Genomic DNA, 111,389 nt, shown 5'->3' with positions numbered 1-111,389 from the left:
GCTCTCATGTTCTCTTGGATGGTACTGAACACCGATGCTCACGCCAAGAACTATTCAGTCTTCATCCGCCCCGACGGCGCCGCACTGACGCCGCTCTACGACGTGAGCAGCTTCATCCCGTACGCCGGCCGGGTGGACGACGATCGCGGTAGGACCGGCGCCGCATTCCGGAATACGAACCTCTCGATGCGAATCGCAGCTGACTATCCCGCGGGCAAGCAATCATGGTTCGAGTGGGGTGCCGTCGCCCGAGAAGCCGGCCTCAGCCGCGCGCTCGTCACCGACTGGGCGAGTGCGGTCTCGGATTCACTGCCGCAACTGATCGCGGACGCCGCATCTTCGTTGCCGTCGCACCTCCAGACCGACATCATCGCGCGGCTCGTCGAACGCACACCGATTCGCGCAGCTCAAGTAGTCGCGGCGATCGCTCACTGAGTCATTGGGCCAAAATGGCGAGAAAAACTACTTCGCGGCGGGTGTCTGAGAAAGCTTGACGATCCACTTTGGCGTCGCTACGCCGGCCCGGCGGTCTGCGTTCACTCGTACGCGCGCGGCTACGGCCTGAGCTTTCGGGCTGGGCCGGCTATCGCTCTGACGTTGCTGAATTTCGTTGATGGTCATGGCGTGCCTCCTGATCCTGACCAGCATGTCAGAGACACCAGCATGTCAAAGACAGAGAGCGGGCGCAGTGTGCCACTGGGTAACAGGAAGCGGTGCAGAACGGCACTTCGATGTCCAAGCATCTATCCGAGAGTTACCTGAACACTTGAGCCATTTAGGTATCACGTGTAACCTATGGGTATCAGGTTCACAGCCTACTTGGAGGAATCAATGAATCTCGGGATGCCACTTGTCACTGTCTTCGGTCGTACTGAGGGCGCAGTCCTGACTGCCCTCGCGCGCGGGTCGGCGTCGGTAAACGGCCGCCAGATCGAACGTCTCCTCGGCGGAACGGTGAGCATCAGAGGCGTGCGGGGAGCCTTGGAACGTTTGACTCGGGTCGGGCTCGTGCTGGCAGCATCCCGACAGGCCGAGACGCTCTACCGTGTGAATCGGGAGCACCTGCTCTGGTCGACCGTGGAGACTGCGATCAACTCATTGACTGAGTTCCGCCAGCGCATCCGTGATCTTGCCAACGAGAGCGCCCCGAACGGAACCGCTGTCGTGCTGTATGGGTCGGTCGAACGAGGTGAAGCCACAGCCGACTCCGACGTCGACCTGCTGGTCGTGTATCCGGACGAAATACCCGCGAGTCTCCGCGAGGACTTCGTCGACGAGTTGGGGCGACGCGTGGAGCTCTGGACGGGTAACCCGGCACAGGTGATCCAGATCACCGTGGGTGGCCTCGTGGAATCCGCAGGACGCAGCCAGCACGAGCCCGACGCGCTTGTCGATCTGTGGCTTCACGACAGCGAGGTCCTGATCGGTGAACTCCCGACGGTAATGTCGACGGCACTCTCGTCGACAGTCCAGCACCAGTAATGACACGCCAGACGGCAAGCGCCTCCTCAGCTCCGCGCATTCATCGAACAACTTGTAGAGGCCATGGAGTACGAAGACTGGCCACGCTACTTCGCGGAGTGGATAGACCGACACCAGGTCTAGGCGCGATCCCATCCTGGCGCGGTGATGCAGGCTGCACTACTGCGCCATCTCGCACACCTGCTGGTACCACATCGATGAGAGCAAAACGGTACAGCTCGCCTCCCATACGTGGGAGGCGAGCTGTACCGTTTTGCTCCCTGTTAAGGAGAATTACGGCGACTTGATGGCGAAGACGGTGAGCGTCGGGATCTAATGATTCCAATCACTGACCACGATACGAAGATGGTAAGTGGAATGACCCAAACAAGCGGGCCTTCCGTTCCTCCAAGTAGGAGGAAGAACAACGTTATGACGCTGCCGGCCACTGCAATCAGAAGCTGTACCAGCAGAGATCGTTTGTCATGTTTCATAGTGCGGGCTCCGGTCCGTAGAGATAAGCAAGTTGAGCGTAACGCCCATGGCTAGCAGCGTTCGTTTGTCATGTTCCATAGTGCGGGCCCTGATCCGTAGGGATAGTTGAGTTGAGCGCACCGCCCTTGCCTAGCAGCATCGTTTACTGGCTTCTGCCACGTCCACAGTCGGATGTTCACCGCTAGAGCACAAATTGGCGCAGCAGGACCGGTGAAACCACAAACTGCGTTTATGAAATAGGCGGGACCGAAATTGGCTGCGAGATCTCTTGTCTCAGAATTACTGAGTTTGTAGGCTACGCCCCACCAGAGATAGCTCACTGTTGGGTCAGCTACGACCGGGTAAACCGTGCCGCGAACGTTGTGCTCCACGATCTGTATGAGCGAAGTGCCGCTGATCTCGTAACGTGTGGCCACTTTGGACCCGTTAGAGCCTTTGGCCCACGGCGCGGCGATACTGGCGAACGCAGCACCGGCAGCATCCGTTATGTTGACGGAGCCGTCAGGGACAGCCGTAAGGTTCGCAAACGCGGGTAGCGTGATCGGGTACTCGTACCTTGTTGGTGCGGCGGCATTGTCGATGACAGTGTTGATTTGCACGCTGCCATCTGTCTGAACAACCGGGACGGTGGTCGAACCATTGTTGTTGTCATACGACACGACACCTTCCTGCTCAACTTTCGCCGAGCTTGCGTCCGGCGTAAAAGGCAACCCAATAGAGACCGATCGCCCGTCAGCGTCGAGTGTGATCCCGGCGGCCGGGTCAACGGGGATGGTCACGTCCACCCTCCCTACGGTGGAATGAATCGCGTTCTCGCTCGCCACAGCCGTTGGCACTACTGCCGCGTTGGCGATTGTCTCTGGTGTCGCGGCAGATACCGAGTTCAGCGTTTCATCGGTCGTAGTAGCGAACGCCGGAACGGCTCCCCAACTACCAACACCGACTGAGATAGCCAAGCCCAGACCCAGACCGACACCGGCCCCAAATCGCTTCTTAGTGAACATCATGAAATCTTTTACCTTTCGTAAATGAAAGGGCCGTCGACCCCCGTTCGCATCCCGGGAGTCCCGGAGCGAACCTTGCCAGCGATTCCCGAGCTGAGGTTAGCAGGAAAACCAACCGCACGGTTTCTTAACCGTTCGCAGGGCACCGCAGTCAAGCGCTCCAAGCTGCACTAAACCCGCACATCCAACCCCGGAAGAGCACCCTACCTCCGGTCCGCTTGGCGATCGGGGCGGAGCTGAGACGACCCCAACTACAGCTCTCCAAAAAGGTGTTGCTACGCCCCCTTTCGACAGCAACGCGCGCGATACGCACTGCGCAACTGATGAGTTCTCGGCCCTGGCCCGTCACTGCCCATGCCCTCGCAATCCTCCAGATCGGAGCGTTTCAACCCATCGGTGCTGTCTGCCGTATGTTGCGCATCTTCTGCGTCACGCCCACTGCGCTGTGTCCGCCATTCCGCGGCCCACTTGTCACAAGGGTACTAGCGGTTGTACCCTTGTGACATGTTGAGTGTCAAAGAGTATGCTGCCCGCCAGGCCATCTCCGTCGGGCGCGTGCACCAGCTCATTCGCACGGGAAGAATCCACGCCGACAAGATCGGCTCGAGCTGGGTCATCGACGAAGCAGAACTCGGTCGCCAGGCTCCGCTGTCTCGCCCGCTGAGCATGACCAACTCATGGTCGCTCATCGCTCTGCTGTCGGGGATCGAGCCCGCGAAGATGGAAGCGAAGGCCCGCTGGCTTCTGGACCGTAAGTGCGCTTCCCTGGCAGAGCACCCTGAGCCGGCACCGCTCCTTGCCAGCTGGCTTCGAGCTCGCGCACCAGTCCTTGTGGTGCACGCCAACGCTGCCGATCTCGCAGATCTCCGCGGCGACGAACGTGTCGTTCTTTCAGGGATCAGCGACGACCGGGCGGGCCTCAGTAGCGAGCATGAGGTCGAAGCGTACGTTGACCCCGAAGTCGCCCAAGAGTTGATACGCGAATACTTGCTGGTGGAAGTAAAGAACGCGAAGAGTGCGAAGAACGCAAACGTCTGGCTCCACTTGGCGCACGTCGAAGCTGACGCCGATGGGCGAGCGCCACTGGGTCTGGTCCTCGCTGACCTCGCCGACCACGCGGGGCCGCGAGAAAGCCAGCGGGTCAAAGAACTCCTCAGCAGTGACCGATGACTGTCACACCCGCGAGCTTCATCCAGATGGCAGTGCTTGGCTTTCATTGGCTTAGCAGGCGCTCTTGGATTGATCCCATGCTGGGCCCGAGGTCTGACATCAGCTCAATCAGCGCTTTGACATTGACACATATAGTCCGTAATGGGACTATATCTGTATGCATCTCTCCACGTCTCAGGCCGCGACAGAGCTGGGAGTCACCCCCCGACAGGTGAGGCGTGCAGTCGTGACCGGACGCATTGTGGCCACCAAGTACGGCAGCTCACACGCATTCTCTCAGCGGCAGATTCAGGCTCTCGAACGCACAGCGCACCGGGGCCGTAACTGGACAGACACTGTGCAGATGGCGGCTCTGGATCTGCTCGCTACTAAAAAAACCTCTGACCTAACCAACGCAGCGCTGAGCAGCACCGAGCGAAGCCGACTGAAGCAGCGCATCCGAAGCATGGACGTCGGCGCGCTGGCCGGCCAGATCCTACGCGGCCGCGTGTCTCTGCGACGAGCGGCAAGCGACGAGGCCAAGAGTCGTTTCGTAGCCGCGCTGGCCAGTGAGCTTGGTCTCTCCGCTGGTGGCGGACTGGGTGTGCTGGTCGCACAGGACGCCAGCCGCGCGGCCAGAAGGGCACGTCTGGGCCTGGATGACTCCGGCGACATTGCTGTTGTTGAAGGCGACGAGGTGCACCAGAGAGTTCTCGAAGCGTTGGCTCTGTACATGTACGGCGATGCGCGCGAATGCTCAGCCGCGACCCACTGGATCGCATCTGCGCAGAAACACATATGAACGACCGCCCGCTGATCTCGCTGACAATGGTGGTCCCCGCGAATTATGAACTCCTCAGCAGTCACCGATGACTGTCGCCCCCGGGAGCGTCATTCAGAAGGGGTTCTCGGTACCTGGCGTCGACACGGCGACACAACGCTCAGTGGACGTCTTTGACCAAGCCGCAGGTTGCGCAGGCGCCGGGGAGCGATTCCCAATACTTGTGGGGGAAGGCGCCCGGTCCGCTATAACTATTCATCGCCTCCTTCAGATGGAGGCGTCCCTGACCGCACCGACCACAGCAGTCATGATCACTGATTTGCCAGTCTGCCCTCTTGATGCACGGGGAGTGACTGCATACGTTGTAGCCACCTGCGTGATTGGTCCAAATGCGATAGCCAGTCATTTTCACGTTCCTCTCGCCAGCGCTCGAGCCGCCTAGCACCTAGTCTCTTGCGTCTCGTCGTGGATCCATAGCCCCAACGCCGATATACGGAGGCGCGCGTCTGACTACGACGGTGAGCACCCTCTTATTTAGCCGGTTGCGAGCTCACTGTCTTGGTGAGAGAAGAACCTACTTGGCAGCAGGCGTCTGAGAAAGCGTGACGATCCACTGTGGCGTCTTCACGCCGGCCCGGCGGTCTGCGTTCACTCGTACGCGCGCGGCTACGGCCTGAGCTTTCGGGCTGGGTCGGCTGTCGCTCGGACGTTGCTGAATCTCGCATGGCTGAATTTCTTTGATCGTCATGGCGTGCCTCCTAATCCTGTGCTCATTATGCGCGAGGGTGCCTGAAAATGCCACGTAAAAGACGGCGTATGAGTTCACCAGGCTGCGATATTGCGGTGTAACATAAATGGTACGCTAGCCCAATCGACAGCAGGAGAAGATCATGACCGGGGCATTTTGGGATGACGTCGCCAACGACGTACACGATCCCGAGTTCGCGCGCGCCTACGCCAGCGAAGCGATTCGCATCCGCACGATCGACGCGATCGTCAACGCACTGAATGATGCAGCGGAAGCCGAAGGGCTCACCAAGGCCGAGATCTCGCGTGCGGCAGGAATGCAAGCAGCTGCCGTGCGCCGGCTACTCACAGCCAGCACGGTCAACCCGACGGTGTCGACTCTTGTCGAGGTTGCGGCCACCCTCGGATTCCGGGTGACGCTTGAAAAGATGACGAAGTCCGAACGCCTCGAGATCACAGAACCGATGCGAGCCGCCGCCTGACCCCTGGTCAGATTGCCGATCGCGGCTTGTTGCGACTGCGGTACTCGACGCCCACCGCTCGGACCTTCGCGTACTCGCTCTCGGAAAGTGTGGTCCGAAAGGCCTTCCGCCGGCCGTCGATGATCACCAGATAGGGCTTATTTACTGGAGCACCGTCGCTCGGCCGAGGGCTCTAACTGCTCGAGCCCAGGTGCCCCACGGGTGCGACCTATCTACACCCTCGACGACGCCACGGCCCAAGGCTGCCGTCGAGTGCGGAATAGCACGAGTCGATCTCGAGACAAAAAGCACGAGTGTCCGTGTCCTTATGGTGGCTTTTCCGTAGAAATTTAGTCGACTTTGCGTGTTCGCGCGCGTAATCTTGACTTAGACGCCCGATGGAGATGAGGCTCACAATGAGGAAAACAGCAAACAAGACGCCTGGCAAAGTAGTCGAGAAGGCACCAGCCAAGCGCACCGTCCGATACTCCACTCGCGATGGCGCGATGAAGGCCGCAGCGAAAGATGTTAATAATAAGACGGGAAACGCCGCCTACAAGCGCACGATTCGACTCGACATTCGAGAGATCACCAGACGCTTGAACGCCGCTCTGGGCGGGACGCTCGTTGCTGCGCTAGCTGGCTCCAAGGACACCAAGGCCTCACACAAATGGGCTAAAGAGGGTGGCCCTCAGCCGCGCCCAGAGACAATGAAGCGACTTGCTTTCGCCTACGAGCAATGGCAGAGAGTTGCTGAGGTCGAGGGTGAGCACGTCGCACGCGTGTGGTTCATTGGCGCGAACCCCTGGCTGGACTACGACACCCCAGCCAATGCAATCAGGGAGGACCGTCTCAAAGAGGTCAACCGCGCTGCGCAGGCTCTTATCGACGATGCGTTCAGCGGTTGAGGAAGTCAGAGTCAACCAGTGCAGACTCCGCGAACATCGAGTTGACCCGCGAAGCGTCAACTCGACGGCTGTGCACAAAAACCGGACTCGCGCTCACGTCGGGCCCTGTCGGTGCTTTTCGGATCGCTCGGGAATCTTTCGGCCCGCTGAATCCCGTCTTTCGCGAGCAGGGCGACGATCCCGGCGGCTGGAGTCGATATGACACAGTCGGCCGGACTATCTACGCCAGTGATGACAGGCTGACTGCCTACATGGAACTGTTGGCGCCTTTCCGAACCGAGGTTGCCGGACAACGACGCGCCCTTCAGCCGATGGCTGATTTCCTGGGTGTGCCGCTTGATGATCTCTGGCACGACATCGTCTCAGAGTGGGACGAGCACGGAACCATGAAAGCCAGCTGGCTCCCACGAGCGTTTCGCGAAGGCCGCGGGCTCTACACGCTCAATTTCCCGGTCGGTTGGTGGATTGACATCACGGCGACCGAGACGATCGCTGCTGTTCACGATCTCTTCGACGGACAATACCCAACAGTGAACAGCACAAGCGACGAGCAGCTGACTCTCTCGCATCTCACCGGCGAAGATCGCGTGCTGACTACGGCCATCGCCGGCATGTTGCGCGAAAACGTCGAGCTGGATGACGGCACCCTGCCCCTGGGCGTGCAGTTCATCTCCAAGCACGGCAAGCCTGCCGCCGGCAGCGGTTTGTGCTGGGCGTATTGGATGCGCGAGGTGGACAGCGGCCTTGCTGAGCCGACCACGATCACGGCCAGTGAACCGATCACGGACGCGGATCCTGAGTTCAAAGCGGCTTTAGCGCACTGCAAGATCAAGTCCAGGTAGTCCAACTCCTGCACGGTAGCATCACAGCGCAAACTTCGTGGTCCTGGTCGTCTTTTACACGCTGTGGATGGTCGTACGCCGAGACAAAAATTAGCCTCAGTCAGCGCTATAGCGCTGACTGGTTACCGCGGGCCGCCGAGCACTTAGCCTCGATCCAGATATGGGCCCGCGGCCAAGACCGCCTCGGCTTCCACTCGCAGCTGGAAGTGCTTAACGACTTCCTGCATCTCGTCGCGCGACTTCGGTGTCCACTCACCTTCGGCGGTCGGCAACCCCAACAGAGCAGCGAAGTGCATGACATTGAGACGACGTACCTTATGAATGATCCGCAACGGAGCAAGCAGCATCTCTGACGTGAGGTTTGCGCCCTGAACGATCACGGCATGCCCGGCAGGCGCCGAGGCGGTCTCAGGATTGTGAAGCACCGCGACGAACGGGGCCGTGAAGCCCTTGGACGCCTCGTTGATTGTGCGCCGCCGATGCGTCTCCGGCAGGTGAAGTTGCTTGCCGGGCACGAGTTCGTGCGCATGCAGCCGCCCATCGACGGGCACGTCCAGGTCGTCCGAGAGCCAGTGAGGCTCGACGGCATAGAAGCTGAAGCGATAGCTGACCGGCGCTGCTGCAAGATCCGCGAGGATCTGGTCCGCCTCCACGAGCATCGGGTTACGATCGGACGACTCTCGACGAGTGCTGGCAGAGCGTTGTGCTACGAGCTCACGCTGTCGGCGTTTGTCCTTGGGCATTGGCACCTTCCCTGATGTGCAGCCCGGTGCTGCACGACTTAGGATACCGGCGCGCAGAGCCGCGACCAGGCGATTTCTGCGCAGCCTCATCTCACTTCAAGGGGGCGGTTTATTGCCCCCGATAATCGCACTTATCCGCACTATCGGCGCAAAGCCCCTGACACGTTCCTACCTGCTGACGACCTTGCGGTCGAGCAGAGCGCTCATCCGGTCGGCGGCGTCATCGTCATGCAGCCATCCGGCCACTTCGAACTCTCCGACTCGGAGCGTTGGAGCCCATCCGTGGGCGGTAGGAAGAAGGTCCGCAAGGGCGTCTCGGAACGCCCGCTGAATGTGCCGGCCACCCGCTTCAGGGAAGAGCGGCGGGCACGGCTTTGCGAAGTTTCCGCCCTTGGGCTTCATCCCCGATAAGGATCGTTCGATCCACGTTTCGCGGTCGAACGCGACACTTATGTGTGCCGGGTAGAGAGTGAACGCTTTGGCGCGGTGCGGCGAGAAATGTTGATCCTCATCGACTTCGACGATCCGTGGCGCTCCGTCAGGCCCGGTCAGAATCGCGTCCACGCGCCGGCTTTCGACTGGACGCATCACATCCGGTAGAACAAGCCCGGTCAAGTCTTTATAGATGGCCTGGATACTCGGCCACAGGGGGGCCCGCTTCCAGGCGTCCCGGGCGCAGTAGCCACGGTGGGACAGTCTCCCGCGATAGAGTCGCTCGCGACACTTGGTCGATCAGGTCGACAACTCGGTTCTGCACGTCCAGTTTTGCCACTCGTGTACCCCTTTGTCCTATACGTCCCGGGTCCACTGTAGAGGCGCAGCCGACAAGCTCGCGCTTGCCTTGCTGACTAGCCGGTGACCGTCTCCTCGATGCGCGCCGCCACTCCCGCCCGGAGCCGACTGCTCCGCCCCATAGAACGGTCGGTATGAGCCGAATAGCCGATGACCTCCGCCATGCCCTCGACATCGCCGACGCCCGGCTTAAGGGTGGCGATGACGCCGCGTTCCTCATGCCCGCCGCGTCGATGGACACCGCGTTGCCGCAACGGCTGGACCTTCCCAAAGTTGCAGGACACTTCGTACCGCGACGCCTTACTGTGAGTTCGTTTGAGGGGACGGCCGATCGACGCTGCGTTCGGCGGGCGACCAATGTTTCAGCTTTGCGCGGTAGCTGTCCAAGGTGAGGAAGCGCGCGCCATCAGGAATTCATCGCGACCTAAGCAATGCCCCGCGCCTGGATGCCCACGCTCCTGACCAGCACCTCACCCAAACCGGAGCGGTTGATAAAGTTATCAGCGTGCGCGACGGCTGATAACTTTATCAACCCGCAGTCGGTGCTCTCGATAGCCCGTGCAGTCCCAGATCTGTCACCATCCCAGACGGTTTGGGAGGACCGCACTGAGCAGCTAAGTCAAGGGCAGTGAGCCCCGACCACTGCTTCGCCATCACGAGCTTGAGATGATCGGCAAAATCGCGCGCGGTTCTTGTGTTGTGTGCCGCGCATTTGCGGTCTACCAGTTGATCGACGATCGATTGGAGGGCAGAGGTTTCTGCATCGCGGCCGGGCTTCGCTACGCCATCCTCATCGACGATGACGTAGCCGAGTTCGAACAGCTGATCACAGCCGAGCGCGCACGCGAGCATGGCGATCGACGCAAAGTCTTTGCGGTGTTCCTCATCTGACAGAGCGCGGGGCTTGATGTGTGCGGCGACAAGGAGAGAGGCAGGCAACTCGCGCCCGCAGATATCGCAATTCGCCGAATCGCGGCCGTCAAGAAGATACGACCGAAGCCGCACTTGCTCACGTCGGCGAATACCCATGGTCGTCGCATCAGTTCCCCCGAGTTCCCACACTTCATCTACTGACGCTGGTTCTGAAGGATTTATCCAGCCGGGGTTTCTCTCGAATGCCACGATCCTGTGATTGTCGACGATGCGTGTCCGAGTTGACGGCGGGTTCGTCAAGTCCGCGAGCCTGTTCATATCGCTCCCAGGAAGGACAAAGACTGGGGTCCACTCGCTGGACTCCGCGATGAGCGCACGCAGCTGGCGGCCAAATATCCCGTACGCGCGGAGGGGGAGTTGCCGACCTTCGGACGCTTGCGCGCGAATCCAATGCGCGTACTGCTCGTAGACGAAGCTGAAGAGCACGATGGGCGAGGTGAAATGCCGAGCGTGAATCAGCCAGAACTCTCGAACGCTCTCCTCAACATTTACCTTGTGGTCCCCCGATCTACGGCCTGTCTCCTCCGGAACCACGAGACCCCCGTTCCGGGCCCTCACCACCAATCGTCTGCTTCGACGATCTCGATCACGTCGCGGACGTCGCCGCCGTGGCGGAGCCATTGCACGGGGGTCTGGGGTCCCTTGGCGATGAGGCTCGACTGAGGGGTGGCGAAAAATCCGGCCGCACTCTGCCACGTCCATCTCGGGGTGATGACCTGGATGATCTGGGTGAGCCCGGGCAGGAGCTTCTCGGGGGACCCGATGCTGAACTGCCATACCGGGAAACGGAGCCGGCCTGATATTTCGATCGCGTACAGGCGCCCCTCTGCGACGGCAGCGCGAACGGTTTCCTCGTTCCAGTCGAGGAAACCTGTGACGACCTCCATCGAGCTGGTCTCGAAAAGGCCCAACAGCCACCCCTCAGTTGCGCCAACCTGCAAGCTTCCTCGGTCCACGGCTGCCGACGTCTCGGACCACTCCGTGGCGGTGAATGCGCCCGATTCGATCAGGAACCGTACTTCGTTTTCGGTCAGCCTCTCCAGCGAGATCGGCTTCATCGCGAGCAAGAAGTCCGTTAGTGCTTCCAGGAAGTATTCCGGGTCATTCGCCAATCGAGCCACGGCTTCTGCGAGGCGCCGGACGGCGTCCTCCGAGACATGTACCGTCCCCGGTTCCGAGCCAGTTCCGTCAGGGGAATCGGCGGGTGCGGGGGAGTGCGATTCCGTCATGATTCGAATGCTCGCATCAGTCGCGGAGCAAAGCAAGGCTGGGTGGTTATGGGAAGGGTGCTCCTTCGAAGAGCACCCGACAAGCGATATATGGCCTGATCAAAGATGTATTCGAGTTCGCATTCGCCGCCAGCACCCACCTTCGCCTGGTCGACGCAGGCGGGGCTAGGAGCACAAGGCAAGCACTCGTTTACGAGGGGAACTTGAGGACGGGCAACGTCTTAAGTTGGCCAACGTGCCCCCGATGAAATTGCTCAGAAATAAGGCAACATTTCGTGCTTCTTGCGCGCAGTGCAATCACGTAATCGCAAGTTCGTGGATGTCAGCTGCCCAGAGTCGGCCCGTCGTCGCTCTGATCGAACTCTTCCTCGATCTCGACGAGCTCCGAGCGGAGGCGCTGCATCTCCTTCCGCTCCGCGGGGCGGTGCGGGCTGACCTTCGGGGAGGCTATAGGGAGCGCCTCGAAGGCGGTAGTGGCGTCGCGGATCGTCTCCGACTCTGGTGTACCCATCGAAACCTCCTCGGGCTCGTGGGTGTTCATGGCGGCTTCCCGGGTCTCCTGGGCGTGCTTCCTGAGATCGGCGAGCGACACCCCGAACAGTGGCTTCCCCTGCGTCTGGCGCGCGGGCGCTACCGCAGGAGCGGGCTGCTGCGGCTCCGGGGTCGTTACAGGCTGGGGCTGCGCCGTGCCGTCGGGGGAGGAGATCGCGGTGGTCTGTGCCTGCTGCACCTTGCGTATCGCCTCCTTCTCTCGGGTCGTATTCGCCAGGCGCGCCAGCTCGGTGAAGTCACCGAGGCGCTCGGCCTCGACCGCTGCGTCGAAGTCCTCGATAATCGCGGGGAGGAAGTCGGCCGCCGCCTGGTCTTCGGCTTGCGCTGCGCGCTCCGCGCGGGCGAGCCGCTCGACGACGACCTGAGCATCGGCGAGCTCCTGAGCAGTCGGCACAGGCGTCGCTTTCGGGGCGCCGACGCGCTGCTTCTCGGGGCGCCGTTCTCGCTCTTGGCCAGAGGCATTGTCTTCGAGCTGCTGGATGGTGCTGTCGAAGGCGAAGTGATCGCCGAGAGTGGTGCCGCGGACGGGCGTTTTCATGTCGTCCAGCCGGTAGGACAACGCGTGCTTCTCGCCGGGCTTCCCCGCGCGACTAACACGGTGGTTCACGGTCACGTCGTGCTCGGACATGACCTCGACGAAACCGTCAAGGTCCACGGAGCGAGGGTCCTCCATCGAGTCTTCGAAGGCGGCGCGGATGATGTCGTGGTTCGAGATCTCACCTTTGGCTGCCATGCGTCGGTCCCGCGTACTGCGCTTCTCGGCGTTCTGCTCCGTCACCGTGGGGAGTTTCTGTTCAACGCCGTACTCGGCGCCGTGCTGCTTGATAAAGTCATCAGCGCGCTCGCGCAGCCGGCCGATGTCCGTGAGAGCGCCGGACATCTTGCGCCCGGCTTCCCAGACCTGGCCGTCAACCTCCATCCGCTCGACGACGACGGCGTTCTGAACGACGTGCACATGGGCGGCTCGGCCTGCGCCATCCGCTTGACAGACGAGCTTCATTTGGACGCCAGGGTAGAGGTCCGTCATCATCGTCGCGACGAAATCGAACGCCCGGCGCACCTGCTCGGGATCGTCGGGGTTCACCTCGTCGAGGCCGAAGCTGACGATCACGTGCACCGCCTGAATCTCGTCGATGTAGCCGTCACCCTCGCGGCGAACGTGCGTTGCCGCGGTGCTGCCTGCTGCGACATCCCAGTACTTTCGTCCGTTCGGGCGCGCGCGCCGGACATGGGTCGCAACCTCGCCTGGTTCGGGCAGCTCGTACTTCGCTGGGACCTTCCGCTTCGCGCCCTGCTTGCCGTGTACACGGCGCACCGCAGCGAACTCCCGCTCGGCCGTGGGGACGCGGCACCGGATTCCTTCGGAGTACAGAACACGGGGCTCAGTGCCCCCGGCTTTCTCCTTCTCGGTGTATCGCAGCAGACGCGCTGCGACCGCCGTCTTGCCGATCACTACGACTGGAATGGCAGCACCGCCATTAGCTTCGCGTCGCGCTCGGCATCCGCCGCCATCTGCATGCGGATATCGACCAGAGCACGCTCGACGCCGCGAATCGCATCAGTGTCGACCTTGCCCGTAGCGTTCGCGACCTTCGTTATTTGGTTCCAGTTGTGGCCGATGAAGTGGAGCTCGCGGGTGCGCTCGTTGTAGCTCGTCGTGACTTCTCGGACAGCGTCGCGGACTTCCGTGAGCAGAACCTCGTCAACGACAGCCGCGGGGCGTTGAGCCTTCGCGGACTGATGCGACTCGTCGCGCTGTAGCGCTGCGACGAGCCTGATCACCTCGCGGACTGCGTCGGGTCCCGACGCTGCGCCGAGCTCGGTCTGAACGAACGCGAGGTCAACTGCATCGTCGGCCGTCATCCTCACGGTGACGACGACGTCCTTCACCGGGCGGGCCGAGCTGCGCTCGTCAGCCCTCTCGCTCGCAGCTGCGCCGCAGCTCACGGCAAAGGACTCGACGGCCACCTGAGAGGTGTCCGCCTCGGCCATCGTCGGGCGCTCCCAGCTCTTCGCTTCGCTCATAGCCCGCGCCCTCCGTGTGTTCTGTTCACTAGCCTGCTGAGCATCCGGTTCTTCGCTTTTTCGAATCTTGGACCCGTGCTCAACAGCCTAGTGACCAGACCACTGGCAAGCAATCCGACCGAAATCATTGTCGCTGCGCTCCATGATTCGGTCGGACCGGGCAGTCCCTCTCGCTCCGCTCGATGGACTGCCCTTTGCATGCGGGGGCGCTGCCCACTCGACCCCGGTCAAGGCGGGCGCTGCCCCCTCGACACTTCCACCCGTGCGGGAGGGCGATGCCCTCCCGAGATGCTGACCGGCACGATGAAGCCCCGTGCACCTGAACGGTGCACGGGGCTTCGTCGTGCCGTGCTCAGTCGCTAAAGGCAGAGCTTGGCTCGGAGCGTCTGGAGCCGCTTGCTCTCGCTCATGTCGTCCGCGACGGCCTCGACGCTGTACTTCGCGTAGAGGTCGTCGACCAATTCCATGCGCTGCCGATCTCGGTTCGCGAGCACTTTCGTGCGGAGCAGGCCCATGCGCTTTTCGGCTTCGGCGAAGAGCTGCTCATCGGTCTTCGGCGCCTTGCGCCTCGGCTCGACCCTCGTTGCCCAGGGGCCGGTCTGCGGCGCGTTGGCGGTGCTGTGGAAATCACTCATGAGAGATCCCTTCCTTCGGCGTTGCAGTGGTCGGCCCCTGCCAGAGGGGCCCGGTCTTTGGGGGCCATGACGCGTCGGGGCCCTTCGCCTGTCGGTTCAGCCACGTGCAGCTGCGCGGCGACGCATCTCTTCGAGACGTACCTCCCGTTGTGCGGCGGTCGCGAACTCGGTCATGAAACGCTTTTCCAGGCTGTCAAACGCTGCAGCGTGCCTGAGGTAGAGGTAGGGGTGCTCTTCGCGCACTGTGTGTGCACTTCGCTCGCCCGAAAATACCTGGAGCTTGAGCCGCTCCAGCAATGGCGGCAAGAAGCCTCCACGTGCGCTCAGCGCGTCGATCTCGGCGCGCCACTCGTAGCCCGCAGAAGCGAATACTTCTGCATCCGGGTAGCGGTACTTACCCTTCGCTTGCTCGGTGGGCGATTCGTGCGTGAGGTAGCGCACAGCGCGCGCGAAGGAGTGCGTGTCGCCACGCTTCCCGACGACCGAACGCACGAGGACAAGAGGCACGCGGAGCATGTTGGCCACGGTTTGGAGCGTTCGCCCATCGTTCAATTCCAATACGACGTGCGAATGCGTGCGCACACCTGGGTCCTTGTCATGCACGATTGCGGCAAAGCGCACCACGTTCGGGCGGTCGAGCGCGTCGGCTATCAAATCTCGAGTGAGGGTCTGCGAGGCCACTTGGAAGCGGCGAGGCCTACCGGATTCGAACTCTTCAAGGCCCGTGGTGCCTTGGGGTCGCGTCTCTTCGGGGGCACCCATCAGCGCACCTCCTCGGAGGTGCTGTGGTGCTCATTCGAGATGAGCCAGCGATCTACGGCCTCGGGGCGGTAGCGAACGCTCTTTCCCGTGCGGATGAATGCCGGGCCGGTGCCCGTGATGCGCTTCTCGCTGAGCGTGCGCTGAGTCATACCCAGGCGCGCAGCGAGCGTAGCGGGGGTGATGAGGGAGTCCAGCAGGGAAGTGCTGACGGGGGAGTCAAGCAACGTGCTGAAGGGGACGTAAATCGTCATGCAGGACCCTAGATGGGATCCAGATGGCGCACGCTCTATCTCTGGGTGTTTCTAACCAGTGGCGAACCACTGGCGGGAGATCGTTCTCCCGCGGCGCAAATGGCCGACTTTTTGGTGCAGTCGGTAAGGATGGTGCTTCGCCGCTTCTTGCTTGCTATCCAAAAGTATACACATTTGTACACATTCCAAAGCCTAATACGCGCAATCTGCTGCAAAAAATCTGGCATCGCTATTCACTAAGCTCACATTTGTAGCGGCTTGCACACACCACGAGAGGGGTCACATGGGTAGCGTTCACGCATACGAAACGCAGGCGGGGAGGCTATTCGAGGTCCGTTACCGCAAGCCCGACGGCAAGACGGCTCGCAAGGCCGGATTTAAGCTCAAACGGGACGCTCAGGCGTACATCGGCGCCATCGAGGTATCGAAGCTCCAGGGAGCGTACATCGCACCGAGTGATGGACTCTCGATCGTGAGCATCCTTGGCGAGGACTGGCTTGCCGCGCATCAGACCGCGGTTAAAGCCTCGACATACCACTCAGACGAGTCGGCTTGGCGCATACATGTGAGGCCGAAGTGGGGAGCCCGCGCCGTCGGCTCGATCCGTCACACGGAGGTGCAGGCTTGGATCTCGAAGCTGGCCGCTCAGCGGAGCCCCACCACAGTAGCCCGTGTCCGCGGCGTGCTCGCTGTCATCCTCGATGGCGCGGTGAAGGACAACCGGATAACGACCAACCCGGCACGCGAGCTCAAGCTGCCCCGTAAAACAACCGGCCGGCGCGCATACCTTTCGCACCAACAGGTTGAAAGGCTGGCCCTGGAATCGAAGTACCCAGACTTTGTTCGATTCCTGGCGTATACCGGCCTCAGGTGGGGAGAGGCTACCGGGCTCAAAGTGGCGCACGTCGACCGAGCGAGGCGGCGCCTCCGAATCGAGGAGAATGCCGTTAGCGTGAACGGTCATGTAGTCGTCGGCACCCCGAAGACTCACGAGCGGCGTTCGGTCGTCTACCCGGCGTTCCTGGATGACGCGATTGCGACCGCGAGCTCCGGCAAGAGTGCCGACGCGCTGCTCTGGGGTGACGGCGTGACTCACCTGACCCAAGGTCACGCGCACAAGGGCTGGTTTATGGGTGCCGTGATGCGTGTGCGGGCCGCCGAGGAGAAAGCCGCCGCCGAGGCCAAGCGCCTCACGCGGGAGGAGCCTCCGATCATGCCGCGGGTGACGCCGCACGACTTGCGACACACGGCGGCATCACTCGCCATCAGTGCAGGCGCAAACGTTAAGGCGGTGCAGCGGATGCTCGGCCACGCTTCCGCCGCTATGACCCTCGATCGCTACGCCGACCTGTTCGAGGATGATCTGGACGGCGTCGCTGAGGCACTCGACGCCGCGCGCCGCGAACGGCTCCAGCGGTAACGCAGCGGTAACGGAAAGTCTGCAAGCACCTGTTTTCTACTGTGCGCAAACGGGCGTTATTTCCTCGTAAACCAGTCGATTCAGGGGCTTCGGACCATGAACACTGGGTCGCAATATGGGTTCAAATCCCACCGGTACCGCCATTTTTATCCCTGATCAGAGGGACTTTTACTCAATGTTGAGTATGTTTTTGCCCACAATTCACGCACACGATGGTGATTAACGGGCAATCTTTTGACCAAGAAGACTCGATTCCGGCTGGGCCGGGCCGTCGATCTGTGGATACTTCCTATCGATTCTCTTGGCGTGCGTTTGTCCCAAACCGGTGCGAAAACCCGTGCTGAGGCCGCAGATCAGCGTTGTCGAAGGACATGTTCGGGGGCTAGACATCGGCTGCGTCGACCGCAACGGGACACGCGACCGACTTCGTGCGATTGACGCTGTCGCCTGTGTCGTGGGCTGCTGATGCGAGTGTGCAAGATGGTGCTGGCCTCGTCTGTCCATCTCGTCAAAGGAACCCCTAGTGAGATGGCGCCCCAGGGTGTTGGGCAGCAGTCTGCGCCTCAAAAATCGCGAGAGTCTTTTCACTCGCATCACGAATTCGATGAAGGGTGCCGACGATGCTGATGCTCGCGAACACGACTACGAGGATGAGGATAACGAGCAGCCAGATAGGATCCATGGCTTCATCCTTTCAGAAGCGCCGCCTGCGCCGGGAAGTGGGAGGGTCAACGCAATCGGTAGCAGACCTAATGGGAGTGTTGCTTCGATCAATAGAATCTCCCGGGGGATAAACGGTGCACTGCAGAAGCATGACTGGAGTGCTTATCGGTGACGCACGCGTATCCACCAACGACCAAGACCTCACCGCCCAAAAGAACTCTTTCAGCGCCCTCGGCGTCTCACTCCAAAAGACGTTCACCGATCAAGGCCTCACCGGAACAAACCGGGCCAGGCCAGGTCTTCGCGAAGCGTCAGCCGCATCCCGAGCCGGCGACACCTCGTTGTGACCAAACTCGACCGACTGGCACGTTCACTTCGCGATGCGAAAGACATCGTTGACGACCTCACCCAACAAGAAGTAAAACTCAGTATCGGCGGCTCCGTTCACGACCGACCCGGTCGGCAGACCCCTCTTCAACGTGCTCGCCATGGTCGCTGAATTCGAAGCCGACCTCATCCGAGCTCGCACCCGCGAAGGTATGCAAGTCACCAAAGCAGCCGGCCGGCTCCGCGGCAAACAACCCAAACTGTCTCCGGCGCAGGAGAAGCACCTGGTCGAGGTCTACAAGCGAGGCGAACACGCCACCGCGCAGATCGCGGAACTCTTCAGCGTCGCCAGATCCACTGTCTACCGGGCGCTCAAGCGTCCTGGGGACACCGCCGCTTGAACGTGCGTCGTATGGAGAAGTACGGAAAAGCCAGTGTTTATACTCGACTGCACAACCGCGAAAACACCATGGCCGCTGTGCAGACGCCTCCGAAAATGACAGATCGCCCTCGGCGCTCTTCATCCCAGCGGGTGTCCCGGGCACCGTCCTGCGGAACACCGCGGGGTGTGATCAAGGCCCGCTTTATAGGGATAGCTCTTTCAGTCCTGAAGCTCTGTGCGTCGCGGAGTGTGATCTGGGATGACTTGCAGTCTCGGGCGGTGGTCGGCTCGCGCGTGTGGGTGTCCTCTGCGAGCTTGGTGGTCCAACCAATGGCTGAGCTCTCCGGGGGTGAGCGGATGGCTGAGTAGGTATCCCTGCATGGTGTCGCAGCCTAGGAGGGTGAGGGTACGACGGGACTCTTCGTCCTCTACTCCTTCGGCCACGACGGTCAGGTCCAGGATGTGGGCGAGGTCGATCACGGCACGGATGATGGCGGTGGCGCTGGTGGAGGTGTTCATCGCGGTGACGAAGGATTTGTCGATCTTGACTTCGTTGACGGGCAGGCGTTGAAGGTAGGTCAGCGGGCTGAAGCCGGTACCGAAGTCGTCCAGCGACAAGTTCACGCCGAGGTCGCGGAGTGCTTCGAGCACGGCCAAAGCGGCGGTGAAGTCGCCCATGACGCTGCTCTCGGTGATCTCCAAGGTCAGGAGTGTGGGGTCGACGCCGGTTTCAGTTAGGAGTTGGGCGACGGTGGCGTGCATGCTGCGGTCGCGCAGGTCGCGGGTGGAGAGGTTGACAGCTATCGCAACGCCCGGGTGTTGGGGCTGCCAGTCTCGGCATCTGTAGAGCGCTTGACGCAGGATGCTCTGGGTCAGGGACGTGATGAGCCCGGTCTGCTCGGCGATGGGGATGAATTCGTCCGGGGTTAGGAGCCCTCGAGTAGGGTGTTCCCAGCGGGCCAGGGCCTCGTACCCGATGATGAAGTCGTTGGCGAGCGACATCTTCGGCTGGTAGTGCACGATGATCTGCTCGGTGTCGATGGCGCGGCGAAGCTCCGCGGCCAGGGTCAGGCGGCGTCGGTTCCCGTGCTCGTCGGTGGGGTGGTAACGCACCACGCCGAGGGCTGAGCGCTTGGCCTCGTACATCGCGATGTCGGCGTGCTGCAGCACCGTGGACGGTTCTCGTCCGTCCTGGGGAAGGAGCGTGACCCCGATCGAGACGCCGACCTCCAAGCAGGTGCCCGAGACATCGAATGGACCGGAGAGGAGGGCTCGGGCATCGTTTGCGACATCGACCGCCTGCTGCGGGGTTTCGCACCTGGGCAAGAGCACCGCAAATTCGTCTCCACCCAAGCGGGCCACAACCGCGTCCGGGGGGAGATGGTCTCGCAGTCGTCCTGCGATCTGCTGGAGCAGGATGTCCCCGATGTGGTGGCCCAGTGAGTCGTTGATGTCTTTGAACCGGTCGAGGTCGAGGAGGAACGCGGCACCCTGGCAGCGCGCCGGGACGGTGTGCGGCGCGGTGGAGGTATAGGAATCGAGGGTGTGCTGGAGCCGCAGCAGGAACAAGCTTCGGTTGGCCAGCCCGGTCAGCCCGTCGTGGCCAGCGTCATAGCGGGCCTGTTCCAGCAATCGCGCGTTGCTCCAGGTCACTTCGGCGTGTGCGGCCAGTGTTTGCAGGAGCTGCAGGTCGCTGGGGGTGAACGTCCTTGTCCGCCCCATGCGGTTGCCCACCTGAAGTATCGTGGCCGATTCGGAGTCGAGAGCCAGCGGCACCAGGACGGCGTCACGCAACCCGACCTCAGTGAGCCAGGCTCGGAGCCTGGGCTCACGGGTGTTTCGGGGAATGACCACCGGCTCGCCGGACAGTGGTGTGCTGCCGGAGTCAGAAGTGGGTGACCCGTCCCGGTCGGGCGGCCGTCGCAGATGTAAGGCAGCGGTCTCGCCTTGAAGCAGGTCACGAGCTTGGTCAAGCAGCGTTTTGACCATGTCGTCACCAGCCTTCGCGGCTGCGAGGGCCTGAGTGAAGTTGAAGAGTTTGTCGAGGTCGGCGCGCTGACGTACCAGCCGGTCGTACGCCCGGTAGGCCACGACAAGCAGCACCAGCAGTATCGCCAGCAGCAGTATCGCTGCGTCGAAGGACGAGGCCAGTAAGGCGACCAGGGCCAGGGTGGTGTTAAAGACGCCGGTGATGATGACCGCCAGCAGGGTCCGCACCAGATCGCGGTGGGAGGGCCTTCCTTGGATCAACCCGATTGCCGCGGTGACGGCAACCGACCCCAGGACGCCGATCACGGCCATAGTGGCGTAGGCGACCCCCCAGTCCCGCAAACCTAGCCCATCACCGGCTTCCAGCCAGTGAAAGATGAGCGCTGCAGTGCCCACCTCGGCGGTGAACAAGCCGAGATTAAACACTGCCTTGGACGGGGCCATGCGCCGAGCAACGAACCCCACACCCGCAGCGAGCAGGCGGAGACCGAGCAGCCAATGAGGTGGCAGCAGGAACAGGCCTAAGACCATCGGCAGCTCGCTCAACGACACCGAGTGGGCATGGTGCCGGACCTCAACGTGTATCTGAGTACTCTCCGCTACCAAAAACAACAGGAACATCATCGCCGCGGGCCCAGCCAGCGACTGGGCCGACCCATTAAAAGCCGTAGACGCAAAGGCAACCTGTATGAAACCCGTCACGCCTAACCCGCCGCCGAGCAGACACAATCTCGTCCCCGGGCGTAGTCTCAAACCTTGGCCCGGGGAGCGGTCCTCAGCCCTCACCGTGGGATGCACTCGTTCCATTCCTCGAGTGTTGGTCGCAGGCACAGGGCCGTCGTCCTAGCTGAGCGAAGACCCGCTGAGCGAAGACCCGCTGGGCGAAGACTTGCTGAGCGAAGACCCGCTGAGCGAAGACCCGCTGGGCGAAGACTTGCTGAGTGAAGACCCGCTGAGCGAAGACCCGCTGGGCGAAGACTTGCTGAGCGAAGACCCGCTGGGCGAAGACTTGCTGAGTGAAGACCCGCTGAGCGAAGACCCGCTGGGCGAAGACTTGCTGAGCGAAGACCCGCTGAGCGAAGAAGCAGCCGAGGCCGATAGTGGGCCGACTAGCACGGCCGTGGCCACGAAAGCCGAGATCGTCAGTAGGCTGGCGAACTTGCTCTTGATCATCATATTTTGTTCCCTTTTCGTCTGGCGGATTCTCTGATTATCCATAAGCTGACTTTTATCAACGGATGAGGGCGACAGAAGCCCAAATTCGCACGGACGGTTGGGAACAGATTCGAGCGAGACCGTCCCCAACTGGTCCATCTGAATCCTATCGAGTATCCAGCGACCACCTTCGTCCCAGATCGAGGATCCAGCGACCACCTTCGTCCCAGATCGAGGATCCAGCGACCACCTTCGTCCCAGATCGAGGATCCAGCGACCACTTTCGCCCCAGATCGGGGAGTCGCTCGGGACACCTAAGCGGGCAGCTCATTTGCCGCACCGAGGAGCAGGTTGACGTGTTCGATGTGATGTCCAAGAGGCAGCGCCCGCACCAGGCGCTGCGGGGACCGCGCGCAATCCCATGACTGTCAGAGATGTCCTGTTACATCACATCGAGGCTAAACCTGACCGTACAGGGCGCGCCCACATTCTGCCCACACTTCAAAAGATTCGAGGTGATTCTGGAAGCGTCACGGTGACCGAAAATCGTTGATTTTGCGGGGAAGCGGGCCTTCCTTCAGGCCATGACTGGGCGGGACTTTGGGTTCAAATCCCACCGGTACCGCCAAAAAACCCCCTACTTCTCAGTGCTTAACTGGGAAGTAGGGGGTTTCTTTTTTCGAATCGTCGTTTCGCCGCAATGGCCGGTTCAGCACCGTCACCGCCTGATTCGCCGGAACCGGCATGCTGGCACCCCTCATCACCGAGCGACTCGGCCGACGATTCCCTGACCGCCTCCTGAAACGTGGCTTTGCGGTGCTCGTGTTCGCAGTCGCGATCCGTATCGCCGTGCGGGCTTTCCTCGGTTAGCGATCCCTCACCTCTGGTTACCTGCCAGCCGCCGCGTCGACCATGCCACAACGATAAAGACCAACAGCATGGCGGCCAGGGCGAGACCGGAATAACCGGCCACGGCGAGGATCGGTCCGGCCACAGCACCGCCGAGCGCTCCGGCCGCGTTCATCGACAGGTCTGAGAAGCCCTGCAGCGCGGAGCGATCGGTAACATCGACCGCTTCCGCGACCAAGGCCGACCCCGCCACAACGGATGCCGACCAGCCGATACCGAGAAGTATCAGGCTGACCGTCATCGGGGTTTGTGAGCCGTCGCCGAGCCAATTGATCATCAACGCGGCCAACAGCAGCGCTTGCCCAACCAGGATGACCGGAATTCGGCCAATCCGGTCGGAGAGAGCACCAAAAACCGGGGACAGTGCGTACATGCCTGCGACGTGCAAGCTAATGGTCAACCCGACAATACTCAAGGAAGCGCCGTGATCGCGCAGGTGCACCGGCGCCATGGACATGAGCGCGACCATAGTGGCGTGGCTGAGCGCGATGGCGGTTACCGCGAACCGCGCCTTCGGAGTGCTGCGGAGAATGGCAAAGCCGCCACGGGCGGCGTGGCTGGTGGTCGGCCCACCGCTGCGGACAGCCAATGCGGTCAGGAGTGGGTCCGGGCGCAGTCCCCAGGAGTAGACGACTGCGGCAGCTAGCGTCGCCAGCAGGGAGAAGACGAAGGCTCCAGTCATTGGCGGAAGGCTGAGGGCCGACCCGATGACCTCGCCCGGCCCGAACAGGTTGGGGCCGAGCACAGCACCGATGGTCGTCGACCAGACAACCACCGAGAGGTCACGGCCACGAGTTTTCGGCATGGCAAGGTCGGTGGCCGCGAATCGCGCCTGCAGGTTGGTGGCCGACCCTGCGCCAAGGAGCATCAGAGCCAGCAGCAGGAGGGGAAAAATGTCGACCGCGACGGCGGTGATCGCCAAGGTCGCGCCGACACCGGCGAGCAGGGAGCCGGTAGCCAGAGACACGCGGCGACCTCGGGCTTGCGCCATTCGGGCCAAAGGTACGGCTACGACGGCGGCGCCCAGGGTGCTCATTGTCGCGGCCATGCCCGACCAGGCATTGGAACCAGAGAGTTCAGCGGCAAGCAGCGCGCCCAAGGACAGGGTGGCCCCCATGCCGATTCCCTCGAGAATCTGGCCCGCGATGAGTACCCGCACCACATGCGTTTGAAGTCGCGCGTGCACATGCACGTCACTCAGCGGAGCGTCGGCCGCCCCGTGCGGCGTCGCCGCGTCCGGGGTCACGATGAGAATGACGCGCGAAACGCGGGGCCCCGCACGGGGCGGCCGACGAGCGGTGCGAGAAGGCAGAAATCCAGGATGCCGACGGCCAGGAAAACGAGTCCGAGGGCTGCCAGCAGCGCCCACCATCCACCGAAGACGATTCCGACGATGATGAGCGCCGCACCCGCAGTGGCGCGGGCCCAGCGGCCCCGAGTTGATCCGATGAAGACGAGAACAGGCACGAGCGCTCCAATGGTGATGTGTGCGGTTGCTCCCATGATGATGCTCCTGGGGTTCAGCGGATGCGTGCGTGGCGGGTTTGCCAGAAAGAAATATACCCCATAGGGTATCAGAAGATCTCGGGCAGACAAGAAGCGTCCCGCAACGAAACAGCAAATGAGGAAAATCACATGCGTGAGCAGCACGGATCTGCCTCCCACAATGCTCCATCCAGGCCCGCCGCGTGGTGGGTCATCCTTACCGGCGTGGGCTACTATCTGAGACGTTGGCCCGCTCGCCGCTGGTGGGTCGCCGTGGCCGCCGCTCTGTTCACGGTGGTCTTTATAGCCATCCCGACCGACTTGATCGACACTCCCTTCTTCGCCCGTAACGTACCACCGACCCTATGGTCGTGGCCTGTACTCGTGCTCAGCGCGGTATTGGCGGGGCTGGTCACGGCAACGTATGTGGCGCACCCGGCGGAGGCAGCGCCGAGCCGTGCCGCCGGACGCCTGGGTATGACGGGCTGGCTGGTGACGTTCTTCGCGGTGGGGTGCCCCGTGTGCAACAAGCTCGTGCTCCTGGCGCTCGGGACCACCGGAGGTCTGCAATTCTTTGAGCCGATCCAGCCGTACCTGGCCGCCGCATCCATCGTTTTGCTCGGCTGGGCGTTGTATGCCCGCATGACACGCGAATACTCTTGTCGCCTCCCCGCTCCGGTCGACGTACCAATGGAGTCTCATGACCGTGTTCACTGACCTGGCATCTTGGCCCGCTCACCCCTGTTCCCCCGCTCACGCACGACCATCCCGAACAACGACGACCATCATTTTGCCCACATGTGAAGAATTCTTGTCCTGATTCAGTGCGGTCCAATCGGTGTCGACGCCGCCAACAAAGTTATCCATGCCCGTCGACGCAGGATTCAAAACACGTGGCCGAGATGAAAACCACCGAAACGTCGAAGTTGCTGTCATTGATCGCGCTTTTATTACTCGAGGCGGCCTAATGAGTGATGAAGCAGCGGACTCTTAATCCGCTGGTCTCGCTGGCTCAGCACCTAACAAGGCCGCGCTTTGTCGCCACCCTTAGTCGCGTTCGGCGTTTTCCGGTTTTTACGCGCAGGACGTGTTCACGACGCGAGTGCGCTTCACGCGCGTAGCTGACAATCCACGTCCCACGCTATGTAGTCACTTATATAGACCGAGGGGGGCGCCATCGCTATAACATCCATCGACATCGACCAAGATGACCTCACGCAGGCCAAACTGTTGGCCGGGACCAAGTCGAATCGCGAGACCGTCGATCTTGCCTTCCGAACCTTGATTGCCGTTCGCCGGCAGCCAGCTGCCGTCGAGCGCATCATCGGCCGTCGCTTCGAGCCCAGCCAGATAGATGCTCCAACCATCACGCCGTCCGACCGCATCGCGCAGTGACGACGTACCTGGTCGACAACAGCATCTGGCAGAAGGCCGCGGGTAGCCCCGCCATTGCGCAGCGGCTCAGGGAGATTTCGCCCAATCACCTCATCATTACCTGTCCGCCGCAGGTCTTTGAGTACTGCCATTCCGCGCGATCTCGCGAGGAATACAGCGAGCTGCGTGAGGATATGGAAGAACTCCTGGCTGCGTGGGAACATCCCTCGGCGAAGGACGCGCTCGACATTCAGCAGGCGCTCTGGGAAAAAGGTCTACTGCGCGCAGCGGGCGCCTTCGACTGTCTTATCGCCGCATACGCCGTCGCCAACGATGCTGTGGTCTTGAACTCCGACCAACACTTCGGGTTCATCGAGTATGCGACCAATGGCGCCGCTCGCTGAGGACCCGGGACCTAGACGGAGTGAGGCTCGTCACCTCCGACGCCCACATCGGTGTGAAGAAGGCCTTTGGCGCGGTTTCGAGAAGCTCCACCACTCAGCGGGACGTCATCGCTCCCGGTGTCGCGTAATTAGCGTGACGTCACGAATGGTCGATAGTTAGTGACTACCTTTCTCGCCGCTACCAGCTGTAGTAACTGTAATAGTCGTCATTAGCTCCGGAAGTGCGCCATGGCAATAGACCTGCCCAATGCGAACCTCAGATCCGCCCACGAGATCGGCCTGGACTTCGCCGGCTGGCGAAAGATCCTCGAGACACTCTCCAATGCGCTGGAGCCACTTGACACCGATCTCGGCCGAGCCCGAGCTGGCCACCTCGAGCGGCAGCGCATTCGATGACCCTTCACGACGCACTCGAGGTGCACGTCGAACTTGTCGGAGTCGGGTTGAACAACACCGACGACCACCTGCGCAACCACAGGTTCCTCCGTGTCCGTAGAGGATGGACGCTCAGCCCGGCGTTCGACGTAAACCCGAATCCGGAGCTGCGGCAGACCACGATCGCTGGTGCCGACTCACCTGCCGACGAAGCCGAGGGGCTCACGAAGTTCTCCCGCCCGCGAACAGATACGTAATCATGGGTGAGCTCGATGAGGTGCGTTTGCGGAACTAGTTCACTCGACGCACGTGCGCTTTACCGTGGCCGCTACTGTTCCCGGAGGAGTGTGAGGAATTCGTCGGCCATGGCAAGCTGCTGCTGCAGCTTGGCTCGCCGCGTGTCTGCTTCCGTGATGAAGGCGTCCAGTTCGCGGCGCACGTCCGGGTTCACGGAGTCCGCGTTGCCCGTGGCGCTGAGAGTGTCGATGACGCGCAATAGGTCGGTCATCTCCTCTAGGGGGAATCCGAGGGGCTTCATTCGTCGGATCAGCATGAGCCGGCTGAAGTCGCGCTGCGTGTAGAGACGGAACCCGCCGTCGGTGCGCCCGGAGGGCTTGAGGAGGCCGACCTCGTCGTAGTGGCGAATCGTGCGCAGTGACAGGCCGGTCATCTCGGCGAGCTCACCGATGTGCATCGTGACTGCGGGTGCTTCTGCGTCCATGTCGGTACCTCTTTCAACTTAACTCTAACGTTAGGGTAGTGTTGCAGTTCTGGCCGACAGGTTCCTGCACGCCAGAACCACTCGCCCCCATTGTCGAACACGACGGTGCTGGGCCTGCGCATCGAGGCGCCCACATACATTGCCCATCGGCCCTCTCCTGTGAGGGCCCGTCACCGGAGTTACCTATGGCTATTGCCGAAAAGTCCCCCCTTCCTCAAGTCAATCGTTACAAAGCCGACCCGTCGGTGCTGACCGCGCTCAGAACACCACGCCTCCTGACCCGCGAGGTGCTTGCCGGCCTCGTCGTGGCCATGGCCCTCATCCCCGAGGCCATCGCATTCTCGATCATCGCGGGCGTCGACCCGCGTGTTGGATTGTTCTCCTCGTTTGTGATGGCCGTCACCATCGCCTTCGTTGGCGGGCGCCCGGCCATGATCACGGCCGCCACCGGCGCCGTCGCCCTCGTCATCGCCCCGGTCGCCCGCGACTACGGCATGGAGTACTTCATCGCCACGGTCATCCTCGCCGGAGCATTCCAAATCATCCTCAGCGTCATCGGCGTCGCCAAGCTCATGCGGTTCATTCCCCGCAGCGTCATGGTCGGCTTCGTGAACGCCCTCGCGATCTTGATCTTCACATCGCAGCTGCCGCAGCTGCTCGGCGTGCCGTTCCTCGTGTACCCGCTCGTCGCCGGTGGCCTGCTGATCATGATCTTCATGCCGCGCATCACCAAGGTCGTCCCCGCGCCGCTCGTAGCGATCGTGGTCATCACCGTCGTCACCGTTCTCATGGCCATCAACGTGCCCACGATTGGCGATCAGGGCGAGCTGCCCAAATCGCTGCCCGAACTGCTCTTCCCGAGCGTGCCCCTGACCTGGGAGACGTTCACGATCATTGCGCCGTTCTCATTGGGGATGGCGATGGTCGGCATCCTGGAATCCCTCATGGCCGCCAAAATCGTCGACGAAGTCACTGACACCCATTCCAACAAGACCCGCGAGGCCTGGGGTCAGGGCGTTGCGAACATCATGAGCGGATTCTTTGGTGGCATGGGCGGCTGCGCCATGATCGGCCAGACCATGATCAACGTCAAAGCCTCTGGCGCCCGTACCCGCATCTCCACGTTCCTGGCCGGCATCTTCCTGCTCGTCTTGGTCCTTGGCCTCGGCGATGTCCTGGCCGTGGTTCCGATGGCCGCGCTCGTGTCCGTCATGATCATCGTGTCCGTGCTCACCTTCGACTGGCACAGCATCCGCTTGTCCACCCTGAAGCGGATGCCGAAGAGCGAAACCACGGTCATGGTCGCCACCGTCATCGTGATCGTCATCACCCACAACCTCGCCATCGGCGTTGTCGTCGGCGTGATCATCGCCATGGTGGCCTTCGCCCGCCGCGTCGCTCACCTCGCCAAGGTCGAACGCACCGTCAGCAGTAATGAGGGTGAGGTCCCGACGGCCTACTACACGGTCACCGGCGCACTGTTCTTCGCCTCCAGTAACGACATGATGACGCAGTTCGAATACGCCGATGATCCGGAACGAATCGTCATTGAGATGTCGGGTTCCCATATCTGGGACGCCTCCACCGTCGCTACCCTCGACGCGATCACCTACAAGTACGAACGTCACGGCAAGTACGTTGTTATTGAAGGCCTCAACGAAGCCAGCACGCTCCTGCACGCCCGCCTCGCCGGCAACCTCGGCGGCGGCCACTAATTCGAAAGACCCGAACGGCACACGCCGCGATCCCTGCGGTGTGTGTACCTACCTTCGCCGGGAGCTGCGGTGCGCTCAGGAGGTGGGCTCGAGTGACGCGATGACCCCGTGCGCCCACCCCCGCGCGCGGTCGCCGTGGTAGACAGAGGTATGGAAATCACAGACTCTGCCCGTGTACCGGCTCCCCGTAACGACCGGTTGGTGGGTGGCCGAAATGCGCTCGAACACACTCGTGAGGAATTGTGGGCGGTGTGTGAGCCGGTCAGTCCGCCGATGTTGGCGCGCGACTACGTGAACTATCTCTGTGCTCGCAATCTCGCCAACAGTGAGGTCGTTAAGAAGAACGAACCGCGGAGGGCCGCGTTCTATGCTGCCCTCACCACGTACCTGAGCGCATATTCGGCGATTGCGGATGAACTCGAACTCGCCGGCTACTCCGCGCGGGAGGTAACAAGCATCGAGAAAGAAGTTCGGTTCTTCGAGGACGTCGTTCGCGAGGTCAAGCTGGCCGCCGGCGAGCAGGGTTAACACCCTGCACCAACCAGCGTCGGCGGCTCGGCATCCGTTCGCGGGATAACCCGGGTGGCTTAGTACGTGTAGAAGCCTTCGCCCGTGGCTACGCCCAGCTTGCCCTGGTCAATGTAGTTCTCTTTGAGATACGCGGCCCACTGCTGGGACTGCGGGTCGGTTTGAGCGGCCGCGATGTTGTACGCGGTCGTGAGCCCGACCACGTCATAGATCTGAAACGGACCCGCGGGGGCACCCGTTGCTATCCGCCAGGTCTTGTCCACCGTTTCCGCGTCGGCATAGCCGCCGAGTAGCAAGCCGGCGCCAGCCGTGAGGAAGGGCACGAGCAGTGAGTTCAGCAGATAGCCGGCTTTTTCTTTCTTCAGCTCGATGGGGACGAGGCCGCTGCCCGTTGCGAATGCCACCACGGCCGCGTAGACCGTGGGATCGGTATCGACGGTTCCCATGATTTCGGCCGTGTTGTGGCGCCAGACGTGGTTGGCGTAGTGCAGTGCCAGGAAGCGGTCGGGCCGCCCGGTGAAATCTTTCAGGTCGCTCGGCAGGAGAGTGGACGAGTTCGTCGCGAAAATCGTTTTCGCCGGAGCCAATTGAGCCAGCTTCGTATACATGTCCCGCTTGATCTCGAGAGACTCGGGTACCGCTTCAATGACGAGATCGGCATCAGCAACGGCGTCGGCAAGGTTCGACGTGAGCGTGATGCGCGCGAGTGCGGCGCGTGCTTTCTCCGGTGTCGCAGCAACGACATCGTCGGCCTGATAAACGGCAGCGAGACCCGCGAATCGTTCCGTGGCCTGCTCCATGATTTCGTCGCTGATGTCGTAGGCCGTGACGTCGTAGCCGAAGTAGGCCGCCTGGAACGCGATCTGGGAACCCAGAACGCCCGTTCCGAGTACCGTCACCTTGTCGATTGCTGCCATTTTCCGCTCTCCTTCTCTAGTTGTCGATGACTGCTGGGGAGTGTTCGCGCGGCCGGGCGGTCGCGTGGGCTGTTGCCTCGGGTTGTGCCCCGTAGATGCTGAGGGTCCACACACTCACGAGTACGTCGGTCACGGAAGACGGGTTGATCGCCGGTTGTTCCTCGGCGAAGACCGCTGACAGAACGCGCTCGTTCATCAGATTGAGTGCGATGGCCAGATCGCGTGCGGGGATTCCCTCGGGGGCCGTTCCCCGGTTTCGCTCTGCCGTGATGGCTCTGGCCGTGTAATTCACCCACAGCTCCATTGACGCGGCCCACAGTGCCTGAATCTCGGCGTTGTGCAACCGTGCAGCCATCGCCGTCGCTGCGACGGCTTTGTGTCTGGTGAACACGTCCACGAAAACGCTGATGGAACGTCGCCACGGGTCGCCCGTCGCGGAGGCTGGTTCAGTGGGCAACGTTGAGAGGGCCTGCTCGACTTCGTCGATGACGCGAGTGAGAAGAGCGATCACCACCTCTTCTTTCGACGCGAAGTAGGAGTAGAAGCTGGGGCGCGAGATTCCGGCTCCCCGGGCCAGATCCTCAACGGAGATCTCGCCGAGAGAGCGCCGGCCCAGCAGGGTTTCAGCGGTGATGAGGATAGCGTCCTGGCGTTCGTCTCCCGACGGGCGCTTGCTGCCGCGTTCATGTCGTGCCATTTCTTCATCCTATGCGGTGTCGACAGGGTGTTGCATTTGTCGACACAGTGTTGATAAAGTCCCGTCATGCCCACACACGTAGACGTGCTGATTGTCGGAGCCGGCCTGAGCGGTATCGGCGCTGCGGCGCATGTGAAGCGAGACCTGCCCGGCAAGACCGTGGTGATTCTGGAGTCGCGTGCCGCAATCGGTGGGACCTGGGACCTGTTTCGTTATCCGGGGGTCAGATCCGACTCGGACATGTTCACCCTCGGGTATTCCTTTCGTCCCTGGACGGATGCACAAGCAATCGCGCCCGGCGCATCGATTCGGGAGTACATCCAGGCGACCATCGAGGATGAGCAGCTGGGCGAGCACATCCGCTTACGGCATCGTGTCATCTCGGCATCGTGGTGCAGCGAGTCCGCACGGTGGACCGTCATCGCGGTGCGCACCGGCACAGCTGAATTTCGCCCCGGACAGACGGTTCTGGAGGAGGTGGTCTTCACCTGCTCGTTCCTGTTCGTCTGTTCCGGTTATTACCGCTACGACGAGGGATTCACGCCGGTGTTCCCGGGTGCGGAGTCCTTCGAGGGCGAGCTGATACATCCGCAGCACTGGCCGGCCGACCTCGACTATGCCCGAAAGCGCGTCGTCGTGGTGGGAAGCGGTGCCACGGCGGTCACCCTTGTGCCGTCCCTGGCCGAGACGGCCGCTCATGTGACGATGCTGCAACGGTCGCCGACATACATTGCCCCGGTCGCGTCGGCAGACCGCACAGCCGACATTCTGCGCACCTATCTTCCGACGCAGGCGGCCTACGGCCTGACTCGGGCCAAAAACATCGGCTATTCACTCTTTACCTATCAGCTGAGCCGCCGACGGCCGGAGAAAATGAAGTCGCTCCTGCGGAATGCGGCGATCCGCCTGTTGCCCGAGGGCTTCGATGTGGACACTCACCTGTCCCCGAGCTACAACCCGTGGGATGAGCGCCTCTGCATGACTCCCGACGGTGATCTCTATCAGGCCATCACGCGCGGCACGGCCGACATCGTCACGGACCGCATCGAGCGGATCACGCCAGGCGGGATCGAGCTTGCCTCCGGCAGAACCCTCGATGCCGACATCATTGTCAGTGCCACGGGACTGAACGTGCTCTTCCTCGGTGACATGACCCTCACGGTGGATGGGGCGCCGATCGCACTGTCGGACACTCTCACGTACAAGGGCATGATGCTCGATGGTGTGCCGAACTTCGCCATGACTATTGGCTACACCAACGCATCCTGGACGTTGAAAGCCGACCTCGTGGCACGGTATGTGGGTCGCACGCTCAGGTATATGGACCGCCATCACTTCGACATCGTCACCCCCCAGGCAGACGAGTCGGTCAAGACGGGTGACCTGGTGTCGCTGATCGATCTGCAGTCCGGATACATCGCGAGAAGCGTCAATGCGCTGCCTCGGCAAGGCGCCAAGGCTCCCTGGCGCCTGCACCAGAACTACCTGCGGGACTTTGGGCTGCTCAGGCTCGGCCGGGTGACGAACGATGTGAGATTCGGTCGCCGGGGCACTGTGTCTCCGGGGTCGGGAATCCCGCTCAGCCTCCCGGGCACCGCGGTGATCGACATCGACGGCGCTCGCGTTCGCTACCGCGTGACCGGGCACGGCAGCCCCCTTCTGCTCCTGCACGGAATCGGACAGAGCCTTGAAGACTGGAATGAGCAGCATGACCGGCTGTCGACAATTCACACCGTGTACAGCGTTGACCTGCCCGGTTTCGCATACTCCGACCGGTTACCGGGGAAAGCCTCCCTTGCGGGGCTCGCGGGCATGCTGCCAGCATTCCTAGACCGATTCGCCCTCACCGACCCCCTCCCGGTGATCGGGAATTCCCTCGGGGGCGCCGTCGCCATGACCTTCGCGTCGGCTCACCCCGAACGCGTGTCCATGCTCGTTCTCGTGGACAGTGCAGGATTTGGACACGAGGTGACGGTGGCCCTGCGGTTGCTCGCCATCCGACCCCTCGGCGCTCTGCTGATGCGTCCCGGCCGCAAGAATTCCGCCCGAACCGTTGACGGTATCTTCTACGACAAGAAGCACGTCACCTCCGAACGGATCGACCACAGTCTGGCCCTGACGAGCCGGCCTGCTCATCGCGCAACGCTGTTGGACCTCGCGCAGGAGCTGGGCACTGCCCGAGGCATCCGCCTGCCTTGGCGCACACGGCTACTCGCCGAGGTGGCACGGCTGCCAATCCCGACGTTGATCATGTGGGGCGACCACGATCACGTGCTCCCGTTCACCCATCTGGATGCCGCGGCGCGAGCGCTCCCGCACGCCCAGACCCACACGTTCCGCGACGCAGGGCACATGCCCCAGATCGAGAACGCCGACGAATTCGCCGACGTGCTTCGCGGTTTTCTCGCCCAGCATGCGCTCGTCGCGAGCGGCGTGACCCACGACAGTGACGCATCCTAAGGAGTCAACCGGGTGAATCCGGCACTGCGGTCGAAACCCATGTTGTCGATGAGACCCGAGACTATGTCGCGGGCGTACCGTATACGCGGGCGATCTGCGCCATCGGTATCATCAGCTGCAGATCATCGAGTGGTGACGGATAGCAGTCGACGTGGTGTTCGCAGAACGACCGGGCGACCTCGTCACGAGCATGAATCAGGACTGCCATTGCTCCGACGCTTTCACTGACCTGAAGTGAGCGCCGCAGGGCATCCTCCAGAAGCCCCGCTCCCACGCCTTGCCCCGCATAACGAAGATCAACTGCAAGTCGAGCAATGAGCACGCAAGGGATTTGTCTCGGCGCCTGCTTACGGAGTTTTGACGGCGCCTCTTCGTGCGATATGGCCGCGACCGTAATGGCGTAGTAGCCGACGACCTCGCCATCAACGCATGTCACATACGTGACCGCGCTGTTAGCTTTTTGATTCTGACTGGCGTACTTCTTTAGCCAAATATCGAGTTCAGCGGCTCCCGAATGGAAGGACTCTCGGTTATCGGCCCTCTCGAGTTTCCTTGGGGCTGACGGCGGCGTGTTCACTTCGCAAACGGCGACTGTCGCTGCGAAAGGCGAACAAGCTTGCTATCTGCGGGCAGAGGCAGGCTGAGCAGTCGGTCGAATTCGTCCCATTGCTCGTTGGTTGCAACGAACCACCTTCGATCAGCGAGAATTCGCTCTGCCTCCTGGCTCGTGATCTCTAGGACGAAGTCAGTTACGGTGCGATCAGTAGCCTCGGCCGCCCGGCGGATCAGCTGTTCTTGCCGGTCCGTGAGGCGCACGTTTAGTCTTTGATTCTTGGATGCTCGAGGGGAAGTCTTGGCAGTCATGGTTGCCTCCTGTGTACGTTCATTGTGCGTACGAAACACAGATCTGTCAACTCTTGTGCCCTCCCATGAGCTGAGGTGAGCCCACACGGCTCAGGCTGGTCTCGCCTCCGCTTGACAGCGTCACCTTGTTCTGGGAGCGTGATCACACACCCTGGCTCGATGCCGGCTTCCGGCGCATTCGCGCATGGTTCGGTGGCCGCAGCGGTGGGGGACCCTAGTGAGCGAAAATTCTGAATCTGCAACGGGTCTCCGCCAGTCACTTTCCCTGTGCGTTGACGCATGGTGCCTCAGAGCATGAGCACCGCACGGCTTCCGCCGAGACGCGCCAGGCGATGGCGTGGCACCCTGGCCATGTCGCTCTTCGTGCTAGTGATATCGGGGCCAAGCATCCTTGGTGCTGTAAACAGCGCACGGTCGAGGGGGCCATTGCCGGGTCTCTTCGAGTTCGGAGCCGGCCTTGTTTTGGGCGTTGCGTTCGCCTGGGTCTTTTTCTGGGTGTCTTACCGCCCGGGTCGCCGACTCGTCCGCACTATGACGCATGCGAATCCCGACCTGACCGTCGTGCTCTTCTACTCGTCTGATGACTTCATCACGAGCGTCAAGGAACTCACGGGAATCGCTCTTGCGTCAAGCGCGCTGCCCTCCGGCGCGTTCCTTGTTTTTGTCGATGGGGGCAAGAACTTCGAACTGTGGAGGTGGCACCGACACGGACCGGAGCGCGTCGTTCGGCTCGCGTGGTCGGACGTCAGGTCTGTAGATGTCGGCCAATTCACTCACCTGGTCATGACCGATCGAGCCGTCATTTTGACCCTGAAGGTAGGTGCCAGCACAGTGCCAATCCCGATCTCACCGCAAGCGCGCGGCCGCCTGCGGCTCAGACCTCTCAACGACGAAGGCTTCACAACGGTTCTGGCTCACTGCCAAAAGCAGATGCGCGCCGCGCAAATGCTCCCGAGATCGGTGCCTATCGCCAAGCGCGAAAGCGGAAGCGGATGACGGCCGATCCGGACAAGCTGCCTCGACCGAGGGGCGCGACGCTGGGCGGCATCCTGGCACCGGTCATCAGTCATCTATTGATAGGACGTAGCCAATGCTCGTCCACGACTGCCACTCGTTGGCTACCTGCCGTGTTCTCCCGCCCGTGAACAGATACGCAATCACAGGTACGCTCGATGAAGTGCGTTTGCACAACTAATTGACGTGCCGCTCGACGGGCACTGTCCCGTCGCATTCAGCTCGACCATGAAGGAAACACCGTGTCTAATCACGCAAGAATCAAGGGCCACACCGTAACCCGCACCGTTCACATCGAGGCCTCGCGAGCGAAAGTCTGGGAGGCGCTGACCGACCCCGAGGTGATGGTGAAGTGGTTTGGAGACGGTGTGGGGTTCGCCGCGCTCGAGCCCGGTGTGACGGGCAGCATCGACTGGGATGACTACGGCAGTTTCCCGATCGAAATCACCGAGGTGGTGACCGAGGATTCGTTCGGCTTCCGCTGGTCGGGAATCCCGGCCGAACAGCTCGACGAGTACTCGACGCACGTGCGCTTCACCATCGCCGACGCTGGTACCGGGACGGATGTCACGGTGGTCGAATCGGGCTTCGACACGCTCCCCGGCGGCACCCGTTACCGTCGCGACCGTCTGGAGCAGAACCGAGAGGGCTGGGACGTCGAACTCGACGAGCTTGCGATCCTGCTTGCGGGTGTCACTCAGTAATTATGGAATGCGGGGGGAGTCGTTCGACGAGTTGGCCACAGTGTTCGACCGGTACGGCTGGTTACCGCGATGGTGGCGGCAGCCGCGATCCTGAAGTTGGCCGATGAGGCAGGCCTGTCTGCCTCCCGCGAGCAGAAGATCAGAGACGCTCATCGCTCCCGGCGGCTCACGGTGCTTCGCTCGCTGCCGATTGCTGTTTACCTCACGGCATTGCCTGACTTTGCCGATATGGCTGGTGCGCGAGTGGCCCGACGTGAACTCAGCGCTGCGCAACCAACCGGTTGACTCGCTGAACGTGTTCGAGAGATCGTGGACGTAGCGGATACCGCGGGAATTTCACGAACAGAACTGCTCCGCATTATCGAAAGGATCTGACGATGCCGGTACAGGGTGCGAAAAATCAGGGACCGGGCAACCTGTCAGCAGGCCTCCTCTCCCTCATCCCCTTCCTCGTCGTTCTCGTGTCGTGGCTGATCTGGCGCCAACAACTGCCCGACCAGCTCACCACGCAGTGGTCTGGCAGCGAGCCCACCACTGAGCAGCCAACTTTCGTCGTCGTTATCGTGTGCCTCGGCGTGACGCTCATCGCGGGTCTGATCGCGCTGATATCTGGATTTGCGCCGGTGAACGAATCGGATTCCGCTCGTCCGTTTCTCATCGGTGGCATGATTTCTGGCATCGTAACGGGGGCATGGTTCGTGCTCGCTTCTCTGGGACTTGCCGGCGAGAGCGCGATTGGACGTCCGGTGGGCTGGGGGCTTCTTGCTTTGCTCGCTGCGGGTTTTGGATTCCTCCCGTTCTTCGTCGCACACAGGGCGATCACAGACGAGAGTGCCCGTGGCATCGCGAAGTCATCAACATAGACTGACGTCTATGGTCGTTGACAGTGCTCACAGGGAAGCGTCCGAGGGCCTGAGGCCGCTGGACCGCGCGGCAGCCGAAGAGATCGCACGGGGGTTGCGCGTGATGGCCGACCCCACCCGAGTGCAGCTGCTGGGGATGATCGTGGCACAGCCGCAGGGGCGGGCGCTCGTGGGGGAGCTGGCCCGTGCTCTGGAACTCAGCCAGCCCACGGTGAGCCACCACATGCGCATCATGGCGGAGGAAGGCCTGCTCAATCGTGAACAGGTGGGACGCCAGGCCTGGTATTCGGTTACGCCGGATCGCATCAGTGATGTGCTTGAAACGACGCGGAGCCGCAGTGACCAGATTGCCGCGGCGGTGGCCGCCCCGGTTTTGACGCGAATCACCGACGATCTCACCGTTCGGTTCCACGGCATCTTCTCTCGGCAAACGGTGGGGCGCTATGTGGTGGAGAGCTATGAACTGCTGGCCCGGCAGTCCCAGATCACCCGATACCTGCCGTCGTTTACGGCACGCTTCGCCGGTGACCGGCTCCGGGCGCTCGCGGCCGTGGAGAATCGAGTGCCGACGGACATTCCCGACGTGCTTTTCGTCTGCGTGCAGAATGCTGGACGATCCCAGCTCGCCGCAGCGATACTCCGCTCGCTCGCCGGCGACCGCGTTCGGGTGCTCACGGCGGGATCGGCCCCCGCAGGCGCGGTTAATCCGATGGTCGTTGCCGCTCTCGACGAGATTGGCGTGCCCGTCAGGGGGGAGTACCCGAAACCACTCACCGACGAGGTTGTGCGGGCAGCCGATTACGTCATCACGATGGGCTGCGGTGACGCCTGTCCTGTGTATCCGGGGCGTACCTACCTCGACTGGCAGCTGGCCGACCCGGTGGGGCAATCGATGGATGCCGTGCGCACGATTCGAGACGAGATTACGGTTTTGGTGCGGGCGCTCCTGACGGAACTTTGAATCGGTCCCGATATCGTCCCTAAAACATAGATATTCGTCTATGCTTTGAAGACGTCGAGATTAAGGAATTCACCATGTCTGCACAGCCCACTGTTTTGTTCGTCTGCATTCACAATGCTGGCCGTTCGCAGATGGCCGCCGGCTACATGCGGGCGCTGTCGAACGGCGCCGTCGAGGTGCGCTCCGGAGGTTCGGAGCCCGGCAATCAGATCAACCCCATGGCGATTGCGGCCATGAACGAAGAGGGCATCGATATTTCGCAGGCCGTTCCGCAGCTGATGACCACGGACCAAGTGCAGGCCTCCGACGTTGTCATTACCATGGGTTGCGGCGATGTGTGCCCGATCTTCCCCGGTAAGCGCTACGAAGACTGGGAGCTGGTCGACCCGGCCGGCAAGAGCATTGAGGATGTTCGTCCCATCCGGGATGACATCAAGGCTCGGGTCGAGGCGCTCCTCGCGGAAATCCTCCCCGCTGCTGCCGACAAGGTTTAGCACTCACCGACCGCAAACCCTGTGACAGAGTGATCGCCCGCCGTCGGTCTGAACATTCGGGAGTACTGTAGCGGCATCTGGCCAGTGTGACTCGCCGTGCGTAGGGAGATCCCGTGGATTTTCAGGACTGGATTGAGGTAGCTGGCAGCGCCGTGGAGGCGGCGGGCGTGATTGCTATTGTCATGGGCGTTGTGTTGGCACTTGTCTTTGCTGTCACGCGACTCCTGCGCCGCCAAAGTGGGGTCTATGGGAGGTTTCGACGTTTCCTCGCTCGCTCGATTCTGCTGGGGCTGGAGCTTCTGGTTGCCGCAGATATCATCCGCACGGTGGCCGTAGGCCCAACGCTCGAGGGTGTGGGCGTACTCGCCCTTGTTGTACTCATTCGTACTTTCCTCAGCTGGGCGCTGGAGCTGGAAATCACGGGTCGGTGGCCCTGGCAACATGGTCAAGGTTGGGAGAGCACCAACGACAGCAACTCTGAAACTCTTTAACAGCACTGATTCTTTAACAGCACGGAAAAGGGCCGGGTCGGCAAGCCCCCCAAACCCCTCGAAGTTTGACGACGAAGCGCTTGGTCACGCTTTAATCCGACCCAGCTTGCGACCAGTATCTACCCATACTGCGCGGCCGTCAACGGGTCATTCTCGGGAGGCTGTAATCGCCCGTAGCCGCTCAGCGTGAACGGTGTCGAAGTGCGCGTGTGCCCAGTTGCGGGCGCCCAGAGCGATGCTGCGCAGCGCCGACTCGTCGAGTGTGGCACCCTGAAAATAAGCGTCGTTCACGTCTGCATCCTCAAACCGTGCCTCGTTCATGGTGGTTAGTGAGAATCGAGTGCCGTTGAGAGTGACCTTGAACCCTCGCACCCTGTCCATGGTCATCTCACTGCGGTTGGCGCCGTGCTCCAGCGTTGCCGGGAAGGGAAGCCTCTCCGGTCAGTAGAATTACATTCATGACGCTGCCGCGCTTTCTGTTTGCCGACCAGCTCGGACCGCACTTTGACGATGGCGGCCCCATCATTATGGTCGAGGCGGAAGCGGTGCTCACCCGTCGCCCCTATCACCGGGCGAAGGCGCACCTCATTCTCAGCGCCCTGCGGCACCGCGCGGCCGAGCTGGGCGACCGGGTGGAATTCCTGTCGGCACCGCACTACCGGGACGTGCTCACCGGCCGCGAGCTCGAGGTCATTAATCCCACCTCCTGGGGGTCGCGCTGGTTGGTTGAGGAGCTCGGCGCGGTCGTGTTGCCCAGTCGGGGATTTGTCACCAGCGAGGTCGACTTTAAGGCCTGGGCTGCCGGCCGTGGATCCAAGCGGCTGCTGATGGACCAGTACTATCGTGAGCGCAGAACAGCCACCGGCATTCTCATGCGCGGACCGGAGCCCGAGGGTGGCCGCTTCAACTTCGACCACGACAACCGGCAGCCACCCCCCAAGAACGCGGCGAGCCTGGGCTTGCCCGACGTGTATTGCCCGGTGGAAGACGAGATCGATGCCCAGGTGCGGCGCGACCTGGATGCCATGGAAGCCGATGGTCGTGCACACTTCCTCGGCCAGGACGGCCCGCGCCGCTTCGCAGCGACCCGTGTCGAAGCCCTCGCGGTGCTCGACGATTTTGTGGAGACCCGTCTGAGCGACTTCGGTCCGTTCGAGGACGCCTCTCTGCTCGGCGACAGTGAGATGAGCCACTCCCGGCTGAGCGTGCCCCTGAACCTGGGGCTGTTGCATCCGCAAGAGGTTATTGATGCGGTCGTGGCCGCGTTCGAGCGTGGTGGCGCTCCGCTGCAGAGTGTCGAGGCCGTCGTGCGACAGATCATGGGCTGGCGCGACTGGGTGTGGCACCTGTACTGGCACCTGGGTGAGGACTACGTGCGGCGCAGCAACTACCTCGACGCCCGCGAACCGCTGCCCCGGGAGTTTCTCGAACTGGACGGCAGCGGTGTTCGCGCGCGCTGCCTCAGCCACGTACTCACCGAGGTGGGGCGAACCGGCTGGGCCCACCACATTCAGCGGCTGATGGTGCTCGGCAATTGGGCACTCCAACGCGGATACCGTCCCGACGAGCTCACCGAGTGGTTCACCAACGCGTTCGTGGATGGCACACCGTGGGTGATGCCGGCCAATGTGGTGGGCATGTCCCAGCACGCCGATGGGGGACTGGTCGCCACGAAACCGTACGCCTCGGGCGGCGCCTACATTTCAACCATGAGCGACTTCTGTGGCTCGTGCACGTTCAACCCCAAGAAGAGGCTCGGCCCCGACGCCTGTCCCTTCACCGCCGGGTACTGGGCTTTTCTGGATCGCGTGGAACCCAAGCTGCGCGGCAACAACCGAATGGCGCAAACACTCGGAGGCCTCCGCCGGCTGAGCGACCGCGAGGCCGTCGTCGAGCAGGAACGCACCCGCACCGACTGGTGAGACGGGGCGGGTTAGGCCGCAGGCTGAGGAACGAACGCGCCGCTCGGCAGGTCGCGCTCGCCGGCCATAATCGCGTCGACAAGGCGGCGGGCAACCACGGCCGGATCGAAGCCGGTGGGCATCTTCGGCGCTGTTCCGGCCACGGGCCTTGTGGCCAGTCCCGTTTCGGTGTGGCCCGGTCGGGCGTCAACCACACGGATGCCCTCCCGACGCAGTTCACGTGAGGTGGCCTGCGCGAAGGCGGCCAGGGCCGACTTGGAAGCGGAGTAGGCCGCCATATTGGCCGTGGGCGACTCGCTGACCACTCCGCTCAGGGTGAGAAAGAAGGGGTCGCGCTTCGCGGCAGCGGACTCCAAAAGAGCAGGCCGGGCCGCACGCAGCAGGCGCATCGGCGAGAGAACATTCACGCCGAAGAGGATGTCCATGGTCTCATCGGACGTTTCGGCCGCCGGTCCAAAAGCAACCACCCCGGCCGCGTTGATCACGCCGTCGAGCCGGCCGTGAGCAGCAAGTGCGGCCGCGACGAGCTCATCGTCGGACCCGGCATCCAGCAGGTCGGAATACACGAACGTCCCCGGCACGTTCAGGGCGCGCACCTTCTCCTCTGACCGCCCGTGGAGCGTGAGAAGCGCGCCCTCATCAGCCAGAATTTGGGCGATGACGGAGCCGAGTCCGCCCGAAGCGCCGACGACAAGAATGGATGATCCAGCAAGCGATGTCATGGCCTCACCCTACTGGTCGAACGTGTTTATGACATGTGTACTGTCACGCCTAGCGCCGCGGGAAGTTCCGTCAGGTCGGCCACGGTAACGGTGGGAGCCTCGAAGTAGGCCGGATAGCGCTCGCCGGAGCGGTTCAACCAGGCCGTGCGCAGCCCCGCGCGAGCAGCACCGTGAATGTCCCACGGGTGAACGGCAACCAGCATCATGTCTGCCGGCTCGGTGCCGCACACCGTGGCCGCATAGTCATAAGCCGATCGAGCCGGCTTCCACGCGGGCGCGTCGTCCACCGAGAGCAACGCCTCGAACTCGCTACGAATGCCAGCGGTCTGCAGCAGCGCCTCGGCAATTCGCGCCGAACCGTTGCTCAGGGTGACCAACCGGCAGTCCGCAGCACTCAGCAAGCGGATGCCCTCCGGCACGTCCGCATGCACGTCCAGTCCGACTAAGCCGCTCATCACGTGCGCCACCGCTGCTTCGTGGGCACGGTCCAGCTCAAGGCCGACAACCAGCCGGCGGAGGGCATCGGCGCCAATCTCGGCAAAAGAGGCGTGATCGCCGCTGGCCGTGAGGGCAAAGCCATCGCGCAGCAGCGTGGCAAACCACAGGGCAGAGAGGCTGGCCGGGGCGCCGATCTCACGGAATCGTTCCGCGAGGGGCGACATGTCGGAGAGCGTCTCGTTGACATCAAAGACGATAAGGGGTGTGGTGGGGGTCATGAGGTCACCCTAGCCGCGTCGCCGTGACGCACGGTGCCGGGTCGAATGACCGTGGCGTACACGCCAAAGTTGATGTCGCCAGCCACGAGCCGATACCCGGCCAGGGTCTTCAGCAGCGTTGTTCCCCGGTCGCCGGTGTCCGGGTCGTAATCGATCACGCCGCAACGGGGAATGCCTCCCGCCACTCGTAGGCGCACCTCTCCCACGTCAATCTCGCGGCCCGCCCAGCTGTCCTCAGCGTGCGGGGCGGCGCCCTCGGTGTCCAGCGTGAACGTGGCCCGGAATCGACGCGCGTCAACGACGCATCCGCTTTCCTCGGAGAGGCGACGCAGCGAACTGGTGGTGCAGATTGTCACCGAGTCGCCATAAACCACGTCTCCGGCAACGACCGTGTGGGCCAGCACCACGTTGCGCTGCAGCAGACTGGAGAGTTCCAGGGCCCACGGCCCCTCCACCACCTGCATCGACGCCGGTCGGCCCCAGTATTCGAGGTTCACCGGATCACCGGTCGGCTGCGGCGCGGCCGTCATCGCCTCGCCGCCCACGCTCAGGCACAGCAGGCCCTCCATCCACTCTGCTTCGCAGGTGAGCAGTGACGGATTCTCCACGGTTCGGAGCACCTGACCCGCCGCCAGGTCGACCACCGCGAAAACCCGGTCGTCGACGGGGCCGTGATTGGTGATCTCAATCTGCTCCCGCGAGGTGTGGCGGGCACCCTTCAGAGCGGAGACCCCGATGTCGCTGACGCGCATCATCGAACGGTGGCGGTGCGGCGGGCGCAGTGCGGGACGGTCGCTGTCGGGTGCATCCCTCATTGAAGCACGATGTCGGGCTCCTGTGCGGTTGCGCAGAGAACCCCGGAATAATCTCGGCCTTTATACGTTTGCATATAGAGTACAAAGCATCAGCAACCCTCGTACGTAGTGGAGAAAATCATCATGAACGCCGAGACATCAGGCCTGCATCACGTCACCGCAATTGGTGGCGCACCCCAGAAAAACATTGACTTTTACATCAAGGGACTGGGACTCCGCTTGGTGAAGAAGACGGTCAACTTTGATGACCCCAGCACGTACCACCTCTACTACGGCGACGATGCCGGCCGTCCCGGCTCGCTGATGACCTTCTTCCCGTGGAAGGACGTTCCGGCCGGACGCGTAGGCGCCGGTCAGTCGACCACAACGGCCTTCTCGGTTCCTGCCGGCAGCATCGGCTGGTGGAAGGCACACTTCGCCGAGCTCGGTGTTGAGTCCGAAATCAGCACCACCAACTCCCTCGAGGAGCGCCTGTCGCTGCGGGACCCTGATGGTCTGCAGCTGGACCTCGTGGCCTCATCAGTCTCCGATCCGCGCGACCCGTGGGATTCGGCATCCGTTCCCGCCGAATACGCCGTGCGCGGTCAGCACTCCTCCGTTTTGACCGTTCGCGACCCCGCCGGAACCGCCCAGGTACTCACCCAGGAACTGGGCATGCACCTCGTGTCGGAGAATGGTGACCGCCTGCGCTTTGGCGCGGGCGATGGAGCCGCCGGAAACATTGTGGACGTGGTTGTAGACCCGGGTGCACGCGAGGGCCTCACGGCCGGCGGAACCGTGCACCACATTGCCTTCCGGGTGCCCGACAGCGAGACGCAGCAGGTGTGGCGTCAGCAGCTCGTGGACCACGGCTACGGCGTCACCGAGATTCTCGACCGCCAGTACTTCACGTCCATCTACTTCCGCGAGCCCGGCGGAGTGCTGTTCGAAATCGCCACCGACACCCCCGGCTTCGACATCGACGAGCCGCTCCTCGAACTCGGCCGCAGCCTGAAGCTGCCGCCGTGGCTTGAGCCCTCGCGCGAAGCGATCGAGAACTCGGTCATCCCCATCACGGTTCCGTCCGAGAACAACCCCAAAGCGGTTGCGGTCTAACCATGCACGCGAGTCAGAACGCCGAATGGCCCCACCTGTACCGCGAGGGTGCGGGCCCGGTGCTCCTGATGCTTCACGGCACGGGGGGCGACGAAGAGCAGATCGCGCAGCTCGCTGAGCAGATCGATGCCCAAGCTGGTGTGCTCGCCCCCCGCGGTCGGGTACGCGAAAACGGTGCCACGCGCTGGTTCCACCGGCTCGAAGAGGGAATCTTCGACGTGGACGACGTGGTGTTCCGAGCCGGCGAGCTGGCCGAATTCGTGGAGTGGGCCCGCCACGAATACGCGTGGGGTGAGCGCGAGGTGATTGCCGTCGGATTCTCCAACGGCGCTAATATTGCCCTGGCCACCATGATGCTGCACCCCGCCACTGTCGCGCGTGCGGTCGCGTTCTCGGGAATGTATCCCTTCGCCGAAGCGGATGCCCCGGCCAACATTTCCGCCGTCGGCGCACTCCTGTTGAATGGGAGCGCAGACCCCATGGCCCCCGCCATCTCGGTGGACCGGCTGGAAGCGGAATTGCTGCGGCAGGGGGCATCCGTTACTCGCGTCACTCGCGCCGGAGGACACGGAATCACTCCCGGTGAAATCGAGCAGGCTCGCGCCTTTGTGCGGGCGGTGCCGGAGCGACCCGTGCTAGTCCGATAGTGAGACCGAGTCGCCCGGCACGAGCTTCACGGTGACCCTGTTCACGTCCACTCCCGCGGCCTGAAGAGCCACCCGAAGAGTCTCGGTGTTCGGTAGCGGGAGTAGGCCCTCCACGTTCACGATCAGCTCGGTGTCTTGCGACGTGATGGCCGTAACAAACCAGCCCGATCGGGCAGCCCACTCGTCGGCTGTTTTCTTGACGGACTGTTCGGCGAGGGTGCGCGTGGCGATGGCGGTACTGGTGGCGGCCAGGGGAGTGCCGATGATCACGAGCATCACCGCGAGCAGAAGCAGGGGATTCCGTAACGAAGCGGATGCCTGACCGTCGGTCCGCGCAAGCCTCGTGACCCCATACAGGGACGCCACAATGATGCCCGTGCCGATAATGGCCACGACATTGGTGACGAAGAGCAGCACCGCGCCCAGGGACTCCCGCACCGAGCCCGACTCGAGGGCCAGCCCTGCAACGGCCAGGGGTGGCACGAGGGAGATGGCGATCGCCACTCCGGGCAGGGTATCGGAGATGTCTTTGCGCACGAGGGCGACGGATCCCACCACACCCGTGGCGAGGGCCGCAAGCAGGTCAATGAGCCGGGGTGTGACGCGCGCGGCTACCTGAGCGTTTGTGTTGGCCAGCACGTCGTTCACCACCACGAGACCCACGAGGTAGCCAATTGCCAGCGCCGTGGCGGCACCGGCAAGCACGAGCAGCAGCGACCTCACGAGGTTGGAGCGATCACCGATTACGGTGGCCAGCGTGACGCCCAGGATCGGTGTCATCAGTGGGGCCACGATCATGGCGCCGATAACGGTTGCCGTGGAATCGCCCACCACGCCGGCGGAAGCGATGATCGTGGACAGGATGAGCAGGAGCCAGAACCGGGAGTAGCGCTGCCGTGAGCGGGGGCCGTCAAAGAATGTGGCATCGCGCATCTGCTCAACCGAATTGAATCGGTCGCTATAGGTGGCACCGGTATCGGTCATGCCCACATTGTGATGCAGGTTGACACCCTTGTCGACGGGTAGCAACGGGTTCGTGACCGTGCGGTTGCAGTGCCGAGTAGCCGGCCGAGGCATCGGCTGGGGCTAAAAAAAACCAGCCCGAGCACAGTGCCCGGGCTGGTTTGAGTGTGTGGTGCGGTTTATGCCTTGGTGTTGAGCTCGTGCTTGGAGAGCTCGATCGCGGCGAACGAGGGGTCGTCGTCGAAGGACTTCAGGCGCGCCACCTTGAAGATGATGAGCGCGTAGATGCACTTGGCCACGATGTCGGCGATGGAGTATCCGACCTGCTTGCCAACCCATGCGTCTGCACCTTCAACGTTCAGCAGCGGAAGGAGGTAGGCGATGGGGTAAACGCCCCAGCTGAGCAGCAGGAGCCAACGCAGCTGGCTGAGGGTGCGACGCACCGAGACCGGCTGGTTGACCAGCGACTTGCTGAGCTCGGTGAACAGCACGAACAGGATGTAGAGGAACGGAATCGTGGACAGCAGTCCGTAGAGTCCACGCACACCGTTGTCGACGCTGATTTCTCCCGGGTAACCGAGAATGATCATGAGCGCTGCGGCGGGAACGAGCTTGACCAGCAGGCTGGTCTGCAGCTTGCGGGTGAGTGCCAGAACGGCAATCAGTTCCACGAGGAGCAGCGGCACGGTGAGCAACCAGTCTACGTAGCGGTAGCCTTCGTTGAAGCTGACGCCAACGGCTTGCACGTAGTCGCCGGTTCCGCCTGCTTCTGCCGATACAAACGCGGCCTTGAACGAGTCAAAGATGCGGAAGTAGTGGTACGCGGCAATTCCACAAACGATGATCGCAACGGTGATGGCGTGGCGGTAACGCGGGAGGATTCGCGGCAGCGAAATCAGCAGGAAAAGCGCGGTGAAAAGCTGCGACGCGATAACGAGCGACAAGAAGTTGTAGACGGTGTCGTATTGCCCTTGATTGAGTATGTCAGGAATCACTATTTTCTCCTTTGGCCTCAATGAGAAGAGCGAGATGCTCCCTCTATTTAGGACCTACTGCAACTAGTTTACTGACGGTGCAATACAAAATTACGACTCCTGCGCAAAACTTGTCAAGTATTCCCCAAAAGTGTTTTTCGCAGTGATCTGACGGATAAAAACAGGTCAGGAGTATGGTTCGGGAGCGCGCTCGTTGGCCGTCCGGAAGACGGGTTCGGATTCACAGATTCCTTGCACTGGATCGATGGTCATCGTAAGCTGCAAGAGCGATATTAGATCCGTGCGTTCGATAATAGAACATAGGCATGAGGGTGTCAGCACCGAATAAATTCAGCACACAGAAGTGAGGAATGCCGTGCAGTTTCATAACCAGGGATACGTGTCAGCCGATCCCCGTATTCAGAACGTGAACGGCGTGGGAATCGATCGCCCCGCCGAACTTCCCGAGAACGTTGACGTTCTCATCGTGGGAACCGGCCCCGCCGGCATGATCGCGGCAGCGCAGCTCTCGCAGTTCGCGGGCATCACCACGCGCATCGTTGAGCGTCGGCCCGAGCGCCTCGCCATTGGGCAGGCAGACGGCATTCAGGCTCGCAGCGTCGAAACCTTTCAGGCCTTCGGCTTTGCGGAGCGCATCATTGCCGAGGCGTACCGCATTACCGAGATGGCCTTTTGGAAACCGGATGCCCAAGATGCGTCGCGCATCGTTCGCACCGCCCGCGCGGTGGACGACCCCACCGGCATCAGTGAGTTTCCGCACCTGATCGTGAACCAGGCGCGGGTGCTGGATTACTTCGCCGAAGTGATGAAGAACGCGCCCACGCGCATGACCCCCGATTATGGCTTCGACTTTGTCGGTCTCACGGTCGCGAGCGACGGGGATTATCCCGTTGCCGTGACGCTGCGCACCAGCGAGGGCCGCGAACGGATCGTGAATGCCAGGTACGTGCTCGGCGCGGACGGTGCCCGCAGCGCGGTGCGCCAGTCGATCGGCTGCACCATGGATGGCGATCAGGCCTTTCACGCCTGGGGTGTCATGGACGCCCTGGCGGTCACGGATTTTCCGGACATTCGCACCAAGTGCGCTATTCAGTCGGGCTCGGGAGGAAACATCCTCCTCATTCCCCGTGAGGGCGGGTATCTGTTTCGCATGTACGTCGATCTGGGCGAGGTGAGCCCCGAGGACCACGGTGCCGTGCGCTCCACAACGGTGGAGCAGATCATCGCTAAGGCGAACGAGATTCTGCACCCTTATGTTCTCGACGTGAAGAACGTGCCCTGGCACAGCGTGTACGAGGTGGCGCATCGCCTCACCGACCGGTTCGATAACCTGCTGCCGCACGAGATCGGCACGCGCACCCCGCGCGTCTTCATTGCCGGTGACGCCTGTCACACGCACAGTGCCAAGGCCGGGCAGGGCATGAACGTCTCCATGCAGGATGGCTTCAACCTCGGATGGAAGCTCGGTGCCGTTCTCGACGGCCGCAGCCCCGAGAGCCTGCTGGGCACGTATTCGGCGGAGCGGCAGGTGATTGCCAAGAACCTCATCGATTTCGACAAGCAGTGGTCCACCCTCATGGCCACCCGTCCGGAAGACCTCGCCGACCCCTCGGAGCTGGAGGACTTCTACGTGCGCACGGCCGAGTTTCCGGCCGGCTTCATGACGCAGTACCCGCCGTCGATGCTCATCGGCGACGCCACCCATCAGCACCTCGCCGCCGGCTTCCCTCTGGGAAAGCGCTTCAAATCGGCTCCGGTGGTTCGGGTCGCCGACGCCAACCCGGTGCAGCTCGGGCACCACCACCGAGCGGATGGACGCTGGCGCCTGTACGCCTACGCCGATGCTGCCGGCCCTGGTGAGGCATCCGCCCTTAGTGACTGGGCCGAGTGGCTGCGCACGTCTGCTGACTCCCCGCTTCTGGCATACACCCCCGCGGGTGCCGATAGTGACAGCATTTTTGACGTCAAGGTCATTTATCAGCAGGCGCACGACCAGGTTGATATTGCCCGGGTTCCCCCGCTGTTCCTGCCGCGAACGGGTCCGTTCGAGCTGATCGACTATGAGCTGGTGTACGCCGCCGATCCGGCAGCCGACATTTTCGACCTGCGAGAGATCGACCGTGGCGGCGCCGTCGTGGTGGTGCGCCCAGATCAGTACGTGGCACACATTTTGCCGCTAACCGCCACCGCCGAACTGGCCGCGTTCTTTCGCGCGATTCTGCTCGACCGCCGGCCTCCCGCGAGCTGACCTTCAGGCTCCGAACGCACGCGCCACGGCTAGCGCGCCGAGGTGCAGGCGCTCGGCGATCTCGGCCTCCGGGCGGGGCAGCGCAATATGAATCACCGCGAGCGACGCGGGGGGCTGCCCGGGAAGCGTCAGCGGCACCGCAATCGACAGTAGCGACGGCACAACCTCGCCATCGCTTGAGGCGTACCCGCGGGTTCTCGCGGCACTGAGTTCGTCACGGAGCTCTTGACTTAAGTCTCGCGGCCAGGAACTGTCGGGTAGGCCGAGCAGAATCGCTTTCCCGGGCCCGCCGCGGGTGATCGGATGCCGGTGGCCCGGCCGATAAGACACCACGGCCACTGTTTGACGCGGTGCTGCGCTCGCCAGAGTCACGGCTTCGCCGCCGTCCACGAGCACGGCAAGTAGGCACGTCATCCCGAGGTCATTGGCAATGTCGTTGAGCACCGGCAGGGCTGCCTGCTGCAGGTTGCGGGCCACTCCCGAGGTGAGGGCCACGAGTCCCACGCCCAGGGCAAAGTTTCCGCCGTCGTCGCGCGTCACCAGGTCGTGGTCTTCGAGTGTGCGCAGCAGCCGGTATGCCACCGAACGGTGTACCTCCAGCGCGCCCGCGAGTTCGGCAATCGACATGTTGCGGTCCGCGCTCGCCAAAATCTCGAGCAAGCGGATGCCTCGCCCCAGCGTCTGAGATCCGGTCTGTGTGGTCATCAGCGCCTCCCGGGTGCGCACCCTGCGCTCCCGTGTTCGATATTAGGACACCCTGCTCCGCTGCGCCTCGCCTCGCCGCGCTCCGCCGCGCTCCGCCGGTCTCGCCCCCCTTCCGCTGGTCGAGCGCGAGCTTGCGAGCAGTCGAGACCTCGTGAGCCAGCTTGCGGGACTTGCTCACCGGGTCTCGAGACGCACGCGAAGTGCGTGCGCGCTCCTCGACCAGCGAGGTGGGTCCGTAACCCGCGCGCCCACCCTCTTCGCGGGTCGAGCGCGAGCTTGCGAGCAGTCGAGACCTCGTGAGGTGGTCTCGAGACGCACGCGAAGTGGGTCCGGAACCCGCATGGTTGTGTGAAGCGGATGCCGGGAGCCACCCAGTAGGCATGACCGCCACCAATATCGGGGGTCGCTACGGTAACGCGGTAGTTGTCAACCTGCTTGAGACAGTAGGTGGGTGTTGATGCCTGTGGGTTGGGGTAGTGGTGGTGCTGTGGGTGGTTGGCGGAAGCGTGTGGGGTGCTGGGCGTAGTAGGCGTCCAGTGCCCGTTGTCGTTGCGCGTGGATGAGGTGGGCGGTGCCGTCAAAGACGGATGCTGGGGTGTGCCGGCCGAGACCGCTGTGGCGGTGTTGGGTGGCATACAGGTCCAAGAAGTCCTTGGTCCATTGGCGGGCGTGATCGCGGTGATCGAATCGGTCCGGGGAGCTGGGGTCGTACTTGATGGTCTTGAACAGTGATTCTGAGAAGGGGTTGTCGTCGCTGACCCGGGGGCGAGAGTACGAGGTGATGATGCCGTTGCTCTCGAGGGCGTTGATGAGGTCTGTGGAGCGCATGGAGGACCCGTTGTCGGAGTGCACGACTGTGGGGGCGCCGTGGGTGGCGATCGCGTCGGTGAACAGTGTCACAGCGCGTTTCTTCGAGATGTAAGTCTCGATGCACCAGCCAATGGGGTAACGCGAGAACACGTCAATGATCAGGTAAAGGTAGTACCGATCGTGGTAGCTGGGTCCGTTCAATTCGGTGATGTCCCACGACCACAAATCCCCGGGCTTGAGCGTCGCGACGGCCGGAGTGCGCGGTGACGGGGAGCGCGGGGTTCGGGTGCGTCGACGATCCCCGACCAGGCGGTGAGCGTTGGCGACCCGGTAGAACGTGCGCTGCGAACACGCGAGAGTCCCGGCGTCGAAGGCGTGCCAGTACGTTTGCACCACCGATTTGTCTTCATATTTCGGCTCGCAGAGCACGGAGAGTATCGTGGCGCGCTCGTGCGTGTCCAAGGCTGCGGGTTGCCGGCGTTCGCGGTGCGGGATCGCCTCAGCCACGGGGCGGTAGTGCTGGTAGCCACGGCTGAGCCGGTAATACGTTGACCGTGGCATCCCGACCAGACGACATGCGTCCACGATCGGCATCGCCATTTCTTGGGCCAGTGCCGTGACCGTCAAGGTCAGGACAGCTTGCTTCGTTTCAGCCACGCCGCGTACTCGCCCGCGCTCATCAACGCTGGTGGGATCGGTGTTTGTTCCTCGTTCGAGCGGGTGGTGATCCCGTCCAAGAGCTCGAATGCTTTTCCCAAGATTTGTTGTGCTGCTTCGGACTGCGCGACCTTCTTCTTCAAAGCCTCGTTTTCCATCCGCAGCCGCGCCAACTCCGCACGATCGCGATTGTCCATTCTTTGTGGTGACCTCTCTGACGTTGCGACCATCGATGCCGTCCATTCTCCATCGTCGCGAGCCCTCAGCCAACGATTCACCGTGCCCTTTGCCAAGTCGAACTCGCGCAGTAACCGCACCTTCGCGCCTCGTTCCACGCACTCATCCCAGCGGCGTATGTACTCAATCCGAAACGCCAACGGAAACGACCGCCCACCATTTCTCGTTCGACCTATCGCCATATCATTCATGTCCTGCTCCGATTCAGCGTCCGTCACCACGATGTCTCACGACCATCATGGCAACTAACGAACGGGCGTAGCGGCCACCGATCTGGGGCGCGGCCATCCGCCGTATTGGGCGCGCTCACCGAAAGCGGGCGCGGCTACCCCCTCGCTGGTTGAGCGCGAGCTCGCGAGCAGTCGAAACCTTGTGAGCCGACCTCGAGACAAGGTCACGGGGTCTCGAGACGCCGGCGAAAGGCGCGCCGGCTCCTCGACCAGCGAAGTGGGTCTCGAGACGCGCGCGACGGGCGGGCGCGGTCCTCGACCAGCGAGGCGGGGGCTGTCGCTGGTGACTACGCGTTCCGCGCGGCAGTAGCGCGCCCTCGAGCTGTCGGTCGCCACCGGCATGCAAGGATTGGTTTCAGAGGTACTGGAGGTGCCTCCCGGAGGAGGACCGTGACCATGAACTGGCGCTCGATCGTCAAGGCCTTTCCCACGGTATTACTGTTCGTGGACACCATCATTCGGGTGTTGGCTGTCGCGGTGGTTCCCCGCAATCGCCGTCCGTCGTCGGCCATGGCCTGGCTGATGGCGATCTTCATCGCCCCGGTTCCCGGAAGCATCCTCTACGCACTGCTCGGCAGCTTCAAGTTGCCCCAGGACCGCCGGGACAAGCAGCAGGAGATTAACGCGTTCATCCTCGAGGCCACCAAGGGCATCGACACCATTTCTGACACCGAGACCGAACCGGAATGGTTCGGCGGTGTGGTGCATCTGAACCGCAACCTCGGCTCCATGCCTCTGCTTCCCGGCAACACCGCGCAGCTCCTTCCCGACTACGACGAGTCCATTGCCGCGATGACGGCCGCCGTGGAGCAGGCAGAACGCTTCGTGCACGTGGAGTTCTACATCCTCACCCGTGATGACACCACGCGGGCGTTCTTTGACGCGTTGAAGGCGGCGCGTGACCGCGGCGTGGCGGTGCGGGTGCTCTACGACCACTGGGCCACCATCACCAACCCTGAGGGGCGGCGCACGCGTGCCTGGCTTCGGGCCAACGGCATCCGCTTTGAAGAAATGCTTCCCTTTCACCCGTTTCGGGGTCAGGTGCGGCGGCCTGACCTGCGCAATCACCGCAAGATCATTGTGATCGATGACGACGTGGCCTTCACCGGTTCGCAGAACATGATCGACTCGAACTACAACAAGGCCGGCAACATCAAGCGCGGGTTGCACTGGAAAGACCTCATGGTGCGCCTCGACGGCCCCGCGGCCGCCGGACTGAATGCGCTGTTCATCACCGATTGGTACAGCGAGACCGGCGAGCTGCCGGCCCCCACCGAGGACGACCTGGCAATTGAGGTGCGCACCGGGGAGGGCACGGTGGAGTGTCAGGTGGTGCCGAGTGGTCCCGGATTCGACGGCGAGAACAACCTGCGCCTCTTCAACGCGTTGGTGTACGGCGCCCAGGAGCGACTCATCATTACGAGCCCCTATTTCGTTCCCGACGACTCGATGCTCTATGCCATCACCACAGCCGCCGAACGCGGCGTGGAGGTGCAGCTGTTCGCCTGCGAGGTGGCCGACCAGATTGTGGTGTACCACGCGCAGCGCTCCTATTACGAGACGCTGCTGCGCTCCGGCGTGCGTATTTTTCTCTACTCCAAGCCCACGGTGCTGCACTCCAAGCACTTCACGATCGACGACGACGTGGCCGTGGTGGGCTCGAGCAACATGGACATGCGCTCCTTCAGCCTCAACTTTGAGGTGTCGCTGATGATTCGCAGCGCCGACTTCGTGCAGCGTCTGCGGGCCGTGGAGGACTCCTACCGCAGCAAGTCTCGCGAGCTCATTCTCGACGAGTGGCTGCAGCGCCCGGTTGCCGTGCAGATTCTCGACAACATCGCTCGTCTCACCGCCACGGTTCAGTAGCAGCGCAGCGCAGGAGGCAGGCGCCACGCGCGCCCGACCCGGATAAACTCGGGGCTATGCCTCACGAATGGATCCAGCGATGACCGACGAAACTCTGCGCCTGCCCACCATTCAGTTTCGTGCCGTGCTCGACCTCGGCGAGCGACTCGCCGCCGCCATCACGCTCCCGAAGGCCCTCGCGCATCCCGACCTGTTCGCCGACTGGGAGGGTGACGAAGACGACGACAGTGCCGACGACGTGCTCAACCTCTCCGTCGACTACGACGACGGCCAGGTGCACATCATGCTCGACGAGTCCGGCCCCTCCTTCCACTTTCACGGCACCAACGACCCGTTCGACAGCCCCTGGCCTGAAGATCAGACCGAGATTCTGCTCAAGTGGGCCCTCACCCTCGCGCAGGAAATCTATTCCCTCGACGAACTGCTCGACACCATCATGGATGCCGCCGACTGGTTCGAGCAGGGATTCACGCTTTACGTGCCCGAAACTGAACCCACTCAGCTCGAGCTCATCGATGTGGCCATCACCGGCGAGCTCCTCACCCTGCCGTGGCTGGGTTCCGGAAGCGTCGACCACGAGCACATTGACGGCGACAACCACCCGATCGCCCTGGTGTGGTCGGCGGACCCCGACCGCACGGGCACGCAGATTGCGCGCGCCTGGCTCGACCCCGCCACCGGAGAACCCCGCACCGAGGCGAGTGACGGCGTGGACTGGACCGCCGTGGCCATGAGCGAAGACGAGGTGCTGCAGTGGTTGGTGGGTATCTACCTCAACCACCACGTGGCGCCCACCCCCGAGGCCCAGATCATGCGGGCGGCCCTCGAACGCATGGGCGGCATCAGCTAGTCACCCCAGCACACGCAGTACATTAAGCACCATGGATGCCTCCCTCACGCGCGCCGATCGCATCTTCTTCTGGGTCACTCGCGTGGTGTCCGCTATCGGGGTGCTCGTCACGGTGGTAGCTGCCGTGGCCACGGGCTCGATGATCGTGCACGGGCATCCGGCGTATGTCATTCTGCTGGCGGTCACCGTCGTGGTGAGCGCGGTGGTGGCCCTCCGTTCCTGGCGCACCACAACGATCACGCGGCAGAAACACAGGGTGGTGCGCGGCATCCTGGCCGGTGCATCCCTGGCCGTGATCGCCCTGCTCGGGTGGCTCGTGCCCGCGTCGGCCGAGCAACCCGCGCTTTCCGCCATGAACTCCGACGCCGCGGTGACGGTCACCGAGACCGCGGACCGCATCGTGCTGACGCCCACGCAGACCCCCAGCACGGTGGGCGTGTTCTTTCAGCCGGGAGCCCGCGTGGACGCCCGAGCGTATGCGGCCGTGCTCAAGCCGCTGGCCGAGGCGGGGCACACCGTCATCATTCCCAAGCAGCCGCTCGGCATCGCCTTTCTGGCAACGCAGGCGTTCACCGCTACCCGCGACACCGTCCCCGCCGTGACGCAGTGGGTGCTCGGTGGGCATTCGCTCGGCGGTACCGTGGCCGCCATCGATGCGGATGCCTACGCTAACGACGCCAGCGAACCAGCCGTCGGTCTCCTCTTCTATGCGTCGTACCCAGCCACCGATCTCAGCGCGATGCCGGCCGAGGTGCTGTCAATCTCGGGCTCGACTGACGGTCTGGCCACGGTCGACAAGATTGCGGCGTCGAAGACCGACCTGCCGGCAGACTCCACCTTTCTGGTGATCGAGGGCGGAAACCACGCGTACTTCGGCGACTACGGCGCTCAGCGCGGAGATGGCGAGCCCACTATTTCTCACGATGCGCAACGCACCCAGATTTCCGAGGCGAGCGTGGCATTTGTGACCTCTCTCGCCGAATAAGAGGCGGCCGAGGCCCGCGACAGCCCGCTGGTTTCAGTCAGCCACTGGTCTCGGAGTAAAATGAGGCAAGTGAATGACACCCTGCCTCCCTGCCCCGAATGCTCCAGCGACCTCGCCTACGAAATGGGAGCGCTGCTCGTGTGCCCCATGTGCGGTCACGAATGGGCCAACGAGCCTGCCGAGGAAGAGTCCGAACCCGTCTTCAAGGATGCCTTCGGTACCGTCCTGGTGGACGGCGACACCGTCTCCATCATCAAGGACCTTAAGTTCAAGGGCAGTTCGACCGCCATCAAGGTGGGCACCAAGGTGCGCAACATTCGCCTCGTCCCTCCCGTGGACGGTCACGACATCGAATGCAAGGTTGACGGCTTCGGTCCCATGCAGCTGAAGTCCAGCGTGGTCAAGAAGGTTTAGCGCCACCGGGATGCCGGAATGGGCTGCCAGCTCACCCATTTGGTATCCAATTTCACCGTAATGTGCCCGTGGATTTCATGTATGTGCATCGAGGGTGACACTATCAAACTCGGGGGACTCTCCCGATGACGGCACAGCGCTGAGCCGATGCCCCTGTTCCCGAACCCCAAGGACGCGCAATGCCACAAAGTCTGATTCGTTCGAGTCATCTTCCTCGCTCTGTCGCTGGTCTCTCCCTGGGCCTGCTGCAAGACCTGCAACAGCTTGCCCGCACACCCTCACTGCTGGTGGCGTGCAACTACGGCGGCACGCTGTCGTACCACGGTGACTCCGCGGTGGCCTCGCAGCCGCTCGCCGAATCGGCGACCGCACTGCGTGCCCTGGCGGCTCTGCCCAACACCCATGCCGCTGTGTTGTCCGGTCGCCCGCTACGCGACCTCGCCGCCGATTCACGCCTGCCCCGCGAGGTGCACCTCGTGGGAAGCCACGGTGCCGAGTTCGACAGCGAGTTCTTCACCGCGGCCGACGGCATGACCGAAGCCCAGGACTCCGGCGTGGCGCTGGATCGCCTCCGGAGCCGCCTTGGTGTGGGTGCCGCCTTCTTTGCCGGCGATGCCGCGAGCGATGAGCACGCCATGAGCACGCTGCACGGCCCCGACATGGGCGTGCGGGTGGGTGCCGGCCAGTCCGTGGCCCGTCACCACATCAGCGGACCCGAGGTGCTCGCCCAGATGCTGGCGCTGCTCTTCGAACTGCGCAAGGACTGGCTGTTCGGTCAGGAAGTTGTGGCCATTGAGCGTCACTCCATGATCGGCGACGGCACGACCACCGCCCTCGTGACGCCGGAGGCCCGCATCTGCTGGATGACGCATCCGCTCCCCGATTCGGGCTCCCTGTTCGCGAGCATTCTCGGCAGCGACGAGGCCGGACACTTTTCGATTGAGCCGGTAAAGAAGTCGCGCGTGCTCGGTCAGCGCTACCTCGACAACACCATGATCGTGGAAACGCGCTGGGCAGATGTGACGGTGACCGACTACATCGCCCCCTCGCCCCTCGGCATCACCAACCTGGTGCGGGTGCTCACGGGCACCGGTTCGGCACGCATCGTTTTTGCGCCGCGTCCCGACTATGCCTCCGCCTACTTCAACATGCACGCGGATGCCGTGGGCGTGCACATCACTGGAACTCCCGACCCGATTACCCTCGCCTCGCCGGGTGTGGACTTTGCCATCACCTCGGATGGTCGTAACGCCACGGCCACCGCCGTGGTGGACCTCTCGAAGGGCCCGGTGGTGCTCAACCTGCGCGCCGGCGACACCGAGCCCGTGGTTCCCGACATCAACACCGAACGTCAGCGCCGCGCGGCCATCGCGTCCGCATCGCGCGCGTGGGTGAGCACCCTGAACCTGCCGAGCGTGAAGCCGGCCCTCGTGGGTCGGTCCGCACTCGTGCTGCGCGCCCTGGTCTACGAGCCCACCGGTGCGGTTTTGGCCGCGTCCACCACCTCACTGCCCGAGGGTATTGGCGGAACCCGCAACTGGGATTACCGCTACTGCTGGCTGCGCGACGGCGCCATGACCGTGAAGGCGCTCGCCGACCTCGGCTCGACCGCCGAGGCCGAGGGCTTTTTGCTCTGGCTGAACGACATTCTGGAGCGGAGCCCGGGGGCCGAGTGGCTGCATCCGCTGTATTCGGTGAGTGGATCGTCACTGTCCACCGAGGCCAGCCTCGAGTCGCTGCCCGGCTATGCCGGCTCACGCCCGGTGCGTATCGGAAACGCTGCCGATAACCAGGTGCAGCTCGACGTGTTCGGCCCGGTTGCCGAGCTGATCGACACCGTGAGTGCGCAAAATGGCGAGATCACCGAGTTTCAGTGGGGTCTGCTCTCGCAGATGGTGGAGGCCGTGGACAGCCGCTGGAATGAGCCCGACCACGGCATCTGGGAAGCCCGTCGCAGCCCGCGCCACCACACCTACACGAAGACCATGTGCTGGGTGACGGTGAACCGTGCCCTGCGCGTGGCCGCCCGCCACGGCCGCACGCCCGAACCGCACTGGGAGCTGCTCGCCGAAACCATTCGTGAAGACGTGCTGCGCCAGGGCTGGGATGACGACGTGAAGTCGTACACCGTGGCCTACGACAGCCCCGACCTCGACGCCGCCGTGCTGCACATTGGCCTCTCGGGCCTGCTCGACGTGTCAGACCCGCGCTTCTACCAAACCGTGAGTGCGGTGGAGCGCGAGCTGCGCGTGGGCCCCACGGTGTTCCGCTATCGCTATGACGACGGCCTGCCGGGACTCGAGGGTGGCTTCCACATTTGCACCACGTGGCTGATTGAGGCCTACCTCGTGACCGGCCGCTTCGACGAGGCCGAGGCCCTGTTCGACCAGCTCGTGGGCCTCACCGGCCCCACCGGACTACTCTCCGAGGAGTTCGACCCGGCCACCGAGACGCACCTCGGCAACCACCCGCAGGCCTACTCGCACCTGGGCTTCATCCGCTGTGCGCAGCTGCTCGACGAGCACCGCAAGCGCGACGCCGTGCCCTACGTGATGATGGGTCTCGCCTAACCCCTTTAACAGCGGATGCCGCGGCCCCCTCTCGAGGCGGCCGCGGCATCTGTGTGTCTGGGTCTGGCTAGTCGTTGTCTCCGGTGGGCGCAGCTGGGGTGCCCATGTCTTCGGACCACACCGCGGTCGCGCCACTGTGACCGATGATCACGGCCTGCACGGTGGTTCCGGTGGCGGTGAGCACGGCCGCAAGCGCGATGACAATGGCCACCCACTTGGGCGAGCGGGTTTTGGCGCGCTGCGTGTAATTCCAGAACTGCATCACGGCGGCCACCACGAGCAGCCCGATCACCCAGGGCAGCAGACCCTCGGCCTGGTTCGCGTGAATGTTAATGAGTGCGGAACCGCCCACACGCGCCTGCAGGCTCTCGCCGGATTCGGTCGAAATCGGCACGAGAACAACGGCGGCCAGGGCGAGGCCGAGCGGCAGGAACCGCGCCCAGCGGCGAAACCGCGGCCACACGGCGGCGAGCAGAACCACGAGGGCGGCGGTGGGCACGACCACCTCGGTGGAGTGAACAATAAAGGGATGCAGCGGAAGGCCGAAAAACGTATCAAACATGAGTCTCCTGGTGAGCGTGCGTGGGCCGGTCGCCGACCTGCCGAGGGTGGGATCACACGCGGATCCCCATAATCAATGCTAAACAACGCGGCCCCGCGCCGCCACGCAGGGCAGGCTGCACTAAACCGTGACGCGTGGGGGAGCGGATGCCGCTGGCCGGCTCAGGCCCACGGCATCCGCTTCACCGGGGGTTACGCCGCCACGGCCTCGGTGAGGAGTCCGGTGGCCACGTCGAACACGAAGCCGCGCACGGAGTCCTTGAACGGAATGAACGGGCTCGCCGCGATGCGGCGCATGGACTGCAGCACGTCGGTGGCCGGGTCGGTGAAGGACTCCGGAGCCCACGGCGGGCGGATGCCGGTGTCGGCCGTGACCGACTGCTTGAACTCGTCGTCGGTGAAGGTGAGCATGCCGCAATCGGTGTGGTGAATGAGGATGATTTCGCGTGTGCCGAGCAGGCGCTGGCTGATGGCGAGCGAGCGGATCTCGTCTTCGGTGATCACGCCGCCGGCGTTGCGAATCACGTGCGACTCGCCCTCGGCGAGGCCGAGCACGCGGTAGACGTCCATTCGGGCGTCCATGCAGGCCACCACGGCGAGGTGCTTGCTGGGCGGGAGGGGAAGCGGCCCGGTGAAGTTCGCCGCGTAGGCCTCGTTGTTGATGAGTAGCTGGTCGGTGAACGTCATGGTCGTCCTTCAGTTAGGTGGTGAATCGCACTCTGTCACGCCAACATGTGCGCACCACGAGTGCGTGTCACATGGCGTCACCGGGGCTTTTTGTCGGTTTCGCATGCCGAGACTTTGAATGCGCCCGGCAGCGATGCCCGATTGGGTGTGAAAGCTCACATGAACAATGTTTCCCCAGCCTGCGCGCCGGGGAGCGACCTAGCGTTGCGTCAAGATCGCCGCACGGCGAGCATCCGTCAGGCTTCGGAGGAATCATGACCACTGTTAGTGAACGCGTTGAAACCGGCTCCACCACACCCCGGCACGCCATGGTTTTGGCGAGCCGGCGCATTGCCGTTGCCCTCGGACTGGCTGGCATCGCCGCGGTGCACATTCTCGATTTGCCGGGCAAGTTTGCGGAGACGCCGTACCTCGCCTACTTCTACCTCGGCATCATTGTGGTGTCGTTCGTCCTTATGGAGCGGCTGATCACGGGCGGCACGCGCCTCGACTTTGCTGCAGCGGCCGCGCTCGCCGCCGCCGTGCTGGTGGGGTTCACCATCAACCGCACGGTGGGCATGCCCGGTGCCATGGATGACATCGGCAACTGGTTTGAGCCGCTGGGGATGCTCTCGCTGGTTGTCGAGGCCTTCGTGCTGTGGCAGGCCGTTGCCGCGGTGGTTCAGCTTTCGAAGCCGATGCCCGCGCGCTAGCCCGGCTGGCGGCATCCGCTGGGTATGGTCGCGCCGCGTTTCGGTGGCCGCTACGCACATGGCGCGCGGCCGCCACCGCTCTCGGTGGCCGCTACGGTAATTTCCGTAGCGGCCACCGATTTGCGTCGCAGCGGCGGTCAGGCGGTATCCGGCAGCGTCACCACCACCTGCAGACCCGAACCCGGCACGTTCGACAACGTCACCGTGCCGCGGGCGGCGCGCACGGCGGCGGCCACAATGGCCAGGCCCAGTCCGGTTCCGGCGCCACCGGTGCGGGCGGGTTGCGCCTGCGAGAACCGGTCGAGGGCGCGCGGCAAAAACTCGGCGTCAATTCCCGGGCCGGTATCCACCACGGTGAGCAGCACCCCAGCGTCGGTCAACGTGAGCGACGCCGTCACCACTCCGGTACTCCCGAGCGCATGGATGGCGTTCCCCAGCAGGTTGTCCACAATTCGGCCAAACTCATGGGCCGCGATGGGCACCTGACCATTCCCAGGAGCGGCCTGAGGCGACTCAAAATCAATGCGGATGTCGGTGGTGCGCGCCACGAACCGCGCCCGGTCCACCGCGGCCACCAACTCCTCGGCCAGTTGCCGCACGGTGGCGTGGCCGGTCTCGGATCCCGCCTCGATGCGCGAGAGCTCCAGCAGGTTCGACACCAGCCCGCCGAGGCGCTGCACGGCCCGTTCGGCGGCGGCCACATCGCTCGTGAGGGTGGAGCGGTCTCCGGTGCGAATGAGTTCCAGCTGCGCTTGCAAAATAGCCACCGGCGTTCGCAGCTCGTGACTCGCGTCGGACACCAGCTGACGTTCGCGCTCTGCGGCGGCGCGCAGGCTCCCAATCAGGGTATTCAGGGTGCGGGCCAGTTGCTGCACCTCGTCGTGGGCGGGGCTCACCGGAAGCGTCTCGGCCGAGTCCGCCCCGATCAGCGAGTCGGCGCTCCGTCGCAGGTGTGCGACCGGGCGCAGCGCGGCACCCGTGAGCAGCCACGATGCGGCACCGAACACCAGCGTGAGCACCGCCAGGGCCAGCCCCAGCTGCTCGGTGATGCCGGCCAGCACCAGGCGGGACGCGGCGTCGTTCACCGCCGAATACACTCGCCAGGTTCCCGTGGCGGAGGGCACATCCGTTACGAGCACGAGATAGTCCGCGCGCCCCACGCTGATCGTCTGCGGTGCGCTCTGCTCGTCGGCACTCAGGGACACCTCCTCGGCCAGCACCCGCGGCAGCGTGGAGAGCGCCACCTCGCCGCTCGGGTCCACCACCATAATCAGCTGTCCTTCGCCGGGGCTGTCCAGCTCGCCCGCCTCCCGCGCAATGGCCGACACATACGGCGAGGCATCACTGCGCAGCAGCTCAGCGGATGCGTTCAGCAGCACGTCCTGAACCTGAGCGTGCACCACGAAGGCAGCGCCGCCAAAAAACACCGCCGCGAGCAGCAGCGTGCCCATGGTGATGCGGGTGCGAATCGACAGCCGGTTCAGCACGATCACTCCGGCAGCTGCAGTCGAAAGCCGATGCCGCGCTCGGTCATAATCGTCACGCCGTCGTGCTCCGGACTCATTTTGCGCCGCAGGTAGCTCACATACTGGTCCACCACGTTGGCGTCGGTGTAGTCGCTGGATCCCCAGATTTCGGTGAGAATCGTTTCCCGGCTCACCGTGGCGTTCACGTTTTCGGCCAGCAGGCGCAGCACCGCAAATTCTTTGGGGCTGAGTGAGATGGCCCGGTCGTCACTCGTCACCTCGTGATCGTGGCTGTCAATGCGGAGCGCCCCCACGCGCAGCACCTGCGCCGGCACCAGCTGTTCGCGCCGCCGAATCGCCCGCAGGCGTGCATGCAGCTCCGTGAACGCAAACGGTTTAATCAGGTAGTCGTCGGCGCCGGCGTCGAGGCCGCGCACCCGGTCGTCCACGGCGTCCCGCGCAGTGAGCAGCAGAATCGGCAGCAGCGGCTGCGCCACGCGCAGCCGTCGGCACACCTCGAACCCCGACATGCCGGGCAGCATCACGTCCAGAATGGTGGCGGCAAAGTCCTGTTCCCCGGCCACAATCAGCGCGTCCACGCCGTTCCGTGCCCAGTCCACCTCGTAGCCGTCTTCGCTGAGGCCGCGCACCAGCAGGCGCCCCATCTCCTCGTCGTCTTCCACTACCAACAGTCGGCCGCGTGCCTCGCCCATAGTCACCACACTGCCATTCTCGCGGCTCCAGGCCGCTGCGCCGCACGCGCCGCGAAGCCGGAGCCACATCGGCACGCGAGTGCCGGCCATCCCGTGCCCGCACATGTGAGAGTCGTGGGAGAAGCCTGAGCCTCGGGCGCTGCCGGCGGCCCCAACGGATGCCCCGCGGCGCCCTCCCGAGACAGTCAGCGACCGGCCCGCACCCCCACACGGCAGCCCCGCGGGAACCTGAGTACTCAGCCGGCACGAAGCCGCGGCAACGGATCGATATCTATGCTCGGGCATTGCCCCAGTGGCAGCCGACACCGTCGGAGGCCACGAGCTATCGAAAGGAACGACAAATGCCCCAGAACCACACCCTCAAGGCGTTCAACACTCCCCTCAAGAAAAAGCTGTTCGGCGGTGCCATCACTGTGATGACCGCAGGATCCCTGCTCGGCCTCGGAGCGGTGGGCGCCCAGGCGAGCCTGATTGACCAGACCACCGACACCCCCACCACGACCAGCGCGTCGGCCGAGGGCTCGGCCAGCAGCACTGACGATGTGATCGCGGCGGTGCAGAAGGAGCTCCGCGCGGACATCCGCTCGGGTGGCAGCATTGGTGAGAAGGCGCAGAACGTGTCGATCACCCTCGAGAGCCACGCCGAGCTCTTCGCAAGCCTTCCCGCAAACCTGCAGGCCGACCTCACCGAGCTCAACGCGGCGTCAGACACCGAGCGTGAGGCGCTCGCCACGCAGGTGGGAGCCACTGCGCTCGACGGCGGGTACGGAGCCGAAGCGCAAAAGGTAGCCATGGCGGTGCAGCAGGATCCGAAGCATCCGCTTGCTGCGGCCGTGAACGCACTGCTTTCGACCGACGCTGGCCAAGCCGACGAAGGGCGAGGTAGCAAGGCTGAGGCCACCGCCGAGACCGTGACGAGCGCGCTGATTGACAACCCCGCGCTCTTCGCGAACCTGCCGACGGCGTTGCAGAATGACCTCATCGCGCTCCAGGACTCCCTGGCGGCTGACCGCGCGGCAGCCGCCGATGCGATCGAGGCCAACGCTCTTTCCGGCGAGTACGGTGCCGAGATTCAGAAGATTGCCGAGCACCTGCAGTCCGGTGACGTCACGAGCGAATCCAGCCGCTAGCCATACCTGATCTGGCCGGGAGCGCGCGCTCCCGGCCATTTCATTGCCCTCTTTCCAGAACGGATGTCCGCGCCCCCGACGACGCCGCACTCGCCGCGAAGCCGTAGCCACAGTGGCACGCGAGTGCTAGCGTGCCGGTCATGAACCAGAGCGACCTTTTCCTCCAAGCGGATGCCGCGTTGCGATCCGTGATTGACCGCCTCACGTCCGAGCACCTCGCGCTGGCCACTCCGGCCGATTGGTCCCGCACCCCGAACCCCACCCTGCGCGATGTGCTCGCCACCCATGCCCGGGACGAAGCCTGGGTTCCCGACGTGCTCGCCGGCCGCACCATTGAGGACGCCGGCACGGAGTATGACGGTGACCTTCTGGGTGATGACCCCATCACCAGCTACGACCGGCTGAACGACGTGGCCACGGCTGCGGTGACCGCCGTGGTCAATCCCGAAGCCACCGTGCATCTCAGTTACGGAGACTTTGCCATCCACGAGTATCTGCAGCACGCGGCCTTTTACCGAGCCTTTCAGGCCTGGTCGATTGCGCATCTCGCGCGGATCGACTTCAGTCTTGGTGCGCCGCTGGTGGATATGCTCTGGGACCAGATCGTTCCCGTGGTGCGCGAGTGGCGGGCCATGGGTGTCTTTCCGCCGGCGGTGGCCATGCCGTCCCACGCGAACCGCGAGATCGAGCTGCTCGCCCTCACCGGCTACTGGGTGGCCGACGACACCGACTGACGGCCCCGCGCCTGCGCTCCCGCAGTTATCTTCGGAGCTTTGGTTTGCGTCGGTCTTTTTCTGAGCGGATGTCTGTGCTCGCGCTACCTCGGGCGCACTCATGTCACACGAGCATTTCAGGTCAGCGGTTCCGTCGGCGAGGTGGCCACCGCCGCGGAATTTACTCATTACGGCTTGACCGTGCGCAAGATTCGCGCGGAAATCGCAGAGAGTCTCATTGAAAAGGTCGCTCGGGGCATGTACAGCTGTGTGCACACGGTGCCGACCGGAGCGTCGTAGCAGAGGCCCACGCGCAGATCGTGTGCGTCAGTGCCCTGCGACGAGCGGGTGTCTGGGTCGGCCTCAAGTCCGAGCTCCATCGGCGGCGACCGTCCCACGCGAGGCTTGGCTCCGGTTCACCTGGGGCCGGGGTCTCCATGTTCGCTGTGGTTTGGTGCGCTTCGCTGTGCCGATACCGGCCCGTCTTGGCTCATTTCCCTTGTGGATGCCGTCTGGCAGGCCTTCTACTGCCTCGACGAGGAGAACGCCATCACCTGTCTCGAGTCCGCTGGGAACGAGAACAACATCACCATCCACTAGGCGCGCCACATCTGTCAGCTCGCCCCGGAATACTTGCTGCGCGCTATCGCAGAGATCGAGTTCAGGTTCTATTCCGGCATCGCAACCATCACGCGTCGGCGACGAAGACCTCCTTATGGAGGACTGCGCAGCCTTTGAGGCAGACGGCGTGCGGGGGCGCGTTGCTGTGCTGCGGACGGCGATGGCGACGCATTTGCTGGGATCCGTGGTGAATATTGGCGTGGTGAGCATTGTGGGCGACCACCTGCGGGGCCGGGGTACGCTGCGGCTGCCCGATGCCATGCTGCTGAACCGGTCGTTCTCGGCGGGGGCGTTCTGGTCGCCGTTTTGGGCGGCCGCTGCCGCCGCGACCACGCTGGTGCCCGGCACGAACTCGATGGTGCTGCTGCTGGTGGGGTTGGCGGCCGCGGCCGTGGTGTTGCTGCTGAGCGTGTGGGACATTTTTTGGCTGTGAGGCGGGGAACTGCGCGGGTATCAGGGGTACGCGCTCAGCTGGGCGCTGCTGCGCGTGCCGCTGGTGCTGGTAGCACTGGTGATTGTGGCGCATCAGCTGTCGCCGGATGTGTCGGTGCCGCGGATTGTGGTGTTCGCAGGGCTGAATGTGACGGTGGTGGGGCTGCTGGTCTCGGGCTGGCGGAGGGCGCTGCGGAGGCTGGCCCGGCACGCACGGCATGACCTGCCGATGAAGCGCGGCGAGGTGACGCTGTTCGCCTCAGCCGGGGTGCTCGCGGTGGGGTTGCAAGTGCTGATGCCGGCGCTGAATGTTGAGTTGCCGGTTGAGAGGTTCACGGTGGCGTGGTGCGCGATGCTCGCGATGATTCTGCTGGCGCTGGTGGGTGTGCACCCGGTGGTGTCGGTGGCGATTGTGGCGGCGCTGGTGCTGCCGCTGAACCCGGAACCGACGCTGTTTGTTCTGGCCGCCAGCATGGGGTGGGGGACGGCGACGGCGGCGGTGGGGCCGATTACGGGGCTGACCAAGCTGATGATGGGGCGGTATGGGGTGGACGGATTGGTGCTGACGCGGTGGAATTTGGTTTATTTGGGGGCGGTGCTGGGGGTGGCGTGGCCAGCGCTGCATGTGGGGGAGTGGGCGGTGGGGATGGTTGGGGCGTGAGGGATGGGTTGCGGGGTCTCGAGACGCCGGCGAAGTGCGTGCCGGCTCCTCGACCAGCGAGACCCTTCCGCTGGTTGAGGGCGAGCTTGCGAGCAGTCGAAACCTGGTGAGCCGGTTTGCAGGACTGGGTCACGGGGTCTCGAGACGCCGGCGAAAAGCGTGCCGGCTCCTCGACCAGCGAGACCCACCCGCTGGTCGAGCGCGAGCTTGCGAGCAGTCGAGACCTCGGGAGCTGGTCTGAGGGACTGGCTCACGGGGTTTCGATACGCCGGCGAAGTGCGTGCCGGCTCCTCGACCAGCGAGAGGGGGGTGCGCAGCCGTGCGGCCAGCCTCTCGCTGGTCGAGCGCGAGCTTGCGAGCAGTCGAGACCTCGTGAGCCGATTTTCAGAGTCGGCTCACGGGGTCTCGAGACGCCGACCAACGAAGACGGGGGCGAAGGGGCGGTGCGGGCGTTGGCGGCAGCGTGGGGGGCCTGATTATGGGGATAGGCGGGGTCTGTGGGTGGCGGGAACAGGCGTCAGCTGGGCGCATAGAAGCTCTGAAGGGCGCTGTTGGAGCCGATGCTGTGCGTGGAAATATTTACTAAGGTCACGAGTTTTAAACGTGAGCAAGCCTCGCTTTCTTGTTCTATTCAGGGTAAAATGGGGACATGTTCACGACGATGAAGTCCGGTCCCGAAGTGGTCGCTCTGCTACAGCAGGCCAGCGATCTGATCGGTGACGCTCTTGACGGAGTGAGCTTCCCCCTCCTCGACGATGACGCGGCCCTGAGCGTGATGGGCGCGTTGGAGGCGGTGGGGCGCCGGGTGGATGGGGGCCGGATCTGGTCCGCCGCCGACGTGGGTATGCGCGCTGAAACCAGTAGAGGCCATGACTCGTTGGCGTGGAAGAGCGGATGCCGCACCAAGTACGAACTCATCACCGGCATCACCCGGGTGTCCGCCTCCGAAGCCAAGAGGCGGATGCGCCTCGGTGGCATCGTCACCGGTACTGCGGCGGCCACGAGCGGTCTGCTTGGCCAGAGCGTTCCGGTGCGACACCCGGCCGTCGCTGAAGGACTCACCTCAGGGAACCTCGGCGTTGATGCCGCCGACGTGATCGTCTCCGCCCTCGAACAAATTGCCACACGGGTTGCCCCGGATGATCTCGACCGCGCCGAGCGCGCTCTCGTCGCCTCGGCAACCGGCGCCATCACCCCCGAGACGGAGGGACTCCCCGGAGCGGGGATTGCGTTCCCGGCCGATTTGATTCGGGCGCAAGCACATGAGTGGGGAGCGATCCTGGACCCCGACGGCGCCGCACCGAGTGATGAGCAGACCGCGGCGACCAGCACTGTGGGGTTCGGACTCCTGAAGAATGGGTTGTATCCGTTACGGGGTGGGGTGACACCGGAACTGCGCGGCGTAATGAACGGTGTCTTTGCGACCTTCATTAGCGCCCACGCGACGCCCGCGTTCCCGTCGGCCGAGGATCAGGCCCGCATGGCGGCCGGGGAACTGATCCCCGGTGCCGAAGAGATCTGTGATGACCGTACTGGCGGGGAGAAGTGCGCCGACATCCTCCGGGCGGTGTTTGACAAGACCGCACGGGACCCGAAAACACCGCGGATGGGCGGTGCGGCGCCGACGGTGATGGTGCACGTGAATGCCCGTGACCTGAAGAACGGGCGCGGCGTCGGCTGGATCGACGGCGTGGATGCACCGATCAGTCTGAAGGCGGTGCAGGAGCGACTGTGTGCGGGTGGGTATCAGCAGGTGATCATTGGTGAGAACGGCCAGGTACTGCATCTCGGGGAGAAGGAACGGTTCTTCAGCCCGGCACAGCGCCGGGCCATTGCGGCCCGCGATGGTGGGTGTGTCATTCCCGGCTGCACCATTGCTGCCGCGTGGTGCGAGGTGCATCACGTCTTCCCGTGGAAGTTCAATGGGCCAACGAACATTGATAATGGGTGTTTGCTGTGCTGGTATCACCACCACAGCATTGATGCGTCCGGGTGGCAGATCAAGATGGTTGATGGCAGGCCGTGGATTCTTGGGCCCGTGCTCTTTGACCCCGGTCAAACGTGGCGACCAGCGGCTAGCCATCGGGCCAACACCCCCAGCACCGACCCGCCCTGGGCATCCGATAGCCGGTGAGACGGCTCGTGCTGGTGCGTTGGCTCACGGGGTCTCGAGACGCGCGCGAAGTGCGTGCGCGCTCCTCGACCAGCGGGGCTCGCTGGTTGAGCGCGAGCGTGCGCGCAGTCGAAACCTGGTGAGTTGGTCTCTGGGACCGGCTCACCGGGTCTCGAGACGCCGGCGAACAGCGTGCCGGCTCCTCGACCAGCGAAGGACCGGCGAATAGCGTGCCGGCTCCTCGACCAGCGGAGGCTACGCGAGATGCTTCGGAACCTGGATTAGGGGGATGGGGAATTGGGAGGCACGAAGGGGATCCAGAAGGTCGTCGGTGATGCCAGCCGTGAAGTCTTTCACCTCGAGAACCTTGAAGAGCGCCTCGCGACCAAACTTGGAACTGTCGGCAACGAAGAAGGCCTCTTTGGCGATGGACCGCATCAGCCGTTTGAGCTCCACCTCGTAACTGCTCGTGTGGTACAGCCCGTCGTCGCAGACGGTGTCTGCCCCAAAAACGGCTACGTCCACTCGTAGGTTGGACAGTTGCAGCACGGAGGCGGGGCCCCACATTGTGTACACGTCGGGGAGCAGTTCGCCGCCAATGAACACCAGGTGCGCCGATCGCTTCTGCGCGATTTCCATGGCAACGGCGAGGTCATTGGTCACCACGGTGAGGCGTCGCTTCGTGAGATGACGGGCCACTTCCAATGTGGTGCTTCCGCCATCGAGCAGCACGATCTGGCCGTCGAGAATGCGATCAGCCATGGCCTGCCCAATGGCCGACTTCTCGGCGTGGTGCAGCGGCCCGGTGAACGTGTCGAAGGCGTCCGCTGGCTCAACGGGGATGGCGCCACCGTGCGTGCGTTGAATGAGCGACTTCGATTCGAGTCGTTCCAGGTCTCGCCGAATGGTGGAGGTGGTCACGGCAAAGTGCGTGGCGAGGCTGTTGACGGACTGGAAACCCTGAGCTTTGAGAATCTCGGCAATTTCTAGCTGTCTTGACATGCGTGTGGCTCCCCTGAGGTTGTTCTGACGAATGTGCGCTGCGCCATCATTCCACTGTAGGCCTTCTGCGCGAAAACGCGCACATATACGAACAAAAACGCGCAGACGACGATTCTTGAGATTTCTTTTCTCACGATGAGACGTAGCGGTCTTGGTCGAAATTTGGTCCGAATATAAAGTTGATCAGGATTTCTCCTGCTCTTCACCCAGCGGATGTGTCATTCTCGCGCGCAGAATTTGGTCACAGTACGCGCACAATTGCGTGAAACTGCGCAGATTGTGCTCATTATCGCTTGACGTACCGTGCAGTTTGCGGATATGTTCCTCAACTAGCGCGCATCGCAAACGTGCCGCCCCCGGTCGTGACCGAGTCACGAAGCGTTTACAAAGGAGTTAACGGAATGAATCACAAGCACGCCCTTCGGGGCACGGCACTACTCGTTGGAGCCGCTATCGCGCTCACCGGTTGCTCCTCAGTGGGCAGCGTTGCAGCTGGATCAAGCACAGCTCCAGCCGCTGACGACATGGTGATGGTGACGGTCGTGAAGGCCCAAACCATCCCGTGGTTTCAGCGCATGGAGGTGGGCGTCCAGTCCTTCGCAGAACGCACCGGCATCGATGCACGTCAGGAGGGCGCCGACGACGTGAGCCCCGAGAAGCAGGTGCAGATCGTTCAGGACCTCATTGCGCAGCAGCCCACGGCCATCACCGTGGTGCCCAACTCGCCCGAGGCGCTCAGCTCGGTGCTGAAGCAGGCCCGTGACCAGGGAATCATCGTGGTCTCGCACGAGGCAACGGGCATCGAAAACGTGGACATCGACATTGAGGCGTTTGACAACCCCTCCTATGGCTCCGAGATCATGGACAACCTCGCCGAGTGCATGGGTGACACAGGTGAGTACGTGCAGTTCGTGGGTGGCCTGACGGCCAAGACCCACATGGAATGGGTGGGTGCCGCCTACGACAACCAGCAGGCCAACTTCCCGAACATGACGCGCGTGGAAACGCCGATCGAGAGCACGGACGACCAGGGCACGGCCTACGAGCGAGCCAAGGAAGTTCTGGCCAAGTACCCGAACATCGCTGGCTTCCAGGGATCGGCCGGAAACGACGTTCCCGGCATCGCCCGCGCCGTGCAGGAAGCAGGCCTCGAAGACCAGGTGTGCGTGATGGGAACGTCCATCCCCTCGGTCGCCAACCAGTACCTCGCCGACGGCTCCATTGACAAGATCTTCTTCTGGGATCCTGCCCTCGCCGGTGAAGCACAGCTCGCCATCGCCCTGATCCTCGCCGACGGTGGAACCATCGAAGACGGCACCGACCTCGGCATCGAGGGCTACAACTCGCTCAAGAAGCTGGACGGCTACGACAACGTCTTCGTCGGTGCTGCCTCGGTAGCCGCTGACGCAGCCACAGCAGCCAAGTACAACTTCTAAGTAGTTCGACCGGCTGGGGTGTGCACGAAACACGTGCACACCCCAGCGTTCTGGTAAGAAAGGTAGTGCTGTGGATTCCACGACTATTGCTTCGACGACAACCCCGTTCGTCTCCGCACGAGGAATTAATAAAAGCTTCGGGGGAGTGCCCGCCCTCAGAGATGTATCCATCGATCTGATCCCCGGCGAAGTGCACTGTCTCGCCGGCGAGAACGGGTGTGGCAAATCCACCCTGATCAAGATCATTTCGGGCGCCGAGCGCCCCGACTCCGGCGAGATCATCATTGACGGCGTCTCGTTCGACCACATCAATGCGCATGCGGCCATTCAGGGCGGCATCCAGGTGATCTACCAAGACTTTTCGCTCTTTCCCAACCTGACCGTGGCCGAGAACATCGTGATCACAGCCGAGGTGGCCGGCGGGCGACGCCTGTATTCATCCCGCTCCGTGCGGCCCCGAGCGGCAGCCATCATTCAGGAACTCGACCTGGACCTCGACCTGGACCGCGAAGTGGGCTCCCTGTCGGTGGCCGACAAGCAGCTCACCGCCATCTGCCGTGCACTCGTGAACGACGCCCGCGCCATCATCATGGACGAGCCCACCACGGCCCTCACCCACACCGAAGTCAGCCGACTCTTCGCTCTCGTGGAACGCCTGCGCGCCCGGGGCGTGGCGCTGATGTTTGTGTCGCACAAGCTCGAAGAGGTGCTCGCCATCTCCCAACGGCTCACCATCATGCGCTCGGGTCAACGCGTCGTGAGCGGTCCCACCTCCGACTTCGATCAGCGCTCCATCTCGCACCACATGACCGGGCGTCAGGTTGACGAATCCCGCGTGGTGAGTGAACTCGATGCCGCTGCACCACTCGCCCTCGAAGTCACCAACCTGTCTCTGGCCGGTGCGTTTCGCGACATCTCCTTCCAACTGCGCTGCGGTGAAATCCTCGGCGTCACGGGACTGCTCGGATCGGGCCGCACCGAGATTGCGGAAGCGCTCTTTGGCGTGACACCTGCCGATGCGGGCGAGATTCGAGTGGGCGGCGAGGTGGCGACCATTCGCACCATTCAAGACGCCGTTCGGGCAGGCATCGGTTATGTTCCCGAAGACCGCCTGTCGCAGGGATTGTTCCTGAACAAGTCCATTGCCGACAACATCGTGGCCGCCTCACTCAACTCCCACCGCACCCGGTGGGGCATGCTGAGCCGCACCGCAACAGCGGCCACCATCAAACGCTTCTTTACCGGGCTGAAGATTAACGCCCCCCACGCGGAAGCACCGGTTCGCACACTGTCGGGCGGAAACGCCCAGCGCGTGGTCCTCGCCAAGTGGTTGGCCACGGCCCCCACCGTGCTCATGCTGAACGGACCCACGGTGGGTGTCGACATCGGCTCAAAAGAAGAAATTCTGGAGTTGTTGCGCGGTGAGGCGGCCACAGGTATGTCGGTGATCATCATCTCCGATGACGCCCCGGAACTCGTGGCCTCGTGCCACCGCGTGCTGGTGATTCGCAATGGTCGACTCACCCACGTTCTCGAAGGAGACCAAATCTCTGTGGACACCATTCAAGAGCGGATGTCGGCCTAATGGAACTCGCACGCAAACTCCGCGGTACCAACAACGAGGGCGTCCTCGCCCTAGTGCTGCTCGGACTCATTGTGGCGATGTCGATCGCCAACCCTACATTCTTCACCCTCAATACCGGGTTCTCCATTTTGCGAAGCTCCATCGTTCCGGTGATCTTTGCCCTCGGCGTTCTGATCGTGGTGATTACCGGCGGCATCGATGTGTCCTTCGCCGCGATTGCCATCTTTGCTGGCTACTCCACGGTGACGTTCTGCCTGAGCGCCGGCTTTGACCCGGGTCTGCCGGGCATCTTCCTCATTGCCATCGGGGTGGGAGCAGCTCTGGGGCTGATCAACGGTGTGGTGATTGCCCGGTTCAACCTGCCCACGCTGATTGTGACCCTCGGTACCCAGGGGATCTTCTTCGGCGCGATGTACACCTACGTGGGAGCCACCTACTACGCGGATCTGCCCAAGTCGATGGCCGACCTCGCCACCAGCAACCTGTTCGACATCACCACCGACATTGGGCGGGCCTACCTGCACGTACTGGTTGTTCCCGTTCTGGTGCTGTGCCTGGCCGTAGGGTGGATGCTGAAGCGCACCATGTTCGGACGTTCCCTCTATGCCATTGGCGGCGACATTGAAGCGGCCCGCCGCGCCGGTTTTCAGGTGAAGCGCACCCAGATCTCGGTGTACATGCTCGTCGGTGCGCTCGCCGCCATCGCGGGTGTCATTCATATTGTGCTCAGCCGCAGCGCCAATCCGCGCGACCTGGTGGGCGGGGAGCTCGACATCATTGCCGCCGTGATCCTCGGTGGTGCCGCCATCTTCGGGGGTCGCGGTTCGGTGACCGGCACCGTGCTCGGAGTCCTCCTCGTGCAGGTGATCAAGAACAGCCTGCTGCTGGTGGGCGTGCCGAGCGCCTGGCTGCGCACCGCCGTGGGCGTGCTGCTCGTGGTGGGTGTGGGCATCCAGGCCATTGCCGCCAGACGGGATGCCCGACGCATGCGCGTGATTCAGGACCTCGACACGGAGCAGAAGACAGAGCAGGAGCTGGCCTCATGACGCCCACAACGGACAAGCGCGAGAGGGCATCCGCTTCGAACACCCCGCCGCTGAAAAACCTCAACGATCAGCTGGGGCGCGTCACGAGACGCTTCGTGCGTCCCGGCGGCGCTCAGCGGGGAGCCGGCCGCATGGTGGTGGCGCTCCTGCTCGCCATGGCCCTCTTCACCTTTTTGAACCCGCGGGTGTTTTTGAGCCCGATCAACCTGCAGAACATTGCCGTTGCTGCCCCCGAAATTGGGATCATTGCCATCGCGATGATGCTGGTGATGCTCACCGGCGGCATCGACTTGTCACTTGTGGCCATTGCCAACTTCTCGGCCATCACCATCTCCACCCTGCACACGGCCATTGCCGCCACCAACCCGGACCTGGCGAACAGCCTCGGGTTTGTGATTGTGCTGGCCGGGATCGGGGCGGGGATGCTCGGGGGAGCCTTCAACGGATTCCTGGTGAGCGTGGTGGGAATTACCCCCATTTTGGCCACGTTGGCCACCATGCAGATCTACAACGGAATCGCGATTGTGTGGACCGGAGGGTCGACCCTCTACGGGGCGCCGACCGTGCTGGGCGCCATCGGGCAAGCGGCGCTCGCCAACGTGCCGGTGCTGTTCATCATCTTCGTGATCACGGCCATCCTGGTGGCGGTGCTCGTGAACCGCACGGCGCTGGGCCGCATGATTCAGCTGGAGGGCGCCAACCCCGTGGCGGCACGCTACTCGGCCATCCCCACCCGCGCCGTGCTCATGAAGACCTACACCGTGGGCGGCATGCTCGCGGGCCTGGCTGGTGTGCTGTTTCTGGCACGCAACCCCACCGCATCCGCTGACTATGGCTCGTCGTACGTTCTGCTGGTGATTGTGATTGCGGTGCTCGGAGGCACGAACCCCACCGGCGGCTTTGCCTCGGTGTTCGGTGTGGTGCTGGCCACCCTCACCCTGCAGGTGGTGTCGAGCGGATTCACCGCCATTCGACTCTCGTCGTATGAGTACGCCATCGCCCAGGGTGTGATCCTCATCGCGGTGATGATTCTCGACTCTGTCATGTCCACCCGCACGAGACGACCCCCAAAGACCACCCCTCCGCCTGGTGTTGCGACGCCGACGTCTGACACTTCCCTGATACGAACCTGAGCTGGAAAAGGACCAAGATACACATGAAAAAGATAATCAATGAGCCCAGCGCCTTCGTGGACGAGTTCGTCGAGGGCATCCTGCTGGCCCACCCCGGCCTCCTCAAAACCCCGGGTAGCGATCGACGCGTGCTCGTTCGAGCGGATGCCCCCATCGCCGGCAAAGTCGGCATCATCACCGGAGGCGGTTCCGGACACCTTCCCCTCTTCAAGGGCTACGTGGGCCGCGGCCTGTGTGATGGGGTGGCGATTGGAAACGTGTTCTCGTCGCCCTCCTCCGCTCAGGTGCTCGAAGCAACCAAAGCCGTGAGCGGCGGGGCCGGAGTGCTCTACCTGTATGGCAACTACGGCGGCGACGTGTTCAACTTCGACCTCGCCACCGACATGGCCGAACTGGAGGGCATCGCCACGCTCACCGCCGTGGGCCGTGACGACGTGGCCAGCCAGCCCAAGGAACGCGCGGCCGACCGCCGCGGCGTGGCCGGGATCATGTTCGCCTTCAAGGCCGCCGGCGCTGCGGCCGAGCGCGGAGATTCCCTCGAGCAGGTGGCGGCGGTGGCGGAAGACATCATCGACAACACCGCCACCATGGGCATCGGCCTGTCGCCGACGATTCTGCCCACCACGGGCAAGGCGAGCTTCGACCTCGATGACGGCGAGATGGAGGTGGGCATCGGCATCCACGGGGAACCCGGTTTTCATCGTGGAGCCGTGGAAACAGCCGATCGGATTGCGGAAACCCTGATGGAACGCCTCGTTGCCGACCTGGGACTGACGTCGGGAGCCCGCGTGGCCGTGCTCGTGAACGGCATGGGAGCGACACCGCTCGAAGAGCTGTACCTGCTCTTTCGCCGCGTGCACCAGCTGCTCACCGAGCAGGGAATCAGCATCGACAAGAACTACATCGGTGAATATGCCACGAGCCTGGAAATGTCCGGAGCCTCCATCTCGCTGCTCGCGCTGAACGACGAGCGCCTCGCGCTGCTCAACGCGCCGGCGGAATCACCATTTTTCAAGGAAGCGTGACCCCCATGAATGGAAATGACCTCAGTACCGCAATTCGCAATTGCCTCGGCGAGTTCACCAGCTACTCGGACGAGCTGGGTGAACTTGACCGTGCCCTCGGCGATGGCGATCTCGGTATCACCGTGTCGCTCGGAGCCGCAGCCGTGGAAGAGGCCCTGGCCGTGCTGCCGGCCGACTCCACTCCCGCCGAGGTAGTGCTGGCCTGCGCCAAAGCATTCGCCAACGCGAACCCGTCCACGATGGCTGCTCTCGTTGCCGGCGCACTGCTGGCCGGCTCGAAGGTGTGGGGTCCCTCCACGTCGCTCGCTGAAGGCCAGATTGGTGCCTTCGCGGTGGCCGCGGCGGAATCGATCAGCCAACGAGGCAAGTCGAAGATCGGCGACAAGACCATTCTTGATGCCATGTTCCCGGCCGCGGACGCCCTGGTGAACGCTCCGGCCGGCGGGAGCGCCCTCGACGCGGCGATCAACGCCGCCGAAGCGGGAGTCATCGCCTCGAAGGAACTGCAATCTCGTCGCGGCCGTGCCTCGTGGCTGCAGGAGCGCAGCATTGGGCTGCAGGATCCGGGCGCCACGGCATTCCTTCGTTTCTTACAGTCGTGGAAAGCCACGAACACCAAGGCAGCGCTCATCACAGCAGGAGAGAACATCAAATGACATCGATCGCATTCCTCGGCCTCGGAACTATGGGGCTCGGCATGGTCAAAAACCTGCTCGCTGCGTCGCACACCGTAACGGTATGGAACCGCTCGGCGGCTCCGGTGGCCGAAGCTGTTGCTGCGGGCGCCACGGCTGCCCCGAGCGTTGCGGCCGCCGTGGCGGGGGCCGACATCGTGATGTATTGCTTGAGCAACGATGCCGCCGTGCGCGCGGTGGTGCTCGACGAGGATGGTTTGGCCTCCGTGGTGGAGACCAGCTCGATCGTGATTGACCTGTCGACCATCAGCCCCGAGGTGAGTGCGGCCGAGCGTGCGGCATATGACGCGCGCGGCATCCGCTTTCTCGATGCGCCTGTCTTTGGTTCTCGCGGTGAGGCCAACAGTGGCGGACTGTGGATCGTGGCGGGCGGTGACGCGGACGTGTTTGCGGAGGCGGCGCACGTGTTCGAGCCGATTAGTGAGACGGTGCACCTGATGGGCCCCGGCGGCTCGGGAGTGCGCATGAAGCTGGTGGGCAACCTGGTGGTGGCGTCGCAGCTGCTGGCGCTGGGGGAGTCGCTCGCGCTCGCCGCGAAGGCGGGGCTGGATCTGCCGAAGGTGCTTGATGTGCTGAAGGTGACCGATTTTCGGTCGCCGATCTTCGATGGCGTCGGCCCGGCGGTGCTCGCCGACGATTACGCACCGTCATTTGCGTTGAAGCTGATGCAGAAGGACGTGGGCCTGATTCAGGACTTTGCGGCGGGACTCGGGGCAGCCGTGCCGAGTGTGACCGCAGCGGCACACTATGTGGATGCCGCCGTGGAGGCTGGGTGGTCGGAGGAGAACGCCTCTGCGCTGATCAAGGCTCTGGCGGCCGAGTCCGGTGTCTCTCTGGCCCGCCCCTAGCGCTGGCCTCGCTTGTTGAGCGCGAGCTTGCGAGCAGTCGAAACCTCTTTCGGCTCACGGGGTCTCGAGACGTCGGCGAAAAGCGTGCCGGCTCCTCGACCAGCGGGCCCATCTCGCTGGTTGAGCGGGGCGCACGCACTTCGCGCCCGTGTCGAAACCCGGCGGGACGATTTGCGGATGCCGGGGCGGGGTTTCGTAGTTCGTCCCGCCGGGTTTCGGCACGCTCGCAGCTCCACCAGCGGATTGATCGCGGCCCAGTATTCCAGAAGCAGGCCGCTGCCGCGCGCCGGGCGCTACTGGGCCACTGCCGCCGTCAGGCCCCCGTCTACGGGCAGGCAGGTGCCGTTGATGTACCGTGCCTCGTCGGAGGCGAGGAACACCGCGGCGTGGGCGATATCGAACGAATCGCCCATCATCCCGGTGGGGCTTAGCGCGTTGCGTTTTGCCAGCATGTCCTCCACGGAGTCGTAGCTGCCAGCAATCTGCTGGTACATCATGGGTGTCTCGATGAGGCCCGGTGCAATGCAGTTCGCACGTATGCCGCGGCTCGCGTACTCGAGTGCCACGTTCACGGTGAACTGGGTGAGACCGCCCTTGGTCGCTGAGTAGCTCGGATAGTTGTAGCCCAGATACCGCATGCCACCAATGGAACCGATGTTCACGATGGCGCCACCGCCGAGAGCGAGCATGTGCGGAAGAACGTGCTTCGTCGTAATGAAAGCGCTGGTGAGGTTTACGTTCAGGACCGTGTCCCACTCCTCGACGGACATCTCGATCGGCCCTCCCATGCGCGCAATCCCCACATTGTTGTGCAGAATATTTGGCCGTCCAACGGACTCCACGCAGGCATCCACGGCGGCGAGCACCCTTGCGCTGTCCGTTACGTCGGCTATGGTGCCGCCCACCCGAACGGTCGAGCCCGACGCGCTACGGTAGCGCTCGAGCTCGGCGAGGGCACCCTCCACGGCTGCGGCCGACATGTCGACCACGAACACGTTCGCAGCGGCCGCCGCGTAGGCAAGCGCCGCAGCCAGGCCGTTGTTGATCTGTCCGCCGACCGAGCCCCCACCAAAAACGATCGCTGTCTTGCCAGCCAGTCGCTGGCTGGGGCACACGGCATCCGCCCTAGACATGCTGGCGGTCGCGGCGAGTGGCGAGCGCCGTCGCGACGATCTGGTTTGCCGACGGGATGACCGCGTTCTCCAGCACCTCGCTGTAGGGAATCGGCGTGCGCAGTCCGCCGAGCCGGCGCGGCGGCGCATCGAGGTCGTTCCACGCCTCCTCCACGACCTGCGCCACGAACTCGGCGCCCCAGCCGTAGTCCCGCACGGCCTCGTGGGCCACCACAAGGTGACGGGTCTTCTTTACCGATGTGATCACGGTTTGCATGTCGAATGGGAACAGGGTGCGTGGGTCGATGACCTCGGCGCTGAGGTCGTGCTGTTCCTGGAGCACCTCGGCCGCCTCAAGCGATCGTTTGAGCATCTGCTGCGTAGCCACAATCGTGAGGTCTGTGCCGTGCCTAGCGATTCGGGCCACGCCGAAAGGGATTGGCTCGAACGACACCGGGCCGCGGTCGTTGTAAAGGTTCTTATGCTCAAGAAAGATGGTGGGATTGTTGCTCGCTACGGCCGTGCGCAACAGCCCATAGGCATCACCGGCCGTCGCCGGCACAACCACTTCTAAGCCGGGAATGTGGGCGAAGAGCGTCTCGAGGGATTGCGAGTGCTGCCCAGCCTTTCCGATTCCGGAACCGCCGTTTGTGCGCAGAACGAACGGCACATCGAACTGCCCCCCGAACATGTAGCGCGCCTTCGCTGCCTGGTTGATAATTCCGTCGAAGCCCAGAAACGTGAAGTCGGAGTACATGATCTCCAGAATCGGCCGGCAGCCCTGCATTGCGGCACCCACAGCGGCAGAAATCAGCACCTCCTCGCTGATCGGGGTGTCCATCACGCGCCCGCGGCCGAAGTCGTCGGCCAGCTTCTTAGTGACTCCATAGATTCCACCACCGGTGCCCCACGTCGTGATGTCTTCTCCCAGCAAAAATGCTTCGGGCGTGTCCTCGAGGATGTCATGAAGCGCGGTGTTGAGCGCCCGCCACAGGGCCATCGGCTTCGCCGGCCGAGCGGCGGATGTTGCCGGTACGGCAGCGGCGGATGTGGTTGCTGTTGCGATGCCCATTAGACCGTCTCCTCATATACGTCAGTACCCGCCCGAAACTCTTCCGGATAGGGGGAATTGCGTGCAAAGGCTTCGGCCTCGGCGACGACTCGTGCGGCATCCGCTTCGAGTTGCGCGAACTGCCCAGCGGTGAGCACGCCCTGCTGCTCCAGCGCTCGGGCGAGATAACCGATGGGGTCTTTGTCCTTCCACTCCTGCACCTCATCGGCGCTGCGGTAGATCTCGGTGTCGCCGGCCATGTGACCGAGGTACCGATATGTGTCGGCGACGATCAGTGTGGGACCGTCGCCCGCCCGTCCACGTGCCACTGCTTCGGCGGCCGCCTCGTAGACCGCGTCGAGGTGCATCCCATTCACATTCACGGACTTCACCCCGTAGGCGGTGCCCCGCTGGGAGAGGTCGGGCTGCGCCACCATCTCCTCGATCGAGGCCGACTGGGCGTAATGGTTGTTCTCGCAGACGAAGACCACGGCCAGGTTCCAGATAGCGCAGAGGTTGAAGGCCTCGCCGAGCACGCCCTGATTGGAGGCTCCGTCTCCGAAGTACACCACCGCGACTGCATCGCTGCCCTGCTGCTTGGCAGCGAGCGCTGCTCCCGTGGCTAGCCCGATCCCTGCGCCGACAATGCCATTCGTGCCGATGATACCGAGCTCCTTTACGCCGATGTGCATCGACCCGCCTTTGCCCTGGCCGTACCCGTCGACCCGGCCGAGGATCTCGGCCATGGTGCGGCCCGGGTCAGAGCCGCGTGCGAGACAGTGCGCGTGGCCGCGGTGGTTGCTGGCGATGGTATCGCGCGGGCCGAGTGCCAGGGACACCCCGGTCGCCACCGCCTCCATGCCCACCGAAGGATGCGTCGAGCCGCGAATCAGGCCTTCTTCTGAGAGCAGCGGCATGCGCGACTCGAAGGCGCGAATCATGGTCATGGTGGCTAGGCCCGTGAAGCCCTGCACGGCAGGGTCGTAGTGCGCGGTAAGCGTTTGTGTGGTCACGATGCCCTCCTAGGCGATCACTGCGATGGTCTGATCGGCTTCGATCAGGTCGCCCTCTGCGGCGCTCAGCGTGATCACGCCGGCAGCGGGTGAGGCGAACTCCACGGTGGACTTCGCAGTTTCCAGGGCCGCGATCGACTGGCCGAGGGTCACGCTGTCGCCGTCGGCGACGAGCCACTGAACCAAGTCGGCGTCGGATTCGCTGCCGAGAAAGTCGGCGGTGATGACAACATTCATGAGTGTTCTCCTTGTTGTGTTGCGGGCAAAGTGGGGGAATCAGTGGGGAGGTCGGTGTGTTGGGAGACTGTGAGGGTGATTTCCTGCACGAACAGTTCATATGTCACGGCCACCGGGTTTTCGCCGCGCACCAGCCCGCCGGCGTGCACGACACCTTGGGTGTCGACGAGCGTGCACATGAGCTGCGAACGGATGTCATCAGCCGTTCTCATGACGTGGCCCACCAAGGTGACGACTTCGGTGCAGGGCCCCGCGACCGGCTCCCGGGTGATGCCGTTGTAAGGCATGAAGGTGGCCCCGATGAGGCTGCCGATGCCGCCGCGCACCACGGCATGGTCAAAGCCGTTTTCTGCGCAGATTTTCTCGACCGCCAGGGTGATGTCCTCATTGGGGCAGACGCGCGCAACGACCGTGCGGTTCAACCCGGTGGCCGGCGAGCGCCGCCCGGTGTTTGCCGACGGATGAGGCGTGAACACCGGCAGCCGGGTCTCTGGATCGTCGGTGCTCTCGAGATCGACCCCCGGCAAGCCCTGCACCACGGCGACGGGTGGAAGAGAGCCGACGCCGGTCTCGGGCCAGAGATGCCCGGCCTGCAGGCGGCCTTCAGGGGTGAGCCAGACGCAGTGGCTGTGCATCCACTGCTTTCCATCGCGCAGTCCGAGGGTCGCGGCCCCGAAGATAAGCTGGCCGTGAGTCTCTGACCGCTTTTCACTGTAGCTGACCTCGCGACCGTCTTCACCGCGAGCCGGCACACAGTAGCTGATCGGGGCGAGGCTGCCGCCGATGAGTTCCGCCATTCCGCTGGTCAGCTCGAGGTCGGCGAGAATGCGGAAGAGCTCATCCGCGAGCGTTGTGTTGCAAACTAGATGCTGCATGGCGGACACGGGGGTCGTGACAACACTCAAAATGCGAGGTTGGGTGGGCGGTCCCGGGTGGTCGAGGGTCAGCATGACGGGGTGTTGAGATTGGTAGGGTGCAGGAACGTAAAAAGCATCATTTCATCTCCAGGGGGTGTGCCGGAGTGCCGCCGGCGAGCCTTGTGGGCGCGCAGATGACACGAATGTGGGTGAAGAGTGGTTGTGCCGAAGTGTCGTGCAGGGCGGTTAGCCGATCGCTGAGCCTCCGCAGACCTTGAGCACATCGCCGGTCACGTAACGAGCGCCCGGTGATGCGAGGTAAGCCACCGCGCTCGCGATGTCTTCGGGAGACCCCATGCGCTGGATCGCCTGTCCGCTGAGGTCGTATTCAAGGATCTGCGTCATCGGGGTCGCAATCGGGCCGGGAGCTACCGAGTTGCAGGTGATGCCGAGGGGTCCCACCTCCTTGGCCACCCATTTGGTGAGGGCAATCACGCCGCCCTTCGACGCGGCATAGGCAGGGCCGGAACGGGCTGCGTCTTCGCCGTGCGACATCGGCCCGCCCATGATTCCCGAGATTGAACTGATGTTCACGATGCTGCCAGAGCCCTGGTCGCGCATATACGGATAGACGGCGGCCTGGGTGAAGAGGAATGTGCCGCGCAGGTTGGTGTCGAGGTCGCGTTCCCATAGGTCGTCAGTCATGTCCTCCAGGCTTACGCGGCCGCAGGTTCCGGCATTGTTGACGACGGTGTCGATGCGACCGAAATTGGTGACGGTCCAGTCGACCGCGCCGCGCACTTGGTCGCGTTCCTTCACATCCACAACGAGTGAGTGGATGCGACGCTCGGGAAATTCCGTTAGCAGGGTGGCAACCGTGTCGCATCCGTCGATGACATCGACGATGACAACGTCGGAACCTCGGTCGGCGAGCGTGCGCGCGATTGCGGCGCCGATGCCCCGGGCAGCGCCGGTGACCAGACACACCTGGCCGTGGAGTGATTCGGTGAGGGTAGCAGTCATGCTGTCAGCCTTTCGAAAGGGTTGGCGCCTAAACGCCGAGCAGGTCGGGTAGCCAGGTCGAGACGGCTGGAATGTACGTCACGAGGAACAGCACCACGAGGCCGGCGATGAGGAACGGGACGATGCCTCTCGTAATCTCTGCGAGAGTGACCTTGCCGATGCCGGCGGCGATGAACAGGTTCACGCCGACCGGTGGGGTGAACAGTCCGATCGCCAGGTTGACGGTCATCAGCACGCCGATCTGGGTGGGGTCCACACCGACCGCCAGCAGTACCGGCACGAGGATCGGTATAAAAAGGTAGAACGCGCTGATTGCGTCGATGAACGCTCCGACCAAGAGCAGTAGCAGCGTCACCAGCAGCAGAATCAAAAATTGGTTCTCTGTGACACCCAGAATTGCATCAGCCATACGGCGGGCGATCTGCTCAGCCGTGATGACGTACGCGAAAACGGATGCGCAGCCCACGATGAGCATGATCACCGCCGATTGTGCTGCGGCCGTCACGAGCAGCTTCGGCACCGAGCGAAGTGTGAACTCCTTAGAGAACAGCAAGCCAGCAAGGAATGCGTAGAAAGCGGCGACAACGGCAGCTTCGGTGGGCGTAAAGATTCCGCCATAAATACCGCCCAGAATAATCACGGGAACTAGCAGCCCGGGAGCGGCCGAGATGAATGCCGTGCCGATCTCGTTCCAAGGTGCCCGTTGAGTGCGCGGTCGGATGACGGCCCCGGTCACCGCGGCGAGGGTGCCGGGTGCCCGGGCGATTCCGACGAGGCCCGTGTTGCCTGAGCTGGCATCCTTCTCGCGCCGGCCGTTGGCGTATGCCGCCATCGACACGCCAGCTCCGGAGAGAACTTGGACAGGGTTGAGAGTGCCAGCTTGCTCCACCACCGCGGCCCGGCGCGGGATGAAAAAGCACGCGATGAGGAATGCCAGGGCCATCAGGATGCCGGGAATGACTCCAGCGACGAAGAGCCTAGCAATCGACACCCGCGCATACTCACCGGCGACAACGGCGAAGACGATGAATGTGACGCTGGGCGGAATCACGATGCCCATTGAGCCCGAGCTAGCCAGCAGGGCGGCCGCATGGCGTTTCTCGTAGCCATTGCGAACCAGAGCCGGGATCAGGATCGACCCGATCGCCGCGACCGTGGCCGGGCCTGAACCCGAGATCGCGGAGAAGAAAAACGCGGCGATGATCACTACCAGAACGAGACCGTGCTTGAGATGGCCGAGACACGCATTGGCGAGGTCGACGAGCCGTTTCGAGATTCCGGCGGCCTCCATGATGGCGCCGGCGAGAATGAAAAACGGAATGGCCAACAGCGTTTCTGACGAGAGCGAGGCGTACATTACGCTCGGCAGAACGTTGAGAGCGTCGAGCCCTCGGCCCACTACAAGTGCGCCGAGGGCGGCGAGCCCGAGGGCGAAGGCGACCGGAACGCTCGCAAGGAGCAGCACCGCGAAGAGACCGAACAGCACGAGTTCAACCATTGCCTAGGTCTCCTGTTCGGTGAGCGGGGCATCCGCTTGCCTGCGCAGTGTGCGGAGTGCGGACTGGATGCTTCGGTAGATGCCGAGGGCGGCGCCCACGGGCAGGGCAGCAGTGAAGAGCCACTGAGGGATGCCGATGGACGGAGTGACCCGGCCGTTTGCGGCCTGGGCGAGCACGAGCTGCAGGCTGTAATAAAACAGCACGGCAAAGAACAGCACGATTACTCCGCAGACCATCATCGTGAGCGCCCGCTTCAGCGCGGGTATGGCCTTGTCGTAGAGGAGACTGAAGCCGAGGTGAGCGTTTTCACGGATGCCGATGACGGCGCCGACCAGGGTGAGGGCCACCGCGAGGTTCACGGTGATCTCTGTGGTGAAGGCGAGTGAGGCGTTGAGCACATATCGGGAGATGACGTTCGTGAAGGCGATGATGCTGATGACGGCAAAGGCCGTGGCCGCGAACGTGTTCTCGAAAAGGGTTGTGACGCGGTTCACGGCTGGGTGCTGTTGGGCGTGACGCCGGCAACCATGTCCTCACCCCATGTGGAAGCATATTTCTCCTTGACTGAGACCATGCGCTCGACGAAGACGTTGCGTTCGGCGGCGGTCAGTTCGGTGACCTCCATGCCTGAATCCTTCATCTCCTGCAGCGAGTCGGCGTCTTTGTCGCGGTTAGCCTGGATCTGGATGGCGTTGGCCTCGGCTGAAACGCGGAGCACGAGTTCCTGGTCGTCAGCGCTGAGCGAGTCGAAGAGGGCCTTGTTCATACCGAGGATCAGCGGGTCGTATACGTAGTTCCACATGGTCATGTGGTCCTGCACCTCGGTGATACCGGAGGAATGGGTGACCTCGACGGGGTTCTCTTGGCCGTCGATCGTTCCCTGCTGCAAGGCGGTGAAGACCTCAGAGAAATTCAGTGTCGTGGGATTCGCGCCGAGTTCTCGGTAGATGTCCGTGAACAACCCGATACCGGGAATCCGCATTTTCATCGCAGCTAGGTCGTCGGGTGTGCTTATGGCGCGCACATTGTTCGTGATCTGGCGGAAGCCGCTTTCACCGAAGCCGAGAACCTGCACACCGGCCGGGGCGGCGAGGGCGCGATAGGCATCGAGGCCGGTTGCCGCGAGAGTGTCCTCGGCCTCTTCATAGTCGGCATATAGGAAGGGAGCGTTAACAGCACCGTACTTTGGGTCGATACCGGCGTAGATGATGGTGGAGTTGTAGGACAGGTCTTTGTCGCCGTTCATGAGCTGTTCGACCCCGGCCGCTGGATCGCCGCCCGAGAGCTGCTCGTTGGTGAAGATGTTCACCTCGATGCGACCATCGGTTTCGTCATTGAGGGTATCGGCGAAGTATTCCGCCCCCTCGTACCATGTTGACGTGTTACCGACAGTGATGGTCATGTCCCAGGAGTAGGACTCGGCGCCCGAGGCGTCGGGATTGGTGCCGCCAGCTGAACAGCCGGTAAGGGTCACGGCGAGGGCTAGTGCGCTAACAGATGCGAGCTTCTTGAGCATTGTGCTGCTTTCTGTGGGGCTTCTTCATTGAAGTCACAGGAATGCCCGCTCGATCGCGCCGGGTAGGCACCTGTTCCCTTCGACAAGTCAGGTTTTGACCCGTCGCTTGACTCAGTATGCACGGCTTGGTAGTACCAAGCAAATCGTCTGGTTGACCTGCCGTGTTTATTCAGCGGGTGTGGGTTAAGTTTGCGGGGCTCCGGAGGGTCTGATGAGCAGTTCTTCGAGCCACTCGAAGTGGCGGTCGACGGCGGCTGATGCCGCTGCTTCGTCACCCGCCACCACAGCCGCGTAGATGTCGCGGTGCAGGGTGCGCATGATCAGCCGGCCATCAGAGAGGGCGACCTGCTGCACCGTGCGGCGCATGACGCCTGAGAGCACTTCGGCCATGAAGATCAGCGCTGGAGAGCCTGAGGCGGCGAACAGGGCCGAGTGAAAGTCGAGGTCGGCCGCGTGCAGTTCGGCGGAGTCATCGGTGTTATCCATCGTATCGACGGCGATGGCCATGTGCGCGATGCTGAGGTGGTCCCGGCGACGTGAGGCTTCGCAGGCGGCCTGGCGCTCAAGTGCAACGCGCACCGGGCGCATCGATTCGAGCGGCATTTGTTCGGAGAGGATGCCTAGAAGCAGCACTTCGCTCACGGTCGTGGGGCTCAGGCGCTTGACGAAGGTGCCCGCGCGCATCCGCCGTTCGAGAATGCCGAGCGACTCCATGCGACTAAGCCGGTCGCGAAGTGCCGTGCGGCTGACCCCGAGCAGTTCGGCCTGTTCGCGCTCGCCGGGGAGGCGGGTGCCGGGCGCCATGGCCATGATCTGTTCGACGAGTGCGACGGTCAATGGGTCCTGAAAAAGATCTGCGAGCACGGAGTGCGGAGAGGGGATGCTCATGAATGGAAATACTACGGCCCGCAGGCCGGTGGTGCTCCCCCCTCTCTGGTCGAGCGCGAGCTTGCGAGCAGTCGAGACCTTGTGTAGCTCACGGGGTCTCGAGACGCCGGCGAAAAGCGTGCCGGCTCCTCGACCAGCGGGACTCGCTGGTCGAGCGCGAGCTTGCGAGCAGTCGAGACCTCGTGCGGCTCACGTGGTCCCGAGTGCCAGCTCCTCGACCAGCGCTAGACGGTACGGGAACCGGCCGCGTGCTCGGCGGCCAGAAGCGCGAGTCCCAGTGCCGGCAGCAGACCGTTGCCCGCCAGATACCCACCGGCCCCGTGGCCCGATATGCCCATTGCTGCACCACCGGAGGCGTACAGGCCCGGAATTGCCTCGCCGCTCTCGGTCAGCACCTGAGCATCTCCGTTCACACGCAGACCGCCCTGGGTATGGAACAACGCGGGACGAACGGCGATCGCACCCAGACGCCCAGCGAGGGGCGCCTCCCACAACGTACGGCCGAAGTCGTCCTGCGTTTCGCCGCGGCCAAAGCTTCGAGTGCTCTCGAGCGTCTGCTGAAGCCCAGCAGCGTCAATGCCTGTGGTTGTCGCTAGCTCTTCGATGGACTCGGCCCAGCGCAGCCCGCCCGACGAAACGGTGTCACGAAAATCCTGGAAGGGTTCGCAGGCGTCATGAATGCGTAGATCCAGAATGATCCATGCCTGTCCGTCAGCGTGCAGGAGAGACTCGCGCGCATATTCGGAATAGCCCATCGTTTCGTCGCCAAATCGAAGACCGGCCTTATTCACCAGAAAGCCCCCGTGCATGACCGTTGCCCAGCCAGCGAGAGTGGCTGATGGCATCGCGAGTGCGGCATGGCCCTGATACGCATCGAGAAAGCCGGTTGCCGCACCCAGTGTGGTTCCGATGCGCAGGGCATCGCCCTGCGATTCTTCGCTGCCGTAATAGATGGCGTCCGCAATCTGTGGCAGGTGCTCCGCCACCAGCGCGCTGTTGCCACCAAAACCATTCGTGGCCATCAGGACTGCCCGTGTAGGGATCTCTTCGCGCCCGTCGGCCGTCTCCACCACGACGGCACTCACGGCACCGTCGGTGACGATGACGTCGACGAGGCGAGCCGGGAGGTACAGGTCGATGAGAGGTGACTCTTCCACCTGCGCGTGCATAGAGGTGAGCAGCGCTGTACCGATTCGACCAGGCACGGTGTGGCAGCGGAGACGTGAATGCCCAGGGTAGGGAAAATCAGTGACGAGAGACATGGGAAGCTTCAGATCGTCGGCCATCCACTCTACGAGCCGTGCGCTTACCCCCGCGAGTGCTCGCGCAAGTTGCGGGTCGGCTTCATCGTGCGTTTTTGCCATGATGTCGGCGAGAAACTGTTCTGGTGAGTCGACAATTCCGGCCTCGGTCTGCCACCGGCTTCCCGCTCCGGGAATCATGGCGGTCGACATTGCGGTGTTGTTTCCGCGTCGAAAGCGGCTGTTGGCTTCGACCACGAGCACGGACAATCCAAGCTGTGCCGCGCGCAGCGCCGCTACCAACCCTCCGCCAGCTCCCACGACAACGAGGTCCGGCCCATCAAATTCTTCCTGCGTCATGTTGTTCTCCTTGCGGTGTGGTGGGCTGAGTTAGACAGCGCTGAGTTTGTTGAAGATGAGGACAGCATCGGTGCTGTCTTCCAAATCAGAAAGTATGTGGTGAAGACTTTGGCTGTCTCCCGTACCGAGGAGCGCGGTGAGTTTGGCCTCAATCTCGGCCGCGCCCATGGGAAAGTAGTCCACGTCACCGATGGGGTTGGGACGTGATTCGGAGAGCACGGAGCCATCGTTGAGGGTGATATCCACACCCGACCAGCGTTCCAGAGGTAGCTGTCGATCGAATTCGGCCGAGGTCTCCACGGAAACTCGGGCGCTGAATGCTTGCGACGACTCAAATTCAGGCGACCCGGGCTCCATCGCCGCGGGGTCCAGGGTCGCATTGACGATGGCGGAGCTGACCACAAACGGGAGGGAGAACATGGCCGATAAACGGTTGTGCGGGTCTCGAGTGAAGAGCGGCTTCGCCAGAGAGTGTGTGCGCACTCTGACGCTGCTGATGTCGTCCACGCCGAAGGTGCCACGTGCTTTGAGACTCTGAACCGCATCCACGGCCGCGTGAGTGTAAGAGCAGGAGGAATGTTGCTTTACGTACCCTTCCGCAAGTAGCCAGTGGGTACCAAGCTCACGGGTCAGCGTGTCAGTGCGCAGTTCGCCAACGATGTTGCCGAGAGTGTCGAGAGCAGTTGCATTGTTGTCGGCTAGCCCGGCCAGTGCCAGTCGCGCCGCCTGGAGGCCCGCCATGTTCGCGCTGGCAACCCAGAGATTTCGCACAAAGTTGCCGCCCAATACCGTCGCCCAGGGGGTCACATTCATCAGAGCTGTGGAGGTGTCGATAGCCGCAGCAATCTGAGAACGCGATGCTCCCATGATCAGTGCTGCGGCGCACGCGGCACCCGTGACGCCCCAGTGACCATGGGTGTGCCACTCCGCTTTGCGGTCGAGGGCGCGTCCGAATCTGGCCGCAACCTCGTATCCCGCCGCTACGGCAGTGAGAAATTCCGCCCCGGTGATGGGACGAGAGGCCAGCTGCACGGCCGCCATGGCGCTGAAAACCACGTGCGCCGCAGGGTGTCCCTGGGCGTGCTTGTTGCCCTCATCCAGTTCAAGACAGCAGGCAGCGATGGCGTTGAGATAGGCAGCGGTCTCGGGGCTGGTGGTGCGGCGAGTGCCAATAATGGGTGCACTGCCGGTGCTTCTGGGCCACACCTCGGCGAGGGCCGTGAGCTCCGGCGTGCGGGCACCAGCCGCCGTCACTCCCAGGAGATCAACCAGCATAAGCGTCAGTCGTTCGCGCACCGCCAGGGGTAAATCTCGATACCGCAAGTCGGCAGCAAAGTCGGCAAGTTCGTTGACCGCTGCAATTTGAGCGGATGCGGCACTCATTCGCCGGCCGTCGACACGGCACCAACGGCCGCACCCAGCGCGATGAGTTGGAGGGCAGTCTTTGTTGGGTCCACCAGCACGGGCCGACCGCTCGGCCCCGCGGCTTCGACAGCCGAGCAACCGTTAATGACTACGTGTGCTGGCATTGTCTGAAGATGAGCGTTCACGGCCCGAGCCCAGATCTCATCGTTGGCGATGTCAGCAACGGAAAGGCCCAGAACGGATGTCGCACCGTGGGGTTGACCGAGGCCATAGCTCACAAATTTGCGGTCCAGTTCTTGGGCGATGGCCTCATTCCGTGCCACGGCGCCGACGGTCCCCCCGAGGCTGACCAGAAAGTGTGCGGTCAGTTTGAGCAGGCCCAAAACCGGACGGGATAGGCCGCTGTAGGGCAGATCGACGACCGGATCCAGGACGCAGTCGGGCAGGTAGGCATCGACTGCCGTGAGATTGGCTTCGGGATCATTCCCGGTGTCGATGGCTCGAAATCGCGCGAGGAGGGCTGCCTCGGACGCGATGATGTCCTCGTTCGTGTTAAGGGCGCGCGGTATCTCGGAGCCGTTACCCAGATTGAGAAGTTGAATCGACAGGCCAACCGGTGCCAGCCTGTTGTAGCGCTGTTGCCGTCTCAGTAACTCTCCCGCGTCGACACACAACGGGGTGATCGCGAGGAGTCTCATGAGCGCACCGCCGTTGGCTCTTCGATCGGTGGAGTGATGCCCAAAGCGCGGGGGTCATTGGGATGCTCAGCCAGCGCATGTACCTCAATGTCCATCCAGGGATACAGCGGCAGGGACGTGAGCGCGGCGTGGAGCTCTGTCGCGTCCGCAACCACATAGAGGCTCCAGTTGGCCCATCTGCCCGGAATGCGCCAGATGCGGCGGATCTTTCCTTCTCGGGCTAATTCCTGACCGCGAGCCAACTCGCGCTCAAAGATCTCTGCTCGGCGTGCTTCATCGGTTTCTGGTGGCCAGTTGATGTCAATCTTTACAAGAAATTCCATGATGTCCTTTGCGGCTACATGCCGAGGTAGGCCTTGCGTACTGCTGGGCTGTCGGCCAGTTCGAGTCCGGTTCCCTCTAAGGCAATGGCCCCACTCTCCATGACGTACGCGCGGTCGGAGATGGCGAGGGCTTGAGAGGCGTTTTGCTCGATGATGAGCACGGTTACTCCGGTCTCGCTGATGCGGGTAATGGCGTTAAACACCTGCGCCACCAGGTTGGGAGCCAGCCCAATCGACGGTTCGTCAAGCGTGAGGCACGTGGGCCGGGCCATGAGTGCACGCCCGATGGCGAGCATCTGCTGTTGGCCGCCCGACATAGTGTTGGCGAGCTGGGCGCGACGGTCTTTCAGAATGGGGAAGAGCTCGAAGACCTCGTCGAGGGATGCGCTGATCGTTGATTTCGGTTGGGTGTATGCCCCCGCGACAAGGTTTTCTATGACCGGGAGACCGCCGAAAAGTGCGCGATCTTGGGGCACGTGCACGAGACCCGCCCGAACGATCTGGTCAGGCCGCGACTTGGCGATGGACTTTCCCTCGAAGAGAATGTCTCCGCTCGTGGCGTTGATGATGCCGGCCAGTGCCCGCAGTGCAGTGGTCTTGCCCGCTCCGTTGGCTCCGATCACCGAGACAATTTCACCCTGATTGATGTGCAGGGTGAGGTCATGCAGAATTGCGAGTCTGCGGTATCCGGCGCAGACATTCTTCATTTGCAGCATCAGGCGTAGTCCTCTCCGAGATAAGCGTCAACAACTCGAGTGTCTTGAATGACCGACGCAGGGTCACCCAGCGCAAGCTGTTGGCCCTCATGCATCACGAGCAGGCGCTGAGAAAGTGCCATCACTGCTGCCATGATGTGCTCAACGAACATCACCGTCACGCCCTCGCGGTGAATGTCGCGCAGCAGCTCAATGATCGGTGCGCGCTCGGTGGGAACGAGTCCGGCTAACACTTCATCGAGAAGAATCATCTTGGGTTCCAAGGCGAGTGCTCGCGCGAGCTCGAGCCGCTTGAGTCCAGCGGTCGGGAGAGTCCCCGACATGGAGTTGATGTAGGGACCCAGGCCCACGCGCTCGATCACGGCCGCTGCGTGCGTGCGAGCGTTCACCACAGAACGATGCTTGCTGTGTGAGGCGATGGCAACATTCTCGAGCACGGTCATGCTTTCGAACGGTCGCATGAGCTGAAAGGTGCGCACCAGGCCAATGGATGCGACCCGGTCGGCCGCCCACCCCGTGATGTCACGACCGTCGAACGTCACCTGGCCCGACGTGGGCGGAATCTGCCCGGCCAACACAGAGAACAGTGTGGTTTTGCCAGCACCATTCGGGCCGATGATTCCCAGAAATTCGTCTTCGGGAATCTCAATGGAGATGTCCTTGAGGGCTTTGAGCCCGCCAAAAGACTTGGACAGCCCCTCGATTGTGAGCAGACTCATTTGCGCCACCTATCCCGGATAGTTCCGAATATGCCCTTGGGCATGAAGACCACGATTGCGATCAGAAGAACGGCATAGACCGCCACATCGAGTCCACTTCGCCCCTGCAAGAACTCCAGGAAGGGTGGGGGATTACGCAACAGCCCCGCGATCACTTCGGATAGGGGCCCCATCACAGCCGCACCCACGAGTGGACCCCAAATGGTTCCCATGCCTCCGATCACCGCAGGAATCAGCGCATCAATGGAAACATGCAGGCCAAAGGCCTGTTCGGGACCGACGAAGAGGTAGTACTGGGTGTAATAAGCACCGGCAATTGCGGTGATTGCACAGCTCAATGCCACTGTGATGAGCCGATACCGCATGACGTTGATTCCTAGCGACTCAGCTGCAATCGCATCGTCGCGGATGGCCTGCGTGAACTGACCAGCTCGGGAATTGACGTAATAGATGGAGACGGCCACGACGATGGCCAGAAGTCCTAAGGGAATCCAGTAGTAGTAATAGCTGTTCTGATCGAACTGCATCATTACCCAGGATTCCTGCGGAAGCAGAGGGATGTTGATGCCTTCGGTCTTGTTGAGAAATTCTGCGCCCTGGGCAATGAGCAGAAACATTTGCGCGAAGGCGAAAGTTGCGAGTGCAAAGTATGACCCTGCGAGCTTGTATCGCAGGCACATGTAGGCAATGAGTACCCCGACGCCAGCCGAGAGAATGGCTCCAACGATCATGGAGATCCACGGGGAGATGCCATATTCCGTCAGGAGAAAAGCTACGGTGTAGGCGCCAACGCCGAAGAATGCCGCATGGCCGAAGCTGAACATGCCGCCGTAACCGCTCATCAGGTTCCAGCCCACAGCCATGATGGCGAAGATGAGCGTGCGCACGGCCACGGGTTGGGCTGATTCGGGGAGCACGAAGGGCAGAAAGAAGAAGACGGCAAGTCCAATGGTCAGGTACATGTACTGGCGGCGTGCGCCACTCTGCGAGGTGCGGGGCGCTCGGGGCGCGACTGCACGCCGTGAAGTATCGACTTTCGTCATTTTTTTGCTCCGAGGAGTCCTTGAGGGCGTAAGAAGAGAATGAGAACGAACACAACGAAGACGAGCAATAGAGAGCCGCTGCCCGGGAGGTACAGCGACCCGACCGTTTGCAGGAGACCGATGAAGAGGCCACCGATCACGGCTCCGGGGATACTGCCGAGCCCGCCGAGAACCACGATGACGAATGCCAGAGTGGTGTACTGATCACCCACAGAGGGGATGAGGCTGGTGAAGGGGGTGAGCAAGCCACCCGCAACTGCCACCGCAGCCGAGCCCAGCCCAAAGGTCAGAGCGTAGATTCGACGCACGTTGATTCCCACGAGTGACGCACCCTCGTTGTTTTCAGACACCGCCCGAATGGCCAAGCCCAGGGGTGACTTTTTCAGAATGAGTGCCAGGGCGGCAGCCACGATGACGGCACCACCGAAAGCGATCATGCGGGGATAGTCGGCGATGGCTCCGAGAATGCGAAGCGAACCTTCAATCGGTGCGTCGACGGAGAGAGGGCGTCCGCCAAAAATCATCAGCAGCGTGTTGATGATGAGCAAGGAAAGCCCGAGTGTCACCAGCAGCGGACGCTCGTGGCCGCTGTCGCCGGACAACCGGTTCATGAGTGTGGATTGAAATAGCCAGCCGAAGCCGAACATGATCGGTACCGTCACAATGACGGCGAGATAGGTGTTCATGCCGAACGTCGACACCATGAAGTAGACGATGAACATTGACATGGAGAGCATTGCTCCCTGGGCAAAATTTACGATTCCCAGCACGCCGAAGATCAACGTCAAGCCCAATGACGCGAGCGCATAGACTCCGCCGAGGAGCAGCCCGGTGACAATCGCCTGAGTAACCAGCGAATCGGCACGGTCGCCTACGAGGTAGATCAGCGCGAGGGCCGCGATCGCGAGGGCGGTGACGCCCAGGCTCACCTTCCACGCCGGGGACAGAACAAATGCCCGCCGGGTTGGCTCCTCTGTTTCAGTGTCGTGTATGAGTACGTTGGACGTGCTGGGAGTCATGATCGTCTACTGTCCGGTCGGAAAGACGAGATCTGCTGTAGCGAAGTCGATGGGATACACCTGCTGGATCACACCATCTTGAACCTGCATCACGATCACCGACGCGTTCTTGTTCTGGCCACGTTCATCGAATTCGATCGGACCTTTGAAGGCGAGAAGGGGGTCTTCCAGACTCAGGCCAGAAATGGCGTCTCGGAGTTCGACGGGGTCAGCAGAAGCACCCTCTTCGAGGCCGGCCGCAATGACCTCAACGGCCTGGTACGACAGCATTGCTGAGGTTTCCATTGCCTTGCCGTACTTCGCCTCGAAGCGAGTGCGGATGTCGGCGGCACGGTCGCTTGTGGCACTGTAGTGGTAGTTCGCACTCAGGATTCCGCTCGCGGCCTCGCCGGCGCTGGTCGGGAAGGAACTGTCGTCGAAGGCGCCACTCGCGATGCCGTATACGGCCTTGATGTCGGGGCTCATGGCCTTCACGGCCTGTGCTACAAGCAGGTTGTCGGGAAAGTATCCGGTGACGACAATCACGTCGGGGTTGACAGTGAGTGCATCGGCAACCTGTGTCGTGGCATCAGAGAAGTTGGTACCTGAGTAGGTGACTTCCTTAGCGACGGTGATACCGAGGCCCTCGGCCTCAGCTTTGAACGCCTCGAAGACGCTGCCGCCGAAAGCACCCTCAATGTGGATGTACGACACTGTGTTGATCGTGAGGTCGCTCGCGGCAGCCATCGCAACGAGTTCGTTTGCTCCCGACTGGCCCATGCTGCTGGCGTCAGGCTGAATTCTGAAGCTGTATTGGTAGCCCTGGCTGAGAATCTTGTCGTCAACGGCCACGTCAATCACCAGCGGCACCTTGGCGCGCTCCGCAACGGATGCCACATTCTGCGTGACGTCAGACTGGTACGTACCTACAAGGGCGACTGCGCCAGCACTGATGAGGCGCTGAGCTTCGCTCTGGCCGGTTTCGGCGCTGCCCTGGCTGTCACCGTCGATGAGCTCAAGGAGAGCACCATCCAGTGACTCGATCCCGCCGGCGGCGTTGATGTCTTCAATTGCGAGTTTGGCTCCGTCGTTCATGAGACCGCCGACACCCGCCAGCCCTCCGCTCAGCGGGTGAACGGATCCAATCATGATGGTGTCTGCGGCGGAGGCCGTGTCACCGCCGCCTGTTGAACAGGCGGTCACTCCGAACATGGCGACTACGATCGCCGCTGCGCTCAAGATTCTCTTGGTCATGTTGCTTCCTGCGACCTTTCAGTTTCAGATGCTCTCGCGCGGCGGTGCGCTGAGAGGAATGAAGAACGTGAAGCCGTTCCGCAAAGCGGAACGTTAATTGCGGCGAGAAGGCCGCGTTTGCCTAGTGTTACACGAGAGCAGCCAAGATAGCTATCGATTTACAGGAACGTAACACGATTGGCCATTCCGCTCAGCGGACTAATTCGTTAAGCTGGTCCCAACGAGAGGATTGTCGATGCAACGGCAAAACATCACAAATGTTCGTCCGAGCGCCGGAGGCACGGAGGCTGGTGACAGAGTCGCGGACGTGCTTTTGCTCTTCAGCCGAGTCGATGGCGCAATCGGTGTTTCCGAGATTGCGCGCACACTCGACCTCAGCAAAGCCGTGGTGCACCGTATTTTGCAATCGCTCAGTTCTCGCGGGCTGCTACAGACGTTGCCGCAGTCCTCAAACTACGTGTTGGGGCCGAGTGCGATTCGGCTCGGAAACAATGCATGGAACCAGCTCGACTTTCGCACGATCGCCTCCCCAGTTCTTCGAGCACTCCGGGATAAGACCATGGAGACCACGACACTGTCTGTTCTCTCGAATGATTCGAGAATCTACCTCGACCAGTACGAGAGCCCGCGCGAAATAAAGATGGTCGTTGAAATCGGGGTGCGTCATCCGCTTCATTCGGGTGCGTCAAGCCGGGCGATTTTGGCTTTCTTAGCACCGGCACGTGTGGACGAGGCCGTTGAGCAGCTGAGGGTGCTCCATGCAGACTTTGACGAGGTTGATTACCGACGCAAGCTCACCAAAGTTCGAGTGGATGGCTATGCTTCGTCGCTCAACGAGCGAAACATCGGCGCTGCGTCCATTGCCGCCGCCTTCTTTGACAAAGCCGGGAACGTCATGGGCTCGATCAGCTCCTGCGGGCCGATCTTTCGCTATGACGCTGCCGACGTTGAAGGGCACGCTGAGAAGGTCACCGCAGCGGCACGTCAAATTACCGCGCTGCTGAGTCGCTGAGGTGTTTGCGCTCGCCACGGCCGTCGTTCGGCCGCTATTCCTGCCACGATCTTTTCTCTATGTGCCAGCAGACCAGCCAGCGCTGTTCGACAAAGGTGCGAACGGCCCCGCAGACGCTCTTATTCTTGACCTCGAGGACGCGGTTCCGACCGACCGAAAATCGGTTGCACGGCAGAACCTCCGCACCTGGTTCGCAGGTCGACCCGCAGCCGTAGCGGCAACCGAACGCCCACGACAGCAACACTGGGTGCGTGTGAGCGCAGAAGACGTCGTCGCCGACCTCACAGCCGTCGTTGGAGCGGGTCTCGCCGGGGTTTTCTTGGCCAAATGTACCGTCCCACTTCTCGAACAGGCTGTCGAAACGATTACCGCGTTGGAACTTGAGCATGGGCTTGCACCCGGAACCGCGGGCGTTATTGGGCTCGTTGAGAGCGCCGCAGCACTGCTCCAGCTTGACGTTATGGCGAGCAACCCACGACTGGTTACGTTTGCCATCGGTGAGGTTGACCTCATGGCCGATCTGCGAATGACCCGCAGCGCGCAGTCCGAGGTGGCTTTGGACTCGCTTCGAGTGCGGTTCGTTGTGAGTGCGGCGGCGGCGGGGTTGTTGCCGCCGGTCGCCCCCACATCGACTGCGGTGCATGCCCTTGAGGCATTTGCCGACAGCAGCCAAAAAATGTTCGACCTCGGGTTTCGTTCCCGCACGGCAGTGCATCCCAAACAGGTGCCCGTCATCCACGGTGTATTCACTCCGGGTGCGGCCGACATTGAGGCTGCACGAGCTGTGGTCGCATGCATGGAGCAGGCACAGGGCGGCGTTGCACTGGATGCTGATGGCCGCATGATCGACGCCGCTGTTGTTCGGGGCGCCCACGAGGTTCTCCTGCGCAGCACGTTGGAGTTCTAGCCTGGGCGACAAACTAATTTGACGACATGTCAAGGAGGCAGCGGCGGGCGCCGCTGCCTCCTTTCTTTGTGACCTAGTTGGTTGGCTAGTTGCCGGAGCGCTTCACGAACTGCCCACGCGGTTCGCCGAGGATGGCTCCGTCGCGGTAAACGGCCCCGCCACGGAGGTAGGTATCGGTGACGGTGGCGGTGAGCTCATACCCTTCGAACGGGGTGTATTCCTGGGCTGAGAGCGAGTCATCGGCGCGTACGGTCTGGCCGACCGTGTCGTCGATGAGACAGAAGTCGGCGTCGTACCCAACGGCAATGTTGCCCTTGCCCGCCAAGCCGAAGCGTGCGGCGGGGTTCTGAGACACCAGCTGCGCAATCTTGTTGTATGACAGGCCGCGCTTGCGTCCTTCGGAGATGAGTCCGGGCAGCAGGTACTCGGCCCCGCCGAACCCCGACTTGGCCAGAAAGACGTCGTCCTTCGGATCGCCGAACTTGGCCTCGTCTTTGCAGCAGGCGTGGTCCGAGCTCACCCAGGAGAAGTCCCCGGCCAAGAGGTGTGTCCACATTGCCTCGACGTCTTCGCGAGGGCGCAGCGGCGGGTTGACTTTGCCGCCAATCCCGGTGGTTTCGCAGTCGGCGAGCAGGTGCCCGACGGTGACTTCGCGGCGAAAATTGATGTGCGGAAAAGTCGTCTGCATGAGCATGGCCGCTTCGATGGCTTTGCGTGAGCTGAGGTGCAGGAGATTGATATTCGGCATCTCAGTCTCGTAGGCCAGATAAGACGCGATTGTGATTGCGAGGCCCTCCGAGTGCGGTGGACGGGAGGCGCTGTAGGCCTCGAGCCCGGTGAGCACGCCCTCCTCTTCCACGAGCTTGGTATACGCGCGCATGATCTCGGCGGTCTCACAGTGCAGTGACAGCGAGATCTGATCCTTGATTGCCGCGTACTTCGGGTTACGGCGGGCCTTCTCAATGCCGCGCATGATGAACTCGAAATGGGCGTAGTCGTAGGATTCGTCCTCGGGAATCATGAGGAACTTTCCCTGATCACTCGACCGGCCATGGAGACCGTGAATCCCATAAAACATGAAGATCTTGAACGAGGGCACGCCCATGTCGATCAGATCAGGGATTTCGTCGATGTGCTCCTTGAGAATCGGGGCGACGTGAAAGGCGTAGTCGATGAAGGCCCGGCCTTCGGCCGCCTGCAGGATCTCGGGGAAAATGGTCTTATACGGGCCGGACTTGTTGAGGTAGTACGCACCGGTGCGTACATATGTAATTCCGCTGGTCACCCCACCCTGGGCGCTCGCGCGGCTCTCAATATTGGTGTCCTCGGACAGCTCGTTGTAGATGCCCCAGTGCTGGTGGGCATCCACGACGCCCGGGAAGAGATGCCGCCCCTGGCCGTCAACCACGTCAGCAGCGGTGCTGGGGTCAATGTCGGCCGCGATGGACGCAAACTTGCCGTCCTTGATGGCGACATCCAGAGATTCCACGTGATCTTGGTCTGGCCGGACCACGTGGACATTCTTGATCAACAGGTCATAAGTGAACATGTCGTGCCTTTCTAAACGGTGGCGGAGGTGAAGTGAGTTGAAGGAATCGACGCGGTAGGTGCATCCGCGTCGATTGTGGAGAGGTGCACGAAGATGTCGTTGACGTTCTCACTCTGGTCGAGGTCGCGACAACCCGCCTCAAGGTGATCCATGGCGTCACTGCTCAGCGTTCGCTGAGCGTTGTCACGGAACTTGCGGCTGAGCTCGTCGAAACTGAGGGGACGATCGGGGCCCCCGCGGGTGGTGAGCACCTTTTCCACAATGGTGCGGCCATCCACAAGATGGGCGGTCAACACTGCCGGAAATTGCATCGGGAAGATCGCGGTGCATTCGGCGTCAGGTACCACGTTGACCTTAGCCATAATCTGTCGCCGAACCGGGTCCTGCGCGAGCTCGTCGGTATAGTCATCGAGGCCGACTTCAAGTCCGCCGCCGCCGAGGAGACCAGCTGCCACGGCATACGGTCCAGAGAACTGAGCCATGTACCCCGTCTCTGGCCGGCGCTTCACCTCGATTGGCTCCCCAATGGTTCGCAGATTAGGAGCAGGCACGCCCAATACGAGGGACTCGATCAGCTCGGGGGTGATCCCCGCGCGTCGGAGTGCCGCAGCGGCGTCGACCGCTGCGTGAGTGAAGTGATTCGCCGGGTAGGGCTTGAAGAAGATGTCTTGGATGGACCACGTCTTGCCGAGGCCGTCGGTGATCTCGCTGGCCTTAAATTTGCCGTGCAGCCACGCCTGATAAAAGCCGAATCGGCCTTCCAGCACCGTGGGTGGCCCGGTCAGCCCGAAGCGCACCAAGTTGACGGCGCTGATTGCCGAGTGCGCAGCCCAGCCACAGTGGATGCGCTTGACGGTTCCGCCGGTTCGGTTTGATTCGATAATTCCCGAGGCCATTGATGCTGCGACACCGAGTGAGTTTCGTATGAGCGTGGCATCACCATAGAGCGCGGCGACAGCGGTAGCGGCCCCCATCGTTCCGCAAATTGAGGTTGCATGCTGCCCGTGTTCGAAGAACACCGAGTTGCCGCTCTCCTTGTCAAAACCAGCCATGCCGAGACGCACCGTGGTCTCGAGTCCAATCGCAATGGCGCGAATGACCTCAGTACCGTTGGCGCCCTTGGCCTGCGCGGCAGCGAGAACCGCCGGAATGACGCTGGCGCTCGGATGCAACACCGATGGAAGGTGTGTGTCGTCATAGTCGAGCGAATGCGCAAGTACGCCGTTGACAAAGGCTGCAAGTGACGCAGGCAGAGCCTGCGCCACCCCAACGGCATTGGCCTGTGCGCTGCCCCCCTGCTCCATGGCCCAGGCGCGCGCGCCGCGACTCGTCTCCAGCGGAGCTGCTGCAGCGCAGATGCCGAGGATATCCAGCACCCGGGCTTTGATGCTCTCGACCACAGCGACAGGGATGTCGTCGTAGTGCAGATTGGCTGCAAAGTCGGCCAGTTGTTGGGCGAGTGTCGTCTCGGTGCTCATGCGGAGACCAACGCCAGCGGTCGCACGGGAGACCCCGTTGCCCCGAAGATATTCAAGGGCACCAAGACGAAGATAAATTCGTACAGACGCCGGCTTGCTAGCTCCTCAAGGTCGAGCGCTTCAATAATGTAGATCCCGTTTTCTACGAGGAACACGCGATGAGCCGGCAGATGGGCGTGCCCGCCGCCCGGTGCCAGCCGTTCGAACGCAATGGTGTCGGCACCGGCCGCGTGAATGTGCTGCGCTGCCAGCCAGGTCGCGGCACCTTCGCCGATTCCAGGCACTCCCGAGGGGCCACCCACGTAGGCGGCTCCTTCGGCGAACTTCTTGCCCCAGCCGGAGCGGATCAGCACAACGTCGCCCGGGCCCACCGGTGTGTGCTGCGTGTTGATCGTTCCCGCAATGTCCTCGGCCGTAATTTCATAGCCGCCTTCGAGGTCAGCAACCCCGAGGTAGGTGGGAACGTCGAGCAGGACCCCCCGACACACCATCGGCTTGATGGTGTGCACGCCGTGTTCCACATACTTACCCCCGAGACACGCGCTTCCGGCATCTGCTCCACCGAACAGTTTGCCGTCTTGGCTCACGTGCGCCAGGGCATCAATGTGCGTGCCGACATGGGTACCGGTGGAAATCATGTCGTTGGCGGCGCTCCCACCATCGGCACGCATGCTGTCTCCGTGCCTACGGGGGAGGGTGTGCCAAAACTGCGGGTGGTTCGGGGATTGTGGCATGCCCACTTTCAGCTGCCTGCCCAAATCAACCATGTGCAGCCCTTGGGCTACGGCTTCGATCAGTGCGTCCGTCATCTAACTGTTCCACTTTCTCGTAGCGTGGTTATTTCTCCAGCGTCATAACCAATTTCGGCCAGAATGCTGTCGCTGTCTTCGCCCAGACCTCGTCCGGTGAAGCGGATGCTTCCTGGTGTTTCGCTCATGCGCCACATCACGTTGTGTTGAAGTACGGTGCCGAAATCTTTGTCGGGGACATCCACGAGCATGTTGGTTTCACGAATGTGGGGATCCTCGACGATGTCTTGCGCGTCATAGACGGCGGCGACGGCAGCACCCGCGACAGAGAAGATCTCCATGACGTCGGCGCGGGTGTGATCACTGATCCAGGAGCCAACGTAGGCATCGAGTTCTTCGACGTGCTGCACGCGGGTGCTTCCAGCGGCGAACCACGGTTCCTCGATCACCTCGGGGTGACCCACGATGTGCATGACGCGCTCGGCAATGGTTTGAGCGCTTGTGGACACCGCCACCCATTTGTTGTCTTGCGTGAGATAGGTGTTTCGAGGAGCATTATTTGTGGAACGGTTACCATTTCGCTGGCCAATGATCCCGAGCTGGTCATAGTTGCTGGGGCCGGGCCCCACTGCGGTCATGATGGGCTCGAGGATGCTCAGATCGACGACTTGTCCCGTACCGGTTTGGTCGCGGTGACGCAACGCCATCAGTGCCGCCGATGAAGCGGCGATTCCGCAAATACTGTCGGCCAAGCCGAAGGCGGGAAGCGTGGGTGGGCCGTCGGCCTGGCCCGTGAGGTGAGCGAACCCGCTCATTGCTTCTGCGAGGGTTCCGAACCCGGCACGGGAGGAGTACGGGCCGGTCTGGCCGAAGCCGGTCAAGCGCACCAATACAAGACCGGGGTTGATGGCGAGAAGCTCCTCGGGACCGAGGCCCCACTTCTCGAGGGTTCCCGGGCGAAAGTTCTCGACCACGATGTCGGCCGTGGCGACGAGCTTCTTGAAGACGGCGGCCCCGTACTCGGTGCTTAGGATGAGCGCGAGGGCACGCTTGTTTCGGGAAACTTCTTTCCACCAAATCGGCACGCCGTTCTTGCTTTCGCCGTGCCCGCGCATGCTGTCGCCGCGGACGGGGTGCTCGATCTTGATCACATCAGCGCCAAAATCACCCAGAATTTGGCAGCACAACGGGCCAGCCAAAATTGTGGAGACATCCAAGACGCGGATGCCCGCCAGGGGTGAGGGGGAATTCGACATTTTTCTCGTTCCGCTGAGTGAAACACTGAATTCACCTAGCGTAGCGACAATACGCAACAATCGATAGCCCCATGGCCAATAAAGCACAGTAAGCAATAGGATCGTGGACCAGACGGCCCGAGACTTTCATTCTCCGTGTGAATTCTGCAATGCAAAGTGTTCCTTTGGGCGGAACGTTGGTGCACTTGTCGGCGGCCTGTAAAACCAGTGCGGGGTCCCGCTGGTCCAGATCTCGTGCGGCTCACGGGGTCTAGAGACGCGCGCCCCTCTCGCTGGTTGAGCGCGAGCTTGCGAGCAGTCGAGACCCCGTGAGCCGATCTCGAGACTAGGTTGCGAGGTCTCTGTAATGGTTGTAGCTGGTCTGGTTATCAGCTGGCAGGCTGGTCTTGATTCGTGTGGGTTGCGTGACTCTTTTGGTCTCTGACTCTCTTCACGGAGGTGTCTTCGTCTCGACATGTCCGCTCCACGCATCGAATCAGGCCGGCCTGTGACCCTCAGAGTGACTTGATTAGAAGCCTGTCCGTACCCCCAACAGGGTCGTGACTCATTACAGAGATGTTCTCCGAGGAACCCCAGACCGGCACGACATAACACCCATCGAAGGAGTTATCGTGACCATGGTCTCACAGCAGTTCAGTTATGTCATCGGGGTGGATACCCATGCCAAGACACACACGCTGGTCGCCCTCGACCATCTGGGCGGGAAACACGGCACCGCGCAAACATTCCCGACAACTCCGCCCGGACTCAAACGGGCTCAGGCGTGGATCGAACGCGAAACAACAGGGCCGGTTTTGGTGGCCATGGAGGGCACCGGGTCCTACGGAGCCCAGTTCTGCGACCTCCTGACGGCCGCCGGCGTGCGCGTCACCGAAACCAGGCCGCCCAAGCGCGGCGTTCGCCGGGCCGGCAAAACCGACCCCATCGACGCAGAGCACGCCGCCCGCTACGCCCTCGCCCTGCCAATGGAGCACCTCATCACGCCCCGCAACCACGCTGGGCACCACGCAGCCTTGACGGTGCTACTGACCGCGCGCGCCGCCCTCAAGAAGGCCCACAGCGCCTCCAACAACCGCCTCACAGCGCTGCTGCGCGGGTACGGCTTCGGCCTGGACGTTCGCCTGGCCCTCACAGCCGAGCAAATCAAAGTCGTCGCAGCCTGGCGCGCCCATCGAAACGATGACGTCGGCATGGTCACCATCCGCGCCGAGGCTGCCCGCGAAGCGCGAGAGATCCTCAGCCGTCAAGCCGAGCTCACGGCGAACGAGAAGGGCCTCCTCAAGCACGTGAAAGCCCTCGCCCCCTACCTGCTGCTTGAGCACGGCGTCGGCGCGATCGTCGCCGCGCAGCTGATCGTGTCGTGGTCGCACCAGGGACGCATCCGCTCCGAGGCCGCGTTTGCCCGCTTCGCGGGCATCGCGCCCATCCCCGCGTCATCGGGCAACACCATCCGCTACCGTCTGCACCGCGGTGGCGACCGGGCGCTCAACACCGCCATCTGGGTCACCACGTTCTACCGCTACCACCACGACCCGGCGACCGCCGCCTACGTCGAGAAACGGACGAAGGAAGGCAAGACACCCAAAGAGATCCAACGCGTCCTGAAACGCTACATCGCCCGGCACCTGTTCCGCGTCCTCGATAACCACACCACCTAAAACGACACCACCGCCCAGCGGACAGGCCATCTTCGACGGCCCGCCCGCCACCCTCACGCGCCCAAAAACACGCCACACGACTCACGAAACATCATCAAAAAAGACCTCAACAGCTTGACAACTCCCATAGAAGCGTCGAGACGCCGGCGAAGTGCGTGCCGGCTCCTCGACCAGCGACGGGCTGCTACTGGGCGGTGTAGCCCCCGTCGACCAGGTGGTAGCTGCCGCTGATGAAGGAGGCGGCATCGGAGACCAGAAAGGCCACGAGGGCGGAGACTTCTTGGGGGGTTCCCATGCGACCGAGCGCGTGCTTGGTGGCGAGGAAGTCTTGAGTGGCGGCATCAAGATTGGCGTCGACGAGTGGGGTGTGAATGAAGCCGGGGCCCACGGCGTTGATGCGCACGTTCTGGGCGCCGTATTCGAGGGCGGCGTTCTGGGTGAGGCCGAGGAGACCGTGCTTAGCGGTGACGTACGCGCTCGACATGGGGAAGCCCACGGAGCCGAGGATTGACGCCATGTTCACGACGGCACCGCCACCGTTCGCGGCGATGGCCGGCAGCTGAAACTTGAGCCCGTAGAACACGGCGTTGAGGTTGACCTCGATCACATGGCGCCAGCCCTCGAGGGAGTAATCGCCAATGGAAGCGGCCGGGCCACCAATGCCGGCGTTGTTGACCGCGATCTTCAGGGGAGCGAGGGCGTTGGCCACGGCAATGGCTCCCTCGGCAATGGCCGGGTCGCTCGAGTCGCCGGCAAACGCGACCGCGATGCCTCCGGCGGCGATAATTTCGGCGACGACGGCATCCGCTGTGTCGGCATGGAGGTCGGCGACGACAACGGACGCGCCGTTGGCGGCGAGTTCGAGGGCTACGGCCCGACCGATGCCGGAGCCGGCTCCGGTGATGATGGCGGAGCGGTTGTCGACGTCGTACGTTGCCATGAGTGTCTCCAGACTGGGTGTGCATTGCTTCGGTGCACACCTGTGATGTACGAGTCGTGGTTCGGTACGGCCAATCTAGTGTGTTCTGGGAATCTAGGCGCAGGCATTTTGGCACTGCTGGTCTTTTGCTGCTGGTCGGTGCGCGTCTGTCGAGCGCGTCTGACCCGACGCTGTGGCCCGGATGATCTGGAGACTGATGTGGGCGCAGCCATGCGCAATTCGGTTTCTCGTTGCCCACCTGACGACCCAGTCCTCGCGAAAGCAGCGTTCACGGAGTTTGGGGGTGGACCCAGAAATCGACTCGATGGCGGCGGTACGGCGGAGGCTGACGGCATCCGCTGTGACATCGGCTTCCGCTTGAGCGGTGGTGGCGGGCGCGGGAGGCACCGGCGAGGGGTGGCCGGTGGCAGCGGTGGGTCCGGCACGTGCTGCGAGGTGGGCGGTCTCGCGGAGTCGGCGCCGGTGGGCAGTGCCGTAGATTGGCACCACACCCAATGATGTGAGGTACAGAATGACCGGCTGGCGGCTGCGCGATTTTCACTCCGATGATCTTGACGGGATTCTGCGCCTGTGGGAGGAGATCAAGGCATCCGATACGGAGCCGGTCTACGGACTCTCGGAGGTGCTTGCCTCCTGTCAGAAGGACTACGCGGTCGTCGCCGTGCACGGTGACGAGGTGATCGGTGCCGCCGTGGGTCGCGCCGCGCACGCGCAGGGCTGGATCGTATTTCTTGCAACCGCCCGCAAATGGCAGGGCATCGGCATCGGTACCGGGCTCCTCGCCGCCCTCGAAACGCGCATGGCGCCCGACGGTATGACCAAACTGTCGGCGTTGATGCCCGAAAGCGAAACGCGAGTGGATGCCTTCCTCAACCGCGGCTTCGAAATGAAACACAACCTGCGCTACTTCGAACGGCACATTCCCGTGCAGCGTCAGGAACTCAAGCTGCTCACCGAGCTAGGCGGTCGTGTGCTGCCGCGCAACCTGTGGAGCAAGGTGGGCGGCATGCAACGGGAGAAGGAGCTGCTCGAACGGCGCCTCGTGCTGCCGCTGGCCAACCCCGACCTGGCCGAGCAGTATGGCGTCTCGGCGCCCAAGGCCGTGGTGCTGTTTGGCCCTCCCGGAACCGGCAAGACCACGTTTGCCAAGGCCATTGCGTCGCGGCTGGAGTGGTCGTTCGTGGAGGTGTTCCCGTCCCGTCTCGCTGCCGACCCGCAGGGTCTGGCCGGCGCGCTGCGCGAAACGTTCCTGAAGATCGCCGAACTCGAGCATGCCGTGGTGTTCATCGACGAGGTGGAGGAGATCGCTGCCCAGCGTCAGGGTGACCCGCCCTCGGCTATGCAGGGCGTAACTAATGAGCTGCTGAAGATCATTCCGGCGTTCCGGGATCAGCCCGACCGGCTGCTCGTCTGTGCCACGAACTTCATTCGCGCCCTCGACTCGGCCTTCCTCCGCCACGGACGTTTTGACTACGTGATTCCGATCGGGCTTCCGGATGTGGCCGCTCGCGAAGCCATCTGGGCCGGGTACATTCCGTCGGCCGTGGTCGGTGTCGTCGATCTCGCCACTCTGGTGGAGAAGAGCGAGGGGTTCTCCCCGGCCGACATCGAGTACGCCGCCCACCGGGCGTCACAGAACGCACTCGAGCAGTCGCTGGATTCTGCCGACACCTCCGCCATGGCAGGACCGAGCACAGCGGACTATGAGGATGCCATCTTGTCCACCCGAACGACCGTGTCGGCCGAGGTCGCCGCTGAGTTCCTTGAGGATATCGAGCGCCTCGCCCGGCTGTAGGTGGGTGTGGTTGCTAGTTCAGGAGATATGGCTCGGGTCGGGTGATGTGCCGCGTGTTTCCGCGGGCGCTGGGTGCCTGTTTCGGGGGATCTCCTGAAGTAGCGACTTGCGGCGGGCGTGATCGAGGTTGGGCAGCGTGCTGCTGCGCGTGCGGGAAGGGCCCGTGGCAGCCTGTGCGGCGGTCTGTCTGGCGGTTGTGGTTGCTAGTTCAGGAGATCCGGCGGGGCGCAAGTCGTGTGCCGCGTGTTTCCGGGGCGCTGGGCGCGTGGTTCGGGGGATCTCCTGAAGTAACGACGGGGGGCGGGCGTGACCGATGCGGACAGGCCTGGTGCAGCACGCCCGGCGGGGGCCTCGCAGAGGGCCAGCGCGGCCAGTCCTGGTTGCTAGTTCAGGAGATCCGGCCGGGCGCCGGTCACCTGCCGCGTGTTTCCGGGGCGGCGGGTGCGTGTTTCGGAGGATCTCCTGAAGTAGCGACAACAACAAAGGCCGGAGACGGACACGCATAGCCCGCCCCGCTAGGGTGGACGTGTGACACGGGGTGCCGTCGCGATCGAGGGCTGAGAACACACCCGTTGAACCTGATCTAGTCAGAACTAGCGAAGGGATGTCGCGAGTGAACTCTCGCTTGTTGAACGACCATGCTCGTGCCACGGCACAGCTCCTCACCGATCTGCGCCGCACAACTCCGCTCGTGCAGTGCATCACCAATGCCGTGGTGACCAACTTCACGGCCAACGCGTTGCTTGCCCTGGGAGTGTCGGCTGCCATGGTTGACCTGCCCACGGAAGCCGAGATGTTCGCCCCCCTCGCCAGCGGGCTGCTCGTGAACCTGGGCACGCCGCACGCCGAGCAGCGCGTGGCGATGCTCGCGACGGCGCGGGCGGCATCCGCTTCGGGTACGCCGTGGGTGCTCGACCCGGTGGCCATTGGCGCATTGCCGGTGCGCACCGCACTCGCGCACGAGCTCGTTGCGCTGCGACCCACGATTATTCGCGGCAATCCCTCCGAAATTCTGGCGCTCGCCGGAGTGGGCGCGGGCGGGCGCGGCGTCGACGCCACCGACGGAGGCGAATCGGCGCTGGCAGCCGGGCGGTCGCTGGCCCGCGAGTTTGGATCGATCGTGGCCATATCGGGTGCGGTCGACATCGTGACCGATGGCGAAGCGGATGTGCGCATCACCAACGGCACGCCCCTCCTCACCCGCATTACCGGCGGCGGCTGCGCCCTCGGGGCGGTGATGGCGGCCTTTGCGTCTCTGCATGTCAATCGGCTCGCCACGACCGTCGCCGCGTGCGCGGTGTACACGATTGCGGCGCAGCAGGCCGCGCTCGTCGCCAGCGGGCCGGGCAGCTTTTCGGTGGCGTTCCTCGATGCCCTCGCCGCGGTGACGACGGAAGACGTGCGCACGTTAGCGGTGATCTCGTGAGCGTGCGGCGCGCATCCGCTGATCTATCCACCTATTTGGTGACCGACCCAGGCCTGAGCGGTGCGCGTGGCGTGCTCGGGGTGATTGAGAGCGCGGTGGCGGGGGGAGTGTCCATCGTGCAGATTCGCGATAAGACCGCGTCCACGCGGGAACTGTATGCGCTGCTGCTGGCGGCGGCGCGTCTCACGGACGGGCGGTGCGCCCTCGTGATTGACGACCGGGTTGACGTGTACCTCGCGGCCCGGGCAGCTGGCGCGGCGGTGGACGGCGTGCATGTTGGCCAGTCCGACCTGCCAGCGGATGCCGTACGCACGCTCATCGGCCCGCTCGCCCTGCTCGGCCTCACGGCGAACCACCCGGCGCATCTGAACGCGGTGCACGCGCTTGCACCCGGAACCGTGGACTACCTCGGGATGGGCGTGATCCGCCCCACACTCACGAAGAAAGACCACCCGGAGCCGCTCGGTGTGGCCGGATTTGCACGCCTCGCGGCTACCACGTCGTTGCCGTGTGTGGCCATTGGCGGTGTCGGTCTCGCCGATACCGGGGCGCTGCGAGCCGCCGGAGCGGCGGGAATGGCCGTGGTGTCGGCCATCTGCGCCGCGGCCGACCCCGAAGAAGCTACTCGGGCCTTCGCCCAGGCCTGGGCTGGTGCCGCGTGAGCGTCCGGCCGGGGCGGGCGGGCGCGGCCAAAGTTGGGCCGGGCGGGGGCCGGATTGCGCGGGTGCTGAGCATTGCCGGAACCGATCCCACGGGCGGTGCCGGCATTCAGGCCGACCTTAAGAGCATCTCGGCCAACGGCGGCTACGGCATGGCCGTGGTCACCGCGCTTGTGGCCCAAAACACGCAGGGTGTGCGAGCCGTGCACGTGCCGCCGGTGTCTTTTCTGCGAGAGCAACTCGATGCGGTCAGCGACGACGTGGTTATTGATGCGGTCAAGATTGGCATGCTCTCCAACGCGCACGTGATCGACGAGGTCAGCGGGTGGCTGCGACGCATCCGCCCGCCCATTGTGGTGCTCGACCCGGTGATGGTCGCCACGAGCGGCGACCGCCTACTTGACGAACCGGCAGAGGCGGCCCTGCGCGAGCTGCTCTCCCTCGCCCATGTTGTTACGCCGAACCTGCCCGAGCTGGCCGTTCTCGCCCAGGCCACGACGGCGCTCACCTGGGGCGAGGCGTTGGCTCAAGCGCTCGCGGTATCGGCGGCGCACGGAGTGATCGTGCTCGTGAAGGGTGGACACCTCGCCGGCACCCGTTCGCCGGACGCCCTCGTCGATGCCAGCGGGTCCCTCTCGGGTGGCCGCACGGTTGTGGAACTGGGGGCCGAGCGCGTGGTCACGAACAACACTCACGGCACCGGCTGCTCCCTCTCGAGCGCGATGGCCACGCAGCAGGCGCGCCTCGGCGACTGGGAACTCGCACTCGCGGCCGCAAAAGCCTGGGTCACCGAGAGCCTGCGCCACGCGGACGAGCTTCACGTGGGCCGAGGCGCTGGCCCTATTCACCACTTCGCATCACTCTGGGCCGCCGCCGACTCCGGTACCCCCGAACGGTTGTCACGGGAAGGCCGGGTGGCTAGCCTTTAATCCTCCCGTGAACCACCAGGCAAAGGACTGCGCAGCGTGATCATTGAGGCCACCGGCTTAACGAAGACCTACCGTTCCAAGACGGGTCCGGTGCACGCGCTCGCCGGGCTCAACCTGCAGGTGCCGCGTGGCACGGTGAAGGCGCTCCTCGGGCCCAACGGCGCCGGCAAAACCACCGTCGTCAAGATGCTCACCACACTGATTCGACCGGATGCCGGCAGCGCCTTTCTCGACGGAATCGACGTCGTGCACAACCCCAAGGCCGTCCGGCGCATCATCGGGGTATCCGGCCAGTACGCGGCCGTGGACGAGAACCTCACCGGCTTCGAGAACCTCGAAATGGTGGGTCGCCTCTACCATTTGGGCGGCGACGCGGCGCGGGTGCGGGCGCACGAACTCATCGACCTGTTTGAACTGACCGCGGCCGGCAATCGGCCGGTGAAGGGCTTCTCCGGCGGTATGCGGCGCCGCATCGACCTCGCCGGCGCGCTCGTGATCAGGCCCAAGGTGCTGTTTCTCGACGAACCGACCACGGGCCTCGACCCGCGCAGTCGCATCGCGCTCTGGACGATCATCAAAAAGCTCGTCGCCGACGGCACGACCGTGCTGCTCACCACGCAGTACCTCGAAGAGGCCGACCAGCTCGCCGACGACATTGTGGTGATCGACGACGGGCGCGTCATTGCTGAAGGAACGTCCGACCAGCTGAAGGCCCAGATTGGTGGGCACCGACTGGAGGTGGCTTTGATGGATGCCCGCGATAGCGACGCGGCCCGCGGCATCCTCATGCGTCATGGTGCGGGGGAGGCGAGCGTGTCGACCGACGGACGCGGCGTGAATGTGGCCGTCAATGACGGGCCGCAAGCGCTGCAGCACGTGCTGGCCGAGCTCGGCGCGGCCGGGATTGAGCTGCACGATGCCGGGATGCGTCGGCCCACCCTGGACGACGTGTTTTTGAAGCTCACCGGGCACAAGGCTGACGTCACCCAGGACGCCGATCCGGATGCCGAGAAGCCCGCCAAGCAGAAGGCCGGGAGGACCGCATGAGTGCGGTAACCGAGACGCGTTCGGCGCCGGAGATCTCGTGGAACCCGCGGTCGGAGTGGTATTCCGACGGGTGGACCGTGACCAAGCGCAACCTGATTAAGGTGAAGCGGTCGCCCGACGTGCTCGTATTCGCGGTGATTCAGCCGATTATGTTCGTGCTGCTGTTCAGCCAGGTGTACGGCGGGGCGATTTCGGTAGAGGGCACCGACTACACTCAGTTTCTGATGGCCGGGATCTTTGCGCAGACCGTGGTTTTCGGGGCCACCTACTCGGGTTCTGCCATGGCGCTCGACCTGAAGGAAGGCATCATCGACCGGTTCCGCAGCCTGCCGATGACGTCGTCGTCGGTGCTGATCGGCCGCACCAACGGCGACCTTGCGCTGAACACCATTTCGATGATCATCATGATGCTCACCGGACTGGCCGTGGGCTGGCGCGTCACCTCGTCGCCCGGGCAGTTTCTGGCTGGAGTGGGGCTGCTGCTGCTCTTTGCCTACGCATTCAGCTGGGTGATGGCGCTGCTCGGGATGAGCGTGAAAAGTCCCGAGGTGATCAACAACGCCTCCTTCTTGATTCTGTTCCCGCTCACGTTCGTGTCCAATGCGTTCGTCCCCAGCGACACCCTGCCCACGCCCCTGCGTATCTTCGCGGAGTGGAACCCGGTGTCGTCGCTGGTGCAGGCGGTGCGGCAGCTGTTTGGCAACCTTGGCACGGCTCCGGCGCCCGACATCTGGACGATGCAGAACCCCATTCTGGCCTCGCTCATCGGCATCACCGTGATGCTGCTGGTGTTCGTGCCGCTGTGTATCCGCAAGTTCGCGCGCATCAGCTCCCGGTAGTTTTCGGTGTTCCCCTCTCGACGCGTCTCGAAGCAAGGAGCTTGACATGACAATATCTCTCGGAATTCAGCACGCGTTTAGCGGATTCGCGGTGAACGATCTTGAGGTGGCGGCCGGGTTTTACGGTGACACGCTGGGTATTGAGGTGCGCGACGACAGTGACCGGGGGATGCTCAGGCTGATGCTGCCGGGCGGCGCCGAGGTCATCGTGTACCTCAAACCCGACCACGTGCCTGCCGTGTTCACCATTCTCAACTTTGTCGTGGCCGATATCGACGTGGCCGTGGACGAGCTCACCGAGCGCGGCGTCGAGTTTCTGCGCTACGAGCAGTTCGCCGAGCAGGACCACAAGGGTATTCAACGTGGGGGAGACCCGGAGATCGCCTGGTTTACGGACCCAGCGGGCAACATCCTCTCGGTGCTGCAGAACGCGTAGCTGCGGCGCGTGCGGCGGCACGGGCGGTCGCGGCACTCGTTTGCCTGCGCGGCACCTGTCCAAACGAGTGCCGGTCGCCTAAACAAGTGCCGCGAGTGTGCCGCGTCC

117 protein-coding genes, 1 pseudogene and 1 riboswitch (1 of these 119 cut by a window edge) are annotated in these 111,389 nt (G+C 63.0%); of the genes and pseudogenes, 58 read left to right on the top strand and 60 right to left on the bottom strand.

Translation table 11 applies throughout. From position 1 onward, the window contains the following. A protein-coding gene (locus tag H4V99_RS14680) for a HipA domain-containing protein (protein ID WP_280679525.1) crosses the window boundary here: on the top strand, positions 1-435 show its end. The gene continues 888 nt to the left of window position 1, outside the view; the window shows 435 of its 1,323 coding nt (coding positions 889-1,323); its start codon lies beyond the left edge, outside the window; it ends in the stop codon at positions 433-435. Positions 436-462: 27 nt separating this feature from the next. Here H4V99_RS14680 and H4V99_RS14675 read toward each other — a convergent pair whose 3' ends face one another. Next, positions 463-621, bottom strand: coding sequence for a hypothetical protein (locus H4V99_RS14675; protein ID WP_280679523.1), 159 nt, complete (start codon positions 619-621; stop codon positions 463-465). Positions 622-843: 222 nt separating this feature from the next. Between H4V99_RS14675 and H4V99_RS14670 the strand changes: the two genes are divergently transcribed. Continuing rightward, positions 844-1,482, top strand: coding sequence for a nucleotidyltransferase domain-containing protein (locus H4V99_RS14670; RefSeq protein WP_280679521.1), 639 nt, complete (start codon positions 844-846; stop codon positions 1,480-1,482). Positions 1,483-2,006: 524 nt separating this feature from the next. Here the strand turns inward: H4V99_RS14670 and H4V99_RS14665 are convergent. After that, positions 2,007-2,963: a hypothetical protein gene (locus tag H4V99_RS14665; protein WP_280679519.1), complete on the bottom strand. Its 957-nt coding sequence runs from the start codon at positions 2,961-2,963 to the stop codon at positions 2,007-2,009. A 501-nt stretch (positions 2,964-3,464) separates the two neighbouring features. Here H4V99_RS14665 and H4V99_RS14660 point away from each other — a divergent pair. Together H4V99_RS14660 and H4V99_RS14655 are read left to right on the top strand one after the other, a co-directional pair. Beyond that, positions 3,465-4,130: a helix-turn-helix domain-containing protein gene (locus H4V99_RS14660; RefSeq protein ID WP_280679517.1), complete on the top strand. Its 666-nt coding sequence runs from the start codon at positions 3,465-3,467 to the stop codon at positions 4,128-4,130. A gap of 226 nt (positions 4,131-4,356) precedes the next feature. Then, positions 4,357-4,911 carry a hypothetical protein gene (locus tag H4V99_RS14655; protein WP_280679515.1) on the top strand — a complete coding sequence of 185 codons (555 nt, stop codon included), beginning with the start codon at positions 4,357-4,359 and terminating at the stop codon, positions 4,909-4,911. A gap of 553 nt (positions 4,912-5,464) precedes the next feature. Here H4V99_RS14655 and H4V99_RS14650 read toward each other — a convergent pair. Then, on the bottom strand, positions 5,465-5,638 hold the full coding sequence (locus tag H4V99_RS14650; protein WP_280679513.1) for a hypothetical protein: 174 nt from the start codon (positions 5,636-5,638) through the stop codon (positions 5,465-5,467). A 142-nt stretch (positions 5,639-5,780) separates the two neighbouring features. Between H4V99_RS14650 and H4V99_RS14645 the strand changes: the two genes are divergently transcribed. The 3 genes from H4V99_RS14645 to H4V99_RS14635 all read left to right on the top strand — a co-directional run bounded on the left by H4V99_RS14645 (position 5,781) and on the right by H4V99_RS14635 (position 7,848). After that, the gene (locus tag H4V99_RS14645) at positions 5,781-6,119 is read left to right on the top strand and encodes an XRE family transcriptional regulator (protein WP_280679511.1); all 339 of its coding nucleotides are present in this window, start codon (positions 5,781-5,783) and stop codon (positions 6,117-6,119) included. Positions 6,120-6,514: 395 nt separating this feature from the next. Continuing rightward, complete coding sequence (locus H4V99_RS14640) at positions 6,515-7,006, top strand: hypothetical protein (protein WP_348522371.1); 492 nt, start codon at positions 6,515-6,517, stop codon at positions 7,004-7,006. Positions 7,007-7,257: 251 nt separating this feature from the next. Beyond that, the gene (locus H4V99_RS14635; RefSeq protein WP_280679510.1) at positions 7,258-7,848 is read left to right on the top strand and encodes a hypothetical protein; all 591 of its coding nucleotides are present in this window, start codon (positions 7,258-7,260) and stop codon (positions 7,846-7,848) included. Between the two features lie 143 nt (positions 7,849-7,991). On the opposite strand, the gene H4V99_RS14630 is transcribed toward H4V99_RS14635, so the two are convergent. The 10 genes from H4V99_RS14630 to H4V99_RS14585 form a co-directional block, all read right to left on the bottom strand. Next, positions 7,992-8,591 carry a hypothetical protein gene (locus H4V99_RS14630; RefSeq protein ID WP_280679509.1) on the bottom strand — a complete coding sequence of 200 codons (600 nt, stop codon included), beginning with the start codon at positions 8,589-8,591 and terminating at the stop codon, positions 7,992-7,994. Between the two features lie 168 nt (positions 8,592-8,759). Then, entirely contained in the window at positions 8,760-9,155 is a 396-nt protein-coding gene (locus tag H4V99_RS14625) for a hypothetical protein (protein WP_280679507.1), read from the bottom strand. A 284-nt stretch (positions 9,156-9,439) separates the two neighbouring features. Then, a complete protein-coding gene (locus tag H4V99_RS14620) occupies positions 9,440-9,637 on the bottom strand; it encodes a hypothetical protein (RefSeq protein ID WP_280679506.1) in 198 nt (65 codons plus the stop codon). Positions 9,638-9,911: 274 nt separating this feature from the next. Next, complete coding sequence (locus H4V99_RS14615; RefSeq protein WP_280679504.1) at positions 9,912-10,742, bottom strand: HNH endonuclease; 831 nt, start codon at positions 10,740-10,742, stop codon at positions 9,912-9,914. 128 nt (positions 10,743-10,870) lie between these two features. Next, complete coding sequence (locus H4V99_RS14610) at positions 10,871-11,545, bottom strand: hypothetical protein (RefSeq protein WP_280679502.1); 675 nt, start codon at positions 11,543-11,545, stop codon at positions 10,871-10,873. 322 nt (positions 11,546-11,867) lie between these two features. Further along, positions 11,868-13,550, bottom strand: a complete 1,683-nt coding sequence (locus H4V99_RS14605) for a relaxase/mobilization nuclease domain-containing protein (protein WP_280679500.1) — start codon at positions 13,548-13,550, stop codon at positions 11,868-11,870. Further along, positions 13,550-14,122: a hypothetical protein gene (locus tag H4V99_RS14600; protein ID WP_280679498.1), complete on the bottom strand. Its 573-nt coding sequence runs from the start codon at positions 14,120-14,122 to the stop codon at positions 13,550-13,552. Before H4V99_RS14600 ends, H4V99_RS14605 begins: the two co-directional genes overlap by 1 nt. A gap of 359 nt (positions 14,123-14,481) precedes the next feature. Beyond that, on the bottom strand, positions 14,482-14,757 hold the full coding sequence (locus tag H4V99_RS14595; RefSeq protein ID WP_280679496.1) for a hypothetical protein: 276 nt from the start codon (positions 14,755-14,757) through the stop codon (positions 14,482-14,484). A 96-nt stretch (positions 14,758-14,853) separates the two neighbouring features. Beyond that, positions 14,854-15,519, bottom strand: a complete 666-nt coding sequence (locus H4V99_RS14590) for a Rep family protein (RefSeq protein ID WP_280679494.1) — start codon at positions 15,517-15,519, stop codon at positions 14,854-14,856. Next, a complete protein-coding gene (locus H4V99_RS14585; RefSeq protein ID WP_280679492.1) occupies positions 15,519-15,770 on the bottom strand; it encodes a helix-turn-helix domain-containing protein in 252 nt (83 codons plus the stop codon). The genes H4V99_RS14590 and H4V99_RS14585 overlap by 1 nt, the downstream gene beginning before the upstream one ends. Positions 15,771-16,053: 283 nt before the next feature. On the opposite strand from H4V99_RS14585, the gene H4V99_RS14580 reads away from it, so the two are divergent. After that, entirely contained in the window at positions 16,054-17,190 is a 1,137-nt protein-coding gene (locus H4V99_RS14580) for a site-specific integrase (RefSeq protein WP_280679490.1), read from the top strand. A gap of 520 nt (positions 17,191-17,710) precedes the next feature. On the opposite strand, the gene H4V99_RS14575 is transcribed toward H4V99_RS14580, so the two are convergent. After that, entirely contained in the window at positions 17,711-17,872 is a 162-nt protein-coding gene (locus H4V99_RS14575) for a hypothetical protein (protein ID WP_280679488.1), read from the bottom strand. A 130-nt stretch (positions 17,873-18,002) separates the two neighbouring features. Here H4V99_RS14575 and H4V99_RS14570 point away from each other — a divergent pair. Beyond that, positions 18,003-18,581: pseudogene (locus tag H4V99_RS14570) on the top strand (recombinase family protein). A 200-nt stretch (positions 18,582-18,781) separates the two neighbouring features. On the opposite strand, the gene H4V99_RS14565 reads toward H4V99_RS14570, so the two are convergent. Next, positions 18,782-21,253, bottom strand: a complete 2,472-nt coding sequence (locus tag H4V99_RS14565; protein WP_280679486.1) for a sensor domain-containing phosphodiesterase — start codon at positions 21,251-21,253, stop codon at positions 18,782-18,784. 187 nt (positions 21,254-21,440) lie between these two features. On the opposite strand from H4V99_RS14565, the gene H4V99_RS14560 reads away from it, so the two are divergent. Continuing rightward, the gene (locus tag H4V99_RS14560; protein ID WP_280679484.1) at positions 21,441-21,761 is read left to right on the top strand and encodes a hypothetical protein; all 321 of its coding nucleotides are present in this window, start codon (positions 21,441-21,443) and stop codon (positions 21,759-21,761) included. A 689-nt stretch (positions 21,762-22,450) separates the two neighbouring features. After that, the gene (locus H4V99_RS14555; RefSeq protein ID WP_280679482.1) at positions 22,451-22,576 is read left to right on the top strand and encodes a hypothetical protein; all 126 of its coding nucleotides are present in this window, start codon (positions 22,451-22,453) and stop codon (positions 22,574-22,576) included. Positions 22,577-22,583: 7 nt separating this feature from the next. On the opposite strand, the gene H4V99_RS14550 is transcribed toward H4V99_RS14555, so the two are convergent. Together H4V99_RS14550 and H4V99_RS14545 are read right to left on the bottom strand one after the other, a co-directional pair. Then, positions 22,584-23,861: an MFS transporter gene (locus H4V99_RS14550; RefSeq protein WP_348522370.1), complete on the bottom strand. Its 1,278-nt coding sequence runs from the start codon at positions 23,859-23,861 to the stop codon at positions 22,584-22,586. Beyond that, positions 23,858-24,118 carry a DUF2892 domain-containing protein gene (locus H4V99_RS14545; protein ID WP_280679480.1) on the bottom strand — a complete coding sequence of 87 codons (261 nt, stop codon included), beginning with the start codon at positions 24,116-24,118 and terminating at the stop codon, positions 23,858-23,860. The genes H4V99_RS14550 and H4V99_RS14545 overlap by 4 nt, the downstream gene beginning before the upstream one ends. Before the next feature lie 132 nt (positions 24,119-24,250). Between H4V99_RS14545 and H4V99_RS14540 the strand changes: the two genes are divergently transcribed. From H4V99_RS14540 to H4V99_RS14520, 5 genes are all read left to right on the top strand, one after another. Then, complete coding sequence (locus H4V99_RS14540) at positions 24,251-24,817, top strand: hypothetical protein (RefSeq protein WP_280679478.1); 567 nt, start codon at positions 24,251-24,253, stop codon at positions 24,815-24,817. Between the two features lie 459 nt (positions 24,818-25,276). After that, positions 25,277-25,495: a type II toxin-antitoxin system VapB family antitoxin gene (locus H4V99_RS14535; RefSeq protein ID WP_348522380.1), complete on the top strand. Its 219-nt coding sequence runs from the start codon at positions 25,277-25,279 to the stop codon at positions 25,493-25,495. Further along, positions 25,492-25,878: a PIN domain-containing protein gene (locus H4V99_RS14530; protein WP_280679476.1), complete on the top strand. Its 387-nt coding sequence runs from the start codon at positions 25,492-25,494 to the stop codon at positions 25,876-25,878. The genes H4V99_RS14535 and H4V99_RS14530 overlap by 4 nt, the downstream gene beginning before the upstream one ends. A 228-nt stretch (positions 25,879-26,106) precedes the next feature. After that, positions 26,107-26,274 carry a hypothetical protein gene (locus H4V99_RS14525; RefSeq protein WP_280679474.1) on the top strand — a complete coding sequence of 56 codons (168 nt, stop codon included), beginning with the start codon at positions 26,107-26,109 and terminating at the stop codon, positions 26,272-26,274. Next, positions 26,271-26,510 (top strand): HipA domain-containing protein, encoded by a 240-nt coding sequence (locus H4V99_RS14520; protein ID WP_280679472.1) that lies wholly within the window; start codon positions 26,271-26,273, stop codon positions 26,508-26,510. The genes H4V99_RS14525 and H4V99_RS14520 overlap by 4 nt, the downstream gene beginning before the upstream one ends. A 71-nt stretch (positions 26,511-26,581) precedes the next feature. Here H4V99_RS14520 and H4V99_RS14515 read toward each other — a convergent pair whose 3' ends face one another. Further along, positions 26,582-26,974, bottom strand: coding sequence for a MerR family transcriptional regulator (locus H4V99_RS14515; RefSeq protein ID WP_280679470.1), 393 nt, complete (start codon positions 26,972-26,974; stop codon positions 26,582-26,584). Between the two features lie 185 nt (positions 26,975-27,159). On the opposite strand from H4V99_RS14515, the gene H4V99_RS14510 reads away from it, so the two are divergent. Both H4V99_RS14510 and H4V99_RS14505 read left to right on the top strand, forming a co-directional pair. Further along, positions 27,160-28,689, top strand: a complete 1,530-nt coding sequence (locus H4V99_RS14510; protein ID WP_280679468.1) for a SulP family inorganic anion transporter — start codon at positions 27,160-27,162, stop codon at positions 28,687-28,689. Between the two features lie 150 nt (positions 28,690-28,839). Beyond that, positions 28,840-29,217 (top strand): hypothetical protein, encoded by a 378-nt coding sequence (locus tag H4V99_RS14505; protein WP_280679466.1) that lies wholly within the window; start codon positions 28,840-28,842, stop codon positions 29,215-29,217. Between the two features lie 59 nt (positions 29,218-29,276). Here the strand turns inward: H4V99_RS14505 and H4V99_RS14500 are convergent, their stop codons facing one another. Together H4V99_RS14500 and H4V99_RS14495 are read right to left on the bottom strand one after the other, a co-directional pair. Then, the gene (locus tag H4V99_RS14500; protein WP_280679464.1) at positions 29,277-30,134 is read right to left on the bottom strand and encodes a 3-hydroxyacyl-CoA dehydrogenase; all 858 of its coding nucleotides are present in this window, start codon (positions 30,132-30,134) and stop codon (positions 29,277-29,279) included. A gap of 16 nt (positions 30,135-30,150) precedes the next feature. Then, positions 30,151-30,831, bottom strand: a complete 681-nt coding sequence (locus tag H4V99_RS14495; RefSeq protein ID WP_280679462.1) for a TetR/AcrR family transcriptional regulator — start codon at positions 30,829-30,831, stop codon at positions 30,151-30,153. Positions 30,832-30,897: 66 nt separating this feature from the next. Between H4V99_RS14495 and H4V99_RS14490 the strand changes: the two genes are divergently transcribed. Beyond that, entirely contained in the window at positions 30,898-33,291 is a 2,394-nt protein-coding gene (locus tag H4V99_RS14490; protein ID WP_280679460.1) for an alpha/beta fold hydrolase, read from the top strand. Positions 33,292-33,352: 61 nt separating this feature from the next. Here H4V99_RS14490 and H4V99_RS14485 read toward each other — a convergent pair whose 3' ends face one another. Together H4V99_RS14485 and H4V99_RS14480 are read right to left on the bottom strand one after the other, a co-directional pair. Continuing rightward, a complete protein-coding gene (locus H4V99_RS14485; protein ID WP_280679458.1) occupies positions 33,353-33,868 on the bottom strand; it encodes a GNAT family N-acetyltransferase in 516 nt (171 codons plus the stop codon). Beyond that, positions 33,865-34,155, bottom strand: coding sequence for a DUF1778 domain-containing protein (locus H4V99_RS14480; RefSeq protein ID WP_280679456.1), 291 nt, complete (start codon positions 34,153-34,155; stop codon positions 33,865-33,867). Before H4V99_RS14480 ends, H4V99_RS14485 begins: the two co-directional genes overlap by 4 nt. Positions 34,156-34,686: 531 nt before the next feature. On the opposite strand from H4V99_RS14480, the gene H4V99_RS14475 reads away from it, so the two are divergent. From H4V99_RS14475 to H4V99_RS14445, 7 genes are all read left to right on the top strand, one after another. After that, positions 34,687-35,151, top strand: coding sequence for a hypothetical protein (locus H4V99_RS14475; RefSeq protein WP_280679454.1), 465 nt, complete (start codon positions 34,687-34,689; stop codon positions 35,149-35,151). 260 nt (positions 35,152-35,411) lie between these two features. Then, positions 35,412-35,873 (top strand): SRPBCC domain-containing protein, encoded by a 462-nt coding sequence (locus tag H4V99_RS14470; RefSeq protein ID WP_280679452.1) that lies wholly within the window; start codon positions 35,412-35,414, stop codon positions 35,871-35,873. A 69-nt stretch (positions 35,874-35,942) separates the two neighbouring features. Continuing rightward, positions 35,943-36,158 carry a hypothetical protein gene (locus tag H4V99_RS14465; RefSeq protein ID WP_280679449.1) on the top strand — a complete coding sequence of 72 codons (216 nt, stop codon included), beginning with the start codon at positions 35,943-35,945 and terminating at the stop codon, positions 36,156-36,158. A 92-nt stretch (positions 36,159-36,250) separates the two neighbouring features. Beyond that, a complete protein-coding gene (locus H4V99_RS14460; RefSeq protein ID WP_280679447.1) occupies positions 36,251-36,736 on the top strand; it encodes a hypothetical protein in 486 nt (161 codons plus the stop codon). 10 nt (positions 36,737-36,746) lie between these two features. Then, positions 36,747-37,697 carry a metalloregulator ArsR/SmtB family transcription factor gene (locus H4V99_RS14455; protein ID WP_280679445.1) on the top strand — a complete coding sequence of 317 codons (951 nt, stop codon included), beginning with the start codon at positions 36,747-36,749 and terminating at the stop codon, positions 37,695-37,697. A gap of 74 nt (positions 37,698-37,771) precedes the next feature. Continuing rightward, a complete protein-coding gene (locus H4V99_RS14450) occupies positions 37,772-38,191 on the top strand; it encodes an arsenate reductase ArsC (RefSeq protein ID WP_280679443.1) in 420 nt (139 codons plus the stop codon). Between the two features lie 113 nt (positions 38,192-38,304). Beyond that, positions 38,305-38,682, top strand: a complete 378-nt coding sequence (locus tag H4V99_RS14445; RefSeq protein WP_280679441.1) for a DUF1622 domain-containing protein — start codon at positions 38,305-38,307, stop codon at positions 38,680-38,682. A gap of 147 nt (positions 38,683-38,829) precedes the next feature. On the opposite strand, the gene H4V99_RS14440 is transcribed toward H4V99_RS14445, so the two are convergent. Beyond that, entirely contained in the window at positions 38,830-39,063 is a 234-nt protein-coding gene (locus tag H4V99_RS14440) for a pentapeptide repeat-containing protein (protein ID WP_280679439.1), read from the bottom strand. Positions 39,064-39,140: 77 nt separating this feature from the next. Here H4V99_RS14440 and H4V99_RS14435 point away from each other — a divergent pair, with 77 nt between their 5' ends. Next, positions 39,141-40,604, top strand: a complete 1,464-nt coding sequence (locus tag H4V99_RS14435; protein WP_280679437.1) for a cryptochrome/photolyase family protein — start codon at positions 39,141-39,143, stop codon at positions 40,602-40,604. Positions 40,605-40,615: 11 nt separating this feature from the next. On the opposite strand, the gene H4V99_RS14430 is transcribed toward H4V99_RS14435, so the two are convergent. The 3 genes from H4V99_RS14430 to H4V99_RS14420 are packed head-to-tail and all read right to left on the bottom strand — an operon-like array spanning position 40,616 to position 42,857. After that, entirely contained in the window at positions 40,616-41,326 is a 711-nt protein-coding gene (locus H4V99_RS14430; protein ID WP_280679435.1) for an SDR family oxidoreductase, read from the bottom strand. A gap of 26 nt (positions 41,327-41,352) precedes the next feature. Next, a complete protein-coding gene (locus H4V99_RS14425) occupies positions 41,353-42,042 on the bottom strand; it encodes a haloacid dehalogenase type II (protein WP_280679433.1) in 690 nt (229 codons plus the stop codon). Continuing rightward, the gene (locus H4V99_RS14420) at positions 42,039-42,857 is read right to left on the bottom strand and encodes an MOSC N-terminal beta barrel domain-containing protein (protein ID WP_280679431.1); all 819 of its coding nucleotides are present in this window, start codon (positions 42,855-42,857) and stop codon (positions 42,039-42,041) included. Before H4V99_RS14420 ends, H4V99_RS14425 begins: the two co-directional genes overlap by 4 nt. 123 nt (positions 42,858-42,980) lie before the next feature. On the opposite strand from H4V99_RS14420, the gene H4V99_RS14415 reads away from it, so the two are divergent. Both H4V99_RS14415 and H4V99_RS14410 read left to right on the top strand, forming a co-directional pair. Then, a complete protein-coding gene (locus H4V99_RS14415; RefSeq protein WP_280679429.1) occupies positions 42,981-43,952 on the top strand; it encodes a ring-cleaving dioxygenase in 972 nt (323 codons plus the stop codon). Positions 43,953-43,954: 2 nt separating this feature from the next. Then, positions 43,955-44,599, top strand: a complete 645-nt coding sequence (locus H4V99_RS14410; protein ID WP_280679427.1) for an alpha/beta hydrolase — start codon at positions 43,955-43,957, stop codon at positions 44,597-44,599. Here the strand turns inward: H4V99_RS14410 and H4V99_RS14405 are convergent. Continuing rightward, the gene (locus tag H4V99_RS14405) at positions 44,588-45,583 is read right to left on the bottom strand and encodes a DUF389 domain-containing protein (RefSeq protein WP_280679425.1); all 996 of its coding nucleotides are present in this window, start codon (positions 45,581-45,583) and stop codon (positions 44,588-44,590) included. The two genes, H4V99_RS14410 and H4V99_RS14405, sit on opposite strands and share 12 nt — an antisense overlap. Positions 45,584-45,741: 158 nt before the next feature. Then, positions 45,742-46,557 carry a bacteriorhodopsin-like gene (locus tag H4V99_RS14400; protein ID WP_280679423.1) on the bottom strand — a complete coding sequence of 272 codons (816 nt, stop codon included), beginning with the start codon at positions 46,555-46,557 and terminating at the stop codon, positions 45,742-45,744. A 355-nt stretch (positions 46,558-46,912) separates the two neighbouring features. On the opposite strand from H4V99_RS14400, the gene H4V99_RS14395 reads away from it, so the two are divergent. Further along, entirely contained in the window at positions 46,913-48,805 is a 1,893-nt protein-coding gene (locus tag H4V99_RS14395) for an FAD-binding monooxygenase (RefSeq protein WP_280679421.1), read from the top strand. 3 nt (positions 48,806-48,808) lie between these two features. Here H4V99_RS14395 and H4V99_RS14390 read toward each other — a convergent pair whose 3' ends face one another. The 3 genes from H4V99_RS14390 to H4V99_RS14380 all read right to left on the bottom strand — a co-directional run bounded on the left by H4V99_RS14390 (position 48,809) and on the right by H4V99_RS14380 (position 51,312). Beyond that, a complete protein-coding gene (locus tag H4V99_RS14390; protein ID WP_280679419.1) occupies positions 48,809-49,510 on the bottom strand; it encodes a helix-turn-helix domain-containing protein in 702 nt (233 codons plus the stop codon). A 426-nt stretch (positions 49,511-49,936) separates the two neighbouring features. Then, on the bottom strand, positions 49,937-50,977 hold the full coding sequence (locus tag H4V99_RS14385; RefSeq protein WP_280674510.1) for an IS3 family transposase: 1,041 nt from the start codon (positions 50,975-50,977) through the stop codon (positions 49,937-49,939). Next, positions 50,950-51,312: a hypothetical protein gene (locus H4V99_RS14380; protein WP_280674508.1), complete on the bottom strand. Its 363-nt coding sequence runs from the start codon at positions 51,310-51,312 to the stop codon at positions 50,950-50,952. Before H4V99_RS14380 ends, H4V99_RS14385 begins: the two co-directional genes overlap by 28 nt. A gap of 528 nt (positions 51,313-51,840) precedes the next feature. Here H4V99_RS14380 and cls point away from each other — a divergent pair. The 5 genes from cls to H4V99_RS14355 all read left to right on the top strand — a co-directional run bounded on the left by cls (position 51,841) and on the right by H4V99_RS14355 (position 58,129). Then, on the top strand, positions 51,841-53,310 hold the full coding sequence (cls, locus tag H4V99_RS14375; protein ID WP_280680146.1) for a cardiolipin synthase: 1,470 nt from the start codon (positions 51,841-51,843) through the stop codon (positions 53,308-53,310). A gap of 79 nt (positions 53,311-53,389) precedes the next feature. Continuing rightward, entirely contained in the window at positions 53,390-54,160 is a 771-nt protein-coding gene (locus H4V99_RS14370) for a hypothetical protein (protein WP_280679417.1), read from the top strand. 31 nt (positions 54,161-54,191) lie between these two features. Then, positions 54,192-55,145, top strand: coding sequence for an alpha/beta hydrolase (locus tag H4V99_RS14365; RefSeq protein WP_280679415.1), 954 nt, complete (start codon positions 54,192-54,194; stop codon positions 55,143-55,145). Between the two features lie 60 nt (positions 55,146-55,205). Further along, positions 55,206-55,559, top strand: coding sequence for a zinc ribbon domain-containing protein YjdM (locus H4V99_RS14360; protein ID WP_280679413.1), 354 nt, complete (start codon positions 55,206-55,208; stop codon positions 55,557-55,559). Positions 55,560-55,738: 179 nt separating this feature from the next. Further along, positions 55,739-58,129 (top strand): trehalase-like domain-containing protein, encoded by a 2,391-nt coding sequence (locus tag H4V99_RS14355; protein WP_280679411.1) that lies wholly within the window; start codon positions 55,739-55,741, stop codon positions 58,127-58,129. A gap of 67 nt (positions 58,130-58,196) precedes the next feature. Here H4V99_RS14355 and H4V99_RS14350 read toward each other — a convergent pair whose 3' ends face one another. Continuing rightward, positions 58,197-58,691 (bottom strand): DUF2231 domain-containing protein, encoded by a 495-nt coding sequence (locus H4V99_RS14350; RefSeq protein ID WP_280679409.1) that lies wholly within the window; start codon positions 58,689-58,691, stop codon positions 58,197-58,199. Between the two features lie 191 nt (positions 58,692-58,882). Continuing rightward, positions 58,883-59,377 carry a carbonic anhydrase gene (locus H4V99_RS14345; protein ID WP_280679407.1) on the bottom strand — a complete coding sequence of 165 codons (495 nt, stop codon included), beginning with the start codon at positions 59,375-59,377 and terminating at the stop codon, positions 58,883-58,885. Positions 59,378-59,631: 254 nt separating this feature from the next. Between H4V99_RS14345 and H4V99_RS14340 the strand changes: the two genes are divergently transcribed. Then, the gene (locus H4V99_RS14340; RefSeq protein ID WP_280679406.1) at positions 59,632-60,069 is read left to right on the top strand and encodes a hypothetical protein; all 438 of its coding nucleotides are present in this window, start codon (positions 59,632-59,634) and stop codon (positions 60,067-60,069) included. A gap of 137 nt (positions 60,070-60,206) precedes the next feature. Here the strand turns inward: H4V99_RS14340 and H4V99_RS14335 are convergent, their stop codons facing one another. Then, complete coding sequence (locus tag H4V99_RS14335; protein ID WP_280679404.1) at positions 60,207-61,562, bottom strand: HAMP domain-containing sensor histidine kinase; 1,356 nt, start codon at positions 61,560-61,562, stop codon at positions 60,207-60,209. Beyond that, positions 61,559-62,248, bottom strand: coding sequence for a response regulator transcription factor (locus H4V99_RS14330; protein ID WP_280680144.1), 690 nt, complete (start codon positions 62,246-62,248; stop codon positions 61,559-61,561). The genes H4V99_RS14335 and H4V99_RS14330 overlap by 4 nt, the downstream gene beginning before the upstream one ends. A gap of 341 nt (positions 62,249-62,589) precedes the next feature. Between H4V99_RS14330 and H4V99_RS14325 the strand changes: the two genes are divergently transcribed. The 5 genes from H4V99_RS14325 (at position 62,590) to H4V99_RS14305 (ending at position 67,939) form a co-directional block, all read left to right on the top strand. Beyond that, on the top strand, positions 62,590-63,378 hold the full coding sequence (locus H4V99_RS14325) for a hypothetical protein (protein WP_280679402.1): 789 nt from the start codon (positions 62,590-62,592) through the stop codon (positions 63,376-63,378). Between the two features lie 140 nt (positions 63,379-63,518). Further along, positions 63,519-64,112 (top strand): hypothetical protein, encoded by a 594-nt coding sequence (locus H4V99_RS14320; RefSeq protein WP_280679400.1) that lies wholly within the window; start codon positions 63,519-63,521, stop codon positions 64,110-64,112. Between the two features lie 694 nt (positions 64,113-64,806). Further along, positions 64,807-65,145 carry a hypothetical protein gene (locus H4V99_RS14315; protein WP_280679398.1) on the top strand — a complete coding sequence of 113 codons (339 nt, stop codon included), beginning with the start codon at positions 64,807-64,809 and terminating at the stop codon, positions 65,143-65,145. A 54-nt stretch (positions 65,146-65,199) separates the two neighbouring features. Next, on the top strand, positions 65,200-65,805 hold the full coding sequence (locus H4V99_RS14310) for a hypothetical protein (protein WP_280679396.1): 606 nt from the start codon (positions 65,200-65,202) through the stop codon (positions 65,803-65,805). Between the two features lie 649 nt (positions 65,806-66,454). Further along, positions 66,455-67,939 (top strand): HNH endonuclease signature motif containing protein, encoded by a 1,485-nt coding sequence (locus tag H4V99_RS14305; RefSeq protein ID WP_280679394.1) that lies wholly within the window; start codon positions 66,455-66,457, stop codon positions 67,937-67,939. Positions 67,940-68,173: 234 nt separating this feature from the next. On the opposite strand, the gene H4V99_RS14300 is transcribed toward H4V99_RS14305, so the two are convergent. Next, positions 68,174-68,920: a DeoR/GlpR family DNA-binding transcription regulator gene (locus H4V99_RS14300; protein ID WP_280679392.1), complete on the bottom strand. Its 747-nt coding sequence runs from the start codon at positions 68,918-68,920 to the stop codon at positions 68,174-68,176. 401 nt (positions 68,921-69,321) lie between these two features. On the opposite strand from H4V99_RS14300, the gene H4V99_RS14295 reads away from it, so the two are divergent. The 7 genes from H4V99_RS14295 to H4V99_RS14265 all read left to right on the top strand — a co-directional run bounded on the left by H4V99_RS14295 (position 69,322) and on the right by H4V99_RS14265 (position 76,688). Beyond that, a complete protein-coding gene (locus H4V99_RS14295; RefSeq protein ID WP_280679390.1) occupies positions 69,322-70,356 on the top strand; it encodes an autoinducer 2 ABC transporter substrate-binding protein in 1,035 nt (344 codons plus the stop codon). Between the two features lie 70 nt (positions 70,357-70,426). Beyond that, on the top strand, positions 70,427-71,941 hold the full coding sequence (locus H4V99_RS14290; protein WP_280679388.1) for a sugar ABC transporter ATP-binding protein: 1,515 nt from the start codon (positions 70,427-70,429) through the stop codon (positions 71,939-71,941). Then, positions 71,941-72,987 (top strand): ABC transporter permease, encoded by a 1,047-nt coding sequence (locus tag H4V99_RS14285; protein WP_280679386.1) that lies wholly within the window; start codon positions 71,941-71,943, stop codon positions 72,985-72,987. Before H4V99_RS14290 ends, H4V99_RS14285 begins: the two co-directional genes overlap by 1 nt. Next, positions 72,984-74,120, top strand: coding sequence for an ABC transporter permease (locus H4V99_RS14280; protein ID WP_280679384.1), 1,137 nt, complete (start codon positions 72,984-72,986; stop codon positions 74,118-74,120). The genes H4V99_RS14285 and H4V99_RS14280 overlap by 4 nt, the downstream gene beginning before the upstream one ends. 23 nt (positions 74,121-74,143) lie before the next feature. Next, on the top strand, positions 74,144-75,145 hold the full coding sequence (locus tag H4V99_RS14275) for a dihydroxyacetone kinase subunit DhaK (RefSeq protein ID WP_280679382.1): 1,002 nt from the start codon (positions 74,144-74,146) through the stop codon (positions 75,143-75,145). Between the two features lie 5 nt (positions 75,146-75,150). Beyond that, on the top strand, positions 75,151-75,801 hold the full coding sequence (locus H4V99_RS14270) for a DAK2 domain-containing protein (RefSeq protein WP_280679380.1): 651 nt from the start codon (positions 75,151-75,153) through the stop codon (positions 75,799-75,801). Beyond that, a complete protein-coding gene (locus H4V99_RS14265; protein ID WP_280679377.1) occupies positions 75,798-76,688 on the top strand; it encodes an NAD(P)-dependent oxidoreductase in 891 nt (296 codons plus the stop codon). Before H4V99_RS14270 ends, H4V99_RS14265 begins: the two co-directional genes overlap by 4 nt. A 293-nt stretch (positions 76,689-76,981) precedes the next feature. Here H4V99_RS14265 and H4V99_RS14260 read toward each other — a convergent pair whose 3' ends face one another. The 19 genes from H4V99_RS14260 to H4V99_RS14170 all read right to left on the bottom strand — a co-directional run bounded on the left by H4V99_RS14260 (position 76,982) and on the right by H4V99_RS14170 (position 94,601). Then, positions 76,982-77,821, bottom strand: coding sequence for an SDR family NAD(P)-dependent oxidoreductase (locus tag H4V99_RS14260; RefSeq protein WP_280679375.1), 840 nt, complete (start codon positions 77,819-77,821; stop codon positions 76,982-76,984). Continuing rightward, entirely contained in the window at positions 77,814-78,872 is a 1,059-nt protein-coding gene (locus H4V99_RS14255) for a transketolase C-terminal domain-containing protein (RefSeq protein ID WP_280679373.1), read from the bottom strand. Before H4V99_RS14255 ends, H4V99_RS14260 begins: the two co-directional genes overlap by 8 nt. Then, complete coding sequence (locus tag H4V99_RS14250; RefSeq protein ID WP_280679371.1) at positions 78,872-79,864, bottom strand: thiamine pyrophosphate-dependent dehydrogenase E1 component subunit alpha; 993 nt, start codon at positions 79,862-79,864, stop codon at positions 78,872-78,874. Before H4V99_RS14250 ends, H4V99_RS14255 begins: the two co-directional genes overlap by 1 nt. Before the next feature lie 9 nt (positions 79,865-79,873). After that, the gene (locus tag H4V99_RS14245) at positions 79,874-80,101 is read right to left on the bottom strand and encodes a lipoyl domain-containing protein (protein ID WP_280679369.1); all 228 of its coding nucleotides are present in this window, start codon (positions 80,099-80,101) and stop codon (positions 79,874-79,876) included. After that, entirely contained in the window at positions 80,098-80,898 is an 801-nt protein-coding gene (locus H4V99_RS14240) for a DNA-binding protein (protein ID WP_280679367.1), read from the bottom strand. The genes H4V99_RS14245 and H4V99_RS14240 overlap by 4 nt, the downstream gene beginning before the upstream one ends. Positions 80,899-81,204: 306 nt before the next feature. Continuing rightward, positions 81,205-81,981 carry an SDR family NAD(P)-dependent oxidoreductase gene (locus tag H4V99_RS14235; RefSeq protein WP_280679365.1) on the bottom strand — a complete coding sequence of 259 codons (777 nt, stop codon included), beginning with the start codon at positions 81,979-81,981 and terminating at the stop codon, positions 81,205-81,207. Positions 81,982-82,009: 28 nt separating this feature from the next. After that, positions 82,010-83,479 (bottom strand): TRAP transporter large permease, encoded by a 1,470-nt coding sequence (locus H4V99_RS14230; protein WP_280679363.1) that lies wholly within the window; start codon positions 83,477-83,479, stop codon positions 82,010-82,012. A 3-nt stretch (positions 83,480-83,482) separates the two neighbouring features. Continuing rightward, complete coding sequence (locus H4V99_RS14225; RefSeq protein WP_280679361.1) at positions 83,483-83,974, bottom strand: TRAP transporter small permease; 492 nt, start codon at positions 83,972-83,974, stop codon at positions 83,483-83,485. Then, positions 83,971-84,996, bottom strand: coding sequence for a DctP family TRAP transporter solute-binding subunit (locus H4V99_RS14220; protein ID WP_280679359.1), 1,026 nt, complete (start codon positions 84,994-84,996; stop codon positions 83,971-83,973). Before H4V99_RS14220 ends, H4V99_RS14225 begins: the two co-directional genes overlap by 4 nt. Positions 84,997-85,179: 183 nt before the next feature. After that, on the bottom strand, positions 85,180-85,884 hold the full coding sequence (locus tag H4V99_RS14215; RefSeq protein WP_280679357.1) for an FCD domain-containing protein: 705 nt from the start codon (positions 85,882-85,884) through the stop codon (positions 85,180-85,182). Positions 85,885-86,108: 224 nt separating this feature from the next. After that, positions 86,109-87,485, bottom strand: a complete 1,377-nt coding sequence (locus tag H4V99_RS14210) for an FAD-binding protein (RefSeq protein ID WP_280679355.1) — start codon at positions 87,483-87,485, stop codon at positions 86,109-86,111. 30 nt (positions 87,486-87,515) lie between these two features. Continuing rightward, positions 87,516-88,868, bottom strand: coding sequence for an MmgE/PrpD family protein (locus H4V99_RS14205; protein WP_280679353.1), 1,353 nt, complete (start codon positions 88,866-88,868; stop codon positions 87,516-87,518). Further along, positions 88,865-89,548 carry a hypothetical protein gene (locus tag H4V99_RS14200; RefSeq protein ID WP_280679352.1) on the bottom strand — a complete coding sequence of 228 codons (684 nt, stop codon included), beginning with the start codon at positions 89,546-89,548 and terminating at the stop codon, positions 88,865-88,867. Before H4V99_RS14200 ends, H4V99_RS14205 begins: the two co-directional genes overlap by 4 nt. Continuing rightward, entirely contained in the window at positions 89,545-89,871 is a 327-nt protein-coding gene (locus H4V99_RS14195; protein WP_280679351.1) for a muconolactone Delta-isomerase family protein, read from the bottom strand. Before H4V99_RS14195 ends, H4V99_RS14200 begins: the two co-directional genes overlap by 4 nt. Positions 89,872-89,885: 14 nt before the next feature. Further along, complete coding sequence (locus H4V99_RS14190; protein WP_280679350.1) at positions 89,886-90,587, bottom strand: ABC transporter ATP-binding protein; 702 nt, start codon at positions 90,585-90,587, stop codon at positions 89,886-89,888. Next, complete coding sequence (locus tag H4V99_RS14185) at positions 90,587-91,306, bottom strand: ABC transporter ATP-binding protein (protein ID WP_280679349.1); 720 nt, start codon at positions 91,304-91,306, stop codon at positions 90,587-90,589. Before H4V99_RS14185 ends, H4V99_RS14190 begins: the two co-directional genes overlap by 1 nt. Further along, complete coding sequence (locus H4V99_RS14180; protein ID WP_280679348.1) at positions 91,303-92,349, bottom strand: branched-chain amino acid ABC transporter permease; 1,047 nt, start codon at positions 92,347-92,349, stop codon at positions 91,303-91,305. The genes H4V99_RS14185 and H4V99_RS14180 overlap by 4 nt, the downstream gene beginning before the upstream one ends. Then, positions 92,346-93,368, bottom strand: a complete 1,023-nt coding sequence (locus tag H4V99_RS14175; protein ID WP_280679346.1) for a branched-chain amino acid ABC transporter permease — start codon at positions 93,366-93,368, stop codon at positions 92,346-92,348. The genes H4V99_RS14180 and H4V99_RS14175 overlap by 4 nt, the downstream gene beginning before the upstream one ends. 6 nt (positions 93,369-93,374) lie before the next feature. Continuing rightward, positions 93,375-94,601: an ABC transporter substrate-binding protein gene (locus H4V99_RS14170; RefSeq protein WP_280679344.1), complete on the bottom strand. Its 1,227-nt coding sequence runs from the start codon at positions 94,599-94,601 to the stop codon at positions 93,375-93,377. A gap of 235 nt (positions 94,602-94,836) precedes the next feature. Between H4V99_RS14170 and H4V99_RS14165 the strand changes: the two genes are divergently transcribed. Both H4V99_RS14165 and H4V99_RS14160 read left to right on the top strand, forming a co-directional pair. Beyond that, positions 94,837-95,613: an IclR family transcriptional regulator gene (locus H4V99_RS14165; protein WP_280679342.1), complete on the top strand. Its 777-nt coding sequence runs from the start codon at positions 94,837-94,839 to the stop codon at positions 95,611-95,613. 1 nt (position 95,614) lies between these two features. After that, positions 95,615-96,520: a CoA ester lyase gene (locus H4V99_RS14160; RefSeq protein WP_280679340.1), complete on the top strand. Its 906-nt coding sequence runs from the start codon at positions 95,615-95,617 to the stop codon at positions 96,518-96,520. An 85-nt stretch (positions 96,521-96,605) separates the two neighbouring features. Here the strand turns inward: H4V99_RS14160 and H4V99_RS14155 are convergent, their stop codons facing one another. The 4 genes from H4V99_RS14155 to H4V99_RS14140 are packed head-to-tail and all read right to left on the bottom strand — an operon-like array spanning position 96,606 to position 101,552. Continuing rightward, positions 96,606-98,069, bottom strand: coding sequence for a dihydroorotase family protein (locus H4V99_RS14155; RefSeq protein WP_280679338.1), 1,464 nt, complete (start codon positions 98,067-98,069; stop codon positions 96,606-96,608). Between the two features lie 11 nt (positions 98,070-98,080). After that, entirely contained in the window at positions 98,081-99,547 is a 1,467-nt protein-coding gene (locus H4V99_RS14150; RefSeq protein ID WP_280679336.1) for an MmgE/PrpD family protein, read from the bottom strand. After that, positions 99,544-100,356: a cyclase family protein gene (locus H4V99_RS14145; protein WP_280679334.1), complete on the bottom strand. Its 813-nt coding sequence runs from the start codon at positions 100,354-100,356 to the stop codon at positions 99,544-99,546. The genes H4V99_RS14150 and H4V99_RS14145 overlap by 4 nt, the downstream gene beginning before the upstream one ends. Next, positions 100,353-101,552, bottom strand: a complete 1,200-nt coding sequence (locus H4V99_RS14140; RefSeq protein ID WP_280679332.1) for a CoA transferase — start codon at positions 101,550-101,552, stop codon at positions 100,353-100,355. The genes H4V99_RS14145 and H4V99_RS14140 overlap by 4 nt, the downstream gene beginning before the upstream one ends. A gap of 617 nt (positions 101,553-102,169) precedes the next feature. Between H4V99_RS14140 and H4V99_RS14135 the strand changes: the two genes are divergently transcribed. Further along, positions 102,170-103,210, top strand: a complete 1,041-nt coding sequence (locus H4V99_RS14135; RefSeq protein WP_280680143.1) for an IS110 family transposase — start codon at positions 102,170-102,172, stop codon at positions 103,208-103,210. A 184-nt stretch (positions 103,211-103,394) separates the two neighbouring features. On the opposite strand, the gene H4V99_RS14130 is transcribed toward H4V99_RS14135, so the two are convergent. Next, positions 103,395-104,150 (bottom strand): SDR family oxidoreductase, encoded by a 756-nt coding sequence (locus H4V99_RS14130; RefSeq protein ID WP_280679330.1) that lies wholly within the window; start codon positions 104,148-104,150, stop codon positions 103,395-103,397. Between the two features lie 511 nt (positions 104,151-104,661). Between H4V99_RS14130 and H4V99_RS14125 the strand changes: the two genes are divergently transcribed. The 7 genes from H4V99_RS14125 (at position 104,662) to H4V99_RS14100 (ending at position 111,281) form a co-directional block, all read left to right on the top strand. Then, positions 104,662-105,945 (top strand): bifunctional GNAT family N-acetyltransferase/ATP-binding protein, encoded by a 1,284-nt coding sequence (locus H4V99_RS14125; protein WP_280679328.1) that lies wholly within the window; start codon positions 104,662-104,664, stop codon positions 105,943-105,945. A gap of 524 nt (positions 105,946-106,469) precedes the next feature. Further along, positions 106,470-106,567: riboswitch (TPP riboswitch) on the top strand. Continuing rightward, complete coding sequence (thiM, locus tag H4V99_RS14120; RefSeq protein ID WP_280679326.1) at positions 106,559-107,371, top strand: hydroxyethylthiazole kinase; 813 nt, start codon at positions 106,559-106,561, stop codon at positions 107,369-107,371. (Overlaps the previous riboswitch by 9 nt.) Next, positions 107,368-108,033: a thiamine phosphate synthase gene (thiE, locus tag H4V99_RS16560; RefSeq protein ID WP_348522369.1), complete on the top strand. Its 666-nt coding sequence runs from the start codon at positions 107,368-107,370 to the stop codon at positions 108,031-108,033. The genes thiM and thiE overlap by 4 nt, the downstream gene beginning before the upstream one ends. Beyond that, complete coding sequence (thiD, locus tag H4V99_RS16555) at positions 108,030-108,959, top strand: bifunctional hydroxymethylpyrimidine kinase/phosphomethylpyrimidine kinase (protein WP_348522368.1); 930 nt, start codon at positions 108,030-108,032, stop codon at positions 108,957-108,959. Before thiE ends, thiD begins: the two co-directional genes overlap by 4 nt. 36 nt (positions 108,960-108,995) lie before the next feature. Next, entirely contained in the window at positions 108,996-110,006 is a 1,011-nt protein-coding gene (locus H4V99_RS14110) for an ATP-binding cassette domain-containing protein (protein ID WP_280679324.1), read from the top strand. Further along, on the top strand, positions 110,003-110,845 hold the full coding sequence (locus H4V99_RS14105; RefSeq protein ID WP_280679322.1) for an ABC transporter permease: 843 nt from the start codon (positions 110,003-110,005) through the stop codon (positions 110,843-110,845). Before H4V99_RS14110 ends, H4V99_RS14105 begins: the two co-directional genes overlap by 4 nt. 46 nt (positions 110,846-110,891) lie before the next feature. After that, the gene (locus H4V99_RS14100; protein WP_280679320.1) at positions 110,892-111,281 is read left to right on the top strand and encodes a VOC family protein; all 390 of its coding nucleotides are present in this window, start codon (positions 110,892-110,894) and stop codon (positions 111,279-111,281) included. The last annotated feature ends 108 nt before the right edge of the window (positions 111,282-111,389 follow it).

It is taken from the genome of Cryobacterium sp. CG_9.6 (genome assembly GCF_029893365.1).
Taxonomy (GTDB): domain Bacteria; phylum Actinomycetota; class Actinomycetes; order Actinomycetales; family Microbacteriaceae; genus Cryobacterium.
The sequence above is the reverse complement of the archived record's forward strand: the minus strand, read 5'-3'. Positions and strand labels throughout refer to the sequence as shown.

What these genes read in the sequence shown, in the direction of transcription:
- H4V99_RS14675 (WP_280679523.1), bottom strand. Translation starts at nt 621, where the DNA reads ATGACCATCAACGAAATTCAGCAACGTCAGAGCGATAGCCGGCCCAGC.
- H4V99_RS14670 (WP_280679521.1), top strand. Translation starts at nt 844, where the DNA reads ATGCCACTTGTCACTGTCTTCGGTCGTACTGAGGGCGCAGTCCTGACT.
- H4V99_RS14665 (WP_280679519.1), bottom strand. Translation starts at nt 2,963, where the DNA reads ATGATGTTCACTAAGAAGCGATTTGGGGCCGGTGTCGGTCTGGGTCTG.
- H4V99_RS14660 (WP_280679517.1), top strand. Translation starts at nt 3,465, where the DNA reads ATGTTGAGTGTCAAAGAGTATGCTGCCCGCCAGGCCATCTCCGTCGGG.
- H4V99_RS14650 (WP_280679513.1), bottom strand. Translation starts at nt 5,638, where the DNA reads ATGACGATCAAAGAAATTCAGCCATGCGAGATTCAGCAACGTCCGAGC.
- H4V99_RS14645 (WP_280679511.1), top strand. Translation starts at nt 5,781, where the DNA reads ATGACCGGGGCATTTTGGGATGACGTCGCCAACGACGTACACGATCCC.
- H4V99_RS14640 (WP_348522371.1), top strand. Translation starts at nt 6,515, where the DNA reads ATGAGGAAAACAGCAAACAAGACGCCTGGCAAAGTAGTCGAGAAGGCA.
- H4V99_RS14635 (WP_280679510.1), top strand. Translation starts at nt 7,258, where the DNA reads ATGGAACTGTTGGCGCCTTTCCGAACCGAGGTTGCCGGACAACGACGC.
- H4V99_RS14630 (WP_280679509.1), bottom strand. Translation starts at nt 8,591, where the DNA reads ATGCCCAAGGACAAACGCCGACAGCGTGAGCTCGTAGCACAACGCTCT.
- H4V99_RS14610 (WP_280679502.1), bottom strand. Translation starts at nt 11,545, where the DNA reads ATGACGGAATCGCACTCCCCCGCACCCGCCGATTCCCCTGACGGAACT.
- H4V99_RS14600 (WP_280679498.1), bottom strand. Translation starts at nt 14,122, where the DNA reads ATGAGCGAAGCGAAGAGCTGGGAGCGCCCGACGATGGCCGAGGCGGAC.
- H4V99_RS14595 (WP_280679496.1), bottom strand. Translation starts at nt 14,757, where the DNA reads ATGAGTGATTTCCACAGCACCGCCAACGCGCCGCAGACCGGCCCCTGG.
- H4V99_RS14590 (WP_280679494.1), bottom strand. Translation starts at nt 15,519, where the DNA reads ATGGGTGCCCCCGAAGAGACGCGACCCCAAGGCACCACGGGCCTTGAA.
- H4V99_RS14585 (WP_280679492.1), bottom strand. Translation starts at nt 15,770, where the DNA reads ATGACGATTTACGTCCCCTTCAGCACGTTGCTTGACTCCCCCGTCAGC.
- H4V99_RS14580 (WP_280679490.1), top strand. Translation starts at nt 16,054, where the DNA reads ATGGGTAGCGTTCACGCATACGAAACGCAGGCGGGGAGGCTATTCGAG.
- H4V99_RS14575 (WP_280679488.1), bottom strand. Translation starts at nt 17,872, where the DNA reads ATGGATCCTATCTGGCTGCTCGTTATCCTCATCCTCGTAGTCGTGTTC.
- H4V99_RS14555 (WP_280679482.1), top strand. Translation starts at nt 22,451, where the DNA reads ATGCTGGCACCCCTCATCACCGAGCGACTCGGCCGACGATTCCCTGAC.
- H4V99_RS14545 (WP_280679480.1), bottom strand. Translation starts at nt 24,118, where the DNA reads ATGGGAGCAACCGCACACATCACCATTGGAGCGCTCGTGCCTGTTCTC.
- H4V99_RS14540 (WP_280679478.1), top strand. Translation starts at nt 24,251, where the DNA reads ATGCGTGAGCAGCACGGATCTGCCTCCCACAATGCTCCATCCAGGCCC.
- H4V99_RS14525 (WP_280679474.1), top strand. Translation starts at nt 26,107, where the DNA reads ATGGCAATAGACCTGCCCAATGCGAACCTCAGATCCGCCCACGAGATC.
- H4V99_RS14520 (WP_280679472.1), top strand. Translation starts at nt 26,271, where the DNA reads ATGACCCTTCACGACGCACTCGAGGTGCACGTCGAACTTGTCGGAGTC.
- H4V99_RS14515 (WP_280679470.1), bottom strand. Translation starts at nt 26,974, where the DNA reads ATGGACGCAGAAGCACCCGCAGTCACGATGCACATCGGTGAGCTCGCC.
- H4V99_RS14510 (WP_280679468.1), top strand. Translation starts at nt 27,160, where the DNA reads ATGGCTATTGCCGAAAAGTCCCCCCTTCCTCAAGTCAATCGTTACAAA.
- H4V99_RS14505 (WP_280679466.1), top strand. Translation starts at nt 28,840, where the DNA reads ATGGAAATCACAGACTCTGCCCGTGTACCGGCTCCCCGTAACGACCGG.
- H4V99_RS14500 (WP_280679464.1), bottom strand. Translation starts at nt 30,134, where the DNA reads ATGGCAGCAATCGACAAGGTGACGGTACTCGGAACGGGCGTTCTGGGT.
- H4V99_RS14495 (WP_280679462.1), bottom strand. Translation starts at nt 30,831, where the DNA reads ATGGCACGACATGAACGCGGCAGCAAGCGCCCGTCGGGAGACGAACGC.
- H4V99_RS14490 (WP_280679460.1), top strand. Translation starts at nt 30,898, where the DNA reads ATGCCCACACACGTAGACGTGCTGATTGTCGGAGCCGGCCTGAGCGGT.
- H4V99_RS14480 (WP_280679456.1), bottom strand. Translation starts at nt 34,155, where the DNA reads ATGACTGCCAAGACTTCCCCTCGAGCATCCAAGAATCAAAGACTAAAC.
- H4V99_RS14475 (WP_280679454.1), top strand. Translation starts at nt 34,687, where the DNA reads ATGACGCATGCGAATCCCGACCTGACCGTCGTGCTCTTCTACTCGTCT.
- H4V99_RS14465 (WP_280679449.1), top strand. Translation starts at nt 35,943, where the DNA reads ATGGTGGCGGCAGCCGCGATCCTGAAGTTGGCCGATGAGGCAGGCCTG.
- H4V99_RS14460 (WP_280679447.1), top strand. Translation starts at nt 36,251, where the DNA reads ATGCCGGTACAGGGTGCGAAAAATCAGGGACCGGGCAACCTGTCAGCA.
- H4V99_RS14455 (WP_280679445.1), top strand. Translation starts at nt 36,747, where the DNA reads ATGGTCGTTGACAGTGCTCACAGGGAAGCGTCCGAGGGCCTGAGGCCG.
- H4V99_RS14450 (WP_280679443.1), top strand. Translation starts at nt 37,772, where the DNA reads ATGTCTGCACAGCCCACTGTTTTGTTCGTCTGCATTCACAATGCTGGC.
- H4V99_RS14440 (WP_280679439.1), bottom strand. Translation starts at nt 39,063, where the DNA reads ATGGACAGGGTGCGAGGGTTCAAGGTCACTCTCAACGGCACTCGATTC.
- H4V99_RS14435 (WP_280679437.1), top strand. Translation starts at nt 39,141, where the DNA reads ATGACGCTGCCGCGCTTTCTGTTTGCCGACCAGCTCGGACCGCACTTT.
- H4V99_RS14430 (WP_280679435.1), bottom strand. Translation starts at nt 41,326, where the DNA reads ATGACATCGCTTGCTGGATCATCCATTCTTGTCGTCGGCGCTTCGGGC.
- H4V99_RS14425 (WP_280679433.1), bottom strand. Translation starts at nt 42,042, where the DNA reads ATGACCCCCACCACACCCCTTATCGTCTTTGATGTCAACGAGACGCTC.
- H4V99_RS14420 (WP_280679431.1), bottom strand. Translation starts at nt 42,857, where the DNA reads ATGAGGGATGCACCCGACAGCGACCGTCCCGCACTGCGCCCGCCGCAC.
- H4V99_RS14415 (WP_280679429.1), top strand. Translation starts at nt 42,981, where the DNA reads ATGAACGCCGAGACATCAGGCCTGCATCACGTCACCGCAATTGGTGGC.
- H4V99_RS14410 (WP_280679427.1), top strand. Translation starts at nt 43,955, where the DNA reads ATGCACGCGAGTCAGAACGCCGAATGGCCCCACCTGTACCGCGAGGGT.
- H4V99_RS14405 (WP_280679425.1), bottom strand. Translation starts at nt 45,583, where the DNA reads ATGACCGATACCGGTGCCACCTATAGCGACCGATTCAATTCGGTTGAG.
- H4V99_RS14390 (WP_280679419.1), bottom strand. Translation starts at nt 49,510, where the DNA reads ATGACCACACAGACCGGATCTCAGACGCTGGGGCGAGGCATCCGCTTG.
- cls (WP_280680146.1), top strand. Translation starts at nt 51,841, where the DNA reads ATGAACTGGCGCTCGATCGTCAAGGCCTTTCCCACGGTATTACTGTTC.
- H4V99_RS14370 (WP_280679417.1), top strand. Translation starts at nt 53,390, where the DNA reads ATGACCGACGAAACTCTGCGCCTGCCCACCATTCAGTTTCGTGCCGTG.
- H4V99_RS14365 (WP_280679415.1), top strand. Translation starts at nt 54,192, where the DNA reads ATGGATGCCTCCCTCACGCGCGCCGATCGCATCTTCTTCTGGGTCACT.
- H4V99_RS14360 (WP_280679413.1), top strand. Translation starts at nt 55,206, where the DNA reads ATGAGGCAAGTGAATGACACCCTGCCTCCCTGCCCCGAATGCTCCAGC.
- H4V99_RS14355 (WP_280679411.1), top strand. Translation starts at nt 55,739, where the DNA reads ATGCCACAAAGTCTGATTCGTTCGAGTCATCTTCCTCGCTCTGTCGCT.
- H4V99_RS14350 (WP_280679409.1), bottom strand. Translation starts at nt 58,691, where the DNA reads ATGTTTGATACGTTTTTCGGCCTTCCGCTGCATCCCTTTATTGTTCAC.
- H4V99_RS14345 (WP_280679407.1), bottom strand. Translation starts at nt 59,377, where the DNA reads ATGACGTTCACCGACCAGCTACTCATCAACAACGAGGCCTACGCGGCG.
- H4V99_RS14340 (WP_280679406.1), top strand. Translation starts at nt 59,632, where the DNA reads ATGACCACTGTTAGTGAACGCGTTGAAACCGGCTCCACCACACCCCGG.
- H4V99_RS14330 (WP_280680144.1), bottom strand. Translation starts at nt 62,248, where the DNA reads ATGGGCGAGGCACGCGGCCGACTGTTGGTAGTGGAAGACGACGAGGAG.
- H4V99_RS14325 (WP_280679402.1), top strand. Translation starts at nt 62,590, where the DNA reads ATGCCCCAGAACCACACCCTCAAGGCGTTCAACACTCCCCTCAAGAAA.
- H4V99_RS14320 (WP_280679400.1), top strand. Translation starts at nt 63,519, where the DNA reads ATGAACCAGAGCGACCTTTTCCTCCAAGCGGATGCCGCGTTGCGATCC.
- H4V99_RS14315 (WP_280679398.1), top strand. Translation starts at nt 64,807, where the DNA reads ATGGAGGACTGCGCAGCCTTTGAGGCAGACGGCGTGCGGGGGCGCGTT.
- H4V99_RS14305 (WP_280679394.1), top strand. Translation starts at nt 66,455, where the DNA reads ATGTTCACGACGATGAAGTCCGGTCCCGAAGTGGTCGCTCTGCTACAG.
- H4V99_RS14300 (WP_280679392.1), bottom strand. Translation starts at nt 68,920, where the DNA reads ATGTCAAGACAGCTAGAAATTGCCGAGATTCTCAAAGCTCAGGGTTTC.
- H4V99_RS14295 (WP_280679390.1), top strand. Translation starts at nt 69,322, where the DNA reads ATGAATCACAAGCACGCCCTTCGGGGCACGGCACTACTCGTTGGAGCC.
- H4V99_RS14285 (WP_280679386.1), top strand. Translation starts at nt 71,941, where the DNA reads ATGGAACTCGCACGCAAACTCCGCGGTACCAACAACGAGGGCGTCCTC.
- H4V99_RS14280 (WP_280679384.1), top strand. Translation starts at nt 72,984, where the DNA reads ATGACGCCCACAACGGACAAGCGCGAGAGGGCATCCGCTTCGAACACC.
- H4V99_RS14275 (WP_280679382.1), top strand. Translation starts at nt 74,144, where the DNA reads ATGAAAAAGATAATCAATGAGCCCAGCGCCTTCGTGGACGAGTTCGTC.
- H4V99_RS14270 (WP_280679380.1), top strand. Translation starts at nt 75,151, where the DNA reads ATGAATGGAAATGACCTCAGTACCGCAATTCGCAATTGCCTCGGCGAG.
- H4V99_RS14265 (WP_280679377.1), top strand. Translation starts at nt 75,798, where the DNA reads ATGACATCGATCGCATTCCTCGGCCTCGGAACTATGGGGCTCGGCATG.
- H4V99_RS14260 (WP_280679375.1), bottom strand. Translation starts at nt 77,821, where the DNA reads ATGTCTAGGGCGGATGCCGTGTGCCCCAGCCAGCGACTGGCTGGCAAG.
- H4V99_RS14255 (WP_280679373.1), bottom strand. Translation starts at nt 78,872, where the DNA reads ATGGGCATCGCAACAGCAACCACATCCGCCGCTGCCGTACCGGCAACA.
- H4V99_RS14245 (WP_280679369.1), bottom strand. Translation starts at nt 80,101, where the DNA reads ATGAATGTTGTCATCACCGCCGACTTTCTCGGCAGCGAATCCGACGCC.
- H4V99_RS14240 (WP_280679367.1), bottom strand. Translation starts at nt 80,898, where the DNA reads ATGGCGGAACTCATCGGCGGCAGCCTCGCCCCGATCAGCTACTGTGTG.
- H4V99_RS14235 (WP_280679365.1), bottom strand. Translation starts at nt 81,981, where the DNA reads ATGACTGCTACCCTCACCGAATCACTCCACGGCCAGGTGTGTCTGGTC.
- H4V99_RS14230 (WP_280679363.1), bottom strand. Translation starts at nt 83,479, where the DNA reads ATGGTTGAACTCGTGCTGTTCGGTCTCTTCGCGGTGCTGCTCCTTGCG.
- H4V99_RS14220 (WP_280679359.1), bottom strand. Translation starts at nt 84,996, where the DNA reads ATGCTCAAGAAGCTCGCATCTGTTAGCGCACTAGCCCTCGCCGTGACC.
- H4V99_RS14215 (WP_280679357.1), bottom strand. Translation starts at nt 85,884, where the DNA reads ATGAGCATCCCCTCTCCGCACTCCGTGCTCGCAGATCTTTTTCAGGAC.
- H4V99_RS14210 (WP_280679355.1), bottom strand. Translation starts at nt 87,485, where the DNA reads ATGACGCAGGAAGAATTTGATGGGCCGGACCTCGTTGTCGTGGGAGCT.
- H4V99_RS14205 (WP_280679353.1), bottom strand. Translation starts at nt 88,868, where the DNA reads ATGAGTGCCGCATCCGCTCAAATTGCAGCGGTCAACGAACTTGCCGAC.
- H4V99_RS14200 (WP_280679352.1), bottom strand. Translation starts at nt 89,548, where the DNA reads ATGAGACTCCTCGCGATCACCCCGTTGTGTGTCGACGCGGGAGAGTTA.
- H4V99_RS14195 (WP_280679351.1), bottom strand. Translation starts at nt 89,871, where the DNA reads ATGGAATTTCTTGTAAAGATTGACATCAACTGGCCACCAGAAACCGAT.
- H4V99_RS14190 (WP_280679350.1), bottom strand. Translation starts at nt 90,587, where the DNA reads ATGCTGCAAATGAAGAATGTCTGCGCCGGATACCGCAGACTCGCAATT.
- H4V99_RS14185 (WP_280679349.1), bottom strand. Translation starts at nt 91,306, where the DNA reads ATGAGTCTGCTCACAATCGAGGGGCTGTCCAAGTCTTTTGGCGGGCTC.
- H4V99_RS14180 (WP_280679348.1), bottom strand. Translation starts at nt 92,349, where the DNA reads ATGACGAAAGTCGATACTTCACGGCGTGCAGTCGCGCCCCGAGCGCCC.
- H4V99_RS14175 (WP_280679346.1), bottom strand. Translation starts at nt 93,368, where the DNA reads ATGACTCCCAGCACGTCCAACGTACTCATACACGACACTGAAACAGAG.
- H4V99_RS14170 (WP_280679344.1), bottom strand. Translation starts at nt 94,601, where the DNA reads ATGACCAAGAGAATCTTGAGCGCAGCGGCGATCGTAGTCGCCATGTTC.
- H4V99_RS14165 (WP_280679342.1), top strand. Translation starts at nt 94,837, where the DNA reads ATGCAACGGCAAAACATCACAAATGTTCGTCCGAGCGCCGGAGGCACG.
- H4V99_RS14155 (WP_280679338.1), bottom strand. Translation starts at nt 98,069, where the DNA reads ATGTTCACTTATGACCTGTTGATCAAGAATGTCCACGTGGTCCGGCCA.
- H4V99_RS14150 (WP_280679336.1), bottom strand. Translation starts at nt 99,547, where the DNA reads ATGAGCACCGAGACGACACTCGCCCAACAACTGGCCGACTTTGCAGCC.
- H4V99_RS14145 (WP_280679334.1), bottom strand. Translation starts at nt 100,356, where the DNA reads ATGACGGACGCACTGATCGAAGCCGTAGCCCAAGGGCTGCACATGGTT.
- H4V99_RS14140 (WP_280679332.1), bottom strand. Translation starts at nt 101,552, where the DNA reads ATGTCGAATTCCCCCTCACCCCTGGCGGGCATCCGCGTCTTGGATGTC.
- H4V99_RS14135 (WP_280680143.1), top strand. Translation starts at nt 102,170, where the DNA reads ATGGTCTCACAGCAGTTCAGTTATGTCATCGGGGTGGATACCCATGCC.
- H4V99_RS14130 (WP_280679330.1), bottom strand. Translation starts at nt 104,150, where the DNA reads ATGGCAACGTACGACGTCGACAACCGCTCCGCCATCATCACCGGAGCC.
- H4V99_RS14125 (WP_280679328.1), top strand. Translation starts at nt 104,662, where the DNA reads ATGACCGGCTGGCGGCTGCGCGATTTTCACTCCGATGATCTTGACGGG.
- H4V99_RS14105 (WP_280679322.1), top strand. Translation starts at nt 110,003, where the DNA reads ATGAGTGCGGTAACCGAGACGCGTTCGGCGCCGGAGATCTCGTGGAAC.
- H4V99_RS14100 (WP_280679320.1), top strand. Translation starts at nt 110,892, where the DNA reads ATGACAATATCTCTCGGAATTCAGCACGCGTTTAGCGGATTCGCGGTG.